The organism is Gorillibacterium timonense (assembly GCF_001457415.1).
Lineage (GTDB): Bacteria > Bacillota > Bacilli > Paenibacillales > NBRC-103111 > Gorillibacterium > Gorillibacterium timonense.
In genome coordinates this window covers 862289-977631 of record NZ_LN881723.1, presented here as the reverse complement: position 1 = coordinate 977631, position 115343 = coordinate 862289, and the positions used below count along the sequence as shown (strand labels likewise).

91 protein-coding genes, 1 tRNA gene and 1 riboswitch (2 of these 93 running past the window's edge) are annotated in these 115343 nt (G+C 53.6%); of the genes, 60 read left to right on the top strand and 32 right to left on the bottom strand.

Annotated features, from left to right (window positions below; genetic code table 11):
- The 4 genes from BN2684_RS12005 to BN2684_RS11990 form a co-directional block, all read left to right on the top strand.
- Window positions 1-252 carry the 3' portion of a hypothetical protein gene (locus tag BN2684_RS12005; protein ID WP_058302373.1) on the top strand. Its footprint begins 99 nt before the window's first position, so only the last 252 of its 351 coding nucleotides appear in the window; its start codon lies off the left edge, out of view; its stop codon occupies window positions 250-252.
- Between the two features lie 103 nt (window positions 253-355).
- On the top strand, window positions 356-604 hold the full coding sequence (locus tag BN2684_RS12000) for a hypothetical protein (RefSeq protein WP_058302372.1): 249 nt from the start codon (window positions 356-358) through the stop codon (window positions 602-604).
- Between the two features lie 101 nt (window positions 605-705).
- Window positions 706-1437: a glucosaminidase domain-containing protein gene (locus BN2684_RS11995; RefSeq protein WP_058302371.1), complete on the top strand. Its 732-nt coding sequence runs from the start codon at window positions 706-708 to the stop codon at window positions 1435-1437.
- A 139-nt stretch (window positions 1438-1576) separates the two neighbouring features.
- Window positions 1577-2401 (top strand): glycosyltransferase family 8 protein, encoded by an 825-nt coding sequence (locus BN2684_RS11990; protein WP_058302370.1) that lies wholly within the window; start codon window positions 1577-1579, stop codon window positions 2399-2401.
- A 176-nt stretch (window positions 2402-2577) separates the two neighbouring features.
- Here BN2684_RS11990 and BN2684_RS11985 read toward each other — a convergent pair whose 3' ends face one another.
- The 3 genes from BN2684_RS11985 to BN2684_RS11975 form a co-directional block, all read right to left on the bottom strand.
- On the bottom strand, window positions 2578-3027 hold the full coding sequence (locus tag BN2684_RS11985; RefSeq protein WP_082651905.1) for a YkvA family protein: 450 nt from the start codon (window positions 3025-3027) through the stop codon (window positions 2578-2580).
- A 96-nt stretch (window positions 3028-3123) separates the two neighbouring features.
- Window positions 3124-3375 (bottom strand): hypothetical protein, encoded by a 252-nt coding sequence (locus BN2684_RS11980; RefSeq protein WP_058302369.1) that lies wholly within the window; start codon window positions 3373-3375, stop codon window positions 3124-3126.
- Window positions 3376-3601: 226 nt separating this feature from the next.
- Window positions 3602-4624, bottom strand: a complete 1023-nt coding sequence (locus BN2684_RS11975; protein ID WP_058302368.1) for an NAD(P)/FAD-dependent oxidoreductase — start codon at window positions 4622-4624, stop codon at window positions 3602-3604.
- Window positions 4625-4933: 309 nt separating this feature from the next.
- On the opposite strand from BN2684_RS11975, the gene BN2684_RS11965 reads away from it, so the two are divergent.
- Both BN2684_RS11965 and BN2684_RS11960 read left to right on the top strand, forming a co-directional pair.
- Complete coding sequence (locus BN2684_RS11965) at window positions 4934-6121, top strand: NAD(P)/FAD-dependent oxidoreductase (RefSeq protein WP_058302366.1); 1188 nt, start codon at window positions 4934-4936, stop codon at window positions 6119-6121.
- Between the two features lie 31 nt (window positions 6122-6152).
- Window positions 6153-6416: a hypothetical protein gene (locus BN2684_RS11960; RefSeq protein ID WP_058302365.1), complete on the top strand. Its 264-nt coding sequence runs from the start codon at window positions 6153-6155 to the stop codon at window positions 6414-6416.
- Between the two features lie 147 nt (window positions 6417-6563).
- On the opposite strand, the gene BN2684_RS11955 is transcribed toward BN2684_RS11960, so the two are convergent.
- A complete protein-coding gene (locus BN2684_RS11955) occupies window positions 6564-7922 on the bottom strand; it encodes a PFL family protein (RefSeq protein WP_058302364.1) in 1359 nt (452 codons plus the stop codon).
- 104 nt (window positions 7923-8026) lie between these two features.
- Between BN2684_RS11955 and BN2684_RS11950 the strand changes: the two genes are divergently transcribed.
- Entirely contained in the window at window positions 8027-8302 is a 276-nt protein-coding gene (locus BN2684_RS11950) for a hypothetical protein (protein WP_058302363.1), read from the top strand.
- Window positions 8303-8351: 49 nt separating this feature from the next.
- On the opposite strand, the gene BN2684_RS11945 is transcribed toward BN2684_RS11950, so the two are convergent.
- Together BN2684_RS11945 and hemQ are read right to left on the bottom strand one after the other, a co-directional pair.
- Window positions 8352-8621, bottom strand: a complete 270-nt coding sequence (locus BN2684_RS11945) for an ACT domain-containing protein (protein ID WP_058302362.1) — start codon at window positions 8619-8621, stop codon at window positions 8352-8354.
- Between the two features lie 376 nt (window positions 8622-8997).
- Window positions 8998-9747 (bottom strand): hydrogen peroxide-dependent heme synthase, encoded by a 750-nt coding sequence (gene hemQ / locus BN2684_RS11940; protein WP_058302361.1) that lies wholly within the window; start codon window positions 9745-9747, stop codon window positions 8998-9000.
- A gap of 236 nt (window positions 9748-9983) precedes the next feature.
- On the opposite strand from hemQ, the gene BN2684_RS11935 reads away from it, so the two are divergent.
- Together BN2684_RS11935 and zapE are read left to right on the top strand one after the other, a co-directional pair.
- A complete protein-coding gene (locus tag BN2684_RS11935) occupies window positions 9984-11471 on the top strand; it encodes a replication initiation and membrane attachment family protein (RefSeq protein WP_058302360.1) in 1488 nt (495 codons plus the stop codon).
- A 114-nt stretch (window positions 11472-11585) separates the two neighbouring features.
- Window positions 11586-12554 (top strand): AFG1/ZapE family ATPase, encoded by a 969-nt coding sequence (zapE, locus tag BN2684_RS11930; RefSeq protein WP_058302359.1) that lies wholly within the window; start codon window positions 11586-11588, stop codon window positions 12552-12554.
- Between the two features lie 167 nt (window positions 12555-12721).
- On the opposite strand, the gene BN2684_RS11925 is transcribed toward zapE, so the two are convergent.
- Together BN2684_RS11925 and BN2684_RS11920 are read right to left on the bottom strand one after the other, a co-directional pair.
- Window positions 12722-13717, bottom strand: a complete 996-nt coding sequence (locus BN2684_RS11925) for a methyl-accepting chemotaxis protein (RefSeq protein ID WP_058302358.1) — start codon at window positions 13715-13717, stop codon at window positions 12722-12724.
- Window positions 13705-14766 carry an FIST signal transduction protein gene (locus BN2684_RS11920; protein ID WP_058302357.1) on the bottom strand — a complete coding sequence of 354 codons (1062 nt, stop codon included), beginning with the start codon at window positions 14764-14766 and terminating at the stop codon, window positions 13705-13707. Before BN2684_RS11920 ends, BN2684_RS11925 begins: the two co-directional genes overlap by 13 nt.
- Window positions 14767-15363: 597 nt before the next feature.
- On the opposite strand from BN2684_RS11920, the gene BN2684_RS11915 reads away from it, so the two are divergent.
- A complete protein-coding gene (locus BN2684_RS11915; protein ID WP_058302356.1) occupies window positions 15364-16560 on the top strand; it encodes an MFS transporter in 1197 nt (398 codons plus the stop codon).
- Between the two features lie 41 nt (window positions 16561-16601).
- Here the strand turns inward: BN2684_RS11915 and BN2684_RS11910 are convergent, their stop codons facing one another.
- The gene (locus BN2684_RS11910) at window positions 16602-17177 is read right to left on the bottom strand and encodes a hypothetical protein (RefSeq protein WP_058302355.1); all 576 of its coding nucleotides are present in this window, start codon (window positions 17175-17177) and stop codon (window positions 16602-16604) included.
- Between the two features lie 230 nt (window positions 17178-17407).
- On the opposite strand from BN2684_RS11910, the gene trxA reads away from it, so the two are divergent.
- Together trxA and uvrC are read left to right on the top strand one after the other, a co-directional pair.
- Window positions 17408-17725 carry a thioredoxin gene (trxA, locus tag BN2684_RS11905; protein ID WP_058302354.1) on the top strand — a complete coding sequence of 106 codons (318 nt, stop codon included), beginning with the start codon at window positions 17408-17410 and terminating at the stop codon, window positions 17723-17725.
- Between the two features lie 187 nt (window positions 17726-17912).
- Window positions 17913-20147 carry an excinuclease ABC subunit UvrC gene (gene uvrC / locus BN2684_RS11900; RefSeq protein WP_082651904.1) on the top strand — a complete coding sequence of 745 codons (2235 nt, stop codon included), beginning with the start codon at window positions 17913-17915 and terminating at the stop codon, window positions 20145-20147.
- On the opposite strand, the gene BN2684_RS11895 is transcribed toward uvrC, so the two are convergent.
- Window positions 20032-21741, bottom strand: a complete 1710-nt coding sequence (locus tag BN2684_RS11895) for a CPBP family intramembrane glutamic endopeptidase (protein ID WP_058302353.1) — start codon at window positions 21739-21741, stop codon at window positions 20032-20034. The two genes, uvrC and BN2684_RS11895, sit on opposite strands and share 116 nt — an antisense overlap.
- Window positions 21742-22237: 496 nt before the next feature.
- Here BN2684_RS11895 and BN2684_RS11890 point away from each other — a divergent pair, with 496 nt between their 5' ends.
- Both BN2684_RS11890 and BN2684_RS11885 read left to right on the top strand, forming a co-directional pair.
- Window positions 22238-23614, top strand: a complete 1377-nt coding sequence (locus BN2684_RS11890) for a TrkH family potassium uptake protein (protein WP_234340222.1) — start codon at window positions 22238-22240, stop codon at window positions 23612-23614.
- A gap of 31 nt (window positions 23615-23645) precedes the next feature.
- On the top strand, window positions 23646-24311 hold the full coding sequence (locus BN2684_RS11885; RefSeq protein WP_058302352.1) for a potassium channel family protein: 666 nt from the start codon (window positions 23646-23648) through the stop codon (window positions 24309-24311).
- Window positions 24312-24434: 123 nt separating this feature from the next.
- On the opposite strand, the gene BN2684_RS11880 is transcribed toward BN2684_RS11885, so the two are convergent.
- A complete protein-coding gene (locus tag BN2684_RS11880; RefSeq protein WP_058302351.1) occupies window positions 24435-24923 on the bottom strand; it encodes an SAM-dependent methyltransferase in 489 nt (162 codons plus the stop codon).
- A gap of 420 nt (window positions 24924-25343) precedes the next feature.
- On the opposite strand from BN2684_RS11880, the gene BN2684_RS11875 reads away from it, so the two are divergent.
- The 3 genes from BN2684_RS11875 to BN2684_RS11865 all read left to right on the top strand — a co-directional run bounded on the left by BN2684_RS11875 (window position 25344) and on the right by BN2684_RS11865 (window position 28828).
- Window positions 25344-26105 carry an ABC transporter ATP-binding protein gene (locus tag BN2684_RS11875; protein WP_199825314.1) on the top strand — a complete coding sequence of 254 codons (762 nt, stop codon included), beginning with the start codon at window positions 25344-25346 and terminating at the stop codon, window positions 26103-26105.
- Complete coding sequence (locus BN2684_RS11870) at window positions 26098-27726, top strand: hypothetical protein (RefSeq protein ID WP_058302350.1); 1629 nt, start codon at window positions 26098-26100, stop codon at window positions 27724-27726. The genes BN2684_RS11875 and BN2684_RS11870 overlap by 8 nt, the downstream gene beginning before the upstream one ends.
- Before the next feature lie 160 nt (window positions 27727-27886).
- Window positions 27887-28828, top strand: coding sequence for an SH3 domain-containing protein (locus BN2684_RS11865; RefSeq protein ID WP_148449951.1), 942 nt, complete (start codon window positions 27887-27889; stop codon window positions 28826-28828).
- A 231-nt stretch (window positions 28829-29059) separates the two neighbouring features.
- Here BN2684_RS11865 and BN2684_RS11860 read toward each other — a convergent pair whose 3' ends face one another.
- A complete protein-coding gene (locus BN2684_RS11860; protein ID WP_058302348.1) occupies window positions 29060-29977 on the bottom strand; it encodes a LysR family transcriptional regulator in 918 nt (305 codons plus the stop codon).
- Window positions 29978-30285: 308 nt separating this feature from the next.
- Here BN2684_RS11860 and BN2684_RS11855 point away from each other — a divergent pair, with 308 nt between their 5' ends.
- From BN2684_RS11855 to sdhB, 3 genes are all read left to right on the top strand, one after another.
- Window positions 30286-30945 (top strand): succinate dehydrogenase cytochrome b558 subunit, encoded by a 660-nt coding sequence (locus BN2684_RS11855; protein WP_058302347.1) that lies wholly within the window; start codon window positions 30286-30288, stop codon window positions 30943-30945.
- A 10-nt stretch (window positions 30946-30955) separates the two neighbouring features.
- Window positions 30956-32716, top strand: coding sequence for a succinate dehydrogenase flavoprotein subunit (sdhA, locus tag BN2684_RS11850; protein WP_058302346.1), 1761 nt, complete (start codon window positions 30956-30958; stop codon window positions 32714-32716).
- 196 nt (window positions 32717-32912) lie between these two features.
- Window positions 32913-33650, top strand: a complete 738-nt coding sequence (gene sdhB / locus BN2684_RS11845) for a succinate dehydrogenase iron-sulfur subunit (RefSeq protein ID WP_058302564.1) — start codon at window positions 32913-32915, stop codon at window positions 33648-33650.
- A 299-nt stretch (window positions 33651-33949) separates the two neighbouring features.
- Here the strand turns inward: sdhB and BN2684_RS11840 are convergent, their stop codons facing one another.
- A complete protein-coding gene (locus BN2684_RS11840; RefSeq protein WP_187385768.1) occupies window positions 33950-36142 on the bottom strand; it encodes a HelD family protein in 2193 nt (730 codons plus the stop codon).
- A gap of 243 nt (window positions 36143-36385) precedes the next feature.
- The gene (locus BN2684_RS11835; RefSeq protein ID WP_082651901.1) at window positions 36386-37276 is read right to left on the bottom strand and encodes a LysR family transcriptional regulator; all 891 of its coding nucleotides are present in this window, start codon (window positions 37274-37276) and stop codon (window positions 36386-36388) included.
- A gap of 116 nt (window positions 37277-37392) precedes the next feature.
- Here BN2684_RS11835 and BN2684_RS11830 point away from each other — a divergent pair, with 116 nt between their 5' ends.
- Window positions 37393-38133 (top strand): SDR family NAD(P)-dependent oxidoreductase, encoded by a 741-nt coding sequence (locus tag BN2684_RS11830; protein ID WP_058302345.1) that lies wholly within the window; start codon window positions 37393-37395, stop codon window positions 38131-38133.
- Between the two features lie 93 nt (window positions 38134-38226).
- Here the strand turns inward: BN2684_RS11830 and BN2684_RS11825 are convergent, their stop codons facing one another.
- The 4 genes from BN2684_RS11825 to BN2684_RS11810 form a co-directional block, all read right to left on the bottom strand.
- Window positions 38227-39816, bottom strand: coding sequence for an oleate hydratase (locus BN2684_RS11825; protein WP_058302344.1), 1590 nt, complete (start codon window positions 39814-39816; stop codon window positions 38227-38229).
- 160 nt (window positions 39817-39976) lie between these two features.
- Window positions 39977-40540, bottom strand: coding sequence for a TetR/AcrR family transcriptional regulator (locus tag BN2684_RS11820; RefSeq protein WP_058302343.1), 564 nt, complete (start codon window positions 40538-40540; stop codon window positions 39977-39979).
- Window positions 40541-40595: 55 nt separating this feature from the next.
- A complete protein-coding gene (locus tag BN2684_RS11815) occupies window positions 40596-41549 on the bottom strand; it encodes a glycoside hydrolase family 26 protein (protein WP_262360924.1) in 954 nt (317 codons plus the stop codon).
- A 53-nt stretch (window positions 41550-41602) separates the two neighbouring features.
- Window positions 41603-42505: a helix-turn-helix domain-containing protein gene (locus BN2684_RS11810; protein WP_058302341.1), complete on the bottom strand. Its 903-nt coding sequence runs from the start codon at window positions 42503-42505 to the stop codon at window positions 41603-41605.
- Window positions 42506-42664: 159 nt separating this feature from the next.
- Here BN2684_RS11810 and BN2684_RS11805 point away from each other — a divergent pair, with 159 nt between their 5' ends.
- The 3 genes from BN2684_RS11805 (at window position 42665) to BN2684_RS11795 (ending at window position 46847) form a co-directional block, all read left to right on the top strand.
- On the top strand, window positions 42665-43987 hold the full coding sequence (locus tag BN2684_RS11805; RefSeq protein ID WP_058302340.1) for a family 43 glycosylhydrolase: 1323 nt from the start codon (window positions 42665-42667) through the stop codon (window positions 43985-43987).
- 26 nt (window positions 43988-44013) lie between these two features.
- Entirely contained in the window at window positions 44014-45546 is a 1533-nt protein-coding gene (locus tag BN2684_RS11800) for a glycoside hydrolase family 43 protein (RefSeq protein WP_082651900.1), read from the top strand.
- Between the two features lie 299 nt (window positions 45547-45845).
- Window positions 45846-46847 carry a Gfo/Idh/MocA family protein gene (locus tag BN2684_RS11795; protein WP_058302339.1) on the top strand — a complete coding sequence of 334 codons (1002 nt, stop codon included), beginning with the start codon at window positions 45846-45848 and terminating at the stop codon, window positions 46845-46847.
- Window positions 46848-46967: 120 nt separating this feature from the next.
- On the opposite strand, the gene BN2684_RS11790 is transcribed toward BN2684_RS11795, so the two are convergent.
- Complete coding sequence (locus BN2684_RS11790) at window positions 46968-47831, bottom strand: helix-turn-helix domain-containing protein (RefSeq protein ID WP_058302338.1); 864 nt, start codon at window positions 47829-47831, stop codon at window positions 46968-46970.
- 478 nt (window positions 47832-48309) lie between these two features.
- Here BN2684_RS11790 and BN2684_RS11785 point away from each other — a divergent pair, with 478 nt between their 5' ends.
- The 14 genes from BN2684_RS11785 (at window position 48310) to BN2684_RS11720 (ending at window position 70527) form a co-directional block, all read left to right on the top strand.
- Window positions 48310-49263: an ABC transporter permease gene (locus BN2684_RS11785; RefSeq protein ID WP_058302337.1), complete on the top strand. Its 954-nt coding sequence runs from the start codon at window positions 48310-48312 to the stop codon at window positions 49261-49263.
- A gap of 23 nt (window positions 49264-49286) precedes the next feature.
- The gene (locus tag BN2684_RS11780) at window positions 49287-50180 is read left to right on the top strand and encodes a carbohydrate ABC transporter permease (RefSeq protein ID WP_058302336.1); all 894 of its coding nucleotides are present in this window, start codon (window positions 49287-49289) and stop codon (window positions 50178-50180) included.
- Between the two features lie 118 nt (window positions 50181-50298).
- The gene (locus BN2684_RS11775; RefSeq protein WP_058302561.1) at window positions 50299-52050 is read left to right on the top strand and encodes an extracellular solute-binding protein; all 1752 of its coding nucleotides are present in this window, start codon (window positions 50299-50301) and stop codon (window positions 52048-52050) included.
- A 271-nt stretch (window positions 52051-52321) separates the two neighbouring features.
- The gene (locus BN2684_RS11770) at window positions 52322-54235 is read left to right on the top strand and encodes a sensor histidine kinase (RefSeq protein ID WP_058302335.1); all 1914 of its coding nucleotides are present in this window, start codon (window positions 52322-52324) and stop codon (window positions 54233-54235) included.
- A gap of 14 nt (window positions 54236-54249) precedes the next feature.
- Complete coding sequence (locus BN2684_RS11765) at window positions 54250-55764, top strand: response regulator transcription factor (protein WP_058302334.1); 1515 nt, start codon at window positions 54250-54252, stop codon at window positions 55762-55764.
- A gap of 181 nt (window positions 55765-55945) precedes the next feature.
- Entirely contained in the window at window positions 55946-56824 is an 879-nt protein-coding gene (locus tag BN2684_RS11760; RefSeq protein WP_058302333.1) for a carbohydrate ABC transporter permease, read from the top strand.
- 1 nt (window position 56825) lies between these two features.
- Window positions 56826-57659 (top strand): carbohydrate ABC transporter permease, encoded by an 834-nt coding sequence (locus BN2684_RS11755; protein ID WP_058302332.1) that lies wholly within the window; start codon window positions 56826-56828, stop codon window positions 57657-57659.
- A gap of 243 nt (window positions 57660-57902) precedes the next feature.
- A complete protein-coding gene (locus BN2684_RS11750) occupies window positions 57903-59201 on the top strand; it encodes an ABC transporter substrate-binding protein (protein ID WP_058302331.1) in 1299 nt (432 codons plus the stop codon).
- Between the two features lie 168 nt (window positions 59202-59369).
- A complete protein-coding gene (locus tag BN2684_RS11745) occupies window positions 59370-60629 on the top strand; it encodes an MFS transporter (protein WP_108722195.1) in 1260 nt (419 codons plus the stop codon).
- A 294-nt stretch (window positions 60630-60923) separates the two neighbouring features.
- Complete coding sequence (locus BN2684_RS11740; protein ID WP_058302329.1) at window positions 60924-61343, top strand: hypothetical protein; 420 nt, start codon at window positions 60924-60926, stop codon at window positions 61341-61343.
- A 158-nt stretch (window positions 61344-61501) separates the two neighbouring features.
- Window positions 61502-64618: a hybrid sensor histidine kinase/response regulator gene (locus tag BN2684_RS11735; RefSeq protein WP_159065789.1), complete on the top strand. Its 3117-nt coding sequence runs from the start codon at window positions 61502-61504 to the stop codon at window positions 64616-64618.
- Window positions 64615-65766 (top strand): response regulator, encoded by a 1152-nt coding sequence (locus BN2684_RS11730; RefSeq protein WP_058302327.1) that lies wholly within the window; start codon window positions 64615-64617, stop codon window positions 65764-65766. The genes BN2684_RS11735 and BN2684_RS11730 overlap by 4 nt, the downstream gene beginning before the upstream one ends.
- 35 nt (window positions 65767-65801) lie before the next feature.
- Window positions 65802-66470, top strand: a complete 669-nt coding sequence (locus BN2684_RS11725) for a class D sortase (RefSeq protein ID WP_058302326.1) — start codon at window positions 65802-65804, stop codon at window positions 66468-66470.
- A 172-nt stretch (window positions 66471-66642) separates the two neighbouring features.
- Complete coding sequence (locus BN2684_RS11720; protein WP_058302325.1) at window positions 66643-70527, top strand: collagen binding domain-containing protein; 3885 nt, start codon at window positions 66643-66645, stop codon at window positions 70525-70527.
- Window positions 70528-70686: 159 nt separating this feature from the next.
- Here the strand turns inward: BN2684_RS11720 and BN2684_RS11715 are convergent, their stop codons facing one another.
- Together BN2684_RS11715 and BN2684_RS11710 are read right to left on the bottom strand one after the other, a co-directional pair.
- Window positions 70687-71115 (bottom strand): NUDIX hydrolase, encoded by a 429-nt coding sequence (locus BN2684_RS11715; RefSeq protein ID WP_058302324.1) that lies wholly within the window; start codon window positions 71113-71115, stop codon window positions 70687-70689.
- A 2-nt stretch (window positions 71116-71117) separates the two neighbouring features.
- Window positions 71118-71600, bottom strand: a complete 483-nt coding sequence (locus tag BN2684_RS11710; protein WP_058302323.1) for a VOC family protein — start codon at window positions 71598-71600, stop codon at window positions 71118-71120.
- A 394-nt stretch (window positions 71601-71994) separates the two neighbouring features.
- On the opposite strand from BN2684_RS11710, the gene BN2684_RS11705 reads away from it, so the two are divergent.
- The 4 genes from BN2684_RS11705 (at window position 71995) to BN2684_RS11685 (ending at window position 76143) form a co-directional block, all read left to right on the top strand.
- Window positions 71995-72068: transfer RNA gene (locus BN2684_RS11705), tRNA-Met, on the top strand.
- Window positions 72069-72159: 91 nt separating this feature from the next.
- Window positions 72160-72298: riboswitch (cyclic di-AMP (ydaO/yuaA leader) on the top strand.
- Window positions 72299-72498: 200 nt separating this feature from the next.
- Window positions 72499-73665 (top strand): KamA family radical SAM protein, encoded by a 1167-nt coding sequence (locus BN2684_RS11695; protein WP_058302321.1) that lies wholly within the window; start codon window positions 72499-72501, stop codon window positions 73663-73665.
- 67 nt (window positions 73666-73732) lie between these two features.
- The gene (locus BN2684_RS11690) at window positions 73733-74581 is read left to right on the top strand and encodes an SDR family NAD(P)-dependent oxidoreductase (RefSeq protein WP_058302320.1); all 849 of its coding nucleotides are present in this window, start codon (window positions 73733-73735) and stop codon (window positions 74579-74581) included.
- A complete protein-coding gene (locus BN2684_RS11685; protein ID WP_058302319.1) occupies window positions 74578-76143 on the top strand; it encodes an AMP-binding protein in 1566 nt (521 codons plus the stop codon). Before BN2684_RS11690 ends, BN2684_RS11685 begins: the two co-directional genes overlap by 4 nt.
- Before the next feature lie 222 nt (window positions 76144-76365).
- Here the strand turns inward: BN2684_RS11685 and BN2684_RS11680 are convergent, their stop codons facing one another.
- The 4 genes from BN2684_RS11680 to BN2684_RS11665 form a co-directional block, all read right to left on the bottom strand.
- Entirely contained in the window at window positions 76366-77175 is an 810-nt protein-coding gene (locus tag BN2684_RS11680) for a histidinol-phosphatase (protein WP_058302318.1), read from the bottom strand.
- A 14-nt stretch (window positions 77176-77189) separates the two neighbouring features.
- Window positions 77190-78092: a LysR family transcriptional regulator gene (locus tag BN2684_RS11675; protein ID WP_058302317.1), complete on the bottom strand. Its 903-nt coding sequence runs from the start codon at window positions 78090-78092 to the stop codon at window positions 77190-77192.
- 190 nt (window positions 78093-78282) lie between these two features.
- The gene (locus BN2684_RS11670) at window positions 78283-78879 is read right to left on the bottom strand and encodes a YIP1 family protein (protein ID WP_058302316.1); all 597 of its coding nucleotides are present in this window, start codon (window positions 78877-78879) and stop codon (window positions 78283-78285) included.
- 34 nt (window positions 78880-78913) lie between these two features.
- A complete protein-coding gene (locus BN2684_RS11665; RefSeq protein WP_058302315.1) occupies window positions 78914-79693 on the bottom strand; it encodes a TIGR01457 family HAD-type hydrolase in 780 nt (259 codons plus the stop codon).
- Between the two features lie 205 nt (window positions 79694-79898).
- Here BN2684_RS11665 and BN2684_RS11660 point away from each other — a divergent pair, with 205 nt between their 5' ends.
- The 3 genes from BN2684_RS11660 (at window position 79899) to BN2684_RS11650 (ending at window position 83915) form a co-directional block, all read left to right on the top strand.
- Entirely contained in the window at window positions 79899-80810 is a 912-nt protein-coding gene (locus tag BN2684_RS11660) for an aldo/keto reductase (protein ID WP_058302314.1), read from the top strand.
- A 164-nt stretch (window positions 80811-80974) separates the two neighbouring features.
- Window positions 80975-82405, top strand: coding sequence for a DEAD/DEAH box helicase (locus BN2684_RS11655; RefSeq protein WP_058302313.1), 1431 nt, complete (start codon window positions 80975-80977; stop codon window positions 82403-82405).
- A gap of 64 nt (window positions 82406-82469) precedes the next feature.
- Window positions 82470-83915, top strand: a complete 1446-nt coding sequence (locus BN2684_RS11650; protein ID WP_058302312.1) for a hypothetical protein — start codon at window positions 82470-82472, stop codon at window positions 83913-83915.
- A 96-nt stretch (window positions 83916-84011) separates the two neighbouring features.
- Here the strand turns inward: BN2684_RS11650 and BN2684_RS11645 are convergent, their stop codons facing one another.
- From BN2684_RS11645 to BN2684_RS11635, 3 genes are all read right to left on the bottom strand, one after another.
- Window positions 84012-85313, bottom strand: a complete 1302-nt coding sequence (locus tag BN2684_RS11645) for an aminotransferase class I/II-fold pyridoxal phosphate-dependent enzyme (RefSeq protein ID WP_058302560.1) — start codon at window positions 85311-85313, stop codon at window positions 84012-84014.
- 112 nt (window positions 85314-85425) lie between these two features.
- A complete protein-coding gene (locus tag BN2684_RS11640; protein WP_058302311.1) occupies window positions 85426-86052 on the bottom strand; it encodes a pyridoxamine 5'-phosphate oxidase family protein in 627 nt (208 codons plus the stop codon).
- A gap of 177 nt (window positions 86053-86229) precedes the next feature.
- Complete coding sequence (locus BN2684_RS11635) at window positions 86230-86478, bottom strand: spore coat protein CotJB (protein ID WP_058302310.1); 249 nt, start codon at window positions 86476-86478, stop codon at window positions 86230-86232.
- 320 nt (window positions 86479-86798) lie between these two features.
- Between BN2684_RS11635 and BN2684_RS11630 the strand changes: the two genes are divergently transcribed.
- The 6 genes from BN2684_RS11630 (at window position 86799) to BN2684_RS11610 (ending at window position 97375) form a co-directional block, all read left to right on the top strand.
- Window positions 86799-87470 carry an endonuclease/exonuclease/phosphatase family protein gene (locus BN2684_RS11630; RefSeq protein WP_058302309.1) on the top strand — a complete coding sequence of 224 codons (672 nt, stop codon included), beginning with the start codon at window positions 86799-86801 and terminating at the stop codon, window positions 87468-87470.
- A 345-nt stretch (window positions 87471-87815) separates the two neighbouring features.
- On the top strand, window positions 87816-87980 hold the full coding sequence (locus BN2684_RS24520) for a hypothetical protein (protein ID WP_159065788.1): 165 nt from the start codon (window positions 87816-87818) through the stop codon (window positions 87978-87980).
- Between the two features lie 105 nt (window positions 87981-88085).
- Window positions 88086-89372 (top strand): S-layer homology domain-containing protein, encoded by a 1287-nt coding sequence (locus BN2684_RS11625; RefSeq protein ID WP_058302308.1) that lies wholly within the window; start codon window positions 88086-88088, stop codon window positions 89370-89372.
- Window positions 89373-89386: 14 nt separating this feature from the next.
- Window positions 89387-96094: a hypothetical protein gene (locus BN2684_RS11620; RefSeq protein ID WP_058302307.1), complete on the top strand. Its 6708-nt coding sequence runs from the start codon at window positions 89387-89389 to the stop codon at window positions 96092-96094.
- 251 nt (window positions 96095-96345) lie between these two features.
- On the top strand, window positions 96346-97158 hold the full coding sequence (locus BN2684_RS11615) for an alpha/beta hydrolase (RefSeq protein ID WP_058302559.1): 813 nt from the start codon (window positions 96346-96348) through the stop codon (window positions 97156-97158).
- Window positions 97159-97171: 13 nt separating this feature from the next.
- The gene (locus BN2684_RS11610; protein WP_058302306.1) at window positions 97172-97375 is read left to right on the top strand and encodes a YezD family protein; all 204 of its coding nucleotides are present in this window, start codon (window positions 97172-97174) and stop codon (window positions 97373-97375) included.
- A 145-nt stretch (window positions 97376-97520) separates the two neighbouring features.
- Here BN2684_RS11610 and asd read toward each other — a convergent pair whose 3' ends face one another.
- The gene (gene asd, locus BN2684_RS11605; protein WP_108722208.1) at window positions 97521-98309 is read right to left on the bottom strand and encodes an archaetidylserine decarboxylase; all 789 of its coding nucleotides are present in this window, start codon (window positions 98307-98309) and stop codon (window positions 97521-97523) included.
- 295 nt (window positions 98310-98604) lie between these two features.
- On the opposite strand from asd, the gene BN2684_RS11600 reads away from it, so the two are divergent.
- The 3 genes from BN2684_RS11600 (at window position 98605) to BN2684_RS11590 (ending at window position 103990) form a co-directional block, all read left to right on the top strand.
- Entirely contained in the window at window positions 98605-103113 is a 4509-nt protein-coding gene (locus BN2684_RS11600) for a WIAG-tail domain (RefSeq protein WP_058302304.1), read from the top strand.
- A 109-nt stretch (window positions 103114-103222) separates the two neighbouring features.
- Complete coding sequence (locus BN2684_RS11595; protein WP_058302303.1) at window positions 103223-103507, top strand: hypothetical protein; 285 nt, start codon at window positions 103223-103225, stop codon at window positions 103505-103507.
- 258 nt (window positions 103508-103765) lie between these two features.
- Entirely contained in the window at window positions 103766-103990 is a 225-nt protein-coding gene (locus BN2684_RS11590; RefSeq protein WP_058302302.1) for a helix-turn-helix domain-containing protein, read from the top strand.
- A gap of 140 nt (window positions 103991-104130) precedes the next feature.
- Here BN2684_RS11590 and BN2684_RS11585 read toward each other — a convergent pair whose 3' ends face one another.
- The 3 genes from BN2684_RS11585 to BN2684_RS11575 form a co-directional block, all read right to left on the bottom strand.
- Complete coding sequence (locus tag BN2684_RS11585; protein WP_058302301.1) at window positions 104131-105006, bottom strand: SDR family oxidoreductase; 876 nt, start codon at window positions 105004-105006, stop codon at window positions 104131-104133.
- The gene (gene uxuA, locus BN2684_RS11580; protein WP_058302300.1) at window positions 105003-106094 is read right to left on the bottom strand and encodes a mannonate dehydratase; all 1092 of its coding nucleotides are present in this window, start codon (window positions 106092-106094) and stop codon (window positions 105003-105005) included. Before uxuA ends, BN2684_RS11585 begins: the two co-directional genes overlap by 4 nt.
- A 70-nt stretch (window positions 106095-106164) precedes the next feature.
- Window positions 106165-106842, bottom strand: a complete 678-nt coding sequence (locus BN2684_RS11575; RefSeq protein WP_058302299.1) for a GntR family transcriptional regulator — start codon at window positions 106840-106842, stop codon at window positions 106165-106167.
- A 207-nt stretch (window positions 106843-107049) separates the two neighbouring features.
- On the opposite strand from BN2684_RS11575, the gene BN2684_RS11570 reads away from it, so the two are divergent.
- From BN2684_RS11570 to BN2684_RS11545, 6 genes are all read left to right on the top strand, one after another.
- Window positions 107050-108654 (top strand): response regulator transcription factor, encoded by a 1605-nt coding sequence (locus tag BN2684_RS11570; protein ID WP_082651899.1) that lies wholly within the window; start codon window positions 107050-107052, stop codon window positions 108652-108654.
- Window positions 108655-108671: 17 nt separating this feature from the next.
- Entirely contained in the window at window positions 108672-110417 is a 1746-nt protein-coding gene (locus tag BN2684_RS11565) for a sensor histidine kinase (RefSeq protein ID WP_058302298.1), read from the top strand.
- 106 nt (window positions 110418-110523) lie between these two features.
- Window positions 110524-112248 carry an ABC transporter substrate-binding protein gene (locus BN2684_RS11560; protein ID WP_058302297.1) on the top strand — a complete coding sequence of 575 codons (1725 nt, stop codon included), beginning with the start codon at window positions 110524-110526 and terminating at the stop codon, window positions 112246-112248.
- Window positions 112249-112460: 212 nt separating this feature from the next.
- On the top strand, window positions 112461-113324 hold the full coding sequence (locus BN2684_RS11555; RefSeq protein ID WP_082651938.1) for an ABC transporter permease: 864 nt from the start codon (window positions 112461-112463) through the stop codon (window positions 113322-113324).
- A 15-nt stretch (window positions 113325-113339) separates the two neighbouring features.
- Window positions 113340-114278, top strand: coding sequence for a carbohydrate ABC transporter permease (locus BN2684_RS11550; RefSeq protein WP_058302296.1), 939 nt, complete (start codon window positions 113340-113342; stop codon window positions 114276-114278).
- Window positions 114275-115343, top strand: partial view of a glycoside hydrolase family 52 protein gene (locus BN2684_RS11545; protein ID WP_058302295.1) — the 5' portion only. Its footprint extends 1061 nt past the window's final position; the window shows 1069 of its 2130 coding nt (coding positions 1-1069); it begins with the start codon at window positions 114275-114277; the stop codon falls past the right edge of the window. The genes BN2684_RS11550 and BN2684_RS11545 overlap by 4 nt, the downstream gene beginning before the upstream one ends.

Genomic DNA, 115343 nt, shown 5'->3' with positions numbered 1-115343 from the left:
GCCATACGCGAGGGATGGTTTCAACCGGAGCGGGAGCATGCCGATGAACGGATAGCCATTGCGTATGCAGAGGAAACGTATCCTCCGGAAGAGTTAGTACTCATCTCGATGAAAGCGGATGGTGACGAGCCGGCGGTTGCTCGAAGGATATGGCGAACGTCCATCGAGGATAGCGAGCGCCTCGCATACCAGAAACGATTTCGCACGATGAAAGTAACAAGGGAGCGATTATCTTCGGGAAGGAAGCGGTAGGACCCGCTCTCTAGTCAAGCATGGCCACATGAAGACTGGCTTTTGTTTGTCCGCCCCGGTATACTTTTCTTTATTGACTATTGTGTGTAAAGGAGAGTTACCTGTGCGTGAGTTGTCCGACAAGCTATTCCTGATCTCCTTGTTTCTTCTGATCCTGTCTTTTCTCATCGCCGGATTTGGACCCACTCAAGCGATCAAGGGGGATTCCGAAGACGAGGACGAAGAACCGAAAACCCGCCTTCAGAAAAAGATCGAAAAGCAGGACAAGCGGCTTGCTTCCATATGGAAATCCAAACTGATGTGGGTTTCGCTTGCCGGCATCCTGATCTCTGTTGTCATCAGCTATTTGTAGCTGCGCGATTTTGGCCTTTATCCCGGGAGCGTTGTCCCTTGCCAGCCTGCGGTTTGCGGAATAAACCGTAGTAGCGGGTATGAGAAAAGGGAGGTGGCGTCATGACCCGTCAGGAGTTCATCGCGACGATCGGGCCGATTGCGGTCCGGCTCAGGCTGGAAGGGTCGCCGGTCTTTGCGTCTCTGCGCGTCGCCCAATCGCTTATCGAAACCGGGGGGGGCATACCCTCCTGGAATAACGTCGTCGGCTTCAAGGTTGGGAGCGGGCAGCCGACTGCCTACTGGAAGGGCCGTTCGGTCAACACCCGTACCTGGGAGGTCGTGAATGGAACCCGGTATAACGTCACGGCCAATTGGCGCGCGTACGATTCGGTCGAGGCTTGCTTCCGGGACCAGGATCTGCTGTTCCGCTTAAGCCGCTACGAGCGTGTCCGCCAGGCGCACACCCCCGAGGAGCAAGCGGGCGCGCTTCTGCTCGGTGGCTATGCCACCGATCCCGATTACGCGAAGAAGCTGATTCAATTGATCGCGAGCTACAACCTGAAGCGCTTCGATAAGGAGGTGGAGGAGATGCTGGAGAGCTTAACCGCTCAAATTGCCGGGCTGCAGGAGGAGCTGAAAGCGACCCGTACGGAGCTTGCTACCGTTCGAGCCCAGCTTCAGGCTCTGCAAAACCTGGAGCAGCTGGCCCCTCCCGTGTGGGCGAAAGAAGCCATGGATGCGGCGGTCGCCGCCCGGTTGATCGATACCCCGAAGGGAAGTGTCGATTTCTACCGCGTGCTCACCGTGCTGCATCGGCTCAAGTTGTTCGGTTCGGGCAAGAGCGCAGGGTAGGAGAGGGCGGCATTCGCCATCTGCAGAAAAGAGAGTTTCTCCGGCCCGTTCGGTGGAAACGCTCTGTTCATGCTGTCGTCCGTTCGCTATGATAGAAGAAAAGCCGACTTCGACGCAGAAGGAGTGCCGTGAACCGCCTATGTCCGTATCCATTCTGGTTACCCTCAATTCGAACTATATCCGTCCTTTAAAGGTGATGCTCAAATCGCTTTTTGTCCAACATCCGGCCGCCACCTTTGACATTTACCTGCTGCATTCGAGCATTCTGCCTGAGGAGATAGCTGACCTGGAGCAATACACCTCGATGGAGGGGCACAGGCTCATTGCCGTGACCGTCGACGAGACTTATTTTTCCGACGCCCCCGTGGTGAAGCATTATTCCAAAGAAATGTATTACCGGATTCTCGCCTTCCGGTTTCTGCCGCCCGAGCTGGACAAAATCCTCTATCTCGATCCCGATCTCATGATCATCAACGATATTCTTCCGCTATATGAGACAGATCTGGAGGACTTTCTGTTTGCCGCCGCCTTCCATGACCGGATTCCCCTCACGGAGATCAACCGGCTTCGCCTGAAAACCCAGGAGCTGCCCGCCTACTACAATTCCGGCGTGCTCTTGATGAATCTGCGGCTGCAGCGGGAGACGGTGCGGGAGAAGGATATCTTCGACTATGTGCAGGATAACAAAAAATGGCTGATCCTGCCCGATCAGGATGTGCTCAACGCTCTCTATTCCACTTCGATCAAGAATATCGAGGAATTGCGCTACAATTACGACGCGCGGTTTTACCGCTACTACAAGCTGGCGAGCGGAGGCAAGGTGGACATGGATTATGTCGTGCGCAATACCTCGATCATCCATTTCTGCGGCAAGCGTAAGCCGTGGAACAAGCATTATTCCGGCAGCTTCCACTCCCTGTACAAGCATTACGAGAAGCTCGCGTTTCCCAGCTTGATGAGGTAATCGGACTCCCTCTCTCTTGAGGGGTTCTCACGCAAGGTCTGTATGGATGGAAAAGCCCTCACTTGGCTCATCAGCTCTGTTGGATGGGGAAAGGCGAGACAAATAAGGCTGCCGCGAAGGTCCAAGACCTTTGGAGGCAGCCTTCTTCTATGGAAGAGGTATGGTCAATAATGGCCTTACCGGACGGTCCGTCCGCTCACGAGCTTGCGCCCCGTGATCCAAGCCTTGGCTTTGTCACGATGTTCGTCTTTTACCTTCGTGGACAACGTCTTGATGGCTCCGGCGAGAATGGCGGCATCATCTGTCCAGCCCGCGACGATGAAGATGTCAGGAATGGCGTCGATCGGGAGGATGAAATACGCCAGTCCGCTGAAAGCGACTGCCTTAGCCCAAGTTGGCGTCTTCGGATCGATGGCGCAGTAATACAGAGCAAGCGCCTCCTGCAAAAAGGGAAGCTTCGCCGCATGCGTCTTCAGCTTGCTCCAGAAATGATCCCGGACATACTCCTCGTCGCTCTGCCCATCCTGGCGGATAAGCTGCACGTCTTGGCTTGCGGTTTCTTCGGCCTGTTCCGCCTCCTGCTTATCCCGGGAGAACCAGAATCGACCGTTCTTCTTCTGCACCATCTCACTCACTCCTCACGGGTTAAGATTTACCTGCTCAAGAGGGGGCTTCCGATTATCCCGCCGAGGCGGGGATCGGAACCAACAGGCCCTTGCCTTTCAATGGGCTTCCTCTTGTATATATACGGGAAAAGCATGGGCACAGTTTCGGCAAAAAGCGGTATGAGCACAGGCGTGCAAGGCCAGATCGGGCAATCCGTTCGAAGCGGACAACTCGTCGATGGGCCGATAAGGAGAATAGGGCCCGATCAGATCGTTATAGCGCCCATGATCCTCCGCGGCGAGACCGCAGACGGGACAACGGGCTGACAGCTTGCTCAGGCCGTTGCAGACCGGACAGATGCGATGCATGCGACAACCTCCCTCTTTTTCAGGCGATGTCCTCTACCTAAATTGTACCCATTTTTTTCGGCTTCCTCCCTTTTTGGATAAAAGAAAACCCCTGCCGCCGCTGCCGGGTTGGATGGCAAGGGAGGAGGGGCAAGGGAAATGGAAGCCTGCTTCCGTTTCGATTTATGATATAGCCTGCCGCTGGCTTCCGGCTTGGATGAGCGGACCGATGCAGCCATCTGAGCCTTTAGAGCTTCAAGTTGCTGCTGTGTCCGGGAGACAGCTTGGCGTTCGGGTCGATGTATACCTTGGCGTTGTTGACGGCCGTCGGGGCTTCGCCGAATCCGACGGCAATCAGCTTCAGCTTGCCGGGATACGTCGTGATGTCTCCCGCCGAGAAAATACCGGGAATGTTCGTTTCCATGCGCGAATCCACCACGACGCAGTGGTCTTCGATTTGGAATCCCCATTCGGAGATGGGACCGAGCGCCGACACAAACCCGAAATTGACGATCACGTCATCAACAGGCAGGACGGTCTCCTCGCCGGTTTTGATATGCTTCAAGGTTACGGTTTCGATGAACTCGCTGCCGCCAAGCTCGGTGATTTCGGTTGGGGTCACGACGTTCACCTTGGATTTCATCAGGTTATCCACGCTGTGTTCATGGGCGCGGAATTTATCGCGGCGGTGAATGAGCGTGACCTGCTCAGCAATGGGCTCGAGCATGAGCGCCCAGTCGACGGCCGAATCGCCGCCCCCGCTGATAAGCACTTTTCGGCCTGCGAAAGAGGCGAGGTCTTTGACGAAGTAGTGCAGATTCTTCTTCTCGAAGCGATCCGCTCCGGCAAGCTCCAGCTTTCGCGGTTCAAACGCGCCGATTCCAGCGGTCACGATAACGGCTTTGGCTCGATGCACCGTCTTATCTGTCGTGATTTCAAAGAGGCGCTCCTCGATCTTTTCAACCAGCAGCACCTTTTCCTCCAGACGGACGTCCACCGGGAAATGGTTCATCTGCTCGTGCAAGTTGTCGACCAGCTCTTGTCCGCGGACCTTCGGATAGCCGGCGACGTCGTAGATGTATTTTTCCGGATAGAGCGCAGCCAGCTGACCGCCGAGCTGAGGCATGCTTTCGATCAGCTTGACCGAGGCTTGGCGCATTCCGGCATAGAAGGCGGCAAACATGCCGATGGGGCCTCCGCCGATGACGGCAATATCAACGATTTCTTCTTGCGTAGTCACTTCTTCAGACACCTCCAGAAGACATAGCATGGGAACTCGAATCCATTATATCCAATCCTCGACGGGAAAAGAAATCAAACCGAAGAGAAGGGTGTAAAATTCCTCACAGATCGCCTAGAAAGAGTCGGATGGAGGTTTGCGTTGGGGTAGACAATCAGGGTATGATGGAGTGGGGAAAAGTCTTGCTATTTTGCCCTCAAAGGGATATCATTTTTAGGATTGAAAAGGGGAACGCAGCACAGGCCGATAGAATCTCAGATGGAGTCGAGCAACCACAAGGCCAGTGTCTTATAAAGAGAGAAGCATTCTTATAACATGTGACGGAAAGGATTAGGAGAGATGAGCCGTATACCCCGCATTGTGATTCTCGGAGCCGGATACGGAGGTGTGGTTACCGCCATTCGGCTTCAGAAGCATCTGAACTATAACGAAGCCGATGTGACTCTTGTTAACAAGCACGAATATCATTACATTACCACTCACCTTCATATGCCGGCGGCCGGTACGGACAAACCGGAGAACGCCCGCATTGACATTTCCAAGCTCATTGACGAATTCAAGATCGATTTCGTAAAATCTACCGTGGCTCAGATCCGTCCGCAGGACAAGAAAGTCATTCTGGAAGACAGCACGCTGTCTTACGATTACCTGGTCATCGCCCTCGGCGGCGAGCCGGAGACGTTCGGAATTCCCGGGCTTAAGGAGCACGCCCTCAGCATTCGCAGCTTGAACAGTGTCCGCTACATCCGAGAGCATATCGAATTTCAATTCGCGAAGTTCAAGCAGGAGCCGCAGCGCAAAGATTATTTGACCTTCGTCGTCGGAGGCGCGGGTTTTACCGGCATTGAGTTCCTCGGCGAGCTTGCTGACCGTCTGCCGAAGCTGTGCCGTGAATTCGACGTCGATCCAGCGCTTGTGCAGATCATCAATGTGGAAGCGGCGCCGAGTGCTCTGCCTGGCTTCGACCAGGAGCTCGTCGACTATGCGACGACGGCATTGAAGGCGAAGGGCGTTGTGTTCCGCCTCGCTACCGCCATCAAGGAATGTACCGAGGACGGCGTCATTCTGGCGAACGGAGAAATCATCAAGGCGGGAACCGTCGTTTGGACGGGCGGGGTACGCGGTAACCGGCTGCTCGAGGATGCCGGATTTGAGACCATGCGCGGACGTGCGGTCGTCGATTCGTATCTGCGGACGAAGGAATACGATCATGTGTATGTGCTCGGCGATTGTTCGATCGTCTTGAACGAGCAGGGCAAGCCTTATCCTCCGACCGCTCAGATCTCGATCCAGCAAGCGGAGGTTTGCGCCCATAACCTGATTGCCACCATTCGCAATTCCTCGCTGAAGGAGTTCTCTTTCCACAACCGCGGGACGGTTGCTTCGCTCGGCAAGGGCGATGCGGTCGGAATCGTCGGAACCCATAAGATCAAGGGCTATAAAGCGGCGATGATGAAAAAGGCCATCGATGTGAGATACCTCTACATCATCGGGGGCATCCCGCTCGTCATCCGCAAAGGCCTCTAGCGAGATTCGACGACGGAGTAGGGAGGACCGTATGCGACACTGCAGCGTTCAAGTCCGGGGGCTGCTGACCCGGGACGAATTGGATCGGTATAACGCCTTGCTTGAGGTGGGAGCCTATTTGGAAGCCCAAAGCCGGTATGACCTGTCCTACATCTTGCAAAAGGAAGTCGATCTCCTGATCCAGCCAGCCATTGAGCGGCTGAAGGAGAAGGGTCGCCAGCGCGACCGGGCTGACGAGGAGTACTTGGCCAGCTTGAAAGCGAACACCGCTCTGCCGGACGATGATCTTGAATAGCTCGAATAGATGAACGAAAGACGCGCCGACTTTAGGCTAATTCCCATGGTGGGAAAGCCTAAAGTCGGCGCGTCTTATTTAATTCGTGGTTTAATTTATGCTCCGCTTAGGGGCGAGTCAGTACGGTGCTTCCCCGTTGAGCTCGGCTCAGTTCTTAAAGCTGTGAATCGGGGCGGGAATGCGTCCGCCGCGGTTGATGAAGCTCTCGCAGCCGAAGGAATTGACGCTCATCACCGGCGCGTAGCCGAGCAGCCCGCCGAATTCGACCATCTCGCCGACTTCCTTGCCGATCACCGGAATGATGCGGACCGCCGTTGTCTTCTGGTTGATCATGCCGATCGCCGCTTCGTCCGCAATGATACCGGAGATCGTTTCCTTCGACGTGCTGCCGGGTATGGCGATCATGTCGAGGCCGACGGAACAGACGCAGGTCATGGCCTCCAGCTTCTCCAGCGTGAGCGCGCCCTTTTGCACCGCTTCGATCATCCCGTGGTCTTCGCTGACTGGGATGAAGGCGCCGCTCAAGCCGCCGACGTAGGAGGACGCCATGACGCCGCCCTTCTTCACGTTGTCGTTCAGAATGGCGAGCGCCGCTGTCGTGCCCGGAGCGCCGGCCTGCTCCAGCCCCATCACCTGGAAGATTTCGGCGATGGAATCGCCGATCTCCGGCGTGGGGGCGAGGGACAAATCGATGATGCCGAAGGGCACGCCGAGCCGCTTCGAGGCTTCCTGCGCGACCAATTGGCCGACGCGGGTAATCTTGAAGGCGGTGCGCTTGATCGTCTCGCAGAGGGTCTCGAAGTCTTGGCCCTTCGCTTCTTCGAGCGCCCGCTTCACGACGCCGGGGCCGCTGACGCCGACATTGATGACGCATTCGCGTTCGCCGACGCCGTGGAAGGCTCCGGCCATGAAGGGGTTGTCCTCCACGGCGTTGCAGAAGACGACCAGCTTGGCGCAGCCGATGGAATCCCGATCGGCGGTGAGCTCAGCCGTCTGCTTGATGATGTCGCCCATCAGCTTGACGGCATCCATGTTGATGCCGCTGCGCGAGGAGCCGACGTTGACGGAGGCGCATACCCGGTCCGTCACGCGGAGCGCTTCCGGGATGCTGTCGATGAGAATGCGGTCGCCCTTCGTGCAGCCCTTCTGTACGAGCGCGGAGAAGCCGCCAATAAAGTTGACGCCGACCTGCTTGGCCGCGCGGTCCAGCGCTTCCGCGACGGGGACATAGCTGTCCGTGTTCAGGCTGCCGGCGGCGATGGAGATCGGAGTGACTGAGATGCGCTTGTTGACGATCGGGACGCCGAATTGCTTCTCCAGATCTTCGCCCGTCTTGACGAGATGCTCGGCGGAACGGGTGATTTTGTCGTAGATGTTGGTACAGAACACCTTGAGGTCCGAATGTGCGCAGTCCATCAGGCTGATGCCCATGGTGATGGTGCGGACGTCCAGGTTCATCTCGCGGATCATTTTATTTGTTTCCTGCACTTCCACTAATGAAATCAATGCGGACAAGCCCCCTTCTTGGCAAAATAGTATCGATGCGGTGACTGGCAGTATTCGCACGGCGGCAGGCGCCGAGTTCTGCCCGGCAGAAGCCGAGAGATCGCATGGCGCCTGATCCGGATTCCGCCCGGCAGAAGCCGAAAGATTGCACGGCGGCAGAGCCGGATTCCGCGGTCTGCGAGCGGAATTCCGATCGCTGTTGTTTTCCGGAACCGGATGAGAGAGAACCTGTCAATGTGGGTTCCGGAAAACAAAGGCGAACGCTGACGCTTCTCCACCCCGCTCCGACCGCTCCATCCTTAGCCGCCCAGCAGAATCTGCACCATCGCACGGCGGCTGATCCGGATTCCGCGGTCTGCGAGCGGGATTCCGATCGCTAATGCATGGCGGCTGATCCGGATTCCGTGGTCTACGAGCCAGATTCCACAATTAGATGCGATGCATGATGTTGAAGATGTCTTCATGCTGCAGCTTGATCTCCACGCCGATTCCTTGACCCACTTCCTGCAGCTCCTCGACAAGCGTTTCCAAGCTTTTCGGTGCCTTCGAGATGTCGACGATCATCATCATATTGAAATAATCCTGGACGATCGTCTGCGAGATATCGAGAATGTTCACCTGCTCCGCTGCCAGATACGTACACACCTTGGCAATGATGCCCACTTTATCTTTTCCGAGTACCGTTATGATCCCTTTCAACCGAGAACAGCCTCCCTTGTCGAATGCGGTCGCACTTGTCCACCGAGGCGCGGGCATCCATATTTCAACCATTATGGCAAAACCGGAGAAAAGCTTCAACCAATGTTTTTTTGTCACCTTGATGGGCGATCCGGAAATCCAGTCAAACAGCGGAAATTCTGCAAAAAAGACGCAGGCAGCCCCCTCGCAAGAGAGAACCGTCTGCGTCCGTGATGACTGTCCGGTGTGGACAGGACCTTATCCAACTCAGGAAAGCTTGGGCTTCTTCCAACGCATCTTGGTGGCGCTAATCGCATCATGATGCGCATCCTGCCTAATCTTGTTATCGGTGTGTGCGATGCTGACGTGTCACAGTAGCCTGAACACGCTTTGCTTCCTATTTAACCCCTAGCCAGTCGCCAAGGCGCGCGGCAGTCAGCTTGTTGCCGACATAGAAGCCGCCGAAATCGCCGTAGCGGGCGCTCACTTCGTCGAAGCGCATCTCATAGATCAGCTTCTTGAACTGGAGCGGATCTTCCGAAAATAGCGTGACGCCCCATTCCCAATCGTCCAGACCGACGGAGCCGGTGATGATCTGCTTCACCTTGCCTGCGTAATTCCGGCCGATCATGCCGTGGCTGCGCATCATCGTGCGGCGTTCCTCCATGCTGAGCATGTACCAGTTGTCTGCGCCTTGCCGCCGCTTGTTCATCGGATAGAAGCAGATGTGCTCGGCCTTCGGTAGAACCGGCTTGAGCCGCGCCTGAATCTCCGGATCTTCCAGCGGATCGACGCCGGGCTTCGCCATATAGCTGGACAACTCGACGATGGATACGTACGAGTAGGTTGGAATTGTAAACTCCGCTATCAACGAGCGGTTGAAGGCAAGCTCCACCTTTTCCAGATCCTGCAGAGTCTCGCGCAGATGCATGATGACAAAATCGGCCTTCTGGCCGACGATGCTGTAGAGAACGGTGCTGCCGCGACGCGACGATTCCGTGAGCGCCCATTCGTCGAGCAGGTTTTTCCATTCGGTGAGCGCTTGCTTTCGTTTATCGGCGGGAGCCGCTTTGAAGGCCGACCAGTCGATGCGGCGGAAATCATGAAGGGCGTACCAGCCCTCTAGCGTTTGAACGGCTTCATTCAGCGGATAACACTCCTAACCAGTAACGGATAACGTACTCCCTCGATTGTAGCGCACTTGCAGGAAGGAGGGCAAACCGGGGGGAGGCTGTATACCCGCATTATCACTCCTCACCCCAATTCCTGCTGCATGTACGAGGATAATAGGAAATCTTTTTTTGTCAGCAGGTGACCCAAGCTTGTCGATTTGTGTGGTAGAATGAGAGATACGATATTCGGGAAGGATGGGGTTTTGCTGTTATGCGCATGACCAATATGCTGCATTTTACCGAGAATCACCGGTTCTGCGTGTTTCGGGATTTTTCCCTGAGCAGCCTGGATTATAAAATGTTGACCAAAATGTATCAGCCGATGGTCGGGGCGTTCGCGATTGGGGTTTATTCGACGTTGTATCAGCAACTGGAGGGCGACCGCGTCGGCTTCTCCTCTCTGGAGCAGCAGCGGACCTTGTTCCTGTCGCTCGACCTGGAGCCGGGTGAACGCGGCCGCAAAATCTTCATCGAGCAGACCTCCAAGCTGGAGGCAGTCGGCCTCCTGCAGACCGTTCGCCGTTTTCTGCCGGAGAGTGACGATTACGTGTTCGAGTATCAGCTCTATGAACCGTTGTCTCCCGCTGAATTTTTCCGCAATCAGCATCTGACGTACCTGCTCCGCGACAAGGTGGGCAAATACACGCTTCTCTTCCTGAAGGACGAGCTGGTGGCGAGCGAACCCGAGGGCTTTACGGACGCAAACGGGGAAAACCTGTCGGTCCCCTTCTACGAGCTGTTCCGCCTGAATACTCAGGTATTCGATTACGAGCTCGAGCAGGGCTTTGCCGAGGCGGCCACGACCCGGGATTCGAAGATCAAGCTCGATGTCGTCTCCAAAGGCTTCGCATACACCGATATCATTCAGCGCTTCCCCCGCGAATCGCGCAATCGCGAATTCGTTGAAGCGCTCAAATACCGCCAGGATCAACTGGTCGAGATCAATATGATCGCCAAGAAATACGATCTTACGCTTCAAGAGACATGCCGGCTCCTGGACGAGGATTCGGTATTCGACGAGGACGGGTCGCTTCGGCGGGATGTCCTGCAATATAAAGCGAATCTTTATTTCCGCCAAGGCAAAAAGCGCGAGGAGGACCTGGAGCGCAATCTGAACAAGGTTGTTCCGCTCAGGCCCTCCGAGGAAGAGAGCGCAGAAGAGAAAGTGGTAGAGATGGCGTTCTACCTGGAGGTTCCGGCGATCTTCCAAGGGCAGTGCGACCAGCACCAGTACAACATGATCATGCGCAACGATCCGTATACGAAGGTGCTGAAGCGCTTCTTCTCGCAGGGGAGCGTTCCGGATGGCGTACTCGACGTGTTCGAGAAGATCGACCTGAACTACAAGCTGCCGGAGGAAGTCATCAATGTACTGATCCATTATGTCCATGTCAGTCGCCGCTCCTGGGCGAAGTCGTCGATTGAAGCGGTGGCGTCCGATATGCTGGGCAAGCAGGTGCTCACCTATGAGCAAGCCGTGGAATACACCCGGGATCGGGCGAAGCTGAAGGAGCGCACGGAGGCCGGAAACAGCAAGCCGGGCGGGAGCGCAGGAGGCCGCCAGACGGGCGGGCGCGGAAGAGGGAAGCAGAAGCCTGCTCTGCCGACGGTAAAAGGCTCCAACCCCGCCACCAAGCTGTCTCCCGAGGAATTCGCCGAGATGGTGAAATGGGCGGAGAAGCTGGACGGCAATCCGTAAACCGGAGCTGCCGGCGGGGGTGAATGCACAAATGGAACGGACTCCGCAGAGTGCGGATAGAGATAAGCGGGGATAATCAAGCCCTCAAGCGGGCAAAGAAAGGAGGAATCGCTCATGGAATCGTTGTCGCAAGCGCTGAAGGGCATGATCAAGCCGGAATACCGTCGGATGGCGGAGGAGAAGAGCAGAGAGCTCTTAGCCGATCCGCTTCTGATCAAGTGGCGCTCGCGGTTTCCGTTTGTCACGGATGAAGACCTGAAGCCGCATCTCAATGCGGTATATCAGTTCCTGAAGGAATACAAGACCTGCACGACGGCTTGTCCGGGACTCGCTAACTGCCCCAATGATCTGCAGGGTCACTACACGACACTCGTAGCCGAGCGCGATGGGGGGGAAGCGAAAATCTACGATCAGCGCACCCCGTGCAAGCGATTCAAGGCTTTTGAGGCGCAGAATGCGATCCGGCGCCGCATCCGCAGCTTTTACGTGGATGACCGGGCCTTGAATGAAGGCTACTCCCATTCGGAGATTCTCAAAATCGATCCCGCACGGGCGGCGGATGCCGTTCAGGTCATCGAATATGTGCAGCGGACGAAAGAGAAGGGGCTTCAGCCGTTCGGCCTCTATCTGGAGGGCGATCACGGCGTCGGCAAAACCTTCCTCATGTGCTACCTGCTCTACGAGCTTGCCAAGTCGGAGCTGGATGGGGTAATCGTGTACATGCCCGATTTTGCCGAGGACTTGAAATCGATGTTCGAGGAGCCGCAGAAGCTGAAGGAGACCATCGATCTGCTGAAGGAGACGGATCTGCTCGTCTTCGACGACATCGGTGCGGAGAACCTCAACCCGTGGTTGCGCGACCATGTGCTTGGCTCCATCCTCAATTACCGGATGAATCGCAAGCCGACCTTCTTCACCTCCAACCACGACCTGGACACGCTGGAGCGCCACTTCAGCTTTACGAACCGCGACGGAGAGGACGAATCGCGCGGACGGAGATTGATGGAGCGCATCCGTCCTTTCGTACAGGTGGTCACCTTAAGCGGCAGCAACAAGCGCGGCATTGCGCGTTCGCAGGAATGAAGAGATGAATAAAAGAGGCTCATCGTAGAAGGTAGTATCCGAAGCTGCTCCTCGCAAGAGTTAAGCACGGATTTTCACTAGGAGTCATAACAAAGCTTCCTCAAATCCGGACAATACCCGGCTGAGGAAGCTTTGTTTGGTTGCATCATAACCAAGAATCGGTTCCGTTACGCTTGTTCTCCCTGATCGCGCAGCTCGCGGATCTGCTGCAGATGATGAAGAAGATTCAGGTAGCTGTCCGCCTTGTTCTGAACACTCCGCATCAGCACCTCGAACTGATCGCTGTTCTGATTCGAGCGAACGGTCAATTCCTCCATTTTGGCATGAATGCCGGCGATTTCGTCCAGGTTTCGGTTCTGGGAATCCCGAACGTGTCCGAGCAGCAGGTTGGCTTCCTTCTGCGAATGGAGGATCGCATCCATCCATTTGGCCGACCCGCCGACCAAATGGTTCGCTCCTTCCACCATCGTCAGTCCGGAGGTCGAGGATTGCTCCAGTCGCGCGATCGCTCCCGTCATCTTGCCAAGCGAGCCGATGATGTCTGCTGCGTTGTGCTTCGTCATATCGGCCAGCTTCTTGATTTCCTCGGCGACGACGGCGAAGCCCTTGCCATGCTCTCCAGCGCGAGCCGCTTCGATGGAAGCGTTCAGGGAAAGCATTTGGGTCTGTTTGGCAACCCCCGAGATGATGGAGGCGAATCCGTCGATCTGCTGGTAATGGTCGACCAATTCTTTAAACACGTCCATGAACGCATGAAACATGCCCGATACTTCGTTGATCTGAGCTGCAATGATTTCGTTCTCGCGCTTGGCCTGGCTGGCCTTGACCGTCGTTTCTTCAAAGCTGTCGATCACCTGACTGATGTAGGCGGTCGTCTGGTTGCTGCTCTGGGAAAGAATTTCGAGATGGCCTTGAACCTCATGGATTTGCTGCCCGGTTTCCTCTCGGCCCTTCAAAAGGCTGTCGACTCTCCCAGTCATGACCCCTTCTTCGTCCAGCAGCCGGCTCGTTTCCAATTCAATCTGCTCGCTTAACGCATAGAGAAGCTTGGTCGTTGCTGCCGAGCTTCCCTCGGCTGTGTTCGAAGCCTCCGATTCTCTCGGTAAGAGATTCGAGAACCGCTTTCCGTTTTGTTCCGAATTCTTGTTCTTTACGCCGAACATGCCGCTTCCTCTCCTTCCACCACCAGCATCACCATGGTCTGATTCGCGTGCCGTCTGTAATATTGCTCTCCGTAGCTGACGAAACCGGTCGTATTCGGGCAATAAGCGAGCAGCTTGGAATCCGTTAGCGGCCAGAGACCTTCTTGTTGGAACTTGAGGCTCCGCAGAATGCAATGGACCGCAAAAACAAAGGACGGCTTGGCCGGCGCCTGCGTCAGCGTTTCGGTTAGCGTTTCAATGGAATCCAGAGGCTTCAGAAGATGGACGAAGGTGTTGGCCATGAGCTCGCAATAGAAGGTAATGGAGCGGTCTTGATTCACTTTCATCGGGGATGCGATGAAGATATCGTCATGGTATTCCTTCCCGAGCGGATGATGGATAAAAGAGTCGGCCAAACGGGCTTCCTCCACTCCGAGCACTCGCGCGTATTCGGCGGCAGCTGGCTTATTGTTGAAGGTGTACACGCGGCGTCCCAGCGCATCCGCCTTCGTTACCAGCAGGGTCGTTCCCGTCGGGGTGTAGATGTTTTCCTTGATCAGATGGGTCTTAGCGGTGGGGGAGAACAGCAGGGCCACATTTTTGACTCGTCTTCCGCTTAGGTAGATGCAGGTTTCTTGAAATTCCAGGTTGTCTCCGGCGCTTCCGCCGATGATCTTGAAGTCGGGATGCAGGGGGAAAAAGGTGCTGAGAACACTTTCCTCGGTTCCGCCTAGCCCATCGCAGAGCAGCAGCATGAACGCATTCGGGTTGGCTTCAACCTTCGAATAAGCCTTTTCCAGAGCTTCCAAGCTGCGAATGGGTGGAATGCCGATCTCCACGATCTCCGCTAACCGGGTAGGATAGGAAAAACCGGACACGACGCCATTCTCATAGCCTCGCGTCGAATATTCACCGGCGGTCGAACAGAGAACGGTCCGGGGAAGCTTCGCCTCCGCCAGCTCCTTCACATGACGGACGGAAGCGAATAGCACATACGAGGTCTCCGGGTCCGCCTGATGGGTGACATGCGCCGCCGCCTCTTCGGCGTTATTGAATCGGATGGCCTTCATTCTTAAACTCCTCTCGCATCTCCTTTATTCACATCTGAATAATAGTAGCTATACATTACCATAATTCGACAAACTTCGTATACCGAATTTTGTGAAGAAATTCACCGATTTCGAGTCGGAAAAGCCGTTCTGAAGCGAAGGGGCTGTTGCCTCTCTCAGACCCAGCGCATGAGCAAAAATCCTTTTTGCTTTGTGATAAGCGAAAGGGGGTTGCATCGATGTGGTAAAATGAAAAGATGAACGTCTTGGAGAATGGATGAAGCACATCCGCCATACGAGCAAGGGATCACATGAAGCAGCAGCACAAGCGTCACTATTGCGCTTGCGAGACTACCTCGCCCGAGCGGCAGAAACCAAACGAACGGTTAAACGGATGTTAAAGAAGCTTCCAATTCGTCTCCGGCGGGACATTGGAAGCTTCTTCGTATTCGGAAATTCGGTTGGATCCCAAGAATCGAATTGTCGATCGGATCGGCCCTTCCCGGAACGTAACGGTCATCATGCAAGCAATACCCACGGTTTTGGAATGCAACTGACGGATTTCATCGGAAACTCGGTATTCCATACACGGAGGTCAGACAGGAGAGAAAACAAAAAATGGAAATTTGGAAACGAAATCTGTTGGTGCTATGGATCGGCTGTTTCATCACGTCTGCAAGCTTTTCCATGGTCATTCCCTTCTTACCGCTGTTTCTGCTGCAGATCGGGCAGACGGAACATGTGGAGATGTGGTCTGGGCTTTTGTACAGCGCGGCCTTTCTTGCGGGGGCCATTTCGGCTCCCTTCTGGGGTTCGGTTGCGGATAAATACGGGCGCAAGCCGATGGTCGTGCGCGCGGGTTTTGTGCTATTCGTGATCTATGGGCTGATGGCCTTTGTGGTTCATCCTTGGCAGATCCTTGTTCTGCGCATTTTGCAGGGGCTGCTGTCCGGATTCATTCCTGGCTCCATCGCCTTGGTCGGTACGAACACGCCGGAGGACAAGGTCGGCTACGCCTTGTCGATGATTTCGACGTCAACGGCTACCGGAAGCATCATGGGCCCTTTGTTGGGTGGCGTTATTGCCCGGGTAATGAGCAACCGGGTCGCCTTCGGGAGCGCAGGCGTCATGATCTTCTTCGCGACGCTGCTGGTCATGTTCCTGGTTAACGAGGAAAAGTTCGTTCCAGCGAAAACGCGCAGCTCCATCGTAGCTTCCATGAAGGATGCGATGCTTAATCGGCCGCTGCGAAATGTCCTCGTGCTCACCCTGCTTACCTCACTGTCCGTCATGACCATCGAACCGGTGCTGACGCTGTACATTGTCCAGCTTGGCGGTTCGGTGAAGGATGCTTCTCTTCTGGCGGGCATCGTCTTTTCCTTGTCCGGGGTGGCGGCGATTCTGTTTGCCTCGCGCTGGGGCAAGTGGGCCGATCGGGTCGGTTTTCGCAAGGTGCTCCTGATCGGGTTGTTCTTTGGCGGGCTCTGGACACTGGCGCAGATTCCCATGAACACGATAATGGGCTTCTCCGTCATACGGTTTATCTACGGGATATTCTTCTGTGCGGTGTTCCCCGCCTTGAACGGACTCGTGGTTCATTCGACGACTGAAGATTTCCGCGGGCGAGCCTTCGGCTTGAACCAGACCGCGAATCAGGCGGGCAGCATGCTGGGGCCTATGGTCGGTGGCGCGGTGAGCGGTGTGGCAGGTATTCACAGCGTGTTCTGGGCGACGGGACTGCTTCTGCTGGTGACGGCAGCCGTCGCCTATTGGCTGCGCCTGGAGCCGCATAAGGCCCAGCAGCCCAGTGAATAGCAACACGGTGAGGGCGCTATCTTCCAAATGCTATTCACTGCTTAACGCGCCGCTTCCTCAATCTGGGCTTTGATCGAGCGAAGAACATCCTCCGAACTGCTCAGCACCTTCGAATGCTTGCCGGGGACGTGAAGGGCATGAGCATAGAGCAGCGTTTTTTCGTTCCAGTCGTAATAGGCATACGTCAGGTCGAATTGGTCGGTTCCCTTCAGAGGCGGACGGGGAGAATCCTTCGCCAGAGATATAGCGAAGAAAAGATTAAACTGATGATAGGGCAAACCATTCATAATAAATGGCACAAATGTGGAGGTGAGTGCATAGCTTCCATCACCTACATCAGCCTGGATATAAGGCGGGACTCGATCACTCCTTTTCCAAATGCTGAACACACGCTCGTCAAGCCCGATCAAGCCGAAGTGCTGCTCGTCTGCCGTAAGGAGAATTCGGATATCCGGCTTTCTTTCCATTTCAAGGGGAAGGCGCTCCTCCCCTAGAATATCTGTCATTGAGAAGCCCAAGCGGGAAAGCTGCTGCGGAATGGAGTAGTACCGTTTATAGAGAAAGACCGAAAGAACAAGAGCAGCGAGAATAAGGGCGAGAATATACCTTTTTTTCATGGAATCCTCCGTGGGTAAAATGCTTCAAGGATACTGGGGGAATCTGGGTTAATTTGTATAATATCATAAAGACAGCCAACGAGAATATGAGTTTCATCCGAAAAGGGAGGTCGATGGGGGGGGCAAAGAGAAGTCGAGCATAGCCGGGTTCTCACTCTGCTTTACTTGTCGCACGGAAATGGGTAAGATAGAAAAGAAGTGTCACTTACAAAAGAAAAGGAGGATCAACCATGGCAATCGTCAATGTCTCGGACCAAACCTTCGGCGGTGAAGTGGAAGGCAAAGGAACCGTACTGGTGGATTTCTGGGCACCTTGGTGCGGCCCTTGCAAAATGATCGCGCCTGTCCTTGAAGAGCTGGACCAAGAGTTTGGAGATAGCGTCAAAATCGCGAAGGTGAACGTGGATGATAACCCCGAATCCGCTTCCCGTTTCGGAGTAATGAGCATTCCTACCTTGATCGTGTTCAAGGATGGCCAACCGGTCGACAAGATCGTCGGCTTCCAATCCAAAGACGCGCTGAAAAACGTCGTTTCCCGCCATCAATAAGGACTTGCGAGGAGATACGGCTCCGCTGTTGAAGATAAGGGATAACCTTGCCTTCAACAGCGGAACTTTTCTCGTCACGATGTTCGATGGACGAACGGCATAGCAAGGCGCACAAAAGCAGGCGGAGGATACCGGCGGCGCTGCCGGACGATTCCCCTGCTCTTTTTTAACCCAACGAGGTGAACATATGATCGCATCCGTACCGGAAAACATTCGCCACAAGCTCGCCCTGCTGCCGGACCAGCCCGGCTGCTACCTGATGAAGAATCAGGATGGCAAGATTATCTACGTGGGCAAGGCCAAGGTGCTGAAGAACCGGGTTCGCTCTTATTTTACCGGGAGCCATGACGGCAAGACGCAGCGGCTCGTGAGTGAAATCCGGGACTTTGAATATATCGTCACCGCAAGCAACATGGAGGCGCTCATTCTCGAATGCAACCTGATCAAGAAGCATTCGCCGCGCTACAACGTGCTGCTGAAGGATGACAAAACCTATCCGTATATCAAGATAACGAGTGAAGAGCACCCCCGCCTCGAGGTCACCCGCAAGGTGGCCAAGGACAAGGCGAAATATTACGGTCCTTATCCCAATGCTTATGCCGCGCACGAAACCAAGAAGCTGCTCGATCGGCTCTATCCCCTGCGCAAATGCCGCACCATGCCGCCGAAGGTGTGCCTGTATTATCACATCGGGCAATGCCTCGCTCCTTGTGAGTATGAGGTGTCTCCCGACACGTACACCGACATGCTGACAGATATTCAGCGATTCCTTGGCGGCGGACATCGAGAGATCCGTAAGGAGATCGAGAAGAAAATGTTGGAGGCGGCGGAAAATCTGGAGTTCGAGCGGGCTCGCGAGTTCCGCGATCAGATCGCCAGCATCGATGCCGTCATCGAGCAGCAGAAGATCACGACATCGGACCGGGTGGACCGGGACGTCTTCGGCTACGCCGTGGATAAAGGCTGGATGTGCGTGCAGGTGCTGTACATGCGCCAAGGCAAGATGATCGAGCGCCACGCCTCGGTCTTTCCGTACTACGGTGAGGAATACGACGATTTCTTGTCGTTCGTCACCCAGTATTACAGCAGCAACCCGGCGATTCCGCGCGAGGTTCTGCTTCCGGCCGCACCCGGCTCGCAAATGCCGGAGGAGGAAACAGAGACTGCAGCAGCGAATGGGGCCGTTGACGGAACGACGGCGACGAAAGCGGAGGCAGAGACGCATGATGCCGGAGCTGCCGTGGAAGGAGCGGTTGAAGGCGGGGAGACTTCAGCGGCAGAAGCCGATGCGTCTGAAGTAGCCAGCCGGACGGATCGTTCCGATCGGGACGGTATCGAGCTGGATCTGGATGCCGACGACGATTCCGAAGAAGCCGATGAGGATGACGACGAGACGTCCGAGGATGAAGACGCCTCTCAAGCTGGCGAAGATGTGGAAGGCGCGGTGCGCAGCACCGGAGACCTGAAGGAAACACTCGAAGCCTGGCTTGGCGTGAAGCTCCACATTCCCCGGCGCGGCCGCAAAAAGAACATGGTCAGCATGGCCGTCAAGAACGCGCGGGTTTCACTCGACGAGAAGTTCCGCCTGATCGAGCGGGACGAATCCCGTACCGTCAAGGCGGTGGAGAACCTTGGCGAGTATCTCGGAACGGGGACGATCCACCGCATTGAAGCGTTCGACAACTCGAACATTGGGGGCAGCGACCCGGTGTCCGCGATGGTCGTCTTCACCGACGGCAAGCCGGATAAGAAGGAATACCGCAAGTACAAGGTCAAGACCGTACAGGGGCCGGACGATTACGAAACCATGCGGGAGGTCGTCCGGCGGCGCTACGAGCGCGTGCTGAAGGAGGGGCTGCCATTTCCCGATCTCATCGTGATCGACGGTGGCCGCGGGCATATCTCCGCAGCGGTGGATGTGCTGGAGAATGAGCTCGGGCTGTTCCTGCCCGTCTGCGGGCTCGTGAAGGACGCGAAGCACAAGACGGCTGAGCTGATGGCGGGCGACCCGCCGCAGGTCGTGCCCCTGCCGCGCGACAGCCAGGAGTTCTATCTGCTGCAGCGGATTCAAGATGAGGTGCACCGCTTCGCGATCACCTTCCATCGCGAAATTCGCGGCAAGTCGATGGTCGCCTCGCAGCTCGATTCCATTCCCGGAATCGGCGAGAAGCGGCGCAAGCAGTTGCTTAAGCATTTCGGCTCTCTCAAAAAAATCCGAGAGGCCGCAGTCGATGACTTTCGGCCTCTCGGAATCGGTGACAAGCTGGCGGGTACCATCCTTCGGTCGCTCCGTCAGGAGCAAGAGCTTACGGATTCTGTACCGGACCCGGATTCGGATATGGATATAGATTTGGATTTGGAAGCGGCTGAGCTGGCGGATCAACTGGAGTCTTCCGGAAGGTCCGGTGAAGGAACAGAATAATCGCGGCGACGAGAAATGGAGTCGCCATGTAGAAGATGCCGAGCAGAGTGGCGCCGATCGTTTTCTCGTCCACCATGTACGACAGGCTCATGAGAATGATGTCCATCGAGACATGGGTGAAGATCGCGGTGTAGAGACCGTAGCGCAGGAACACGAAGCCGAAGATGAGTCCGAGCGCCGCGACTTCAAACAGGCGGGTATAGTTGGGATAGAACGCGTACGCCGCATGGCCCGCCGCCCAGATCAGAGCGGGAAGCAGTACAGAGAGAAAGCGGATGATGTTCTGGCTGACGCGGCTGCGGCCTTCGGGCAGCATCTTGCGGAACAGCGAGATGCCGAAGAGGCGGAACACGATTTCCTCGCCGATTCCGGCATACCAGGCCAAGGTGGGAAACAGCCAAGGCCAGTAGAGATTCTCCATCGATTGAGACGGATCGTTCACGGAGAAGGTATCAAAGACATTGTACGCGAACAGGAACAGCACCTGTTGGACGCCCATGACGAAGATGCAGAGGAGATAACCTCTACCCATGCTCGCATAGACATGGTTGCCGAAGTTCGCATCCTTCCAGCGTGGCCAAGGATTCCAGCCTCTTTCCCGCCAGAGCACATCTCCGGAGACAGCATTGAAATACAAGGATACCGCCAGCAGGACATAGATGATCATGCTGGTGATGAATAGGAAATTGGAGCTGCTCATGATTCCGAGCTGGCTGGGTTCGACGCTCGCCAACTGAGCCGGCAGGCTGTTATAGGTATAAATACCGATCGCCGACAAGAAGACGAGGCTGAACAGAATGCCGCGGCTGAACCGGGATTGCTTGCGCTTGAGGATGATGAGAATAAGACCGACGATCCCGAAGATGAGAGCGCCTGCTATGTAGAGGATACTGTAGAGTCCAGCTCCGGTATCCTGCTTATTCATCCAGCTGATGAAGTCGGCCGGGGGCTCAAGAGAAGGCAGGATTTCCGTGAGTCCTTTGTCATTGCTGCTGATGTCGATAACGAGCTTGGCTTCGCCAATATGCTGGCTCTTGCTGGTAAACCGGAACATAGGGGCTGTGTCTATCGAATACCCTTTACCCGAGGGCGGGGGTCCGATTTCAAAGTCAGCGCGTGAATACCCGAACATGCTGACCGCTTCGTCCGCGTCATTAATTTTGATCGAGACGGCATTGTCGGAACGCGGCTTTGGGGTTTGGAACCCGTACACCTTGGCTTCGTCCAAGCCCACCCGCACGTAGATCCGGCTTTCATTATCAGCCTTTAAAGCGACCCGCCAGTAATCGAGCGGAACCACGGCTTCGAGCGTTTTCTCATACTCTTTGGTGAGATCGTTTTTTTCCAAATAGCCCTGAACCTGTTTGTCCGTGATGTAGACGGTTCCCTCGATTTCGGCGGTAGTACCGGTTTCGTTCCGGAACCAGTCCAAGGCCGTGCTCTCGGCCATTTCCTTGGTAACGGGAGGCACGGAAGAGAGCGTGTCGGGGTTGGTCTCCCCGCGGATTCCGTACCAGGCAACGACCGATAAATAAAGGGCGACGCCGATCAGCGCCATAATCAGGAGATTGCGGTTAAAGCGAATTGAGAACAATACGGTTCCTCCTTCAATCATCGTACAGCCTGAATTCCTTCCCATTTATTATAACCGCAGGTAATCCGTGGAGTCCATGTTCCCTTCAGAGACAGCAACCGAGAAGCCGACGTCTTCCCAAACCGTTGAGGCAAAGTTGGAGCATGGCTTCGCGTTTCACCCCGTTTGAAGACACCTTTTTGGGGGAAAAAGGATGAAAACAAGGGCCTTCGTCAAAAATAACGCCCGAGGATCGGCGTGATCTCCCTAGACATTCCAAAATGCCTTAAACCAAGATCAATCGCCTGAAAATGGAGGAAATCCAGCTTTGTCATGCAGCCTTAGAGGAAGCTATAATCGAAAGCATTGATTGAATTTCATCGTTCAAGCTCATCTATCGAGTTCATAGATTGATCAGGTATGCACCGCAGGCATTGGGAGCTCCCGTGCCTTTTTTTTGCGGATATGGAAGGGTCGCCGTGAACGCGGAATAATGGAAGGAGCAGGTGGTAGAGCTTTGAGCATTGGAAGCAGAAGAGAGCGGGTATCGGCCCGCTTGTTCATTCGTCTGACACCCCCGCAAATTCTCGTCATCGGCTTTGCTTTGATCATTCTGCTCGGAGCGGGTCTGTTGATGCTGCCTTCCTCCTCCGCTTCAGGCGAGCCGACCCGGTTCGTCGACGCTCTTTTTACATCAACATCGGCAACTTGCGTGACCGGGCTCGTCGTCGTGGATACGGGCATTCACTGGAGCCTGCAGGGGAAGGTCATCATCCTGCTGCTCATGCAAATCGGCGGACTCGGGTTCATGACGATGGCCACGCTGATCATGCTGGTTTTCCGTCGGCGGATTTCGCTAAGAGAGCGGCTTATTTTGCAGGAGGCCCTCAATCAAAGCAGCATGGAAGGAATCGTGCGGCTGATCCGCAAGGTGCTGCTGTATGCCTTGATCGTGGAAGGAACCGGGGCGCTGCTGCTCGCGTTGCGCTTCGCCTATGACATGCCTCTAGGGGATGCCCTGTTTTTCGGCCTGTTTCATGGGGTATCTATGTTTAACAACGCGGGCTTCGATCTGTTCGGACCTCTCACGGGTCCCTTCACCAGCTTAACCTCTTATGCGCAGGACCCGCTCGTGAATATCGTCGTTATGCTGCTGATCGTCATCGGCGGCATCGGCTTTATCGTCATATCGGATGTGCACGACTACCGTTTTAAGAAGAAGCTGTCCTTGCACAGCAAGGTTGTGCTGGCTTCTACGGGTCTTCTGATCGGCATCGGCGCATTGGTCTTCTACGTGTTCGAATATACCAATCCTCATACGCTCGGTCCGCTCAGTCCCGGTGGGAAGGTGCTCGCATCCTTCTTCGCTTCGGTTACCCCGCGAACGGCGGGAGCGAACACCATCGACATCACCGGGATGAGGCAGGCCTCGCAATTTTTCACGATCATCCTGATGTTCATCGGAGCCTCTCCCGGCTCAACCGGCGGCGGGATCAAGACGACGACCTTCTCCATTCTGATCGGAGCGATGATCGCCATGCTGCGAGGCAAGGGGGACATCGTTTACTTCCGGAACCGGCTGGCCAAGGATCGGATCAACAAAGCGATCACGTTGACGCTGTTCGCTCTCATCCTGGTCATTCTGGTGTCCATGGTGCTCTCGACGACGGAGGATGTCGATTTCCTGCGAATCCTGTTTGAGGTGACGTCCGGTTTCGGAACCGTAGGCTTAACCATGGGTCTGACCCCGCAACTGACCCTCGTGGGGAGAATCCTGATCATTTTCATGATGTTCCTCGGGCGCCTCGGCCCGCTGACGCTCGCCTATGCGCTTCAGCCCAAACCCGAAAAGGAATTATACCGGTACCCGGAAGGCAAAATCACGATCGGGTAACTTCAATAGAGGAATTGAGAGGAAGAGTCGTATGCGCAAAAATCAGTTCGCGGTCATCGGGCTTGGGAGGTTCGGAGCGAGTCTGGCTCGGGAGCTCTATCAGCTCGGGTATGAGGTGCTCGGCATCGACCGGGATGAGGAGCGGGTGAGCGAGATGAGCCCCTATCTGACCCATGCGGTCGTCGCTGAATCCATCGATGAAGAAGCGATGAGATCGCTTGGCCTGCGCAATTTCGATTGCGGTGTCGTTGCCATCGGCAGCGATGTTCAGGCGAGCATCATGACCGCCATTCTGCTGAAGGACCTTGGCGTGAAAACCGTCGTCGCCAAAGCGGTATCCAAGATTCACGGAAAGGTGCTGCATAAGATCGGAGTCGACCGGGTCGTCTTCCCGGAGCGCGACATGGGCATCCGCGTTGCCCATCAGCTCGGAACGCCGAACCTGCTCGATTACATCGAGCTGTCTTCGGAGTACACGATTGCGGAGCTGAGAGCGACCGTGCGAATTGCGGGCCAAACATTGCGGCAGATCAATCCCCGCGCTCGCTTTGGCTGCAGCGTCGTGGCGCTCTTCAACAAATCGGGGAAGGTGAGCATCGCCCCGAGCGCAGACGACATCGTCGATGCGGACGATGTCATGGTCGTGATCGGCACGAACGATCAGATCGAGCGCTTTGAGGAAGCGATAGGCAGCTGAGTCATCATGCGCATGCTGAAAGCAACTGGTTAACTTCAATCCACAACGAAAACGAAAAGCCGGATAACACAATCGTTTTTCGATACAGCTAAAGGGAGAGCCTAAGCCCTCCCTTTAAAAATATTACTTTTTGACTGCTGTCATTAGCATGAGTGTTAGATAATTTTCCGCGTCCGCATCATGGAGTTCATCGTCGGCTGTTGCGCGCCAAATTGATTTTCCGTCAAGTATTTCTTCTGCATAGGTTACATCAACCAAACCCGACTTTTGCCACAGATCCTTCCACCACCCGGCGCTATGCCATGCATACATATTCGTTTCCCACAGAGGTTTCATGGATTCTGGCAATCCCTTTTCAAACTCGCGGGTTAAGCCGGGATTCACAAGGCCAAACTGACCGCCCTGCTTAACCAATCTTGCATAATGATCGCACAGATAGCATTTGTCGGTACCAAAATAGTGATAGGAATCAATGCTGATTGCGGAATCAAAAAAGCCGTCCGCATAGGGCAATTTGTGGGCTTCTGCTTGAATAGGGAAAACCCTATCATCAACGCCTGCTTTCACAAAACGTTGATAATTATCACTTGCGCTAACATGATGGAAAAGCAATTAGAGGATCATTCAGTTACAATTAAAATAGACTTCCAATAAGCACTTTCAACATGGGTGAGACAGTTAATCCATCCTATGAGTATTGATATTAGCAATAGCAACAAGGGTTTGACCCACCTTAAGACAGGATAATTTTAGTCCTGTCTTATTTTGGCTCTACACCAAAGGTAGTGCTTGAGGTTTGGAGCCGCCCGTGCTAAAGGCAATAGCGTGCATGGTTGCATTCAACCAAAAGACCTTGAACATACCGTGCTAGGTTGCGAGTGAATGAATGTCTATGCTGAAAAGCTTTCATTCTGTTGTTTCTGCCTTCATATGGGTATATTTGCATGCCTTCGAAACCGGTTGTTGCTTTTTTCGTAGAGGTGCATTAAGAGAGGTACTTGAAGAGAGACACTTGAGAGGAGCGAAGCTGGGGTGACCTTAAAACTGGTGATCGAGCAATTGGAGAAATCGTTTGGAGATAAGCGGGTTCTGGATCGAGTCGATTACACGTTTGAGCAAGGACGGATCTACGGGCTTCTCGGGCGAAACGGGGCGGGCAAGACTACGCTTTTTAATTGTCTGAGCGGAGAACAGCAAGCCGAAGCGGGCGGAGCCCGGATCATCGGCCTCCCTGATGAACAGGTGAGGCCCGAAGGAGCAAGCGGAGAGGAACCATACAGCAGGTCAAGCCCGCTATCGCCGGAGGACGTCGGGTATGTCTTTTCCCAGCCCATCCTGCCCGAATTTCTGACGGGGTATGAGTTTGTCAAATTTTATCGGGAGATTCACCCTCAGGCTCAAGGATCGGGGCAAAGCCCGGACGATTACCTCGACCTGGTCAGGCTGACGCGCGAAGACCGGCATCGGCTGATCAAGGATTATTCCCACGGCATGAAGAACAAGATTCAGATACTCTGCTTCCTCATCGCGAAGCCTCCGGTAATTCTGCTGGATGAGCCGCTGACCTCCTTCGATGTCGTAGTCGCGCATGAGATCAAGCAGCTGCTGCTGGAGATGAAGCGGGATCACATCATCCTCTTCTCCACCCACATCCTCCAGCTCGCGGCTGAATTATGCGATGAGGTCGTGCTGCTTCACAAGGGGAAGCTGGAGCCGATCTCTGCCGATCGGCTGACGAGCAGCAGCTTCGAAGCGGAGCTGGTGGAGCTGCTGAAGGAGGAGAACCATGCTTGATGCGGTCCGCGCCATCTGGGGAATCCGTTCATCGGCTGGAGCCAACCGGCTGATCTATTATACGAAGAAGCTGCCAATAGTGGGAAAGGGGATCAAGGATGGAATCTACGCCCATGTCGACCATAAGCGGAGGCTCGGAATCCTTGTCCGGCTGTTGACGGCAGCAGGAGGAACTCTAACGAAGGCCGCTTATGTGTGGCTTCTGCTCTACCTGCCTGCGGCGGAACTCGCTTCGGAGCTTACGGCCGAAGCGGCTTTGGAACGATTTCTCTATCTGTTCGTCGTTCTCAGCTTCGGAGTGGGCTTCTTCTCCAATGTCGTCGTCATGGAGCCGAAGAGGGACAAGTATTTGATGGTAAAGCTGATGAGAATTCCTCCCACCCTCTATATGCGCTCGAGTCTATCCCTGCGGTATGCGGGATTCCTCCTGCAATTTCTCCCGGTTCTCCTTGTGGCTTGTACGACCCTGGGAGCCTCTGTCTGGATGGGGGTTCTTCTGTCGCTTCTGATAACGTCCTGGCGGCTTGCTGCCGAAGCCTTTCATTTGAAGCTGTTCGACCGGACCGGTATCAATCTGATCAAACGAAACGGTGTGGTATGGACGGCAATTCTTGCAGGTTATGGGCTTGCTTATGTCCCTCTATTTGCGGTAAAAGATTTTACTCCGGCGGTCCGTACGATTCTATTCAGCTGGCCGGTGGCAGCGGCAATCATCGCCATCGGAATCGGAAGCGCATTCTACCTGTGGAGATTCAACCGTTATCCAGCAGCCGTCGATGCGGTAACGCGGGTGGATGAACCTCTTCTGGATCTCGGAAAGATGATGCGCGAAGCCCAGAAGGAGTCCCTACGGGTGAAAGAAGGAGACATGGCGCTAGATCCCGCAGACTCCGGGAAGCATGCCCGATTGACAGGCTACCGCTATTTGAATGCCTTGTTTTTTGCCAGGTACCGGCATCTGTTGATCGTACCTCTGAAGAAAAGGCTGATGGGAATCGGCATCGCCGTCTTGTTGGGGACGCTCGTGCTTCTTCTCACCCCGGACTTGTCGGCTGTCCAGAAGGCCATAAACACGGTGAAATGGGGAAACCTGAAGCTGATTTTTCTGATCGCCATGGCGTTCCTCGTTTTGGGCGAGCCTTACATCAAGAACCTGTTCTACCATTGCGATCGAAGCTTGCTGCGCTATTCCTTCTACCGCTCGCGTTCGGCCATTCTGGAGAACTACCGGATTCGACTTGGCAAGCTGCTGGCAGCGAATCTCCTCATTGCCGTGGTTCTCGCTCTGGGCATTCTCCTGCTGCTCCTGATGGCGGACATTTCGCTCACTCAGGATTGGCTGTTCCAATTGCTGACCCTTCCGGCGCTCGCCGCTTTTTACTCGGTGCATTATCTCTCCCTGTACTATCTGTTTCAGCCCTATTCGACGGAAATGAATGTAAAAAGCCCGTTTTACCATGTGATCAGCTCGCTCGTTGTTCCTGTTGCGGCTTGCCTTTTTCTCTGGATTCCGGAATCCTCTGCTTTCGCGGCGGGATGCTTTGCGGCAACCTTGCTTTATGGAGGAGTCGTGTATGGAGTGCTCGGGAAGTACGGAGCACGGACCTTTCGCTTGAAATAAGGGGAATCCCGACTCTTCCTCTTCCTTCGCTCAACTTTTTTCTTGAGATTGGAAACCTGATCCAGCTTCCGACAGTCTATTAAGGAAGAAGCTTCGCATGGGATAAAAGGTTGACATTAGGGAAAAGGTTGAGAAAACGGGGAGCGGAGAAGAGATGGGCATGATGAGGACCAAGGTGTTGGCCGGATTGGCGCTTGCCGCCATTCTTACGGCTGGTTGTGATCAGGATGGCGATAAGACCTCGAAGGATGCGGTCCCGACATCGGGGCAAGCGAGCGTATCTGGACAGGAGGGTTCATTGCCATCGAACAGTCCAACGGAGCCGCTAGGATCTGCTTCAAATCCTCCGGGAGCGCTCCATACTCCTGCCGAAGGTCTGGATACCACACCCTTGCCCGAATCGAAGCAAGCGGAGGCATTCGGCATCCGCATCGGGGAAGCCTATCCGGTAAAAGGATCCTTCGGGGTGAAGGAGGAGCCGGAGAACATCGTAACGGCATCGGGATTCCGTACGAAGCCTGACGAGACCTACACAGTAATAGAATTGAAGGGACCGTACGCTCGGATCGAAGCAGACGGAAAGTCAGGATGGCTGCCCACCTGGTATTTGACGAAGGAAGCGGAGAAGATCCGGAATGGGAAGCCGAAGCTGATGCTCGTACCGGCTGCCGGACCGCCCCTGTATCTGTATCCGGAATCGTCCGCATCAACAGATCCGTTGCCGCTTGAGGGAGGAAGAGTTGTGCAGGTTACCGCGGAATTCGGGGATTGGATGCAGGTGGAGTTCTGCCTGTTTGAAGCAGCGGATTATGGAGACCGGTGGATGAAAAAAGCGGATTTGAGTCCATACCGGGCGGAAGACGTCAAAGAAGGCCTTCTTCGAGCAGGAGGAAGCATGTACGATGACAAAGGCAACGCCACTCAAGAACAGCCCGCTTACCCCTTGATGATCTCCGAGGCTTTGTCAATCGAAGGAAAAGGGGACTTTTATCGCGTCTACGGTCCAGCTGGCTTTACGGGGTTGATCCGGCAAGCGGATTTCTTTCCCAACCCGTTTCAACAGAGCGATATAGCGGGTAACGTCGATTCTATTAACCGCTGAGGAAGAAGTGACCGCTTGTTTTAGGACAATGGAATGGCCGCAGAATGACCTCGCGATGACCACAATATAAGCCGTAGAGTGGTCCCATTGTGGCCGCAATATGACCGCAGAATGAACTCAGAACTTCCACAGAATGGCAGTTTGCAAGCAATGGAGCAGCCGGTATAAGGAACGAGCGGTAAGGCGTCCCCTGAGCGGGGGAACGCCTTTTTTTTCGCTCGCGATGATCCGTTAAGTGGACGAGGCTGCGCCTTCTTTCCTGCGGGACAGATGTTCCTCGGCCTTCTCCACAAAAAGCTGCAAATGAGCTGATCCAGCGGCTTCCGCGGTGAAGATCAGCGAGGTAGTCCGCTTCGCTTTCACCAGCTCCGGCAGCTGGCGGAGCACGAGCTCGCCCGATTCGAACAGTTGGCGTCGCAAATAGGACATCGGCAGCAGAGTCGCGGCCTTAAGCGAGGAGACGAGTCGGAGGATCGCCTCAAACGAGTCGATCTCCATCCGCACGTCCGGCAGAAGACCGCTCGCATCGAACAATTCGTCCACGAGCGTCCGGTACCAGGTTCCCCGCGCGAAGAGGATCATCGGCAGGCCGTTCAGCTCCTTCATGGCGACAGCCTCTTGCTCCGCAAGCGGATGTCCGGAAGAGAGGACGAGCGCGAGATGATCGTCAAAGAGCGGGATGCAGAGAACGCCCGAATGATCCGCTCGGGATGCGATCAGGCCGATATCGACCTTCTTCTCCTTGACGAGGCCGATGATTTCGTGGGTTTTGCCGGTGATCGCTTTGATGTCTGTCTCAGGAAAAGCTTCCGCGTATGCCGTGATCAGGTCGGGCAGCGTCGTCTGCAGCGTGGTGAGACTGGCGCCGATCGTCAAGGTGAGTGGTGCGGTTCCTTCTCGGAGCCGTCCGAAGGCTTCATGCAGCTCCAGATCAAGGGCGCGCATCTTCACCGCATACTCGTAGTACATTCGACCGGCCCGGGTCAGTCGGAGCCGTTTGCCTTCCCGGTCGAACAGCCGCAAGCCCAGCTCATCCTCCAGGACCATGATTTTCCGCGACACCGCAGGCTGAGACAGGCTCAGCAGAGCGGCTGCTCGGTTGACGCTCTCCTGCTCGACTACAGCGGTGAACACTTCCCAATCCTTCACCCGCATCCCCTCTGCTTATGCGTATTTGTTATAACTGATTATACTGGATTGATATTTCCATTATAAGTGTAAAAAGAGTACGATGAGAATAGTCACAGCGAATGATAGAAAATTTACATTTTTGTGAACTTTGCATCATTTGATTTTCCTCTGGTTATTTGTTGTAAGAGAGCATGCTGCGCATAGCGGGCAGGGCGAACCGAAGACCTGGCGCGCAGCGGATGCCACCGGATCGTGGGAGAGGTCATTTTTACAAGCGGTCACTGGAAGAGGCGTGAGAATCCAAATGGACGGGGGGCAACGGATTCATGAAGGGTAATTCGTACTACTACCGCAAGATTCACTCGCTTCTGGGGGTTTTTCCGGTCGGGTTCTTTCTCCTGGAGCATCTGATCACGAACTATTCTGCCTACAACGAAGGACATGAGGGTTTTATCCAAAAAATCGAATGGATCAATAAGCTGCCGCTTTTGCTCGGAATGGAAATTCTGTTTATTTGGCTGCCGATCCTCTATCACGGAATCTATGGAATGTATGTCGCCTTCACCGCCAAAAACAACGTTAAATCCTACGGGTATTACCGGAACATCCTTTTCATGCTGCAACGTGTAACCGGTGTCATTACGCTGATCTTCATCGGCTGGCATGTCTATGAAACGCGAATTCAACTGGCGCTTGGCAACGTGACGCACGATCAGCTTGGCGTGCAGATGCACGAGATTGTCACCCAGCCCGTTTCTTACGCCCTCTACATCATCGGAACATTGGCAGCTTCCTTTCATTTTACGAACGGAATGTGGTCCTTCCTGGTCAGCTGGGGCATCACGGTCGGGCCGCGGGCGCAGAAGGTGTCCGGTTACATCTGGTTCGGGCTGTTCATCGTGATGGCGGTCATGTTCGTTCTGACGCTGAACGCCTTCACCGGTTCCGACTTCGAGCAAGCGGCGGCAGTCGCTCTGAAAGGGTAGGTGATCCTCCATGGCAAGCAGCAAAATCATTGTGGTCGGCGGAGGACTGGCCGGGCTGATGGCAACGGTCAAAGCAGCGGAATCGGGCGTGTCGGTGGATTTGTTCTCGTTTGTGCCCGTGAAGCGATCCCACTCGGTATGCGCGCAGGGCGGAATCAACGGAGCGGTCAACACCAAAGGAGAAGGGGACTCTACGTGGGAGCATTTTGACGATACGGTATACGGCGGAGATTTCCTTGCCAATCAGCCTCCGGTCAAAGCCATGTGCGACGCTGCTCCCGGCATCATCCATCTCATGGACCGCATGGGCGTCATGTTTAACCGGACGCCGGAGGGCTTTCTCGATTTTCGCCGGTTCGGCGGCACCAAATATCACCGGACCGCCTTCGCCGGAGCAACGACTGGGCAGCAGCTTTTGTACGCGCTCGACGAGCAGGTCCGCCGCCACGAAGCAGCTGGACTTGTCACGAAATATGAATTCTGGGAATTTACTTCGGCTGTTCTCGATGAGGAGGGCGTATGTCGGGGGATTACGGCGCAGGATCTGCGTTCAATGGAGCTGAAGGTGTTCCGGGCGGACGCTGTGATTATGGCGACCGGAGGTCCGGGAATTATTTTCGGCAAAACAACGAATTCGGTCATCAACACGGGAACGGCGGCTAGCGCAGTCTATCAGCAGGGGGTCTACTATGCCAACGGCGAATTTATTCAAATTCACCCGACGGCGATTCCCGGCGATGATAAGCTGCGGCTTATGTCCGAATCCGCCCGGGGCGAAGGAGGGCGAATCTGGACCTACAAGGACGGCAAGCCCTGGTACTTTCTGGAGGAAAAATATCCGGCTTACGGCAATCTCGTCCCTCGAGATATCGCCACCCGCGAAATCTTCGATGTCTGTGTGAACCAAAAGCTAGGCATCAATGGCGAGAACATGGTGTATCTCGACTTGTCCCACAAGGATCCGAAGGAGCTGGATATCAAGCTAGGGGGCATTCTCGACATTTACGAAAAATTCATGGGCGAGGACCCGCGTCGGATTCCGATGAAAATATTTCCCGCCGTCCATTATTCCATGGGCGGACTATGGGTGGATTACAACCAGATGACCAACATTCCCGGCCTCTTCGCGGCGGGGGAATGCGATTACACCGTCCATGGAGCGAATCGGCTAGGGGCCAACTCGCTCGTCTCTTCGATCTTCGGAGGAATGGTGGCCGGTCCGAAGGCGATCGAGTATGTGCAGGGGCTGAGCAAGCAAGCGGAGGATATGAGCTCAAGGATGTTCGATGGCGAGCGGGAGCGGCAGGCGGACAAGTACGAGCAGCTGTTGCGGCTGGACGGAACCGAAAATGCTTACCAGATCCATCGCGAGCTGGGAGAGATGATGACCGAGAACATGACGGTCGTGCGGCACAACCAACGGCTGGAGGAGACGATCGGCCGGATCTTGCAGCTGAAGGAACGATACAAGCGGATCAGCATGACGGACACGGCGCGTTGGAGCAACCAAGGGGTAGCCTTCACCCGCCAGCTGTGGAACATGCTGGAGCTGGCCCAGGCGATGACCCAAGGAGCGCTGCTTCGCAACGAGAGCCGTGGGGCGCACTACAAGCCGGAATTCCCGAACCGGGACGACGAGAACTTCTTGAAGACGACCAAGGCGAGGTTCACCCCAGACGGCCCCGCCATCGAATACGAGCCGGTGGATGTCTCGCTTATCCCGCCGCGCAAGCGGGACTACACCACGGACAAGAAGAAAGGGGCGCATTGAGATGGCGGACAGAGTGGTGAAACCAGGAATGGGTTCGGGCGCGGCTGCACCGCCTAATCTGGCCCAAGCGGATGGGAATCCGGGGACCGTATGGCGGGCGAACCAGGCGAGCACGATAGAAGCGGCACTCCCTCTCGATTCGGAGAAAGCGGTGCATCGAGATGATCCGGTAACGCTCACTGCCTCTGTCACCCGGATGGTGAAGCTGGTCGTGACCCGGCAGGACGATCCGAAAGCCTCTGTTTATACGGAGGAATTCGAGGTTCCTTATCGGCCGAATATGAACGTCATCAGCGCGCTCATGGAGATTCAGCGCAATCCGGTGAATGCCTCGGGGAGCAAGACGACGCCTGTCTGCTGGGAGTCCAATTGCCTGGAGGAGGTGTGCGGCGCTTGTTCAATGGTGATCAACGGCAAGCCGCGTCAAGCGTGCAGTGCGCTCATTGATAAGCTGGAGCAGCCGATCCGGATCGCCCCCATGAAGACCTTTCCGGTCGTGCGCGACCTTGTCATCGACCGCGGGCAAATGTTCACCGCACTAAAGAAGGTCAAAGCCTGGATTCCCATCGACGGTACCTATGACCTCGGCCCCGGTCCGCGCATGGCGGAGGCCAAGCGACAGTGGGCTTACGAATTGTCCAAATGCATGACCTGCGGGGTGTGCCTCGAGGCTTGCCCCAATGTCAACGACCGCACCAGCTTCATCGGTCCTGCGGCGATCTCTCAGGTTCGGTTGTTCAATGCCCATCCTACAGGCGAGATGAACAAGCACGAGCGGCTGGATGCGCTCATGGAAGACGGAGGCATCGAGGGCTGCGGCAATTCGCAGAACTGCGTCCGCTCCTGTCCGAAGGGAATCCCGCTCACAACGTCCATTGCCGAGATGAACAAGGATACGACCAAGCGGCTGTTCCGCAAATGGTTCGGCATGTAGCAGACGCAGAACTTCTCATCCCCATTGACGCCGATTCATACCCACACGATCAGGGCTGACGGCGTACTAGCCAATCTAAAAAGAGCATTCCCGTCATCGCGTTCACTTGCGATGAAGAGGGAATGCTCTGTTGTTTAGCTAGCGGTCCATGCCGGTCAAACCGTACGTCCTCACCCTTGAACGTGTTGATAACAAGCGACGTCAATGGATCGGAGATAGGGTGCGGACATCCCGGTTTAGGAGCTGTTAGGAGTTATTATGAGCTGACAGCGTACCGGCCGAGTGGTTGACTTTGTGAATTATTCGGCTGCCAGAATCGGCAACAACTTAGAAGGTTCGCCCGAGTAGAGAACGTCCAGTCGGTGTAAAGCCCGAGTGGAAGCCACATACAACAGCTTCGCGTCCCGTGTGTCGGAGAGATAATGGCGCTCGTCCACATCGGTCAGGATGACCGCGTCGAACTCCAGCCCTTTGGCAAGGTAGACGGGGACGACCGACAGGCCGCCTTCATACCTCAGGTTGCCCGCGTGGATCAGGTTTGTGGTCATCCCTTGCCGGAGCAGGCTGTCATGCGCTTCCGTTGCTTCCTCCGCCGTGCGGGTGATGACAGCGACCGTATTCATGCCGCCTTCAGCGAGGATGGCGGACACGGTCTCCGCAAGCACCGCTTGCCGCTCCTTCGTGGAGGGAATCCGGCGAATTTGTACCGGCTCGCCTGTGCGGAAGACCGGAACGGCGAGGGAATCTCCCAGGCCGCCATTCGTCAGCACGCTATTGGCGAATTCGATGATTTCCGTCGTCGACCGGTAGCTCCGGTCCAGGCGGAAGAAGCCTTGACTGTCCTCCGGGAACTGATCCAGGAACTCCTCCCAATGGTGGATACCGCGGTAATCGTGTATCCCCTGGGATAAGTCGCCCAGGATGGTGAACGAGCCGGTCGGTACATGCTGCCGAAGGACGGCCAACTGGTACGGAGAGAAATCTTGGGCTTCGTCGATGACGGCATGATCGAAGCGATCGTTGCCGTCAACCCCGTACCAGCGGTTATGAATATGAAGCAGCGGCGCGAGGTCTTCCTCGGACACCGTCTTCTTACGGAGCAGCTTGAGCGTCGCCTGGGCGATTCCGGGTGGAACGGCGGCATGCGCTCCCGGCTCGAACAGCTTCGCGTAAAACGTCAGCGGAGTATAAGCGGGCCACTGCTTCAGGTAGGTTTTCAGCTTTGCGTTTGCTTTTTGCTTGCGGTCCTTGCGCACCTTCGGGTCGCCGATCTGATCCAGCTGCATCTCCAGCCAGCGGCGGATGCGCGCTTCTCCCCGTTCCCGACGCTTCATGAGCGGATAATGGCGGATGTCTTCATAGAACCACTTCCGAATCTGTTCCGCCTTCAGCACTCTTCCGTCCCAGGGGCTATAAGCCAGCTCCGGAATGAAGTCCGCTTCGAAGCGGTCCAGCTCGGCGTTGATCAACTCGGAGAAGGCGAGAGAACCTTTGAAGCGGCCGGCTGGCGGCTCCGTCTGATCGGTTTCGGCGAGAGCGGCGGTATCGGCAGAAGCGTCTGCGCCGGCTTTCGCTTTGCGGGCTCCGGCTGGCGGCTTGGCATCCTTCAGCCGGAAGTGCTCCTCGTACGAAGCGGTGGCGTCAGCCAGCTTCAGGCTATCGTGCAGGCGGTCGAGAGCCCATTCGGGCAGCGTTGTCTGCTTGATGTGTCCGACGCCCAACTCCGGAAGCACGCCGGAGATGTAGTCGAGAAACATCCGGTTGGGGGCGAAGATGATCATCCGCTCGGCTCGCATGCTATCGCGGTAACGATAGAGCAGATAAGCCAGCCGGTGCAGGGCGACGGTTGTTTTCCCACTTCCCGCGACCCCTTGGATGACAAGCGCTTTGTTGCGGTCGGCGCGGATGATGCGGTCCTGCTCCGCCTGGATGGTGGAGACGATGTCGCGCAGCTTGTTGTCCTTGTTCTCGCCGAGGCGATAGAGCAGAAATTCATCGGCGACCGCGCCGCCGAGGTTCTCCTGCCCGCGCACATACGAGTCGACGACCCGCTGTAGCTCTCCCTGCCGTACGAGTAGGTTCCGCTTGAGATGAACGTCGCCCTCGACGGTCCCGTCCGGCGACTCGTACGAGGCGGAATCTTCCCCGCCGGTAAACGAATAGTACAGTTCGGCGACCGGAGCGCGCCAATCGATGACGAGCAGCCGTCCTCCGCCGGAGTGCTCCAGCCCTCTTTTGCCGATGTAGAGCGGAGCTGAGGTTGGAGCTCCTCGTTCCTGATAGTCGAGCCGTCCGAAATACGGCTCATCTGCAATCCGGGCCAGCTGCTGCCGGTTTTCTTCCCGGACGCTTTCCAGCACCTGCTCGGTGTAATCGTCCCCGCGGTAGCGAGGCACCTGGTCCAACTGCTCCCGCTGCAAGCGGATTTCATCCGCTGTCATGCGCAGACGGGGCTCTTCTTCCAGATAGGCACTTTGATTCGAATCCGTCAAAATCAGTTACCTCCATGGATCATATTCAGCCCTTCCAGATCCCTTCTGGATGGAAAGACAGAATTTCACTATAGCACAGTGGACATTCAGCGGCAATGAGCTTAGCACAAAGGAAGGGGGGACGTCGGTGAGAGGGGGGAGAGTGAGATCGAGTTTGTGGGGGACGTCGGAGAGAGGGGGATAGCGGAATCGGGTAAGGGGAAAACGGCGGATAACTCGCCCCTGGCATCCATGGCGATGTCCCTACTCGTCCGCAGAAGAGTCGGCGGTAGATGGAAGCTCCTTAACCTGGCTTCCGGCGACCTGCTCGTCCACGCTTTCGATAAAGCGGTTCAGAAACGGATGGTCCTGGGCTTTGGCGATCACCAGTTGAACATAGGTCTCGCCGATCTCGTCGGCTGGAAAGGACGTCAGTGGATAGGCGTCCGTCACCACTCCGGCCGGAAGCAGGCTCACGCCCATGCCGAGCGAGACCGCCTTCAGAATCGCTTCGACCGTGTCAAATTCAACGGCTTCCGGCTGACGGAGGGTCCTGAGGAGAACCCACTGCTCCAACAAGCTTCGATAAGGGCAGCCTGGCGTTGAGGTCACGATGATCGGCTGACGAGCGAGCTCCTCGACTTGGCGTCGCTCCTGTGGGGCAACAAGAACGAGCGGCTCGCGGAAGAGCAGCACACTCTTCAGCTTGGGATGGTGATAGTCTGTATTTACAAAAGCACAGTCCAGCTCTCGTGATGCTACCGCTTCGATCAGCGCCGCCTGAGTGTCCGTTCTGACGGCGATGCGCACCTGGGGGCAGGCTTCCCGGAACGAAGCCAACCACACCGGCAATTTGCCGGCCGCGATGGTCGAGGTTGCGCCGATGCGGAGCACGGGTGTAGCTTTTTGCAGCTGCTGCTTCGCATTCGTCAGCAGCTCGATGATCGGGTCTGCATAAGCGAGCAGACGCATCCCATCGTCGGTGAGGGTCACCCCTTTGCTGTGGCGAATAAACAAGGCGGTTCCAAGCTCCTCCTCCAGGCTGCGAATATGGGCGGTCACGTTCGATTGGACATACCCCATTTTGTCGGCTGCACGAGAGATGGATCGTTCATATGCGACTTCTCGGAAAATGCGAAGCTCCAGGCTTTCCATGAGACAGCCTCCTATCAGTTTGGCTGATGGATGGGATCATTGCTACCTATTATACCTCTCTTTCGCGACGAGGTACGATGGGACAGTGGACCACGAAACCGAAAGGGGAAGTCAGCATGGAAGGTCATAAGAAAACAGCGGTTATCACCGGCGGAGCGACGGGAATCGGTAGAGCGATCGGGATGAAGCTGGCGGAAAGGGGAGCCAACATCGTCCTAAACTATGCCCATTCCGAGCAGGAAGCAAGGGCGGCGGCCATGCTAATGGAAGAGAGGGGAGCGGAGGTTCTCTTGATCCAAGCCGACGTCTCGAAAGAGGAAGACGTGAAGAGAATGATCGAGTGGACGGTGGAGCAGTTTGGGGGTATCCACTATTTGGTGAACAATGCCAGTATCACGAAGCAGCTGGAGCTGTCCGATCTGGAGGCGGTAACGGATGAATGCTGGGACCAGATCATGGCGGTGAACGTCAAAGGTATGTTTTCCTGCGCGCGTGCGGCTGCTCCGTTCCTCAAGCGCGAGGAAGGCAGCGCGATCCTCAACATGGGCAGCATCGCCGGGTTGACCGGCTCCGGGTCATCGCTGCCTTATGCGGTGTCCAAAGCCGCCGTTCACGGATTGACGAAATCGCTGGCTCATGCCCTCGCGCCGGCAATCCGCGTGAACGCTCTCGCCCCGGCCGCCGTCGCCACACGCTGGTGGCAGGGCGAGGAGGAGAAGATGCTGCGCCTGAGCGGTCATTTGCCTCTCCAGCGCCTATCGACGCCGGAGGACATTGCCGAATTGGCCTGCGCCATTCTCGTCCAGGAATCCCTAACGGGTCAGATCATCAGCCCGAACAATGGCATGCTCATTTGATACGATTGAAAAGGAGCGCCCGCCCGGATAAGCTGCAAGCCGGGGAGGACGCTCCTCTATTTGTCACACTTCATGCTCGAACATCGGAACCTTTTACCGGAAGCTCGTGTTGACGGCTTTCAGCAGAACACGGACGTCATGCTGGTACGGGGTGACCGGCGCGATCGGCCGCTTGATGCCCATCAGCGTGTAGACGGCGATCCTAGCGGCGCGAACGGAATATTCCTCCGTAAACACCATGTCCTCCGGAATTTCGACGAACTGGCTGATGAGGGCCAAGTTGGTGGATCCCTCCGGTACGACCTTCGGACGATCGGTCATCTTCCGCGGCTGGAACTGGGCGTCAATGTAAGGCATGTTGCACGGGATGACATTGATGACGTCTTTCAAGATGGCATCCAGCTCGTCTTCCCAATGCAGATGATGGAGCAGCTCAATCAGCATCTCTTCACCAGTGCAGTCGCGCATCGGTTTTTGGACGTAATCTCCAAGTTTGTCGGTGTAGAGCCCATAGCCCCAGAAGATCGTCTGATCCGCCGGCTGGTTGATGAAATGCGGCTGAGCGGCCACGACGATGGACATCCGCCAGCTGGAATCCTTGAACGTCATCAGGGCGCCGCTGCCGGGAACGTTGCGGGAGAACTGCTCGATCTTCTTCAGCAGCTTGTTTCCCTGCATCGTAACCGTGAAGGAGGTCCAGTTCGTCTCTTCCGGATTGCCGAAGAACGGCTTTGGATCACCCAGATGAGGAGCTTTCTTAGCGGCGATGTTGGCCCAAAGATCTCCCGAGAGCGGACGCTCCGGAAGGAAAGGGGCGGACGTATGCAAGTCCCCTAGCGTCGCCGAGTCGGTCATGCTCGCATTCGTGGCGATGCACAGATCGCCTTCTTTTAACGGGATGATGCCCTTGCCATTCAGGTCTTCGTAATGGATGGCCGTCACGGTGATGCCTTCGCCTTCCGCGAAGTCAAAATCTGTTACCCGACAGTGGAGCGAGAAATCCACGCCATGCTTGTCGAGATAAGCTTTCAAGGGAAGGATAACGGAATCATATTGGTTGTAAGGAGTGCGGGTTACACCCTCCAGCGTATGAATCCGGGAAAATTCGAAGATCATCCGGTTCATGTACCGGCGCAGTTCGAACAGGCTGGACCATTCCTGGAAGGCGAACGTCGTCTGCCACATGTACCAGAAGTTGGTCTCAAAGAAATGCGGGCTGAACCAGTCGGAGATTTTCAGGTTGTCGAGCTTTTCCTCCGGGGTGCGGACGAGCTTCAGCAGGGCCATCCGGTCCTGCATGCTGAAGCCCATGCTCGTCACGTCGAGGACTTGGCCGTCCTTGTCGATGAGGCGGGCGTTGGCGTGGGTTGGATGCGCATGGTCGAATTCCAGAATCTCTTCGCTGACGCTCTTGCCCGGTTGATGGATGGAAGGGATGGAATACATCAACTCCCAGAAGTTCTCATACGTCTCTTCGTTAAGCATGCGTCCGCCGCGGGCGACGAAGCCCTTTTGCGGAGTTCCTATACCGTCATTGGAACCGCCTACGATAGGCAGACCCTCGAGAATGTGAATGCTCTTGCCGTCCATGCCGCCGTCTCGGATCAGATAAACAGCCCCGGCGAGAGATGCGAGACCGCCGCCTACGAAATACACCTGTTTGGTTCCGCGATCATGGGTCATGATTCAAACCTCCTATGAGTTATGGATGCCACTGACGTTTACATCTCCCATCTTAGGACGATCCATACCGCCGTTCTATAGACAAAAACCGCCCGGTGTCTAAACTTTCAACACCGGACGGTTTTTGTAAAAAGGTCTTGAGGGTTCGATTTCTAGCTGATTAGTTGGCGGGCTCGACGAACTTCTCCAGATTGCTGCGGAATTCTCCTTCAAGCAGGCGGCTCAGCTTGGCGATGATGACGGCGGGCTCCTCGCGCATATCGGTGCGAATCCAATCGAGGACGAGCCCCACAAAGGCATACTTGTAAAAGTCCGCGATGAAGGTCTTGTGCTCGTCTGTCACGTTCAGTCCCGCCGAGCTTTCCTCGACGACGCTGTAGAGCAATTCGTGGGTCATCTTGTAGAGGTAGCTCTCCAAATGCTCCCGGCCGAGGGAGCGATAGGCGTTGGTAGCGAAGGATTTGTTATCCCGGACATATCCAAGGACCTGCAGGAAGCCCTGCTGCCAGGTATCATAGGTTTTCTTATCTCCAAGCACACGCTCGGCGTCGGTATCCAGAATCCAGCGCAAGAGGTCGTACACATCTTGAAAATGATAATAAAAGGTCTGCCGATTTACCTCGCAGTCATCCGCGATGTCTTTTACGGTGATCTTGTCCAGCGTGGTCTTCTCAAGCAAGCTTTTCAAGGAGGCGGCCAGAGCCTTTTTGGTGATTTGGGACATGAGGCGAACTCCTTCCGGATCGAATGAAAGCGCCGACGCTGGCATTCAATCGAGATTAATACAGCCGGGGCAGCTTGTCGAGGGTGATGGCGTACTCATGATGATACGTCGCATAGAGCACTTTCTCGGAGGTCCAAACGTCGGTAGAACCGTATTCCTTGGACCAGATCATATACCATGCCCACGGAATCCCGTTTGCCGCTACCTCTGAGATATTCGGAGTCACGCCGATTTCACCGAGAGCGGTCACTTTTGAAACGGGGGTAATCTGAATGAGCTCCTCGTACTCGGGCTTCAAAGCCGTATGCTTGCGTTTAGGAGGATACAAGTCCCGGGATATCACATCTACGACTTCATCGCCTGGATACCCTTCCTTCAGCGGTGAGTTCCAAACCCAAATCAGGTTGTCCAGGTGGTGGACGTTCGTATAACGCTCATACATGATCCGGTAGAGCTTCCTCGCCACATCGGGACCTTTGGCTCCCCACCAGAACCAGGTACCCTCCGCCTCATGAAACGGCCGCCACAACAGGGGAATTCGTTTGTCACGGAACTCCTTCAAAATTTCGGCGATGTGATCCATATCGGATATCAAAGCTTGATGTTCAACCGTTCCTTCGATCACCGCTTGCGAAGCGTCGTAATCGGTAAATTCTGTATAAAAGCTTTTATCCCGTCCGCCGATTGGCGAAAACCAATGCCAAGCGAAGGTGATCAAGCCCTTCTGGTTCAAAACCCAATCCCAAGCTTTTTCCAGGGTGTTCTTGTTCTCCTCAACTTCGACCAAGCATTCCTCCCCGCTATCCTCGTAGTTGATATTCGGGGAATAGCTCAGCAGCTCAAAACCGCACAAAGCCGGCAGCTTTCCCGTAACCTCTTGAATATAACCCAGCTCCTTCTGGTCGCGGGTTTGCGTATGCTGCCCGGTGATTAAGCCTTTCCCGGCTACTTCGGACAAAAAAGTCATTACTGCCTTCACCTCTTCGGAGGCGTTGGGATTACATGGAATCGGATTTGGTTTCTTCAGGTCAATCGCTCCTTTTTGCTTTTCATGTGATTGCTTTACCCTTGTTCATTTTTCCATTGGACATCACACTTCATCCCTGATGGATTCAGTCTGTAAGCCTTAGGCGACCGCCCGTACACCTTGGAAAATTGCCGCGTGAAGTAGTTGCTGTCATTGAATCCGCATTGGTAGGAAATGACGGTTATCGGGAGCTCGGTATGCTTCAACAAGGCACAGGCACGATCCAACCGAAGCCGGATCAGATAGGACATCGGTGTCGTTTGATAATAGGATTGAAAAATCCGGTTCAAGTGCCGGACGGAGACGTTTGAACGGTCGGCCACATCCTCTAAGGTGATCGGTTCAAGATAATGATCCTCGATGAAGGAGATCGCATTCGCCAAATGCATCAACTTGCTGGGCATGCTTTTCTCTTGGCTGTCGTATTGCCTGGACAAATAGACGACGAGCTCCATAAATCGAGAAAGCACCATCGTTTGATACCCCTGATGCTTTTGGGTGTATTCGTCGATCATGACCGAGATGAGAGCAGAGACGTATTCCAGATTGGGGAGGGAAAGATTGAGCATGCTGGAGTACGAATGAAGATTGCGATAGAACGGTTCGATGACGAACAGCGCCTGAAATCCATTTGAAAGGCGAAGGTCCGGACCGATAAAGCGCAGGATTTCGGGCTTGTACATAATATTGCAAATCTTAAACTCATGGGGGTCTTTGTAAGCATGAGTAGCTTCGCCGCTGATGACAAATACATTCGCCTTCTTGATAAAATACGTTTCGGTATTGACGATATGGGTCGCGTTCCCGCTCAGCACAATCACCAGTTCGGAGAATTCATAGTGTTGATGCAAGAACAGATCATCATCGTGTCCGCCATACTGAATGAAGAAAGGGAATTGCTCATCCTTCGTAAACCAATCCAGGTAGACTTTGTCCACGAGTTCTCCTCCCCGAGACGCAACGACAAACATGTCTATATCATGCTATAGAGGCGACCATAAAATCAAGGATCAAAAGGAGCGATCACAATAGACTGAAATTGAGCCACGGAGTGGCTAGGCTTCCATACATGAACAAACTCAGGAGGAACAGCGTCGATGCCAAATCCTTATCTACCGAATTGGGAGTATATCCCTGATGGAGAGCCGAGAGTCTTCGGCAACCGTGTTTACGTATACGGCTCTCATGACTTGGCCGGCTCGGACCGGTTCTGTGATTATACGTTGAAGGTATGGTCAGCTGACATTCACGATCTGAACAACTGGATATGTCACGGAGACAGCTTTCACACACGCATGGACCGGGATCACGAGAGCGACACCTCATGGACAGACCGGGAGCTTTATGCTCCAGATGTGGTTGAACGGGATGGACAGTATTACCTCTATGCCTACATCGTTGGATCCAAGGGCTGTGTTGCGGTAAGCGACAGGCCCGAAGGACCCTTCAAGCTGCTTTCAACCTATCGGGTTCCGGACAACAGCGCGCAAATTCTGGAAGAGGGACACTTTATCGATCCCGGTGTGCTGGTAGATGATGACGGCAGGGTTTATCTCTACTGCGGGTACCTCAGCTCCTACATGGCTGAAATCAATCCCGACAATATGCTTGAAATTTTGCCAGACTCCTTTCAGCCGGATATCCTTCCAGTTGATGAGCCCTTCGGCTTCTTTGAAGCCTGCTCGCCTCGCAAGGTCGGAGATACGTACTACTTGATTTATTCTCCTAAGATGGGGAGCAGGCTCGATTATGCGACGAGCCAATCTCCCGTTGGACCTTTCCAATACGGTGGTACGATTGTTGATAATGGAGTCGATTATCCCGGCGGCAACAACCACGGATCGATCTGTCAGATTAAGGGACAGTGGTATATCTTTTATCACCGGATGACGAATAACACGGTCATGTCGAGACGCGCCTGCGTGGAACGAATCTCCATACTTCCCGATGGAAGCATTCCTCAGGTGGAGATGACTTCATTAGGCTTTGATCAATCCCTTTCCCCTTATCGGTTTATCCCGGCAGATCTCGCTTGTGTGCTCAAAGGCGGATGCTATATTACGGAGAGAAATGTTATCGATCGAGCCGTTGTCCACATTACCAGCGGATGTGTGATCGGGTTCAAGTATTTGGACTTCGGAGAAGATTACTCCAGCAAAACCATGGAATTCACGGTGAAGGTACGAGGCTGCGGCAACAAAGGAAAGATGAACATCGTGCTTGATCATAGCGAAAACGGCGAAGTCATCGGCACATGCGACATCGGAGCCGATCATGAAGTGATCCATACGGCAGTTAAGGCCGTAACCGGCAGACATGCGGTATTCCTTGTCTTTGAGGACGAATACAGCGGTTACTTCGGGCAGTTTTTCGAAGGCAGGCCTCTCTGTGAACTGGATGGCTTTGTCTTCCACAAATAACATTCCTGATGATGGAGGAGAGACAAATGAAATTTTCGAATCCCATTTTGCCTGGTTTTTACCCGGATCCGAGCGTCTGCAGGGTTGGCGAGGATTACTATTTGGTGAACAGCTCGTTCGGTTATTATCCGGGAGTCCCGATTTTTCACAGCAAGGATTTGGTCCAGTGGACACAGATCGGGCATTGCTTGTCCAGAGAGAGCCAACTTCCCTTATCCAGTAAATCGGAAAGGGAGTCTTTCAGCTTTGTCGGAATTTATGCGCCTACGCTTCGCCACCATAACGGCCGGTTTTATATGATTACGACTAATGTATCGCATAACGGTAACTTTTACGTATGGGCGGAGCGGCCCGAAGGCCCCTGGTCAGATCCCCTTCTTTTGAATTGGCCGGGTATCGATCCCTCCCTGATGTTCGATCAGGATGGGAAGGTGTATATTTCGGGGACAGGGAGCTATGAGGAACACTCAGGGATCTACCAGGCGCAGATCGACCTTGAGACGGGAGTCTTGCTCTCGGAGCGCAAGCTGATTTGGGAAGGGACAGGTGGGCAATGCCCGGAAGGCCCTCACCTGTACCGAATCGGATCCTTTTACTATTTGCTTATCGCGGAAGGCGGAACGGAATACGGCCATATGGTGACGATTGCGAGAAGCAAGCAGCCGGATGGACCCTTCGAGTCCTGTCCGCATAACCCCATCCTGACCCATCGAAGCATCCAGAGTCCGATTCAGGCGACTGGACATGCCGATCTGGTTCAGGCGCATGACGGCAGTTGGTGGGCGGTATTTCTGGGCATTCGCGTCTACCACTACCCCTACTATCACCACTTGGGCAGAGAAACGTACCTCGCGCCGGTGACATGGACGGAGTCGGGCTGGCCCGTGATTGGCGACCAGGGCCGGGTGCAGCTGGAAATGGAAGGACCGGCCTTCTATTCGGGAGACTTGGACACAGAGTCGCGATTTGCCAGAGATGACTTCAATACCGAGCGGTTGGGATTTCAATGGAATCACTTGCGGAATCCACAAGAGGGAACGATTTCGCTCAAGAAAAAACCGGGCTGGCTCGCTCTTTCCGGGACAGCGAACGGCTTGGATCAGCAGTCGCCGCAAGCCTTTGTCGGGCGCAGGCAGCAGGATTTGGAATGCCGCGTTAGCACACTCGTCTCCTTTGAACCCGAAATGGACGGGGAGGAAGCCGGCTTAACCGCTTATATGAATGAAAAAGCTCATTACGATATTGCGATCGCTCGGAAGGATGGAATCAAAGTGATTCGGTTTCGCCGCCGGATCGGAAGCATGTGGAAGATGGAACGGGAAGAGCCGCTTGAACGGGGAGAGATTATTCTCGCTATCCGAGCGAATGCGACAACCTATACCTTCCTTTATTCCCGGCCGGGTGAAGAGGAACGAGTAATCGGGGAGGGAGAATGCTCCTACCTTTCCTCGGAGGTTTCCGGAGGCTTTACCGGCGTTTATTTTGGTTTGTACGCCACGGGGAATGGCATGCCGTCTCAAACACCGGCGTTTTTTGATTATTTCGATTATCAAAGATAAGGCCTGTTTCATCTATTTGACTCTTGGGAATGATCAGTCGATAACGGTAAGCCCAAAAAAAGATGCCCGCCAACGGGGCGGGCATTCACAATGTATTGAAAAAAGGGGGTCTTGTTAGTTATTCTAACCTGACTCTGTTAACAACGCGTAACAGTAATATTTCATTTGTGTTACAAAATGTCGTATCTTACCATCTTCTGTTGCCGGGAGCACAAATCCCTTCATTTCCTCTCGGTTGGCAGCGCTCTCCTCTATCCGTTACAATGAACATGTCGAAACAACCGAAGGAGGAAGAACAGATGGGGAACACGACAGTGAAATGGGGAATCCTCGGAGCGGGCTGGATTTCCGGCAAATTTGTCCGCGATTTGGCGTATGCCGAAGGAGCGGAGGTTGCGGCAGTAGCCGCTCGTTCGCTATCCAAAGCGGAGGAGTTCGCGGCTGAGCATTCCATTCCACGGGCCTACGGAAGCTATGAGGAGCTGGCGCAAGATCCTGAAGTAGACATTGTGTATATCGGTACCATTCATCCCGCGCACAAGGAGAATCTGCTCTTGTGCTTGAAGGCGGGGAAATCCGTCCTGTGCGAGAAGCCGTTCACGATGACGGCAGCCGAAGCGGAAGTAGCGGCGCGTGCGGCTGAAGAGAATGGGGCCTTCCTGATGGAAGCGATGTGGACCCGATTTCTGCCGCCTATCCGCAAAGTGCGGGAATGGCTGCGCGATGAGAAGATTGGAGAAGTGCGCCTCTTGAAGGCGGATTTCGGCTTCGATGCCGGCTGGAACCCGGAAGGGCGATTGTTGAACCCTGACCAAGGTGGCGGAGCGTTGATGGATGCAGGGATCTATCCCATTTCCTTCGCATCGTATGTCTTCGGTCAGCAGCCGAAGCGAATCGAAAGCACGGTCCGAATCGGCGAAACGGGAGTGGACGAGCATTTCAGCCTTCTCTTTGACTACGAGGGTGGCAAATCAGCAGCTTTAAATGGAGCGGTCAGGCTGGCGATCGGAGAGGATGCCTGGATCGTCGGAACCAAGGGGCGCATCTACATACCCAAGTTCCTGTATGCCACGAGCGCGACCCTGTTCGTGGACGGCGAGGACCCGGTCGAATTTCACGATGAGCGGAGTGCGGAAGGGTACTGCTTCGAAGCGGAGGAAGCGATGGCCTGCCTGCGGGCAGGGAAACGACAAAGCTCCGTTATGCCGTTGGCTGAGACCGTCGCCATCATGGAAACCCTCGACGCGATTCGCGGTCAATGGAAGCTGACTTACCCGTTTGAGAAGGAAGGGAATGTATAAACGCGGCTGAACGGTCTAATTACGGACAAAACCGTCTGCACAAGTATGAGTTGACTATTATTACAGGTTTAGGTCAATCAGCGCGCGCTGGTTGACCTTTTTTAACGAGAAAATGAAATGTCATACGGAGCCGAGCCGGTACCTGGTAGGAGACACTCCGAGTGTTTTAGTAAATTGTCGGGTGAAATAGTTACTGTCGTTGAAACCGCATTCATAGGAGACATCGGTAATCGGCAGCTTCGTTTTTTTCAACAGGACGCATGCGCGTTCGAACCGAAGCTTCTGGATATAAGCCAATGGGGTGATGTTATAGTGTAATCGGAACATCCGGTTTAAATGCCTCACCGAAAGCTGCGATCGGGCCGCAAGCTCCTCCATAGTCAGCGGCTCCAGGTAGTGATCCTCCAAGTAGGAGATGGCCTTCGCCAAATGCAGCAGATGATCTTGCCGTCGATCGTCCTGGTTTTCGTACAGTCTGGACAAATAGACAATAAGCTGCATAAAGTAAGCGCCAACCATGGTTTGATAGGCTTGGCGTTTGTTTATGTACTCTTCGATCAGGTGGGAAATCAGCCCCAAGACGTATTCCAGCTTGGCAATATCCAAACTCAGTCGGCTCATGAACGGCTGCTCTTGGCGATAAAACGGCTCGATAACGAAAAGAGCTTGAAATCCGCTTGAATGATTTAAATCGGTTTTCATCGAAGACAGCATGTGGGTCCGGTACATGATATTGCAGATTTTAAAATCGCGCGCATCTTTGTAGCCGTGCGGGGTAGAGCCGTTTATGACAAATACATCGCCCTTCTTGATGAAAGTCTCCTCGGCGTTGATCAGATGCGTAGCGGTCCCGTTCAAGACAATGACCAATTCGGAAAAATCCAAATGAACATGGAGATCGGCGTCTTCCTTGTGACCACCGTATTGAATAAAGAACGGAAACTGATCATCGGTCGTAAACCATTCCAACATAACCTTATTCATCGATCGGCACTCCTTTTGTCATAACCTGAAAGGAATATGGCTGATTTGTGCTAGTCCGTGACTGAAATGTGAAGGTCGTCTGCTACCTTGTGCCCTAGAATAAATGTGAGTGATCGGTTCAAAACAGAAATAGAGGGTAGCTCGCGATGTAAACGGTTGCAATTTAGGGTTTCAAAAAAAGGACTCTTTGGGAAAGTTTACTATGAATCCCATCCATTAATCAATCGTCTTTCCTGATTTCATCGCGATCCCAGAGTGGGCGGGGTGGATTAATAGAATGACAATTAAGATGTTATCGGTTATCGGTAACTTCTTCAGGAAGGGTGGCATGAACGGCTCCAATCAATTAGTATTCTGACGATTATTTTGTTATCGGTAACTCAGTAGCAGATGCTGACTCCGAAAAGTTCGACTAGGCTTGGGATCACATCCATGCCATCAGCCGCTGCCAGCGGTTTACCATACTAGGGGGGATATCATGAAACCGGCTGTTGAGAACCCAATTCAGCCTCCGCGCTCCAAAGGCTTCCACATTCCAGAACGTTACCGATTGTTCTTGTTTGCTCTGCCGCTGCTTGCGCTCGTCTTTCTGTTCAGCTACTTGCCTTTGTACGGGTGGGTCTACGCATTTTTTAACGTCCGGCCCGGGTTTTCCGTCTGGTCTTCGGAATTCGTGAGGTTCAAGTGGTTCCACGCCATCGTGGCTAACCCGACCCAATCAAAGGAAGTCATCCGGGTCCTCAAGAATACGCTCGGCATGAGCTTTCTTGGAATTGCCACATCCGTTTTCCCCGTCATATTCGCCATTCTGCTGACTGAAATTAAAGCAACGAAATTCAAGAAGGCTGTGCAAATCTTGACGACCCTACCGAATTTCATCAGCTGGGTGCTCGTCTTCAGTATCGCCTTCATGCTGTTTTCCGTAGACAGCGGCTTGATTAATCACCTGATGATCAACCTGGGCTTTCAAGACAAAGGCGTCAACTATTTGGCTTCTGACAGCCATATCTGGGTCAAGATGACCTTGTGGGGACTGTGGAAAGGCCTTGGTTGGAGCGCCATCATGTACATTGCGGCGATTACCTCGATCGACCAGGAGCTCTATGATGCAGCCCGGGTTGACGGCGCCGGCCGTTTTCGGTTGATGTGGCATATTACCGTACCGGGTGTCATGCCGACCTACTTCGTTCTTCTCCTTCTGTCGATCGGGAACCTGATCAACAACGGTCTCGATCAATACTTCGTCTTCCAAAATCCGGTCAACAAAACCACGATTGAGGTTCTGGACCTGTACGTTTACAATGTCGGTCTGCTCGGGGCCAACTTCTCCTTCGCTACAGCGATCGGCATGTTGAAATCCCTGATCAGCATTACCCTTCTATTCTTCGCTAACCGATTGTCCAAAATCGTACGCGGCGAATCGATCATCTAAATGGAAAGGGCTGGGTACTCAACATGGTACAGAAGCGCAGCGTTGGCGACATCTTATTCGAGATCCTGAACTATACATTCTTTGCCCTATTCACTCTGCTTTGCGTCTTTCCCTTCTACTACTTGTTCATCCAGACGATCAGCAGCAACGACCTGAGCGCCCGGGGGCTCGTCACCTGGTATCCGAAGGAGATTCATTTCTCCAACTATGTGAAGGTTCTGCAAATCAAGGGACTCGCGCATGCAACCTTGGTTTCGGTCGGCAGAACGGTTATCGGTACCATCCTCACGGTACTCGGTTCGGCCTTCCTGGCTTACCTGTTCACAAAGCAAAGGATGTGGGGCCGGAGGTTCTGGTACCGCTTTGTCGTCATCACGATGTATTTTAACGCCGGGATTATTCCCTGGTACATCATCATGATGAACCTGCACATGACGAACAATTACTTGGCTTACATTCTTCCAGCCATCATATCTCCTTTCTATGTGATCCTGATCAAAACCTTCATCGAGTCGCTTCCGTCAGCCCTGGAGGAGAGCGCTGAATTGGACGGAGCGGGCATTTTGACTCTGTTCACCCGCATCGTTTTCCCGCTTGTGACCCCAATTGCAGCGACGACCGCCATCTTTGCAGCTGTCGGCCAATGGAATTCGTTTATGGACACCGTCTTCCTAATGACGGAATCGAAGTACCATACTCTGCAATACGTGCTATTGAAATACTTGAACGAGTCCAACTCGCTAGCCGCCATCATTCGTTCGCAAGGGACGGCTAACATCGACTTGACGAACATGCAGACGCCGAATTCGATTCGTACTACGATCTCCATGATCGTCGTGTTCCCCATTCTATGTGTTTACCCGTTCTTCCAGCGGTTCTTTGTAAAAGGGATTTTGATAGGCTCGGTAAAGGGCTGATCCCGAGTTTCTCAAGGAGGTGATGCCGGACCCGTTTCATACGGTAGACGGACATCAGGAACTGGCTAAGACGAACACTATTTAAGTAAAAAAAGGGAGGCAATCACGCGTGGCAAAGATGAAAAAAACCGCAATGACTCTTCTTTCTTTGGTTATGATGACTTCTCTCGCAGCCTGTTCGACCAACAAGTCAAATGATGCTTCGCCCTCAGCTTCCGGCACGAATGGTTCGGAAGCGCCTTCACCGCGCCCAGAAATTACGTTAGATGTATTCTCCTTGACGTCCAACTTCAGCGGCGATCAACCTGGCTGGTTCGCAAAAGTGGTAAAAGACAAATTCAACATCAAGCTGAACATTATTTCTCCGCAGCTCGAAGGCGCGGATGCGAAATTCAGCGCACAGATGGCTTCCGGCAACCTCGGCGATATCGTCATCTTCGGCGGAGCCGACCAAAAGTGGCAGGATGCCATCAAGGCCGGGATGCTGCTTGACTGGACCAAAGACAGTCTTCTCGACAACTACGGTAAAAACATGTTGAAATACGCTCCGAAGGCCATCGAAAAGAACAAGGTCAACTATGGAAGCGGTACCAGTGTTTATGGGATCGGAATTGATGTAGGTCCTGATCAAGCTGGACCTTCTGAAGCGAAGGAGCTGAACGCTCACCCGAACCTGCGCTGGGACCTGTACCAAAAGATCGGCAGCCCGGAAATCAAGACGATGGAAGATTACCTGCCGGTTCTGAAGAAAATGCAAGAAGCTCAACCGAAGAGTGATTCCGGTCGCCCGACGTACGCCTTCTCTCTCTGGGGCGACTGGGACGGAAACATGATGATGCACACGAAGGCATGGGCGATCCTTCACGGCTATGAAGAAACCGATGGCTTTAACCCAGGAGGCTTCACGCTGATATCCGCCGATAAGGATGAAGTACAAGGGATTCTGGATGATAACGGCCTCTATCTGCGCGCTTTGAAATTCTATTTCAACGCCAACCAAATGGGATTGATGGACCCGGACTCCTTGACGCAAAAGTTTGAAGACGCTAGCAACAAGATGAAGGACGGTCAAGTTCTGTTCTCCATGTTCTCTTGGCAGGATGACGTTTACAGCACGCCGGAGCGACTTGCCGAAGGCAAGGGCTTCCAATTGGTTCCTTTCAAGGAAGAACGCAACTTCTCCAACGGCTTCAATCCGTATGGCGCAGACCGCTTCTGGTCGATCGGCTCCAAAACCAAGTCGCCAGAGCGCGTTATGGAATTCATCGACTGGTTGTACAGCCCGGAAGGTTACATGACCTCCAACTATGGCCTGCCCGGCATGGTATATGAGCTGAAGGATGGCAAGCCGGTTCTGACTGAGCTCGGTGAAAAGGCCCTCCCGGCCAACGACACGCCGATCCCGGATGAGTTCGGCGGCGGCAACTGGAAGGACGGCCGCTCGCAATTGACCAACACCTTCAAATTTACTTCCGTTAATCCGGAAACCGGTGAACCGTACGACTATCAATTGTGGTCTTCGCAGCTTGCCAAGCCGTCCAACAAGGTCGACGAAAGCTGGACCAAGGCGATGAACGCAACCTCTCCGAAGGATTATCTGGAGAAGAACAACATGCTGGCGGTCCAAAAGGCCATCTTCACTGGAACGGCTCCGGCGACCTATCCGGACGATCTGGAGCAAAAGAGAGGCCAAGTGGCCACGGTCATCAAAGAATATTCCTGGAAGATGATCTTCGCCAAGAACGAAGCGGAATTTGACAAGCTCAAGAAGGAATTGGTCGATAAAGCCAAAGGTCTTGGCTATGAGGATGTCGTCAAGTTCAACACCGAACAAAGCCAAAAGGTGTTCGAGTACCGGAAAAACAAATAATACGCTGACTTGATCGCGTGGATACGAAGCGGTGCCAATTCGGGATGTGAAGGGGCGCGAAAGCTTCGCAAGGATGGCTCTCTCACCAATAGCTGGATAGGCTAAGAAAAGCGGGCTTGGTTCGAAACTCCTTCGAACCAAGCCTGCTTTCTTTCGCTTGGATGCTGAAAAATGGCATCCATCTTGCGGCCCAAGTTCCAATGGGATACGATAGGGGATACGGGGATTGTCGAATCCCCGCGAAGAGGACGGCGTAAGGGAGAGAGCTCGAATGGGATGGCGAAACAATCGGGTTTTAAGATGGCTTTATTTGCCGGACTGGCGGATGGAAGCCAAGATGTTTGCCGTTTTCTTGCTACTTCTGATCATCCCCATCGGAGTTGTTACCCAACTGTCGGCTGAACGCTATTCCAAGTCGATTGAAGAGAATACGGTTTCCTATTCATCCCAAATTGCCGACAAGATGCTCGGCAAGCTGGACGATTACATGGAGGACTTGAAAAAGATCTCGATCATACCGTCTTATTTGGAAGCGATTCAAACCGGGCTTCGCAATTCCAACGAGTTCTACCGAGATCAGCACGGAATGGTTCCTTCGGTCAACGGGCTAACCAGCGACGGGGTTATGGGCGGTGTCAGCGGAATTAACCGAGACAGCTCGGTCCTATCGGAGATGGAGCGAAGGCGGCTGGACATCCAAAGTCAGATCGCGAACAGCATGTATTTCATTACGAGCCTGAAGACGGGAACGAACACGGTATACTTATTCGATCTTTACGGCAATTCCTATTATGTCATGAAGAGCAGCGTCGTCCGCAGTGACCTGCAGAAGGTATTCAGTGAATGGAGGAGCTTGGCGGAGAATGCGAACGGGGCGCCGGTCTTGACGAGCACCCAGGAAGTATCCGACGCCAACAACCGCAAACGCTTCGTGTTCACGGTCGTTCGGCAAATCATCGATGCGTCCTTTGCTCCAATCGGCATGATCGCCATCGACGCCAATATCAGCGTCATCGAAGATATTGTGAAGGATTTGGACCAGACGACGCAAGGCACGACGCTTATCTTGGATGAGGAAAATCGGGTCGTCTATGATAGCCAGAAGCAATACCTGTCGCAAAATCTCGGAGAGCGGGAGGCATGGGCCAAGGAAACGGGCTCCGAAGGCAGCTTTCATACGACGGTCAACGGGCAGAAGGAACTGATCATCTATCGTCAATCCGCCCAAACCGGCTGGCGGATCTTCATCAGCATTCCGCAAAAGCAGCTGATGGCGGATGCGGATCGGACACGGAAAACGACCTTATTTGCGGGTATCGCTTTCGTCTCCTTCGCAATGGTCATCTCGATCATCCTCATCTATGCCCTGAACCGTCCGTTGCGGTCCTTGGTCCGTACGATGAAGGATGTGCAGAATGGGAACTTGAATGTGGTCTTTCCGGTTAAGCGAAGGGATGAAGCCGGTCTTGTCGGCACGGCCTTCAACCGGATGATCTTGAGGATCAATCGCCTGATCGAAGAAATCCACTTCATTGAGCAGCGCAAAAAGCAGGTCGAGCTGGAATCGCTCCAGCATCAGATAAATCCCCATTTTATCTACAATACCTTGGAGTCGATCCGCATGACGGCTGTGCTCCATGATGATCTGGAAGTGGCGGACATGTCGCGTCTTCTGGGCAAGCTGCTCCGCTACAGCATTCATCAGGGGATGGATACGGTTCCGGTCCCCCAGGAATGGGAGCATCTCGAAATGTATGTTCAGCTGCTCAATTACCGGTATGGGAGCCGGTTTCATCTCACGCTGCCGGAAGAGGATTTATCCCGCAAACGGGTCATTAAGCTCCTGTTTCAGCCGATTGTGGAGAATTCCATTCACCATGGGCAGGACAGCATGAACACGCGAATGGATATCGAAATCCGATACCGGGAAGAAGGCGACGACCAGGTCTTTACCGTTGCCGATAACGGGGTGGGAATGGAGGAGGAGACGCTCGAGCTCCTTCGCGATTCCTTGAACGCACCCGGCTGGCAGGAAAGCAGCAGCGGCAGGGGCATCGGCATGAGAAACGTGCATGAACGGATTAAGTTGAAATACGGCTCGTCCTATGGACTGCAGGTGGATAGTGTGCTAGGAGAGGGGACGGTTGTCACGATTCGTCTTCCGCTCAAAGAATCGAACGGCTAAGGAGGAAAAGCGCCATGTTAAGCATCATAGTTGTTGACGATGAGGAGCGGATTCGGCTCGGTTTGGCCAAGTTGATCGAGCAAGCAGGCGAAGACTATCAGGTCATCGGTATCTTTGAAAGCGGGAACGAGCTTCTAGAGAACCTGGAGAGAATGGAGCCGGACCTTATCATAACGGATATCAAAATGCCGCAGATGAGTGGGTTGACGTTGATCGAACGGATCAAGGAACTTCGTCCAAACGTGCCTATCGCAATCGTCAGCGGGTTCAGCGACTTTGAATACGCCCGTCAAGCGATTCGGCTTGGGGTGGAAGAATACCTGTTGAAGCCGGTGGAGACAGAGGAGCTTACGGGACTTCTGGAGCGTGTCCGAACGAAACTGATCCACGAACGGTCTCGTCAGATTACGGCCAAGGATGATTATCTCCGACTCCTTGCGATCAATGAACCGGGCAAGCTTCCGGCCGCACTCAAGGAAGAGGCGGACGCCGCCCTTCACGAGCATCCCCTATTCTCGGATTATTATGCGACCTTAGTCCTTCGTGCGTCCGTTGATCGAGTTCAGAGCAGAATTCGCAGTTGGGCCCAGGATTTGCAGCGAGAGACCCGGGTTTTGTCTTGGAGATTGGGTGAGCTGGTTATTCTGGTCGCCATCCATCCCGGTGATGATGCGGAGACCGTTCGTTCGCTTGGAGCGAGTCTGCTTTCGCTGCTTCCGGCAAACGTTCATGTACGCGCGGGGGCGAGCGGGATCTTTTATGATCCGTTGTCATTGAACGAGAGCTATAAACAAGCGATGAGTGCTTTGGAATATACTTGGTATGAAGAGGGAATCCGCGCTTTTGAAGCTTCAGAGCGCATAGCGAAGCGCATCGAAGATACAGGCACCTTACACCGGTTAATTGACCGGGATTTCCGCTCGGCGCTTCATACGGTTGATTACGAAAGAGCGGAGACCGCCCTGCGCGCCTGGATGCAGGAGGCGGGACGAATCCATCTTCAGTGGCACACCTTGATGGAGCACGGCAGTCTCCTCCAGACGTTGATCCGGGAAGAAAAGGCGGATCGGAATCTGCTTGCTGAAGGGGATGAAATCCTGGATCCTCTCCTTCCCATGAATTATCCGGAATGGAGTGAGTTCACGCGGGCATTGCTCCATTTGGTTCAAGAACAATTCCGGCTGCTTAAGGACATGCAGCAGGACAACCGGGTGATCGAAACCGTCAAAAGCTACATTTTTGATCATTATATCGAGGAACTGGAGCTTAATCGGCTTGCCGAGATTGTTTACCTGACTCCCAGCTACCTGAGCAAGCTGTTCAAGATGAAGACCGGAGAGACGATCACCGATCTGATCATTTCGCTGCGGATTGATGAGGCGAAACGGCTCCTCGTATCTGAGCTTGCTCTGAAGACCTACGAGGTCGGGGAAAGAGTCGGCTATTCTGACCCGGCTTATTTCAACAAAGTATTCAAGAAGGTCGTCGGCATTACGCCGAAGGAGTACAGGGATCGGGTGCGCATTTGAAGAGCCTGTTAGTACCGTTAGCTTAATTGAAGACAAAGAAAACAAACAAAGACCATTATAATTACGGATGTAACCGTTTATACTGATGATGAAAGCGATTACCGGGCTTTCCCCAATTTCGGGAAGGCTCTTTTTTTCGGTTTTAAAGACTTTGTATGCCATTAGAAAGTGGGGTTCGATCATGTTTAATTTCAGCTACAAAAAACAGCGCACCTTGATCCTTATCGGCTTTCTCACGGTGCCCGTAGCCTTGCTGCTCGTGCTATCCTACTACCCGGCTCTATCCCTGGTGTACTACAGCTTCACCGATTGGACGGGGATTGGGTGGGATATGAATTGGGTTGGTTTTGCCAACTACAAGGAGATCTTCACGAGACCTGAAATTTTTTCCTCCTTTAAAGTAAACGCTTATTATTTTATCGGCGGACTTGCCCAGACCGCTCTGGCCCTCTTCTTCGCCGTCATCCTGAGTGGCAAGCTAAAGGGACGAAATGTTTTCCGGGCGATCCTCTTTCTGCCGTATGTCCTGCACAGCGTAGCGACGGTCATCATGTTCAAGAACGTCTACCACATGGAATATGGCTCGCTCAATATCTTCCTTGGGGCGATCGGACTTGATGCCTGGCAGCAGTCATGGCTCGGTAATGAGCATCTGGTCAATTTCTCTCTCGCCTTCATTTCGATGTGGAAGTTCATGGGGCTTAGCATGATTATCTTCATCGGCGCCCTTCAGTCCATCCCGGGCGATATGTACGAATCCGCTCGAATCGACGGAGCCAACAGCTGGCAGCAATTCCGTTATCTGACTCTGCCAAGTATCCGTAGCGTTCTGAATCTGCAGCTTATTCTGACGCTGACCGGCGCACTCGCCGCCTTCGAAATCCCATACGTCATGATGCTGGGAGCCAACGGCACCTCGACCTTCGTCATCCAGACGGTGGATACGGCCTTCAAGTTCCAGAAGGCGGGCCTCGCTTCCGCCATGGGGGTTGTGCTCATGCTGATCGTCATTGTGATCATCTTGATTCAACGGAAATTGCTGCCGGGGGGAGAGGATTAAGATGGAAGTACGTGAAAATAAGCTGATTACCATTTTGAAATACCTGCTGCTCATCGCAGCTTCCTTCATCGTGTTCTTCCCGATCTATTCGGTCGTGATCGGAGCCTTCAAAACCCAGGTGGAGTATTATCAGTCGGGAATGTCGCTGCCAAAGGATTTCTTCAACTTCGACAACTTCCAGCGCGTCTTCAAGATCGGCAAGCTGGGACCGAGCTTCCTGAACACCTTCATTATCATGGTCATCTCGCTCGGCGGGAACATCCTGTTCGGTACCATGGTTGCTTACGCTCTGGGTCGCTTCAAATTTAAGCTTCGGACGCCGATTATGGGCCTGTACCTGGGAGCCCAGCTGATCCCGACCATCACCACGCAAGTATCGACGTTCAGCGTTATCAAGGCACTTGGGTTGTATAATACGATGGGCGCGCCGATTCTGCTTTACCTCGGGGCAGACGTTCTGCAGATCGTCATCTACTTGCAGTTCATCAACAGCATTCCGAAGGATTTGGATGAGAGTGCGATGATGGAGGGAGCATCCCTCTTCAAGATTTACCGCTCCATCATCTTCCCGCTGCTCGCTCCGGCCACGGCAACCTTGGTCATCCTGAAGACCATCTCCATCTACAACGACTTTTACACGCCTTACCTGTACATGCCGAGTCAAAAGCTGCGCGTTGTCTCCACGGCCATCTATTCCTTCGTAGGACCGAACGCCGCGCAAATCAACGTCATTTCGGCGGGGATTCTCATCATCTTCATCCCGACGGTTGTCATCTTCCTCTTCCTGCAGAAATTCATTTTCTCGGGAGTCACGAGCGGAGCCGTCAAAGGGTAATAAGACAAAAGCACAAGACTCTCTGCCTGCTGTAGCTAAGCAGGCAGAGAGTCTTTTTTATACGGAGGAGAACGGGTCCGCAAGCGCTAACAAGAAGGGTGGTTAGCATAATTCATAACAAGAAAAACAAACGAAAACCATTTTTCTTGAATATGTAACCGCTTATACTGGGTATTGTAAGCGATATCAAGACAAGTGATCCGAAAAGGTTCACTAATCCATTCTTTGGGGGTTGAGCTAGGAATGAAGAAGAAAAGTATTGGGGTAGGGTTAGCATCCGTCATGATGGTGTCTCTGCTGGCAGCATGCGGCTCCAACAGCTCTGCACCGTCAGAATCACCTTCCACATCGCCCGCGGCTTCTGGGGCGGCAACTAGCGAGCTCAGCGGCAAAATCAAGGTATTGACCCACCGGACCGATATGGTAAACGATGGAACCTTGGACGGATATGCCAAGAAATTTAAAGAAAAGTATCCGAAAGCACAAGTCGAATTCGAAGGCTTGACGAACTACGCAACGGATATCAAGGTTCGCTTGACGACGGGCGAAGCCGGTGACGTTAACATGCTGGACGGCGGCATGCCGACGAGCGACTTGCCGAAATATTACGAGCCGTTGCCAGATTCTTTGTTTGAAAACGCTTATTTTGCCGATGTGCGCGAGATCGACGGCAAGCGCTACGGGATTGCGACCGGTGTAAATACGCAAGGGATTGTTTACAACAAGAAAGCATTTGCCGCAGCCGGCATCGACAAAGTTCCGACCACGCTGGATGAACTGTATGCAGATGCGCAGAAGCTGAAGGATAAAGGTATTGTTCCGCTGTACCTGAACTATGGCGCGCAATGGCCGATGACCAACTGGGGTGTTAACTCCTACTGGTATGTAGACGGCAACGCGAAATACACGGATACCCTCGTTACCACGGATACGCCGTTCACGGTTGACGGACCTTACGGCAAGCTGATCAGCATCGCTCGTGAATTCGTACAAAAGGGCTGGGCTGAAAAAGACTTGTCCACGAACAACTGGGAAATGTCGAAGGGTGAACTTGCATCCGGCAAAGCTGCGATGTACTTCCTCGGCAACTGGGTTATCCCGCAGGTTATCGGCGCTGGTGCCGCATCCGAGGACATCGGATTCTTCCCGCTCCCTTATGACAACAGCGGCAAGTACAATGCTCCGCTCGGCGGCGACTACTTCATCGGCGTAAACAAAGACAGCAAGAACAAAGAGCTCGCAACGGCTTGGGTAGAATTCTTCGTCAAGGAATCCGGCTATGACACGTACTCCGGTTTCATGCCGATCTACAAGGACAAAGAACCGGCAGTTGAGCAGATGGCCGAATTCAAATCCTACAACCCGAACTTCATCGAAAGTGTAGCAACGGATCCGAAATTCAACGAAATCGCCAATAAGGCTGAGATCGCGGTCAGCACCGGTTCGGTTGAACAAGATCTGATCAAGGCACCCGATCTGAAGAAAGCATTTGACGACCTGAACAAAAAGTGGGCAGACGCTCGCAAGGCACTTGGGTATTAATTTCGGATGATATCCGAATAAGGAGAGGCAGGCCGTTCGGTTCAAACCGAACGGCCTGTTTTTCGTTACATCGGCTATTCGAAAATTCTGCTTCCTCAAAATAGGAAAACATTGTATCCTAAGCTTAGCAAAAATTGAATAGCTCCCATGAAAGAGGACACGACCCTTATGAGATCCGGCATGAAAGCCCGACTCGGCCTTCCGATCAGTCAAATCGCTTGGAATAATTTCCGGCTCGATTTCTCCGCGACCCTTCTGTTCAGCTTGTTTAATGTCGTCTTCAATCAATTTTACTTGCCGATGGCCATTCGACAAGGAGCGTCCGATCTGGAGATCGGGCTTCTGTCGGCTTCTCCTGCCATCGGCCTCTTGTTTTCGCCGCTATGGACGGGAGGGATCGAACGGTTCGGACCCCGCCGCTTCTTTTTCATTCCGAACCTGATCGGGAGGCTATTGATCATTTTTCCGGCTCTGTTCGGAGCGCCGGTCGTGTATGTGGCGACGGCGCTCGTGTTCCAGCTTCTGATGGGCATGCAGTCGCCTGCGTATGCGTCGCTGCTGACGAGGTTGTATCCGGCGCGTCAACGAGGAAAGCTGCTCGGGTATGTTCGCGTGGGCATGTGCTTGCTCATGATGCCGATGGCATTCCTCATCGGCAACTGGATCGACTACGCCGGGCCGAGGCCCGCCTTGATTTCAGCGGCACTGACCGGTGCTCTGTCGTTATGGATATTCCGCGGAGTACGCAATGAGGATGGAAGCGATGATTCGCCCACTCCCGCCGCTGCTGCACCCCAATCGAGCTGGAGTGATCGGTTCGCTCTGCTGGTAGGCAACCGCGAGCTGCTCGTGTTCTTCCTGGCGACGACGTTCTCCGGTTTTGGCAACATCCTTTCGAGCCCGCTGTATCAGATGATCCAGGTCAAGGAATTGAATTTGTCCAACACCCAGATTGGGACAGCGAGGGTGGTGTACTATGCCTTCCTGCTGCTCTCTTACTTCGTCTCCGGATGGGCGCTCGATCGTTATCCCCCGAAGCGGACTCTCGTCTACGGGCTGGGAGCGGTCATCGTGGTTCCGCTCCTGTACGGATTGTCTCCGAGCTTCGGCTCCGTTCTGGTGGCGAGCGGAATACAAGGCATTGCGGATGCCATATGGGACATTGGCGTTCTCGCCTTTGTGTTCATGATCGCTCCCGGACGGGAAGCCAGCATCTTCAGCATCCACCTCATGCTGTTCGGAATTCGCGGTACGATTGGTCCGCTGCTCAGCACCGGGCTTGTCAGAACCGTACCTTATTCCGACATCCTCATGGGTGCGTCATTCTGCGGACTCGTCGGTACTGCGCTCTTTCTCTTCCTGTTGAAGGACCGCAAAAAGCGAAAGCCGGACCGAGCCCCCGACAAAGCGGTGACCCCTTCCGGCTGAAATTGCGTCGGATTAACGCTGCCAGACGTCCTCATATTCCTTGCGACGTCGAAATATGGACCTGAATCATCTCGCGTTCGTTCATGGCGATCTCCTTTTGCGCACAGCCTTTGGCTTGCGCTTTTTTATTTTGGCGATGGTTCTGTTTACACGAATGATGGCTATTTGACTCGTTTGGGTATAATTTAATATTCGTTTAGGCGGATTTCAGCTTCCTTTCAGGTTTCACCGTTATTCTGGAAGCAGAAGAAATTGAGCCAAGCTTATCAATAATAAACGAAAAGAGGAGATCTTATGAACCCGAAACGCATGCTGATCATCGGCTCGATGGCTGCCGCCATCACCGCAGGAAGCGGTGTTGCCGCTCCTGCGGCCGAAGCGGGTGCTCTGGATTCCGGACTTCGTATGAAAGCCCCCGCAGCTATTGTTCGTACGGCAGGCATCGCCCGAAAGGATTCCCTCCAACAAGCGCTTGGGGTATCCTCGGATGAGCAATTGTACGAAGAGATCTATGAGGGGCGTTCTTTGGCCGAAATTGCGGATCGGCATCTCGGAGATGCTGAACAAGTCATCGATCTGCAGGTTTCGGAGCTTCAGGATCAGCTGCGTACCCGCCTGGAATCCGGAAGCCTGCTTCTTGAACACTATTATGCGCAATTGGCTGAGCTGGAGGCGATCGTGACCCGATCGGTCTATGGCGAGGCTTTGAAGTAACGGCAGCTTTCCGGGCTCATTCGGGCTCACTCAACGTTAACGGAGGAGTAGCTGAACATGTTAACCGATCATTCATGGGACAAGGCGTCCGGCTGAGCCGGGCGTTTTTTTGTCGTTTGAGAGAGGAAATGACGGCATTCATGTCGAAGGCTTCCCGCATGACAACAATGAAAAAATATCTTCTCCTTCCTTTGTTGGCTTTACTTGTGCTAACCGGCTTTCGGCTATTGTGGCTGGACCATTTCAAAGAGCCGCCGCAGCCTGCTGCGAGACAAGGCGTATTTGACCTGCGCGGGTTTCCGCTTAAGGATGCCACAGCCTCCCTGATCGGGGAGTGGGAGTATTATCCGGGAGTTCTACTTGAGCCTGATGAACTCGAGACCGAGAAGGCCCTTGCTCCGACCTACAGAGAGCTGTCTGCCAGGAATATATTCGCGTTCGACTTCTCGGATGAGGCTTATCAAGCGGGTACCTACCGGCTGCGCATTCAATTTGACTCGTCATCTCCGCAAGCGATGTATGGGTTGTCCCTCCCCCCTTTGTCGATGGCCTCCCGAATATACGTAAATGGGGAATACGCGGGAGGAGCGGGGATTCCTTCGACGGACCCAAGAAGTTTCAAACCGCAAGCCTATTCCCAAATGCTGGCCTTCCACGCGGATCGAGGCGAGGCGGACATCCTCGTGCAGGTCTCTGGCAATTTGAAGATCAAGTCCAACGTGATGGAGTCTCCGATCCATTTTGGTACGTTTAAGAAGATCGAGCATCAGTGGAACCTTGCTGTCGGCATGCAACTCCTGCTGATCGTGGTCTTGTTCCTGCATGCGATCTATGCGGCGATTCTTTATTTGATTACGGACAGGAATCGGACGATGCTTTATTTTCTGCTGCTGCTCGTCTGTGCGATCTATGCGTTTTTGGTCGACGATGCGAAGCTGCTCAACAGTTGGGCAGATGGGAGACTTAGCTTTATTTGGGGACAGAAGCTGCTCCTTCTCTCGTATCTTTGGCTTTTTATGTTTATCAACATCCTGGCGGTTCATCTCACGAATCGAAAGGCGAATGGCTTCGGCATGAAACTGCAAATGGGAGCAGCTTTGCTCTACAGCGTTATGGTGATGACGTTTCCGTTGGAAGTGGTCAGCAGCTTGATCTGCATCTTTTTCCTGCTAATCATCGTCTCATTTCTGATGAACCCCGTTATTCTGATCCGCTATTATAATGTAAGATCAGATCCAGACGGCATGTGCCTGCTGATCACGGCAGTAGCCATCGTCTCCAGTGCGAGCTGGGGAACCTTGCGTTGGTTTTGGGGAATGGACTTTCCCTTTTACCCGTTCGATCTTGTGGTTGCCTTCCTCAGCTTCGCCACGTATTGGTTCCGCCGTTTTCAGCGAAGCGTCATGCGGACGGAGATGCTCGCTCGTGAGCTCCGCAATGCCAATAAGGCCAAGGATGGATTTCTTGCCAACACTTCCCATGAGCTTCGGAACCCGCTTCATGGGATGATGAATATCGCTGGGCATGTTCTGGAGCAGGAACGAGGGAAGCTTGATCCAGATAACGAGAAGAATTTGGAGCTGCTCTTGTCGATCGGCAACCGGATGACCCATCTCTTGAATGATCTGCTGGATTTATCCTTGCTGAAAGAAAGTCGGATTCGGCTGAACCTGACGGCTGTAGCGCTCCAGCCGATTATCGAACGCATGATCGATCAGTTGAGCTTCCCGAAGAATGGAAAGCCGCTTGAGCTCCGGGTACGTTTGGATGACTCTTTTCCTTGCGTGCTCGCTGACGAGGAGCGGCTCATGCAGATTTTGTTCAATTTGATCCATAACGCCATCAAATTCACCGAGGAAGGGACCGTTCTCATCGAGGCGGAGAAGGACGAGCGATTCGCTTACGTGCATGTATCGGATACCGGAATCGGAATGGATGAGGTGACCGTGTCGCGCATTTTCCGTCCCTCTGAGCAGGAAGATTCCGAATTCACGGAACCGATGGGCGGCATCGGTCTCGGACTTAGCATCTGTTCGATGCTGGTTAAGCTTCATGGAGGTGAGCTTTACGTGAAATCCAAGCCGGGCCACGGTTCCGTCTTTTCGTTCTCTCTCCCGTTGGCTCCTGCCACAGAGAAGTTCGATTCGGCTGCCGGACCCGATGCACAGACCGAGACGGTCGCTCGGAACATGTCGGAATGGGAGCTGTCCAACCCGGAAGATGTGGTAAAATTCCCGGTTAGTATCGAGAAGGAATCGGTTAAAACGTTTGACCGAAGGCCCCGTATCCTTGCAGCCGATGACGATCCTGTCAATTTGAAGGTCTTGGCCACTCTTCTGCCTCCTGAAACGTATGAGCTGGCGTATGCGGTCAATGGGGTTGAAGCGCTCCGGCTGCTCGAGAGAGGTTCCTGGGACCTCGTCATCACCGATGTGATGATGCCGAAAATGTCCGGTTATGAGCTGACGCGGGAAATCCGCAAGAGGTATTCGATGACCGAGCTGCCGGTGCTTCTCCTCACGGCTCGCACCCGTTCCGAGGATATCGAAGAGGGCTTTCGCGCCGGTGCTAACGACTATATGTTGAAGCCTATCGACGGCTTGGAGCTGCTTACGCGGGTGGATGCTCAGATCAAGCTGAAACGATCGATCGCTGAACGGCTGCAGCTTGAAGCGGCTTATCTTCAAGCTCAGATGCATCCGCATTTTCTATTCAATGCATTGAACTCGATCTCCGCCCTTGCAGAGATCGATGTCCGCCGAATGGGCGAGTTGCTGCATGCCTTGAGCGACTATTTGCGGATCAGCTTTCATTCCCTGAGCAGCGAAGAGCTTGTTCCCATCGAGCATGAGCTTGATCTGGTCCGAGCCTATCTATACATAGAACAGGAGCGTTTTGGTGAGCGGCTGAATGTAGTCTGGGACCTGGAAGAGGGCTTGAGGTTCCAATTGCCTCCGCTGACTCTCCAACCCCTAGTTGAGAATGCCGTCCGTCATGGGATTCTGGAAAAGGTGGATGGAGGAACGATCATCATCCGTACCCGAAGAAAAGGTGATGAAGTCGAGCTGAGCGTGATTGATGATGGGATCGGCATGGATGCCGAGTTGAAGTGCCGCCTCCTTACACCATCGCACGGCAACGATCGCGGAGTTGGTATCATCAACACGGATCGGCGCTTGAAGCGGCTGTGCGGCCAGGGGCTGCAGATCGAAAGCGAACCAGGTGTAGGCACCCGCGTGTCTTTTACCATCTGGCTGAGAGGAGAATCGGTATGATCCGGGTTTTGCTGATCGACGACGAGAAGCTGGCTCTGCTGCAATTGGAAAAGCTCTTAAAGGAGTGGCCGGATATTGAGGTTCTGGCGACGTATACGGATCCGAGGCTGGCCGTTCAGGAGATCTCCCGATGGAAGCCGGATGCGGTCTTCCTCGATATTCAAATGCCGGGGATGAACGGGATGAAGGCGGCGGATTTCATTCAGCAGGCTTATTCGCCTGCGGAGCTTATTTTCGTGACCGCCTATGATCGGTTTGCCGTCGAAGCCTTTGAGCTGAACGCACTTGATTACCTGCTGAAGCCTGTCGACCGCAGAAGGCTCGGCAAGACCGTTTCTAGGCTTCTAGGATCTGTACCTTCGACTATTGTCCAGGGAGCTCCTAAACCTAGTAAACCTAGCCCATCCGCAGTGATCCGTTGCCTGGGTCCCCTTCGAGTGGAAGGCGAGGGAGAAGGAACGGAGCCGGTTCGCTGGAGAACCGCCAAAGGGCAAGAGCTGTTTGCTTACCTTCTGCATAACCGGGAGCGCTTTGTCTCCAAAGACAGCCTGATCGAGCTTCTGTGGCCCGATTCCGATCTGAAGAAAGCAGCGGCGCAGCTTTATACGACCGTTTATCAGGTTCGCAGGAGCTTGAAGCAAGCGAACCTTGCCGTTGAAATACGCAATATCAGCCGAGATGACGGCTATATGCTCGTTCTGAACGGCGTACCAGTCGATGCAGAGGGCTGGGAGAAAGAACTGCAGGAGCTGGGTCCTGTCGATTCGTCCAATAGCTCCCGCTGTCTTGACTTGCTAAACGGGTACGAAGGAGATTATTTCGGCTCCTCTGGATACCTGTGGGCGGAGAATGAGCGTCAGCGGTTGAGCTCAATCTGGCTGTACAAAGCACTCCAATTGGGTGATTACTTGCGGGAACAAGGAAATGCGGTACAAACGGTAACCGTATTTCGCCGGGTGCTTGAGCTACAACCCTATTCCGAGGAAGGGCATCTGGGGCTGTTACGTACATACGACCGAATGGGAGAGCGAACGATGGTGATTGGGCATTATCGGGATTGCGTCAATCTCGTGAGGGAAGACCTCGGTATTGAAATGAACGGGAAGATCGTGGAGTGGTACGAAACTTGGTTTCATAGTAAAGTATAAGCATCATCGGATCGCGGAAAGGAGGGATTCCCGGGATGTGGAAGAAGACGGCTTATTTGCTGATCATCATGGGGCTCATCCTCCTGATGTGGCCAAAGGCCAGGGAATGGGTCGATGATTACAAGCAAGACAAGCTGCTTCGAGATGCGAAAGCCGCGATGTCGGCTCAGACAAGCCCGCATTCGCGAGAAGCTGGCTATGAAGAGCTGTCTCAGTTATTCGCTCTGGAGACGGATGGAGCGGAAGGAACACTGCTGCCGGATGCCTCCGCCAGCCCGGCTCCCACAGAGCTTGCTGTTCCCGAAGGAGCGGTGGCGATCCTGCGCATTTCGAAGATCGATCTCGAGCTTCCGGTTCTAGAGGGAGCAACCAAGGCCAACATGAAGGTAGGCGCCGCTCATATGACCGAGACGACGCCGCTTGGCGAGGTGGGCAACGCAGCGATTGCGGCCCATCGGGCTCGCACGGAAGGACGGCTGTTCAACCGGTTGAACGAGATCGCCGTAGGCGATGAGATGGAACTGGAGATGAAGGGGAAGAGTGAAGTGTATCAGGTGTTCCGGGTAGTGCGCGTGCTTCCTACCGACCTGTCCGTTCTGGACGGCAACGGCAAGGACCGGATTCTCACCCTCATTACCTGCGATCCTATCGAATCGGCCACACATCGGATCATCGTCCAGGCTAAGCCTGTAAACGATGAATAGTTCTTTGTATCAAATCGATAAGTTTCTCGACAAGCTTTTCCTTATGGAAAGCTATTTTCGTATTGATAAAAATCTAACATCATATGTTCATTTTCTGTTTAGTTAGAAATATTATAATGTGCGTTATAATGTTCAAAATCTATATTCTTAAAAAAACGGAGGAAGCAATCACATGGGGAAATGGAAGAGAAAAGCCAGCTATCTGCTGGCAGCCGTTGTTTTGTTCATGCAGTGTATTGCCGGGGCAGGCTGGTTGAGTATCGCTTCTGCCAAAGAGATATCGGAAGATAAACTGAATCTCATCACCAGTGTTAACCTCGCCGTTTACGACGGGGCGGGAAATCCGGTCACGGATGTGGTTTACGAGCAAGGTGCCAGAGTTAACGTTGATTACAATTGGTCATTGCCGGATGAACACGATTACGATAAGGGAGATACTTTCACGTTTGATTTTCCGAAGGCGTTTGTGTTGGCTAATGATATAGATGGACCGTTAGTTGCTCCTAATGGCAAGCCTATGGGGAGTTTTCACGCTGATTACGAAACTCGTAAAGTCGTGATGACCTTTACCGATTACATCAAATCAGGCGACAAGGGAATCCATGGAACATTGCATTTTGAGACGAAATTTAACAAGGAAGCCATACAGGAAGAATCAACCCAGATCATTACCATCCCCGTGAATGGTGGAACTCAATCCATAGAGCTTACATTCAAGCCATATGTTTCACAAGCGATGAGCAAAACTGGACAAGCCTACCCCGCCTACAACACGAGAGAGATCACATGGACTGTAGATCTGAACAAGGATCTGCGTTCTTTGACCAAAGCGGTGTTGACGGATGAGATCCCAGTTGGGCTGGACATGCCAGTAACCGCAGTTGTGTATGAACTGAAGGTGAAGCTGGACGGAAATGTCGAACAAGGTAGCTTGATAAGTTCATCCGAGTATACAGTAACGAAGAACGATCAGCAACTTCAGGTTTCTTTCAATAATAGCTTGTCGGCAAAGGCATATCGCGTAGTGTATACCACGCCGTTGACAGAAAAATCGATTGAGAAAAGTGACAGTTTTACCAACAGAGCCAGGTTTACCGGGGAAGAAAAGGGAACTCTTGTGGAACTGGCGGACAGTAAAAAAGTCGATACCAAACAGGGAGAAGCACTGGCTAAGAAAGCTGACGGTTATGACAACAAAACCCAAACGATCAGTTGGGCCGTTCTGTACAACTATAACGGCAAAACGATTCCACAGGATAAAGCCGAGCTTGACGATTTCTTTAACTCCACGCAAGATTTGGTTGACTCGGTCCATGTCTATCCGGTCAGCCTGGATGCGAACGGAAATGAGACAAAGGGGAAAGAGTCTGACGCTCCGAAATTTTCGGTAACTCCCGCTACATCAACCGATAATGAGGGGAATACATTAAACGGTTTCCGTCTGAAATTTGAGTCTGATGTAACAGAGCCGCTTCGAATCGAATACAAGACGAAGGCGAACAAGCAAGTGATTTCCGATTCTTCTGTCACCAATACGGTGAAGTGGGGATCAGAATCCAAAACTATTAATCAAGAAATTAAACAGATGGTTGTCCACAAGGAATGGTCTGATGCCGACTATCAAAACAAGACCGTCCAATGGAAAATCTCCCTGAACAGAGACAGCCAAACGATGACCAATGTTACGGTGACCGATACTTTTCCGAGTAAAGGGCTTACTCTTGATCAGCGTACTTTGGCAGTAACGTTCGCTGATGGCAGTCCCGTTCCTACTGGGGAATACGCGTTTACCCCTGTTGCGTCGGGGAAAAATGGCTTTGTCTTGAACTTCCCGGGTACGATCAAAAAACCGATTGATATCACCTACACGACTGCCTTTAATAATGATGAGCTGAAGGAAAATTGGGTAACGAATCCTGTTGATTTCATGAATAATGCTCACGTAACCTGGAATGACGCGGATAACAAGGATCGGACCAAAGACGAGGCCTCAACCTTTTCTCCGAAGAAAGAGGCACAGGACAATGGCTTCAAAGATGGTAAGTATGACGCGGTAGACAAGCAAATTACCTGGAATATCGGATTGAACTACAATAGCAAGACGATCAGTAAAGGAAAGCTGGAGGATCAATTAGAGCAGGATCAGGTTCTAGACTTGGATTCTGTTAAGGTATCCTCCATGACAGTGAAGGTTGATGGAGGTTATGACGTAGGGGCTGAGCTGGATAAGACAGCGTATACCACAAATTATTCGAACAACAAACTCACTATTCATTTCAATAAACCCATCTCCACACCGTATTATGTCACTTTTAAGACTTCCTTGGCTGGTAAGCTGATTGGCTCAGAATCGGTCTCTAACACGGCAAAACTTTTCGATGGAGCAACGAGGGTTTCTAAGGATTTGACATTCTCAGTAGAGGTAAAGAAGGGTGGCGAATATGTTGCAAAGCAGGGTTCGCAAAGAGGGAAGATTATAGACTGGACGATCTACATCAATAGGGGGCAATCAACAGTAGATCAAGCCAAGATTAAGGATACACCTACAGTAAATCAAGTGCTCTTGCCAGCTTCCTTCCGCTTGTATGCAACCGATGTGCAGTCGAATGGGACGGTGACGAAGAAGGGAGTACCGCTAGAGAAAGACAAGGATTACCGGCTTGAGATCACCACAGGATTAGGCGGACAGCAAGGATTTGAACTGAGCTTTTTTACGGAAATAACAAGACCGTATATCTTGGAGTATCAATCGGTAATTGACGCAGTCGATGGTGATAAGGTAGGGAACTCTGTTGACTTCTCCGGTAAAAATACAAAGCTAGTTACCAAGAGTGACACCAAGGAATTCAACGTGGCCCTCTCTAGTGGTTCCGGTACGATCACGGGAGTACGGGGTAGCTTAATCGTCACTAAAGTAGATCGAGACGAGAAAACTCGACTCTTGCCGGGTGCGGTTTATGGGCTCTATAGCTTGCTTAATACTGACCCCGTTCTGGTAGATGAGCTAACTACGGATATGAACGGACAGGTAACGTTCGAAAATCTTCTAGCCGGCAAGTACTACTTAAAGGAAATTGAGGCCCCTGAAGGATATACGCTCGAATTAAATCAAAAGAATTTGGAGATTATATCCAACACACCGATCGAATGGGAACTGACAAATGCGAAGGTGATTGTTCCGTCGCCGTCATCGTCACCGAGCACGTCGCCAAGCACATCGCCGAGCACGTCGCCAAGCACATCGCCGAGCACGTCGCCAAGCACATCACCGAGCACGTCGCCAAGCACATCACCGAGCACGTCGCCAAGCACATCACCGAGCACGTCGCCAAGCACATCGCCGAGCACGTCGCCAAGCACATCGCCGAGCACGTCGCCAAGCACATCACCGAGCACGTCGCCAAGCACATCACCGAGCACGTCGCCAAGCACATCGCCGAGCACGTCTCCGAGTGCAACGGCGACTGCGACACCGACGGCAACGGCGACTGCGACACCGACGGCAACGCCGCCAATAGTGACTTCGGCACCGACGCCTACGTCGGCTGAAACACCGACGGCGACACCGCTCGAAACCCCGACAGCAACGTCGACGCCTACGCCGACTGCGACACCGACGGTAGCGCCTAGCGCAACGCCGACGGTAACGCCTACTCCGACGAAACAGCAGGAGGAGACCGTACAAGATAAACCCGTAACCGGTGAAGTGAAGGTTCCGCCCGGCGGATCAGTAACGGTTGATCAACCGGAACACGGAACGGTAACCGTCGATGATAATGGCAAATGGACCTATACACCAGACCCGGGATATACGGGAAAAGACGATTTTAAAATCATTGTCCGCGACAAAGATGGCAACGAAACGGAAGTGCTGGTCGACATCAATGTCGATGAAATTCCGCTCGGCGGCGGAGATTCCGGCAATGGAAGCAACGGAACACCTCCGGCTACGCTTCCTCAAACCGGTGAATCCAGCTACCGGTATTTGCAGATCATGGGCATCGGGTTGATCTTCCTCGGGTTCGGTCTGCGCTTCCGAGTCAAAAAGAGCAAGTAACCTATTTCCGTATCATAAGCAAACTGCATTCCCTACTGCCGTTCAATAGAAAACGCCTGCCGGACTTGACTCCGAGCGGGCGTTTTTTACAAGAGGATGCTTGTTGATTGAATAGGGGGGACAGGGCAAGGAAAGTCCTGCAAGTTCATAGGCCAGCTGTTATCGGAGTGGAAAAAATATACGCCCCAACACCCCATATCGGCTCATATCCTCCCAGATATCCTCCGCTAGGATTCCGTGCAGCTCGTCCGGCTTCACCCATCGCCAGTCCGTATGCTCCTCCGATAAGCGTACGGAACCGCCACAGTATTGGCACTTGTATGTGAGCAATACCACTTGCCGAGTGGGGCTTGTCAAGAACGTAGTGGCATAAAGCAGCTCGTCAATGGTCACATCCAGAGCAGTCTCCTCCAGAATCTCTCGATGCAGACCTTCCGATAACGCTTCTCCAAATTCCAGCTTGCCTCCGGGCCATTCCCAAACGCCTGCACCCGTTTCGTCCTTCGGAGCCCTTTTGACAAGGAGCAAGCCCTGATCGGAACGAATGACGCCTTTCATCGCAACGACAATTACCGGGTTACCGGCCATCCTCACCATTTTTGTGTTTTTTTAATTGCTTGTTCAACAAATTCCTTTGGCATGGCAGTTTTGCTGACTACTTCATCAACGGATAGCCCTTGTTTATAAAGACGATTTACTACACCTTCCATTGCTTCTCCTATAGATACAACATGTTTATCAGGGTCATAGAACGTGATACCCCTTTGCCCCCACGGTGCTTCTTGTATTTCATGGATAAATTCGACCTTTACTTGTTTGAGTTCATTATAGATGTCATCTAGTTCTTCGGTTTCAAAGTTCAATTCAGCGCTATTAGACCCGTATAAAATGGGATGAGAACCTTTCATCTTGTGTATTTCTTCAAAGTGAGTTCTTGAATGTATCGCTAAGCCATTTTCAAAAGAAACATTAACTCCAAAATCATGTGTTACCTTTTGTTTTAAAATCCTTTCATAAAAATCCCTTGAAAGATCAAGGTTCTCAACCAGTATTATAGGACCCATAAATTTCATTTTTGCAACTCCCCCGTAATTAAAATAGGTATAGAAAATAGAAGGTTAGCGCAATAACCCATTCGTCAAGTTGTACAACACCACTAAGTTGATGTTGAGTTATCTGTGCCAGGGCATGCAGAAGGTTATGTTGCCACAAAAACAAAGGCATATGGCCAAGGCCATGAGTGAATCGATAAGACGTTGGGGATGGTTACGAATGCCAATGCGTGTTCTGGTGATATATAACGATTATAATACATAACTGAAAAATTTTAACCAGAAAAAGAACGAATGTTTGGTTATACTATGGGAAAAAAATTGAATGGATGCCATCATTCGATTTCACAACAATACAAAGAAAATAAATAGACCTTGTGTTCTCAGTGCGGTTGTGATATATTATAAAAGTTGACGCGGGGTGGAGCAGCCCGGTAGCTCGTCGGGCTCATAACCCGAAGGCCGCAGGTTCAAATCCTGCCCCCGCAATTACTGAGAAGTCCTTCCGCAATTCTGCGGGGGACTTTTTTATTGCTTTGCAGAAGTGCACAGGGTTGCCAGATCGAATGAAAACGAATACAATGGAAGAGCGCTTAATTTCCGGTCTTGCACCGGAGAGCGGGGGAACCAAGTCTTTGGGGCGAATCGTCGCATCTGCGACATAGGGAACCATCCATCCCGAGCCCGTCAGCTAACCTCGTCAGCAGAAGATGGGTCCGCTTTCTTCTTCACGATACGAGCATACAAAAGACCCTTCGGGGTCTTTTTCTGCTTTTTTGGACCTTCTGCTTGAACAACAGCTGTCTGTTTCTTGTCCCTAACAGCCAATTCATGCGAGAAGGGAGGTTCGAAGGATCGGTGATCCAGCAGCCGGCGCAGCAAGCGCAACACTGCCCACACGGATGAGGAGGAACGATCCATGTCAAAACCGACTTATTTCACCAATCTGGATAAACTGGAAGCTTTTCTGCCGGAAGAGAAACGGATAGAATTAAGGAAGGTTACAGACCGTTACGCTTTTCGCATTAACGATTATTATGCAAATCTGATCGATTGGAGCGATCCGCACGACCCGATCCGCAAGCTGGTTATCCCCGGTGAAGGGGAGCTCAAGGAATACGGCCGTTGGGACGCCTCCGACGAGGAAGCCAATTATGTCGTGCCCGGCTGTCAGCACAAATACGGATCAACTGCGCTCTTGGTCGTCTCCGAAGTCTGCGCCGCTTATTGCCGCTACTGCTTCCGCAAGAGGCTGTTCCAGCAAGAGGTGCACGAAGCTTCAGCGAATCCGGAACCGGGGCTGGCTTACATCGCCGCCCATCCCGAGATCAGCAACGTGCTGCTCACGGGAGGTGACAGCCTCATGCTTTCTACGAAACGGCTGATCGAGATCCTCGCCAAGCTAAGAGAGATCCCCCACGTTCAGATCATCCGGCTCGGCTCCAAAATGCCGGTCTTTCAGCCGATGAGAATCTATGAGGACGAAGAGCTGCTCACAGCCATCCGCAATTATTCAACGCCGGAGAAGCGCATCTATATCATGGCGCATGTAAACCACCCCCGGGAACTGACCGCCGAAGCGCGAACCGCGTTCCGTGCGCTCCTGGATGCCGGCGCGGTCGTGATGAATCAGACGCCGATTCTTCGAGGCATCAATGACGATCCTGCCGTGCTTGCCGACCTGCTTGATCGCCTGTCTTGGAGCGGGATTGCTCCATATTACTTCTTCATCAATCGTCCGGTGGCCGGAAACAGCGAATTCGTTTTGTCCTTGGAGAATGCCTATCGCTTGGTTGAAGAAGCCAAGGCTCGAACCTCAGGGCTCGGCAAGCGGGTGCGGCTTGTCATGAGTCATTCTTCCGGGAAAATCGAAATTCTTGCCATCGAGAATGGAAAAGCCTACTTGAAATACCATCAGTCCCGAGAAGGCCATTACGGAAAGCTGATGATTCTGGATTGCCCTCCGGGCGCCTCTTGGTTCGACGATCTGCCGGGGAATGAACGGTACTGGAACGCTCCCGGTAAAAAGCATCATTTCGTGATGTGTCCGCCTTCCTCCCGGGGGAAGCAATCCGTTAATTCCTAGAGCGTACGGCTCGAATTCGTTGTTTGAATTACGCTCTACCCGACCTCTGCGTGACGAAGGAGCCGCCATGTCCAACCATCGTTTCCTGGAAACCCTGCTGTTTCCTCCACCTTCTCTAAATTCTCGCAAGCTTGCCCGCCGGATTAGCGGAAAAACCATCCTCATCACAGGTGCAAGCTCGGGAATCGGAGAGCGGACAGCGCTTCTATTGTCCGATTATCCGGTGCATTTGGTTTTGGCTGGGCGAAATGAGGAGAAGTTAGCGGCCCTCAAGCAGGAGATTGAGACGAGGACGGCAAAAGTCAGCGTAGTGGCGGGGGACTTGCGGCAGGAGGAGGAGATGGGACGTCTATTGGATCACCTGCATGCGCTTCCTCATGGCGTGGACATCATCGTCAGCAATGCCGGTTTGTCCATCCATCGGACGATTCAGGACTCCCTTGACCGCTTTCATGATTATTCACGGACGATGGCGATTAACTATTCGGCGCCGGTGCGATTGCTGCTGTCTACGATTCCCCTTCTAAAGGAGAGAGGGGGGCATGTCGTCAATGTCTCGACGGTGAATGCCCTTCTGCTCCCCCTCCCTCATTGGGCCGCGTATCAGGCATCCAAGGCTGCATTTGATACTTGGTTTCGTTCAGCGGCTCCCGAGCTGGCTGCATTGGGTATTGCCACAACCACGGTCTATCTTCCACTCGTGAGAACCCCGATGATTGAACCGACTGCTAAATACCGAACGATGCCCGCTATGTCCGCCGATCGAGCGGCTCGAATCATCTGTAAATCCTTGTATACCAAGAAGAGACGATATCGACCCTGGTGGCTCTTCTTCGGGCAAACAGCTTCCCTCTTGTTCAGAGGGCTGTTTGAGAGGATTGCAGAACACAGGGAGAAGAGGAGAGTGCGAGGATGACCGTGCTCCGGCTGCTGACACCCGCTTCCCTGTTTCGCTTGCTCCAAGCCATCCGCGTGCATGGCACCAATCTGCTGGCGCTGTTGGAATATGCGGCCACTTTGTACCCGGATCGGATTGCTGTAACCGATGAGAGGGAGACACTCACCTACAAGCAGCTGGCTGAAGCGGCGGAGAGGCTTGCCAGGGAACTGCGAGCGTGTTACGGGTTGAAGAGCGGCAGTAAGGCAGGGGTTCTGTGCCGGAATCACGCGGAGCTGGTCATCACGGTGATTGCGGTGTCGCGCTGCGGTGCCGATCTCGTTCTCATGAACGCCGAAATGAGCCAAAGCCAGCTTGACGATGCCATTGAACGGCAGGATTTTGATCTGCTGATCTATGACCCCGAGGCCGCCGCCCGGGTCGAGTGCTCGGCTTATTCGAAGGCCACACGGGTGAGCAGGTCTGGCGATCTCCACCGATCAGGCAGGTCGATAGGTGACGCTCCGGTAAAATCCAGCCTACTCCAACCTCCAGCTCACCCCGTGCAGAATCTGCCCAGGACTTCTCGGGGGAAGCTGGTGCTGCTGACGAGCGGAACGACCGGAAAGGCAAAGGAGGCGGCGCATCAGCCTTCGCTGTTCGCCTATTCGCCGGCTTTTGCAACGATGCTGACCCGCTTGAAGCTAATGAACACCCAAACGGCCTACATAGCGACTCCCCTGTACCACGGGTATGGAATAGCGGTCTTGTTCCTGTTCCTCGCGTTAGGGAAGAAGATCGTGCTTCGTGGAGGCTTCAACGAGGCGATAGGATGCATGGCGATCCGCGAGCATCAGGTTCAAGTCGTGATAGCCGTTCCGTTGATGATCGACAAGATGCTGCGGCATAACGCGAATGACCTGAGGTCCCTCACTTGCATCGCTTCCGGAGGAGCAGAGCTGAACCCCAGGCTGGTCAAGGAAACCTCCCGACTCCTCGGAGCCGTGCTGTATAACCTATACGGAACATCGGAGGCCGGGTTGACCCTGATCGCTACTCCGAAAGACTTGGAGCAAGCGCCGACGACGCTTGGCAAGCCCATCTTCGGCGTTCGGCTTCAGGTCAGAGATGCGCTCGGGCGCAAAGCGCAGCCCGGCCAAATCGGGCGACTCACTGTCAAGAATAGCGGTGCCATGCACAATCGCCGACGAGTTTGGGTCGATACGGGAGATATCGGTTACATGGATCGATCCGGGCATTTCTACCTGTGCGGAAGAAGCGATGATCTCGTGGTTTCGGCGGGAGAAAATGTATATCCGCTTGAAGTGGAGCAGGTGCTGCTTACCCATCCCCGAGTTGCGGACGGAGCGGTGATCGGAGTGCGGGACGAACGGTTCGGCCAGCGGCTGAAAGCAATCGTCCGCTTGATCGAAGGAGAGGAGCTTGCTGAGGAGGATCTGCTCGATTGGCTGCGGCCCCGTCTGGCACGCTATCAGATGCCTCGGGAGCTCACGATTGTGAACGAACTTCCGTACACGCCGCTCGGGAAGCTGGACAAGAAGCGGTTGAAGGTGGAAGAGAGCCGAAGGATCGAGAGGTAGCGGATGGAGAACGAGCTGAGGAAGAGCGTGGGTGGCGGAAAGTGGGGAATCGAGGAGACGATACTCAGCCTGGGCTGAGACCCGCTTTCGAATAAGTGACTGCGATGCGAAGGAGCTTCGGCCAATGCCGAAGCTCTTTTTCGATAAATCAGTTTCGATCCACGATTCACATCTTCCGGTTACCAAATGGAACGAATGGCGTCAGTGATGGGCTAACTCTGATTAAAGCGGGACGCGCTGCATGACCTTTTGCTTGAAGTAAACCCATTCCTTGAAGCCGATTTCCCGCAGCTTCTGCTGAACCTGCTCAAACTCGTCGCCGACTCGCGATGGGGTGTGGGCATCCGAGCCGAATGTAATCGGGATGCGGTAATAGAGGGCGCGTTCCAGGATTTCGTCGGAGGGATACCAGCCGCCGGATAGCTTCGTCTTACCGGAGGTGTTGATTTCGATGGCAACGCCGGTATCGCCGATGGCAGCGAGCGTCTCCTCCAGCGCCTTGAACGGAATCGCCGAGAATTCCGGGTAGTTGCCTTTCATTGCGTCGATATGGCCGAGGATTTGAAACATGCCGCTTTCGGCGGACTGGCGGATCAGCCGATAGTAATCGTCCTTGGCCTGCACCTTCTCAAACTCGGACAAGCCCCGCCAGCGGGTCCGGTTGAAGATGCTGACTTTGTTTGAGGTTTGGTGCACCGAACCGATGATGTAATCGAACGGATACGGAGCGAAGGCTTCTCGGTAGATATCCGCGAAGCGGGGGTAGTAATCGGATTCCACACCGAGAAGAACGTCGATCTTGCCGCGATATTCTTCCTTCAGCTTCAAGACTTCCGATATATAGGAAGTGAATTGGCTCTTGGCCATGGCGATCAGCGGTTCCGGTTGATCCTCTTCGCGGCTGAAGTACGGGGAGTGATCCGAGATCCCGATGACGTCAAAGCCCTTCTCGATCGCCGATTCGATATAGGCACGAATCTGGTTGTCCGCATGTCCGCAGCGTTCATGGTGAGTGTGCATATCAAATTTCAAAAGCCGATTCCTCCTTATTCGCTGCCGAGAAACTGCGTTTGCGGCATGCCCTTCAGGTCATTCAGGAACTGCAGCATGGCGGAGCTGAGGTAGCGCCCGGTTTTGTACATCACCACAACCGGCTGACTCGTTTCAATCTCGTCCAAGTTGACGAGGCGAAGTGTGCCCATTCTCAGCTCATTGCTGACGGTATTTTTGGCAATGATGGCGGCTCCCAGGTTCAGCTCGACGACGCGCTTGACTTCCTCGCTGCTGGACAGCTCCATGACGACTTGCGGATTGATCTCCAGCTCCCGGAACAGCTTGTCGGTGAAGCGGCGGACCGCCGTACCCGGAGTCATCAGGATGAGCGGAAGGTGATGCAGATCGTTGGCGGTCGCATGGCCGACCGAAGCGAGCGGGTGATTCGGTGATACGACGAGCTCGAAGGTATCATAATAGAGCACAGACGATTCTACCGTGGAGCTCTTGTCAAAAAGATAGGAAATGCCGATATCCACGCTGCCGTTCTCCACTGCACTCAAAATCTGCGAGGACGTCATCGAGTGAATGGAGGGCTTGATGAGCGGATATTGGTTTTGAAAATACGAGAGCACGCGCGGCAGAATCTGCACGGCAATGGAGGCGGTCGTGCCTACGCTGATGTTTCCTTGAGGCGTATTCTCCATATCGGCGAGGCGCTGCTTGAGATCTTCGACGGTGTGAAGAATGCGGTAAGCATGCTCCAGGAATACCCGGCCGCTGTCCGTTAAGGTGACAGGTTGGTTGCGGTCGACCAGAACCGTCCCGAACTCGTCCTCGAGGCTCTTGATCTGGGCGGACACGGCTGGCTGGGTCAGGTTGAGCAGCTCGCCCGCCTTGCGGAAGCTCATGGTTTTGGAGATGGTGATGAGGGTTTCAAGCTGATTGATGTTCAAAGGGTAGCCTCCCTTAGCCTATAATTATTGATTATTATGTTTTTGTTCGCCATAAATAATTCTTTTCGTTATATGTATTATAGGCGATAGAGGCGGAAATGGGCAATGAGTTCAATTTCCATCTTTATATGAAAAAAAGGCAATCTGGTTACGGATTGGCGCGATTGGCAAGGGTAGAGTGAGGGGACGGTCAGAGTGAAGCGACGACGGTGAGCAGAATGACCACCAGGATGAGTATAAAGCCGGGAATGATACAGCATAGCAGGGCCCTCCCACCGGAAAATCGATGAGCTGCCGCAATGGCGTTCAGAAATACGACGATTCCCCAGACGACCATGATCACCTTCAGGATCGTCAGAAGCAAAAAGACCATGAGCGCAAAAGGCTCAGTGGGCATCGTCAGCGAACTCTGAAACATCTTCTCGCCGAGAAGGGCATAGTCAGCAAGCAGCACCGGCAAAGTCCAAATCATCGGGATGGACCCATACGCGAACGCGATTCGAATGTCGTCGGTGTCTCCCTGTCCGCCTAACCACGATCCTGTCCAACGCAACAGCGGAGCGACGATATAGAGCGTAAGCGGTACACTGATCAGAGCGGCGATCAGGATGGCAAAGAGGACATACCCCGTCGAATGGTCATCACCTAGGTTTCGGTTGGCTTCTCTTGTTGCGGTCTGAGCGAAATTGCCGAGAATGATCAGCCAGAGGATGTGCCGACCGTAGCCTTTTTGAAGCGCCCGTTCGGTTACCTGGCGGGGATGAATCCAGATGGAAAGCCAATCCATATAAAATCCTCATTTCTAGGAAAAGGTATGCTCATCAAGCCGGCCAATCCAGCAGATGGCGGAGAACGAGCTCCGGCTTGATGCTGGTTATCCGGATCTGCTCTTCCGGATCAACGTCTTGCGCGATCCCTGTCAGTACCCAGGCAGTGCGGCATCCGGCCGCGATTCCTCCTGCGATGTCGGTGCGCAGGTTGTCGCCTACGACCCAGATCTCATCGGCGGGAAGACCAAGCCGCTCGATCGCATAGTTCATGATGATCGGCGACGGTTTGCCGATCCAAACCGGCTCCACACCGGAAGCGGCTCGGATGGCTAATGAGAGCGAACCGGAGCCGGGAGTCAGCCCTTGCTCTGTCGGAAGCTGTAGATCGGAGTTGGTGGCGATAAAGGCGGCACCACCGAGAATCGCCCGGCTGGCGGAAAACAGCTTGGCATACGTGAAGGAGCGGTCGATTCCCTGGATGACCGCGTCCGGTTTATCGTCGGGACCTTCAACGAGGTGAAGCCCGGCTTTCGCAAGCGCCTGCCGCAGCCCCTGCTCTCCGATGGCGTAGACGCGGCTTCCGGGGGCGGCATCGGCCTGATAACGCGCAGCCGCTTGAGCGGAGGTCAGCACGTCTTCCGCAGCGGCAGGGATGCCCGCGATCTCGCGGAGATGACGAGCTACTTCATCCGGTGTCCGGGAGGAATTGTTGGTGACGAAGAGATAAGGTGAGCCGGCTCTGCGCAGCGAATCGATGAACGGAGCCGCCTGGGGGATCGGATTCGTTCCGGCGTACAGCGTGCCGTCCAAATCGATGATGTATCCGGGCATAGGAAGACCTCTTTTTCACATGGAGTAAGAATATCTGACTATCTTTTCCATAATACCAGAACGGATGCAGGCAGGCTATCTCCCTTTTTGCAACATGCGAAGGCAAACGGTAAACTGGAGTCAACGGCCGGATTCCGGGTAAATAGGTAGGGGGTTAATTGCACCATGCAAACATGGACATCCCTACACAGAGGAGGTATCAGCAATGGAAAAGAGAAAATTCGGCAAAACGGATATGAACGTCAGCGTTTTGGGGTTTGGCGGCGCGGAGATTCGATCGTTGCAGCCTCATGACCCGGAAGCGCTTAAGACGATGGACCGTCTGCTCGGCAGCGCGCTTGACGCCGGTCTGAATGTCATGGATACAGCCGAATGCTACGGGAATAGCGAGGAGCTGATCGGCCTTGCGGTGGCGGGACGGCGCAAGGACTATTATTTGTTCACCAAATGCGGACATGCCGCAGGCATGGAGTATGACGATTGGGATCCCTTGCTGCTTGCCGAGTCCATCGACCGCAGCTTGAAACGGCTGAAGACGGATTATGTCGACTTGATCCATCTTCACAGCTGCTCGGAGGAGATTTTGAAACGGGGAGAGGTCATCGAGGTCTTGAAGCGGGCCAAGGAAGCAGGGAAAACCCGCTATATCGGGTACAGCGGGGAGAACGAGGCCGCCCTCTACGCGATCCGGACCGGTGAATTCGATTCTCTGCAAACCTCCATTAACCTGGCGGATCAGCGGGGAATCGATCTGGTTCTGCCGGAGGCGCGGGACCGGGAGATGGGGATCATCGCCAAGCGGCCGATTGCGAATGTGGCCTGGGCATCCGGCTCGGAGCCGCCGCAAAACGAGTACGCCACCGAGTATTGGAGGCGGCTCCGCAAACTCGATTACGGCTTCCTTCAGGAGCATCCGCAGGATGCCGTGGCAACCGCTCTCCGGTTTACGCTCTCCATGAGCGGTGTCTGTACGGCGATTGTCGGAACCACCAACCCGGACCGCTGGGTGCAGAACGCCAAACTTTTGGAGAAGGGACCACTCGCTCCTGGCATCATTCGGGATATCCGCGAGAAATGGGCGAGTACAGCCGAAGAGGACTGGATCGGCCAAATCTAAGGAGCGAACGGAACGGAGAAGGGACGACTGATGTGGATCGCCTGGGAATGCTTGCTGATGGAGTAGACAGCGGCTACCTAGGCGTTTTCTTCTCTCTCGCGGCCGTTCATGCTATGATAGACCGAGAATGTAGAACCACGACAATTAAAGGAGTAATGCGTGTAATGACGACAACCTTCGAACAATGGCCGCTGCCGGAGCGGTTTGTCCACAATCTGAGAGAGGCGGGAATCACCGAACCGACCCCCGTTCAGCAGGAAGCGATTCCTGTCATTTTGGGCGGCTCGGATGTCATCGCCCAGTCGCAGACGGGCACCGGCAAGACCCTCGCTTATCTGCTGCCGGTGATGGCTCGGCTCGAGGAAGCCAAGCGGGCGGTGCAGGTGGTCATTCTGGTGCCGACTCGCGAGCTTGGCATGCAGATTGTCCAGGAAGCCGAGAAGCTGGCGGCTGGGACGGATATCCGCGTGCAGCAGTTGATCGGCGGGGCCTCGCTGTCTCGGCAGTTGGAGAAGCTGAAGCTTCATCCGCAGTTGGTTGTCGGAACGCCGGGACGGGTACTCGAGCTGATTACGAAGCGCAAATTGAGCTTGCATCAAGCGAAAGCGGTTGTTGTCGATGAGGTCGACCAGGTGTTTGATCTCGGCTCCAAAGCTGAGGTGGACAAGATCCTAAGCAGCATGCTCCGCGACCGCCAAATCCTCTTTTTCTCCGCGACGATCACGGCGGGAATTCGCAATCTGGCAGGCAAATGGATGCGGGAGCCGGTGGAGCTAGCGATTAAACCTGAGGAGAGAGCGGCCGCGACTCTCGAGCATCTCTATCTCGTCGGAGATGACCGAGACAAGATCAATCTGCTGCGCCGGGTCGTGCGTCACTTCAATCCAAAGCTGGCGATTGTCTTTATCGGCGATACGGAAGACATCGCAGAGGTGGCCGCCAAGATCCGATATACCGGCCTATCGATAGAAGCTTTGTACGGAGACTCAGGGAAGCAAGAGCGCGCGAAGGTGATGAGCGGCTTCCGCGACGGGAGATTCCAGCTGCTGCTCGCGACGGATGTGGCGGCGCGAGGGCTGGATTTCCCCGGAGTGACGCATGTCATCAACTTCGATCTGCCGATCGATGCCGAGCATTACGTGCATCGCGCTGGACGCACGGGGCGGATGGGCCGTACCGGGACCGTTATCTCCCTCTTAACGGAGCGGGAGCGCTTCATCATCCGCAAGTTCGAGAAGGCGCTCGGAGTCACATTCACGGAGCGCAAGCTGTACGGCGGAGAAGCACTCGCCCCAGCTGAGATGCGCGGCGGGAGCAGAGGAGGCAAGGGGACCGTGCGATCTGACAAGCCGGAGCAAACCACGGCGGAGTCCGTCAAGGCCGGTCCGAGCGCTTCGCGATCCCCGCAAGCAAGTCCGCGAAAGGCGGCAGCGTCTGCAGACAAGCCGAAGGCGGCTGTTACCGCGAAGCCGAAGGGGCAGTCCGGCAAAGCGGCGGAATCGGCGCGTGCGAAGAGCAGCCGCGAACGTGACCGGAAGTCCAAGGGAGCGCCGAAGTGGCTGAAGGAAAAGCGGGAGCAGGATAAACGCTCCTGATGGCGGAGCATCAAGGAATCGGAAGAGATCTCATCCTTGATGTGACAGGGGGAGGAGCTTGGCTATGGATATGCCCGTACTGCGGGAAAAGCAACTGGAAAACGCGCTCCTGCAATTCATCTTCCCTTTTTCCCTCGTCCCTCGCTCACAACCCGCTTTTAAGCGCAAGCTGAGGGAAGACGGATATGAACCGTTTTTTCTGGACAATCTCGATTTGGAAGGCGAATTCTACGGCGATTTCCGCGTCTCCCACCGGAATATGGAGCGCTATTACCTTCCCTTCACCAATAATGTGCTCTTCCCCCATGCGGAGGATGAGGATGCTTTTCAGCGGTATTCCCGCAAATTGAACATCGATGGCGTGCTCAGAAGCCTGCATAATCGGACTCCGTTTCGCATTCTTTCGGCGGATGTGTTTCTGTGCCCGTTTTCCCTCGGCTTCATCACGGTCCGCGTTCAACTCACCAACGACAAGCTGACCTATACCGAAGCGCTGGAATTCGCCAACCGGTTTCGTGTTCTGCAGGACATCAGCCTGCCGGATGACTTGACCTATGTGGAGTGTGACGGCCGCGAATACAAAGAAGTCGAGGACTTCATCTTCAAAGTTGTAGCGGCGAGCACTCTGCCCTTTCTGGATAATTCCGATCAGGCCGGGGCGTACTTTGAGACGATGCCGTTCTTTGTGGACGAACGGATGTATGTTCAAGCCTTCTATAACTTTCCGGAAGGGACGGAGATCGATCGGGAGGATCTGTACCGGGCGGGGAGAATCGACGGCTTAAATCTGTCGGGTAAGCCCAATGTCAGCTCCAGCAATATGGCCTACATCAACGCTTACCTCGACAAGCACGCGTATGAGCGATGGGCGCCGAATACGTTCTATGTCATGGACGAAAACTCCTTCTGCTGCCTGACGAGCCGAAGCGGGCAGATGCGGAAGCTGCTGGCTGACCAGATGTACGGCGAATATTATTACGGGCTGCTGCTTAACCTCTTTCACAAGATCGTTCTGCTCAAGCTGAGCAACTGCTACTCCACGGTGCGGTATGACCGCAATCCCGACGACATCGAAGATCTGATCGGACAGATCACCAAGTTTTCGTCGAAATATTTTTTCCTGGAGCTGGTCACTCAGTCGCAGGGCCGAGAGATCTTCATCCAGCTGCGGAAACTGTTCGGCAACAACAGCCTATATGAGGAAGTCAAGCAGACTCTGAACGACCTGTACAAGTACCAGGCGGATACCACGGATCGACGCACGAGCAATTTGATCATGATCTTCACGGTATATACGGTGATCAGCGGCATCTACGGCATGAATCAGGTGATCGAGGACCTGAAGGGGCCGAAGATTGATTGGGGTGTGCTGAGGAGCTATTCTCTCTTTCAATACATCGCGCTGGTTGTGACGATAACGGGGATTGCGACGGGGCTTGTCCTCGGCTGCCGCATGACCTATCGGAGAATCCGCATCTGGAGGAGAAAGAATCGGCCGGGATCGTTTTAGTAAGCTTTCAACTCAAAATGGGCTGATTCTCGATAAGCGGCTCTGAAAATAAAAAGCTCGTGACCCCATCAATACATGGTCACGAGCTTTTTGGGATTAGTTGGCGGCTTCGAGCTCCAAAGCGGCTTGATGGATCAGGTCGAACAATTCGCTGATCCCGCTCTCTTCGATGCAGGAGAAGGCTACGCGGAGGTCGGTATCACCAAGGGCGATGGTGCCGATTCCGTACTTCTCAAGAAGAAGCTGGCGAAGCGGCTCGGCGGAAACCTTCTTCAGCTTGAGGCACATGAAATAGCCGGAATTGAACGGATAGTAGTCCCATTCCTCGGCATATTTGCCGCAGTCCAGCACCTCTTTCACACGGTTGGCGCGCCCTTTCATCACCTCGAACTTTTGTTTCCGCTGCTCCTCAAAGCCGGGGGCTTTTAACGCATGCAGAACGAAGGTTTGAGAAGGGTGAGGACCGCTCGAGATGGTGGCGCGAATGATGCCCATCGTCTTTTGCTCAAGCGCCGCCAGTACATCCCGATTGTCGCTGCCGTAGGTAATGAATCCGACCCGGAAGCCCCATACATACTCTTCCTTGGTCGCTCCGTCGATCTTAATAGGGAGAATGCGTGGATGCAGGCCGCATAGCTGACCGAAGATGGATTCGTGGAGAGAATCCTCGAAGAAAAGGCCGAAGTAAGCGTCATCGGTGACTACCACGACGTTGATTCCTGCCTCGGCTCCTGCCTTCACCGCCTCTACGATGGTCCGGCCCTCCTCGGCTCCCGGCGTATATCCGGTCGGATTGTTCGGGAAGTTCAACACCACAATGGCCTTGCCGGATGGCTTGGCCGCAAGGATGGCTTCCTTCAAGCCTTCCGCGTTGAAGCGATTATCCGCGTTATAGAGTGGATATTCCATCATATCGGCGCCGCGTCGGATTCCGAAGGTCAGCTCGTAATTTTCCCAATTTTTGTCGGGGATGATCACCGCATCTCCGGGGCCGGCGAACAGGTCGGCGACGATGCTGAGCCCATGGGTCAGCGCATTGGTAACAATCGGATGACTGAAGGATTTTCCCTCCATCGAGGGGTTATCGGCGACCATTTTCTTCTTCCAGGCTTCTCTCAGCTCCGGCTTCCCAGAGGCGGGGGCGTAATCGTACAAGTCTTTCGGGTCATAAGCGGAGAGGGTATCCTGAATGACTCCGAGATGCATCGCCTTGCCGCCTTCAAGAGCGGTTCCGATCGTGGCGTTGTATTTGCCTGCTTTTGCCTTCGCTTCAGCCGACTGGCTCAGAATTCCCAGCTTGGGAAAATAAATCGCTCGACCCAAATCCGACAGCATCTCGTAAACATGGGGATTGCCATCGCGGATCGTATCGTTCAACTGTGCGGCCTGCGGATTCATGAGTGGGCGTCCTTCCTTCCGGTTAAATTCGGTAGCTTGCATATTGGCATTCATTATAGCATCTTCACAGGTAAGCGTCACTCCATGGGGCGCGACAAATCTCGACATGCCTTCATTTCTCGCCTGCCTGATGGTAAGGGCAATAGCGGCTCATCAGCTCCGCCGTTTCCGCATCCTTCGACAGCCCGCGTTCCTGCAGACGGGTCTGGATGTTCTCCCTTTTCTTCTCCTTGAGGTTTTGACCGAATTTGAACTTGGCCGTGATTTCGGAGACGGCGATTTCCACTACAGCGACCCCTTTGACTGGGGCAGCATAACCCGGATCTTCGGCATTGAGCTCCACGTACCCTCCTTCGGGCTGGAGCTTCTTCATGAAGGCGCCGAGCACCTCCGCTTTGCGTGAAAGATCGTCAATGCTGCGGGCTGTTCCTTTCAGGAGAACGGACTTGTAAAAGGCGGTGGCGGGACATGCATACTGGGGGTCGCTGAAATAGGAGGGAATTAGAGCATATTCCTCGGCAACCGCGAAGGTGACACGGGGATCTGCTTGAAGGTTGGCCATTTTCTGTCCGATTTTGCTTCCGTGGAAATAGAGATTGCCCTGATAGAAGACGAAATTTAACGGAGTGATGGACGGCCAGCCGTCCGGCCCGATCGTTCCGAGATAGCCAAAGCTTTGCCGCTCCAAAAACAGTCGGATTTCCTGTTCTTCCTCCATGGAAAACTCCTTGCGTCTCATGGATTCTTTCCCTCCCCGATATCTGTTATTTTGATCCACTATAGCAAAAAAAGGACCGTCCTGGAACCATTTCTTGTTCCGGGGCGATCCCTAAGATGGGGAGAGGTACATGTTTGCTACAGAGTTCCGACTTTGATAAGCTTAGATACCGGACCGGTTAAATACCGCTTCATCCGTTCAATTGGCCTGATGCCAATCCCAATGCTTATCGATTAACGAAGTATGATAAGAACGCATCGGTCCAAAAGCGGCTTCCGCTTTGGTTCGAGTATTCTGTCTCGCTTGGCTTAATTCATTGTATTGATCCAGGGCAACCTTGTCCTCCGGATATTGGCCCAGGTGAAGGGTCAGCTGGAGCATGGAACGATCCGCGGTCTGCAGGTCCTTTAGCAGCGTCAACGGCATTTGAGAAGCAGGTGGTTTCATTCTCAAGATCTCCTTTACCTGAATAGTTTGGGTGATTCCTTGAAAGGAAAGGTTGAACGACCGGCTGCCAATTTCGAACGACGCACCATGCCTCCTCTCGCGGGATCTCGCCTGGATAAGCATCAGGGCGGTGGGAACAAAGGGCCTATTCTTTCAAATACCCTTGTAGGCCGACTCTGAAACGGTGTCAAAGGACTTTTTCCTCGTTAGAATTATAAATTTATGGTTTTATGTCGAGACTCGGTCACGAAACCCGCAGGAACGGGTATGTATAAAGGGATGGAGTCTGCTCAGGCGGGCAGGTGAGGAGGGAAACCGTTTTGCGTTTGAAGGTGGCGACCTTTAATATCCACCATGCCGTGGGCATGGATGGCAAGCTTGAAATCGACCGGATCTCGGCAGAGATTCTCAAGATGAATGCGGATGTGATCGCCTTGCAGGAGGTTGACCGCTTTCACCCGCGCAGTTACCTGCATGACCAGCTCCGGCGGATCGGCCGAAAGCTCGATATGAAGTCCGCTTTTGCTCCGAGCATCAATTTCGGGCTCGTTCAATACGGCAACGGCATTCTATCCCGGTATCCAATCTTGTCCAAGCAAGTGGTTTATCTCCAGGGTGTGAATGAGCGAAGGAGCATTCTGTCGGTACGGGTGGATACCCCCGATGAGCCGTGCACGATCGTGAACATTCATTTGGGGGTTATGGAAAGGGAACGGGAGCAGCAGTTTCCTTATCTTCTTAACGTCTTGCGGTCGATTGACGGACACGGCATTCTGCTCGGGGATTTCAATATGGGCGCTCAGCATCCCTTTCTGGACCAATTGCACCCGACTTGGAGCAAAGTCGCCCCCGAACCTTTCGCACCGACGGTTCGTTCGGGCCGCGAAATTGACCATATCTATACCAAGCTTCCGCTGAAAAAGCAGCAAGCCTACGTGCAAGCCACCGATGCGTCGGATCATCATGCAGTCGTCGCGCAATTGGAGTGGTAAGCAGGTAAGAGCGGATACTCGCGGTGGGTCGAACGATTTGGAAAGGGTGATAGCAAAACTTGTCGTCGGTCGAACGGATTTGGCGAGGTAGGGGAGCCCGTGTTTATCGTCGGTTGAATGGGTTTTGTAAGGTATGGGGCCCCTGTTTGTTGTCGGTCGAACGGACTCTTCGAGGAAAATTTTACAAATTCTCTTGCGTATCTTCGTTCTGCGGATATAATGAGTAGTAACAAGTTGCGCGATAAACCTAAGGGTTGCGAATAGCAAGGCGAGACGGAAGCACCGTCCTTTTCCCTGATTATACAGGGGAATGGAGGTGCTTCTTATTTTCGGGTGGGTGGAGATATGAGCGCAGTATTACTATCTATTGCACGGCATCACCGTCATGAAGCGCACTACCGTGCGCGTTTCCTCAAATTCCTGTTCTTGCGAGATCGCAAAAAGAGGAGAAAAGTGCTGGAACCGGAAGAACTGTGTAATTTGTTACCGGGAACCGGTGAAGGTTTATGATATGATCAGTTCAATCCTACAATGATATTCCATTGTTGGTTGTATATGGAGTTGGCGAACGATGTTGAAGAGTTCCTATATCCTATTGAATAGAGGAGAGAATTTATGAGAATCGGGAACGTGCTGGATACCAAAAAATCAGTCAAAATCGGAGCTCTCTTGCTTGCGGCTGGACTCGTGCTGAGCAGCGGAGTATCCGTAAAAGCAGATGAAACCGGAGGCGAACAGCTTCCTAAGCAAGTAACGTTCTCAGATATCTCCAAACATTGGGCCAAATCCTCGATCGAACAGGCTATGAAAAAGGGATACGTCAACGGCTACGCAGATGGGACCTTCCAGCCGAATCGGCAGATCAGCCGGGCCGAGTTTACGAAGATGCTGGTGAGTGCGCTCGGACTGACAGTTGAACCGTCGGTAGACGGCGGCAAGTGGTACGACCCGTATTTCGCCGCGGCATCCAAGGCCGACATAACCTCAGCGTCCGAGTTCAACAACAACGTAGACAAGCCGTTGACGCGGTTAGAAATGTCTCGGTTGGCGATGAAGGCGCTCGGCAAGAAGTTGACCGGCTATGAGCCGGAACGCCATGAAGTTGGCCATACATTCGATGAATTCAAGGCTGAAGGTGATGACCACTACAATCCGAAAAAGTTTGTGCTTTATGCCGCACAAACCGGGGTTATCGGAGGCGTGGCTCCTGGTGTGATCGCTCCGGACAACACGACGACTCGTGCAGAGTCGATTACCGTGATCGAACGCATATTGACCGTCAAGAATGGCGGCAAGCTGAAAGTGGACAAATATGCAGTACAAGCGGCGGAGCTGTACTGGCACAAAACTAACGTTTTCAGCGTTATGCCGGAATTTTTTGCGGATGGAGTTGCTCACTACGATCCGAACAAGCTAACCGTAGAATCGGAAGATAAGAATTATAAATCCGTCATTGACTCGGTCATTGCGATCGATCTGGCCGACCCGAATGATCCCAATCTGGAGCTACTTCCTCCGGTGAAAAATTTACGGTGGTATGCAAGGGCAAATAAACCGGGTATTCCTCTGGACAAGTTCATGAACAGCTACCTTCTCTACATTCAGGGGCGTGTCGTGAAGGCGGATGGGGGTTATGCGAGATTCGCGGGTTCAAGTAAGATTGAAACCTACATCGATCGGCCTTTTACTGCAAACATTGAGGATTTTTGGAATGGAAAGCTGGTTAATATTGCTTCGGTTTTTGTGGAAGGTGGGCAGATAGACGATCGAGAATTGTACCTGTTCCCCAAAAAGGGATTGAAGGTGGATCCTACAAAGGGTTCTCTCACTCTGTATCTTGAGGTTCCTGGCATCGGAATCATTCAACATGATCCAGTTCTTAGCGGGTGGCCAAACTTCTGAGTGGGGGAATTCAGGTGAGCAGAAAAAAGCGATTTGGAATCGGGATCGCTGCACTTGTGATTATCTCTCTTGTTTTCCAACTGCTTTCTCAGTGGACTGGTGGGAGTGTGGCACATGCCGAATCCGTTAGCGTTCCCATTCAATATGACAATGTAAAGCGGCTGAGCGATGGAAGCTTCAGTGCTAGCAGCGCGGGCAAAGGGCAAATATCCTATACACCAAAAAGCGGCTACAAAGTAAAACAAGCTTATTACAAGGATCCTAAAACAGGTAGTAATGTACAGCTTAGTCTGAGTGATTCTGGCACAACTTCCATTAAGATTCAAGGAGTGCCAATCAAGGTGACTTCAAAGAGCAACGATAATCTCACCTATTATGCATGGGACCGATATAGCGGCTCAGCCTCAAAGGTATGGAAGGCAACGCTAGGCGGCCAGACTGTAACGGCTCCTATTTCATCGGAAACGAGCATTCTTAAGCCGGTCGGAACGGTATCCTACAGTACGGTGGATGGGTACCGGGTTCCAGATTATCCTGGCGTGATTGGCAAAGGATTAGAGTTTCCAAACAGAATATCGGAGAAATACGAGGTGGATGATGGACAGAATGTTGGCAAGGGCACTGTTATCGATCCATCTGTCGTTGCGACGCCGATTGAGAGCGATATCGACGCTAACCCGGACTATTATCGCGAGTTGAAATTAATTATTAATGGTGTATATGAAATCAAACAATACATGAATGTTCCGCAATCCAAAATCCTGAATCAGCGCATCATTCCACAAAGTAGCACTCTATTCAAAATCGCGTTCGATCTGCAAATGGATTTTCAGGATTTCTACCGTCCTTTGGGAGCCCCGGGCGCTGCTTCTCTGTATTATATACTCGGGTACAATACAACCGTGAAGTCGGTCACCTACCGCTACCCTTACGATGTGACCGTGGAGATCGTCAAAAAGGACACAGAGACAACTCCTCCAATCACATCGCCTCCAGTCACAGGCTCAACGCCAACGCCGCAACCAGCCGGAATCATCGGAGACTTCGACATTCTTCCAGGCAATTCGATAACCTATCGGGACAGCGTTTCGCTGCAGCCGAAGGACATCAAAACAACCGGCAACTGCACCTACCGTTACCATGAATTCAAAATGGCGAACGGCGCTACTTGGGCTTCACCCAGGCAAACAGACAAGACCAAACGAATCGACTTCACCTACCCAGACTACTATCCAGCGGCAATTAGCGCCGGAACGGTACAAGTCCAGATGAAAGTCTATGGGACACAATGTTCATCGGAATGGGTTACAAAGTCATTTACCGTCAAGGCACCGGCAGAAAACCATCCTCCTTACTTCCGGCTCGGTTGGTTCCGGGATGGCGACTTTACTAGTGTGAAGCCTCTCACTCAGGTTGTCGAAGGCACGAAGGTTATGGTTCGCCCAATCGACGATCAAACTTCCAATCCCGTTTCTCCGAGCGACCCGGATGGTGATCCGTTCAGCTTGACCGGATGGGACTTCAGCCGAAGCTCAAAATGGGTGGCAAGTCTTCCAGATCTCTATGGGTATCATCCGTTAGCCGACTACCTGGATCGCATCGATACGACCAGTGTGGGGTATCAGACGGTTTTTGCAACCATGACGGATTCCTTCGGAGCTGCTTATACAGCTGGAGCGACCTTGGAGGTTATCCCGAAAAATCCGATCCCGATTATTGAAGGCCCTACCGTTGTGAAAGAGAACCGGCCTATTGCGGATGTCGCCTTCAGTTCCGCAAAGAGCTATAGCCCAGTTGGACGGAAAATCGACCACAGCAAGGACGAGTGGACCAACAAGCAAACCGTCTACATCAACGGAACAGATCACGATATCCAGGTTACGGTAAAGCTCGACGTATGGGATGAGGGAATGCCAGCGTTAAAATCATTGGCCCCGGCTACACATACGTTGACCGTGCAGCCGGACTTGCCCCCGATAGGAAAGCTGGATGTCGCACCGCTTACCTTGCGCGGACTTCCCGTAACGATATACAACAAGTCCTATAGCCCGGACGGAGATCCGCTTGTAGTGGCCTATTATTGGTACAAGTACGATGCCAACAACAACGGTTTCGATGATGATGGATGGCAACCTCTTTCCGGAACGATGGAGAAGGCGACCTTTTCACCAACCAAAGTCGGCAAGTACCTTTTCCGGGTTCGCTCCGACGAGGAATTGAAGCAGGGCAGCTATGGGGAAGGGCAGCTCGATACCATCAACCAAGCGCCAACGGTATCCTTTGTTGTGGAGGGTAAGAACGAACAGCCGGTTCCTCCTGATAAGAAGGAATACGCTGCGAACACGATTTTGTCCAAATGGTCATTAATCCAGACGAATACAAACGCGCCTACTTTAACCAACGGATGGTACTCCTCCGGGTCACAATTGGAGGGAGGGAGTGGCAAAGGTATAGAAAGGCAATATGCATATTCCTATGAAAAAACATTCGGATCTTTTACATCTATATATGCATGGTTCTCGGATTTCCAAAATGCTGGGTTCGGGAATAATAGTATTAATCCCTACAGAACGATGACTTCTATGGACACAAACAAGAGTCAGCCGTTACTAGTGCCTAGCGATGATGGAACTCAATTATACCCTGTCATTTTTAATGAAGGATCTTCTGTCGCATTTAAAACGACTCGAGAACGCATGTATTTTGCGTATAACAACAATGTCTACGCAATGAATAAATTACGAATACCTGATTTTAAAATGGATGTGGAGGTATATGCTGGCGGTAATGCGACGAAATCAAAACCTACATGGCTTGGTCCCAGTCCGTATGATTTCATAATAACACCTCCAGATTATGTTAAAGACTCCAGTGGCGAGTTTGTCTTTCCCGAGAAGATCGAAGACGTTAAGTTCGAACTCTCAGGCCCTACTATCTACCAGGGTATAGTCTGGAAGATCAGAAAGAATGGGAGTATGTCATATGTCTTGGATATTCGAACATATGACGCAGAAACAGGTAATTTCATCGCCAGTACCTTTGAAAAAGGTATTACACTTGATCCAACTTACTGGCATCGACTGATTGGTTATAACGGCAATCTGAAGGTCATATATCCAACATGGCCAGGCATCAATGTCTCATCAACTATATATAAGAGTGTGACGTTAGATAGAAATTGCAACACGACTCAACCCGTGTCACTTCCGAGCATAGAGGGATATAGCGCCACGAACGATAATGGAGACATGGTTTACTACTCATATGATAATGGTGGGGATTCATTCTACCTGGGACCCGATGGGGAGATTTACTTCTACACCGTTGGTTTTAAGTCGTATAGATATAACGGACAGATAGGTACACCTGACCCGTACACAACTTACGTGTCACGCGTGAACTGGGACAACACTCTCGAGTGGAGGGTACAGTTGCCTGGGGAATATCCAACGTTTGGTTACAGTTATGCTGCATCTGGTTCATCACCGGTTGAAGGTACATGGACAATATCTATGAACACAGTGAAACGTGAACTTACCGTAAGATCGTTCACAAGAAGTTGGATGGATCATATTGAATTTGACGAAGTTATTAACATGGATACAGGACATAAATCAATTTCTCCGAGAAGTGTCACAGCATATCCTGCAAATTATCGGATTGAGCCTGACGGTTCATACCGGGATGGTGTGGGAGGGCAGCCCAATAGCGATGGGCGCAACACATTAGGCGGAGTAGTAAGAGACGCAGATGGCAATGCCTTGACAGGCAATTTAGCAGGCGGAGGTATTCTTAGTTATCAATATGTGGGTATGGGGTACTCTTCTTCTACAAAGAACCATATCTACTCTCAATTCGTAGGTGATGGATTGATGTTATCGTTCTTCACTCTTATAGATACACTCAATCCTGAACGACCCTCCTTTGTCCCTTGGTTGACCGCTGGACCACCGACAACCAATCCTCTAACCTTCAGAGGATTTTCACTCGGCCAGTTTATGTCGAATGTATCTGAAAGAGACACGGAGTTCACGTTCAAGCTCACGATGAATGAGGCCCAGAAGTACCAGGATGATCTAGCAGGATTCTCGTTCCGGATGCAGGACGGTAAAAATCGGTATGCCGTTGAGACGAACGGAACGACGCTGTATTTGGCCAAATACGTGAACGGAACTCGGAGTGTTCTGGCAAGTCGGGCTTATCCCTTCCAGGACAAAGAACAGTATAGCTTCAAGGTCAAAGCACTTGGATCAGCTCTAACGGTATCGGTAAATGGAGTACAAAACCTTTCCGTAACCGACAGCACCTTCTCGGCAGGGAAGTTTGGTCCATTTACCGACAAGGAGCATGTAACATTCGGATCGGTTAGCACATTGGAAGTCAACGAGCCGGATATCGACTGGTTCTCCGGTTACGCCATATGGGAACCGACAACCGGTAAAGCGGAAGCTCGGTACAGCAGCATCTTGTACAGTGATCCGGAGAACGACCCGAAGAGTGGAGACAGCAAGTGGAGCTATCAGCACACACCGCGCTTTCTGAATAATCAGGGGCTATCGGACATGAACGGCAAGACCTTCACGGGTCCGCAGCTATCCTTTGACAAGGTAGGCGATTACCTCGTCACTTTGCGGGATCGTGATGATCCGAATCCGGAATACCTGTATCCAAATATGCGATTCGATGAGTACCGGATGGACTCGAACGCTTATCAAGTGAAGGTGACGGTACATCGCAGGCCAGTGGCCGAGTTCAACCTGACGGCCAATCCGGACGGAACAATCTCCTGGACAGATACGAGCTATGATCCGGACCGATGGATCAGCGACTCCAATTACTCCACGGAGGCCACTGGCATCGATTACCGAGCCACGAGAGGGATCATGGAGCGCAAGTACAGCTACACTTCTCCAAGTGGTGTTCAAGGGACAGAGCAGCTTGTACGGCCCACGGAAAAAGGAGTCTATAGCGTGACCCTTCAGGTGAGGGATGAATACGGAGCATGGAGCGAGCCGGTCACGAAGGAAATCGGAACAGCGGTCATTCCTCCGGCAAATATCCGACCTACGGTGCATCTCACGTATCCAAGCGGCTCGAAGGCATCCCCAAGCTTCACGACTTCGACCCGGCCAACCGTAAGCTGGAACCAATGGGATGACAGCGGATGGATCCGGGGATATCAGGTCAAGGTATCGAGCGAATCTGGCAGCGTCATTTCGGAAAGTGGTGAAGTGGGAATTGCCACGACAGCCGGCAGCTGGAGCTGGCAGACCGGGACGCTGCCTCGGGGTCAAAAGCTGCAGGTGCAAGTGCGCGTAACCGATGGGGAAGCTTGGTCCGACTGGTCGAACATCGGGTGGATCCAAGTGAACCAAGCCCCAACCGTCACGTTGACGAATCCGGTAGGAACAAAAGAAAACCCTCAGAAGATCCTGGACGAGCTGCGCCCGACGATTGACTGGACCGCAGGAGATCCGGATTCGAGCTTCGGCGCACGGATCAAAGCATACCGTGTCTTGATTCAACGGGCGAATGGGGATGTTGCTTACGACTCCGGAACGAAGAGCGGCGATTGGGCGCTTGGGGGCCAGTCCATGAAGGTTCCGCTCGATCTGCCGACCAACATTCCGCTGAAGGTCATGGTGCGTGTCTACGACGGCGATCTGTGGTCCGAATGGTCGAACGAGGAATGGCTGTTCATCAACCGGCGGCCGACAGCGATCATCACCTATCCGAGTGGCACGCAGAGTACTCCAACGATAGTGGCTCGATATCCGTCCATCGTCTTTACGCAGAGCGATCCCGATCCGGGAGCTGTATTCCCTTTGTTCCGGGTTGAAGTCTTCAACCTGGGGAATACCAAGGTCTACGATTCCGGCAATCTGGCAGGTGAAGAAGGCAGTGAGACCTGGACCGAGAGGGCTCATGAGCTGACGAAGGCGCTGACACCGGGAGAAGTGTACAAGGTTCATGTACGGGTCTTTGATGGTTATGATTGGGGCGATGATTCGCCTTTCACTTATATGAGAGTGAATCGGGCACCTTCGGCAACGCTGACCATACCGGCTCCCATTTACGAACAAGATACGCCGACCTTCTCCCTCACCGTTTCCGATCCTGACGGAGATGACTTGCAGGTGAGGGTTGATGCGGTGGTAAACGGAGAGAGAGTAGAAGTAGCCAGTTGGCTGCTCGTTTCGTCGGGAACGACGAAGACCTTCACCTATGGACCGTTGGAGAAGGGAATGCACTCCCTCTCGATCACGGTGATCGACCCCTTTGAGGAAACCTTTGCACAGACATGGTCATTCCCAGTATTGCCGCTCACAATTGCCGGTGAAATCCGGCATACCCCGGAGTGGAATGAGATTCGGCTTCGCTGGAATGAGAAGCATCCGCTGGAGACTCGCGCGGAAAACGTCTTTTGGGCGGGAGAAGCGCTTGTTCTGAATGCGACGGTAACGGATACGCATACCGATACCCGCCCGGTGCGGGTAACTGCGAAGCTGCTGACAAACCGTCTCTCGCTTCCGTTAACGGGGAGCGACTCCATTCACTTTACAGGCATCTTGAATCGGCCTGAGCTTGCAAAGCTGGAAGATGGAGAGCATACGGTTCGTTTTACCGCGGTTTGGTCGAATGGAGCAGTATCTACGGCAGATGTTCCGTTCGTTGTAGCGGGGAGTATGTACAAGGTTGTCGTCAATCAAACTCGGCATTGAGCGGACCAGAAATGGCGAACGGTAAGGATGAGCATGTTCCCAGAATGGGGACATGCTCATCTGACTTTTTAATGGGAGGTGAATGTTCCTTCGGTTGAATTCCTGATTGACGTTCCCTACAGGAAGTGGTAAAGTGATAATACCAAGTAAACCAATATGATTTATCAAATAGATGACAATCACATCTAGCAGCCTGACCCGTTTCGTCGAATGATCGGGTTCCGGGCAGGGACAAGAGAGAGGGGATGCGCATGGAAACCACATTTATGATCCGACAGGGAGAATGGGAGCTGGCCGCTACCTTACATCGTCCTCTAGCAGAGGATCGAGGGGGGAGCTTTCAGGCTGCGCCGCTGGTTGTGATCTGTCATGGGTTTGTCGGCAGCCGGATCGGTGTTGACCGGTTGTTCGTGAAGACTGCGCGCGAGCTGGCCGGTACCGGACTGAACGTTCTCCGCTTCGATTATGCCGGATGCGGGGAAAGTGAAGGCGATTATGGCGCGGGAGGTCTCGATGCCATGGTGAGTCAAACCCGTGCGGTGCTCGATCATGTGCTTGCCATACCGGGCATAGCGACGGAGGATGTGACCCTTCTCGGCCACAGTCTAGGCGGAGCGGTTGCCATCCTGACAGCCACCATCGACAAACGAGTCAACAAGCTGGTGCTGTGGTCACCGGTGGCCAATCCGTTCGGCGATATCGTGCGCATCGTCGGCAAGGATGTTTATGAGAAGGCGATGCAAGAAGGCCGTGCAGATTATCTCGGATATGGACTTACTTCAGGCTATTTCAACTCGCTCAGCGCGCATCATCCCTTTCAAGAGGCTCGTAAATTTCTAGGACCGATCCTGCTCGTTCATGGAACCGGAGATGATGTGATTCCCGTCGACTACAGCTTCTTGTACCAAAAAATCTTCCGCATTCGTCGCGACGGTTGCTGCGACAAAGAGCTTGTGCAGGGGGCGAACCATACCTTCTCTTCGGAAGAGAGTGTAACTGCGGTCATTGATCGGACCAAAGGATGGCTGATCGGCCACAGCGGACCGAAAAGCCGGATCATTTGAAGGAGGCCATCCCATGGCTAAACCGCTTGAAGTCGATGATGAGTGGAATGAACGGATTGTATCCAGCTTAAATGGAATGGAATACGGAGCGGTTCAGATCATCGTGCATGACGGAAGAATCGTGCAGATCGAACGGACGGAACGCAAGCGGTTCGACGGTCAGCCGGAGAAAAGAACGGATTTCGAAGCGAAGGGGAATCCCAAAGGCCGTCGGTAAACACGGATCTTACTATCCCAATAGGCAAGCCCAATCTGCAGAACGGAAGTTGATCCGTTTTGCCGGTTGGGCTTTTTCACTGGATACGCTTGTCCGTTCGGGACGAATGCGAAAACAGCGGCTAAAGGAAGGCAATTGCAAGCTCCTATGCCTTGTGCAAGGACCCGAGTCGTTCTCCCATTTTGACGACCGTTCCGTTCATCAGATCGGGACGGGGCTCAAAGATGCCATTTTCCAAAAGCAGGACGACTGTCGAGCCGAATTTGAAATAAGCCAGGTCATCGCCTGCTTGAACATTCTCCGGGAGGGGATCGGCGTACACGATTCCGCTGACGTTCATCGCCCCGACCTTCACCACAGCCACTTCCCCGTAAACCGTATGCAGATAAGTGACCAAACGCTCGTTGCGGCTAAGCACCCGCGTCATATGCCGCAGGCCGAACTCGTTCACCGGGTAGACTCTTCCCGAGATCCGTTCCTTTTCCAGAATTCGTCCGGCTACAGGCGTGTGAATGCGATGATAATCGGTCGGGCTCAGGTACAGCACGAGAAAATAGCCGTCCCGGTAGTTGACCGTGCGCGGCGAGCCGTTCAGCAGCTCCTCCACTGTGTAATCCTGACCTTTGATATTAAGAAGCTGTCCTTCGGCAATCGGTCCCATCCCGGTGATCTTGGAGTCAACCGGACTGATCAGGCTGTCCGGGGTCGTGTCGACCGGACGTAAGCCGGGCTTCAATCTGCGGGTGAAGAAGTCGTTTAAGGACGAATACTCCGTCCATTCCTTCTCTGCATCTTCAAACGGGATGTGGTAGGTACGGCCAAACCATGGGATCAGCCTGCGGCTGAATCGGGATTCGGCAAAAGCTCCGGTTATTCTCGACACGCTTTTGCGTGAGGATAGCTCGGTTAACAATCGAAAAAATCGTTTGGACACCCGTCTCACCTGTTTTCTTTTTTGCATAGGAAATCTTATTCCTGCTTATCTTGCCACAGTTCGCCGATCTCCGCAACGCCCCTAAAAAAGAAAGGAACCCGTCGGCAACGGGCCGCGGGTTAACGAGAAACTATATCATTAAAAGGGGGGTCAATGATTATTATATGCGCTCTACATTAAAGGGTGATTAACGGGAGATTACAGATGCATTACAAAATTCAACCAATTTCGGAGGGGCAATCCGCACAGGCCATGCATATGGTACAGGAGATATTGACTCGGAAGGGGACCCAGCATGGACAAAGGGAAATCGGTACGCGGGAAAGGGAAGGAGAAGGTAAAGAAGACGCGCGGGTATCGCTATGATGCCCGAACAGAGGAATTGAAATGGTTGGATGGGATATCGCCTCGCGAACCGGAGACAGTCGTGCCGGAAACCGCTCCCTCCCCGGAGGAAAATCCAACGACAATCGGTTCGATTGCTGTTCCGGAAGCCATTTCCTCTACGGAAGAGCAAAAGACGTCGGCTGATAAAGGACTTGTGCCGGAAGTCGCTTCCTCCGCTCCGGAACAGCCGGCAGCTCCCGTGCAGTCAGAAATTACGGAGCTCGCAGAAAATCCCGCACCAGCTAACGATTTGAGCGAGGTGCAACAGCCCGTTCTTGAGAAGCCGGAAGGAAAGCTGTCATCCACGTCGAACGGCGCACCTGCAGTCGAGCCTCATCCGGTTCCAGACCATAGCCGGGATGAACTGAAGGCCATGCTTGAGGACCGGAAAGCGGAAATCGGCCTTCCTTCCGTCGTCTATACGGATGATCTCACGGATGCCAGCGTTACGGAGGAAAAGCTGGCCAGCGGATCGGTAACGGGCAGCAAGATTACAGGCGGGAGTTTGAATGAAAGCCACTATGCGGATGGTTCGATCAGGAGCCGCCATTTGGCGGAAGGATCGGTGACAACAGCCAAACTGGCTGCGGAATCAGTCCAGGACTATCACATCGGAGACGGAACCATCGGGGGAGGAAAGCTGCGCAACCGAACCGTGACGGGGGAAAAGCTAGCGGATGGTGCCGTCACTGCCGAAAAGCTGGCGGATCGGATCATCGGCCCGGATAAGCTCGCTTACGGCTCGATCACTTCCCGGCATCTTCATGACAGCATCATCACCGGCGAGCTGTTGCAGGATCAGGCTGTAACCTCGGATAAGATCCGCAGCGGGGCGGTAAAATCGGCCCATCTTGCCAATAGCTCCGTTAACTCAGCCAAACTATCGCCAGGTTCGGTTACGACAGAGAAGCTTCGTACCGGCGCTGTAACCGAAGAGAAGCTGGCGGATGGCAGCGTCGGCTTCGACAAGCTGAAAGCCGCTTCCGTCTATGCGGAGCATATAGCCGCGGGGTCCGTAGGAACGGAGCAGCTCGCGAGCGGTTCTGTCACCGTTGACAAGCTTGCGGAGAATTCCGTCGGCAACCAGCATTTGACGGAAAGATCGGTTCATGAAGCTCAAATCGCAGAAGGTGCCATTCAGGAGCGCCATTTAAGCGAGGGCAGCGTGACGTCGTCCCGACTTGCAGCCGATTCGGTTCTGAGCAGCCATATCGGGGCGGAGGCCGTGAACAGCTATCATTTGGCCAGCGGGGCTGTTACAGCTGAGCATTTGGCCAAGGGCAGTCTCAACGGGGACAAAATCGTTCCGGGTTCAATCGATGCCCGCCATCTCGCGGATGGAACGATAACGGCGGCTCATATCCGGGCTGGAGAGATTCACTGGGGGCTGCTGGCCGACAATGCGGTGGATTCCTCCAAGCTGGCAGATGGTTCAGTCGGCGCGGATCACCTCATGGAAGGAAGTATCGAGAGCCGCCATCTGGGAATGGAAGTCATCAAGGGGCATCACCTTCCGGCGGGAGTCATCAAATCGTTTCATCTGGATGACGGCTCGATTACGGGAGGCAAGCTGGCGGAACGGTCCGTCGACCGAAGCAAATTAGCGCCTGCGTCAGTGACCAGCACTCATTTGGCTGAAGGAGCGGTGACGGCGAAGGCTCTCGCTCCCGGAAGCATTGGGACGCAGCATCTCGGAGTGGACATCGTCGGATCGGCTCAGATTTCCGGAGGAGCGATCAACTCCGGTCACCTTCAGGCGCTTAGCGTGAGTGTAGATAAATTGAAGGACTCTTCCGTTACGACAAGCAAGCTCGCGACGGGAGCGGTGACTGCGGAGAAGCTGGAGGTGGAAGCGGTTGGGCCCAATCACTTGAAGCCGAGCAGCGTTCAATCCCGGCACCTAACCTTCAACTCCGTGCTCGCCGAGCACATCGGAGAACATGCGATAGATACGCGCCATCTGAGCGCGGAGAGCGTGGGAAACGAGCAGCTGCAAGCGGGCGCGGTAGGGACTCGACACCTGAGTGTGGGCAGCGTAGGAAGCGACCAACTGCAAGCGGGTTCCGTGGCTGCGCGCCACCTGAGTATGGGCAGCGTAGGAAGCGACCAGTTGGAAGTGGGTTCTGTGGCTGCGCATCATCTGAGCGTGGGCAGCGTAGGAAGCGAGCAGTTGCAAGCAGGCGCGGTAGAGACTCGCCACCTGAGCGAGGGTAGCGTGGGAAGCGAGCAACTGCAAGCGGACGCGGTGGATACGCGCCACCTGAGCGCGGAGAGCGTAGGGAGCGAGCAATTGCAAGCAGGCGCGGTAGAGACTCGCCACCTGAACGAGGGCAGCGTAGGAAGCGAACAGTTACAAGCGGACGCGGTGGATACGCGCCACTTGAGTGCGGGTAGCGTAGGAAGCGAGCAACTGCAAGCAGACGCGATAGAGACTCGCCACCTGAGCGCGGGTAGCGTAGGAAGCGAGCAGTTACAAACGGACGCGGTGGATACGCGCCACTTGAGTGCGGAGAGCGTGGGAAGCGAGCAGCTTCAAACGGACGCGGTAGAGACCCGCCATTTGAGCGCGGAGAGCGTGGGAAGCGAGCAACTGCAAGCGGACGCGGTGGATCTGCGCCACTTGAGCACGGGTAGCGTAGGGAGCGAGCAACTGCAGGCGAGTGCGGTAGAGACCCGCCATTTGAGCGCGGAGAGCGTGGGCAGCGAGCAACTGCAATCGGGCATCATCGAAGCGCGCCATTTGAGTGCGAATAGCGTAGGAAGCGAGCAGCTTCAATCGGGCATCGTTGGGGCGCATCATCTGAGTGCAGGCAGTGTGGGAAGCGAACAGCTGCAAGCGGGCGCTGTGAATGCGCATCATCTGAACGCGAATAGCGTGGGGAGCGAGCAGCTACAGGCGGGCGCGGTGGAGACACGTCATCTGAGCGCGGAAAGTGTGGGAAGCGAGCAACTGCAGGCAGACGCCGTGGAGACTCGCCATCTGGGCAAGGAAAGCGTAGGAAGCGAGCACTTGCAACCGGGCATCGTTGAAGCGCGTCACCTTGGTGTGGATAGCGTAGGGAGCGAACACCTGCAACCGGACGCTGTAAATGCGCGTCACCTGAGCGCGGATAGTGTGGGAAGTGAGCACCTGCAACCGGGCATCGTTGAAGCGCATCACCTGGGCATTGGCAGTGTGGGAAGCGAGCAACTGCGAACAGGCGCCGTAAATGTCCACCATCTGAGCGCGGATAGCGTAGCGAGCGAGCAGCTGCAAACGGGAGCAATTGAAGCGCGTCACTTGAGAGCGGGCATCATAGGAAACGACCAGCTGCAATCAGGTGTGGTGGAGACTCGCCATCTGAGTGCGGACAGTGTAGGCAGCGACAAGCTGCAAGCCGGCTCAGTCAAGACGCGCCACCTGAGCGCGGAGAGTGTCGGAAGCGAGAAATTGCAGGTAGGCTCCGTGAAGACGCGTCACCTGAGTGCGGATAGCGTGGGAGGCGATAAGCTGCAATCAGGTGCGATCGAGAATCGTCATCTGAGCGCAGAAAGCGTAGGAAGCGTACAGCTGCAAGCCGGTGCGGTGGAAGCCCGCCACCTGGGTGAGGATAGTGTAGGAAGCGACCACCTGCAAAAGGGTGCAGTCGATCTGCAGCACCTTTCTTCCCGAGTCTCAGAAATGATTGAACAGGCGGTCCAGGCTGCGCTCAGCTTGACGAATACCTATCCGATCCCTGTCGCTTACGCCCCTCCCACGAATTTACCGGCAAGCGGGTTAGTGGAATTCGGACTCGAAGCCGAAACCTGGAAATTGCTCATTCCCATCGAATTTGAAGAGGAAATTGCGTCCGAAGCGGTGACGGTGGTCGTATCTGGGAACAGTTCCGCATTTTTGCTCTCGATAAAGGAAACCCGTTCATCCGGAGCTGTTTTGGAAGTAACCCGGCTTGAGAATAACGGGTTTATTGACGGGGTCATCCATTGGATCGCGATGGGGACCCGCCAGGTCATTTCGCTGAAAACGAATATACAGGAGCTATCACAAAATGAGACGGCGCCTGAACAAGCGGCAATCGAGGAAATACCGGATGAAATGGCCCCAGTAGCACCCGAGCAAGCGGCAATCGAGGCGACCCTCGAGCGAGCCGCGATAGAGGAATCTACGCATCAAGCAGCTATCGAAGCGCTGCCCGTAGAAACGGCTCCAGAAGCGGTGTCGGAGCAGGCAGCAATCGAGGCGACCCTCGAAGAAAAGGCTCCTGAAGCTGACTCAGATCCAGCAGTTATCGAGGCGCCCCCCGGAGAAACAGCTCCCGCAGCAGCGCCAGAGCAATCGTTCAGCGAGATAGCAATGGATGCGGCGGATCCGTCTATCTCAGAGGAGACGTCGGTTGAGCCGATCGAACATCGGAATTCCGAGGGAATCGATGTCTAGTCTTTCAAGGATTCGTTTATCTCATCAGAAAGGGGCGAACGGGAGACCGTCCGCTTCTTTCTGCACCAATTGGACGTGCGATTTCAGCCTAACGGAGGTGGATGGTTGAATGGAAAAGCAAGTGAGCGAGATGATCCGGAATGTTGCCAAAACCCAGGCAAAGCTTGCCCATCTTTTGGCGGTGGAGCAGCCGCTATCGGATCAGACGGCTAGACTGATCGGAACACTTACCGGACAGCCAGGAGAAGATACCGCAGAGCAAAAAGAACGCGGGATGGAGATCGCCAAAAATCTAACCGTCTATTTAGACAGCTTGGCTCGATTGGAGCTTACCCTGGCTGATCAGGTAGAAGACATATTTAGAGAATGGAACAGGTGGAACGAACAACGCTAAAGCTAGAACGTTCTAAGCATGGTCCATTCGAGCTGAGCGAGCTCGTCTTCGCCCTGCTTGCGTGTCCGATGCAGAAGACGGGAGCGTGTGAACGAGGGGCATCCTTCCCTTTTCGACAGCTTGGCAAAAGCGTTGAAATCCGCATCCAGCCTATTTTTCTTGGATACAGCACCAAGACTTTGGCGCTCTCATAAGATGGTTTGACTGTATCCTTTTCCTTGAAACCATCCAAAACCCGAGCAAGGAGGGGTGACATAATTGAAAGGCAGCGACCACAACAGCAAGTTCTTATTGACGCACCGCGAGCGCGAAGTTTTCGAACTTCTCGTCCAAGACAAAACGACCAAAGATATCGCTCAGCAGTTGTTCATCAGTGAGAAAACCGTCCGTAATCATATTTCGAACGTGATGCAAAAGCTGAATGTCAAAGGCCGTTCGCAAGCGGTTGTCGAGTTGATCAAGCTTGGGGAATTGAAAATCTAGCCTCCCTTGTCATCCGATCCTCATCAACCCCGATACCCCCGCCAAGCGCCTCTTATCCGGAACGGAGGCGACAGCGGGGGATTTTCGTTTGCAAGGGGAGCATCCACGGTGTAGCAGACTTGAACCCTTGACGGCCCTCCTCAGACCCCGGAATAGGCCATAAAACCGCCGTCTACGGGGATGACGGCTCCGGTTACGAACGCTGAGGTTTGCTCATCGACCAGCCACAGCATGGTTCCGAGCAGGTCATCGGGGATGCCGAATCTCCGCATCGGGGTATGTGTGAGGATCTTCCGGGAGCGCTCGGTGAGCGACCCGTCCTCGTTGGTGAGCAGCTCGCGGTTCTGCTCGGTCATGAAAAAGCCGGGAGCGATCGCGTTCACCCGGATACCGGATTCCGCCAGATGAACCGACAGCCACTGGGTGAAGTTGTTGATGGCGGCTTTGGCGGCGCTGTATGCGGGAACCTTGGTCATCGGTGCAAACGAGCTCATCGACGAGACGTTCAGAATCACCGCCCCAGGGCGGCCCAGCATGGACTCGGTAAAAACCTGTGTCGGGATCAGCGTCCCGATGAAATTCAAATCGAACACGCTGCGGAAACCAGGGATACTGAGGCCGAAGAAGGTGGTCAATTCCGGCGATCCTGTATCCTCTGGCCGATAGATTTCATTCGTCGTGTTGGCATCCTTGCGGTTGCCACCTGCGCCGTTGATCAGGATGTCGCAGGGGCCGAATACCTTGCGAACCTCAGCCTCGGCGGCACGGACGCTCTCGATGTCGGTGACATCGCATACGATCGCGATGGCCTGGCCGCCTGCGACCGCAATCTCGTCGGCGACAGACTGCCCTTTCTCCGCCGTCCGATTCAGGATCGCCACGCGGACTCCCTGGCGTCCGAGCTCAATTGCCATGACCCGGCACAGGACGCCGGAGCCACCGGTAATGACGGCCGTTTTGCCCTTAAGCTTCGGATGCAGCGGCAGCGGTTGAACCTGCAATCCTTGCTCACTCATGATGCCACACTCTCCTTTTCGGCTTCGATGGAGGCTTTGCAGTAGGCATCCCACAGCCCCCACAGATACATGATGCCGAGCGCGCGGTCATACAGCCCGTATCCCGGCCGGCATACTTCCTCCCAGATATGACGCCCGTGATCAGGGCGGCAGTATCCGGTGAAGCCGTTATCGTGATAGGCTTTCACCACTCCGGAGACGTCAACTGTTCCGTCCTGTGTCCGGTGTGAGGTTTCGATAAAATCTCCGTTCTCGTAGACGCGGACGTTGCGGATGTGCGTGAATGGGATGCGGTTGTGGAACTCTTGAATGATGGCAATCAGGTCATTGCTCGGATTGGCGCCGAGCGAGCCGGTGCAGAGGGTGATGGCGTTCGCCGGGCTGTCATAGAGTCCGAGGAGCCGGCGGAGATTGTCTTGGCTGGTTACGATACGCGGCAGGCCGAAGATAGACCAGGGCGGATCATCCGGATGGATCGCCATCTGAATGCCATTCTTCTCCGCAGCCGGAATGACCGCCTGGAGGAAATAGGCCAGGTTATCCCAAAGATCTTCCTCGGTGATCGTTTTGTACGCTTCGAACAAAAGGGCGAGGTGGGCGAGCCGCTCCGGCTCCCAGCCGGGCATCGTCAGGGTACTGTTCTCATTGATCGTACGGACAAGCTCAAACGGATCGATGCCGTGAATTTTCGATTTCTCAAAAAAGAGCGCGGTTGAGCCATCCTCAGCCTGATGGAAAAGATCGGTGCGTGCCCAGTCGAAGACCGGCATAAAATTGTAGCAGATCACCTTGACGCCGACCTGAGCCAGCTTTTCAATGGTGCGGATGTAATTCGCGATATAGACATCCCGGGTGGGCAAGCCCAGCTTGATGTCCTCGTGTACGTTTACGCTTTCCACTACGTCCAGGTGCAGGCCGTATTCCTTCGCCTGGCGTTCCACCTCGACAATCCGGTCCATCGGCCACTCTTCTCCGGCTGGGATATCATGCAGCGCCCACACAATACCCTCCACGCCGGGAATTTGCCGGATATGCTTCAGCGGAACCGTATCATTGCCTTCACCGAACCATCTGAATACCATTCGCATGAAGCTGCCACCACCTTATGAGAGAATTGACTTCCGAAACGATGAGTCTGATTATCCGATGGGCTCGACCTTACCGAAAGAAATCGGGATGCTGTTCCTTCAGCTTCGGCAGATCCGAGATCGAGAGGCGAAGATGCTCCTGCATCAAGCGCTCCGCCCCATCCGCATCGTGAAGGCGAATCGCCTTCAGCATCGTATGGTGATGCTCATAAAGCTTGAGCCAATCAGGGTCACTTGCGAGCCAAAGGATCCGGGATCGGTTAAGATGAGCGTTCATCTGCTGAATGACATTCCAGGTGCCCTGCTTGCGGCAGCCCTGGAAGAGAAGTCGGTGAAATTCCTCGTCCAGCTCGAACATTTGCTTGCTGTCATGCTTCTGGATGCTGAGCCGCTGTTCCTCCAGATTCGCATCCAATTGCAGCAGAAGCTCTTCTGGAAACCGGTCGCAAGCGAGGCGAATCACCGCGCGCTCCAATTGCTCGCGCATGAACCGCGCCTCCTCCACCAGCTCGGAATCGATCAAGGACACCCGGGTTCCCCGCTGGGGGAGCACGACGACAAGCCCTTCCTGCGCCAGCCGAACAAAGCTTTCCCGCACCGGCGTTCGGCTAACCTGATACTGGAGGGCCGTCTCCTTCTCCGACAAAGCAGTTCCGGGTGGAAGCGTCAAATTGACAATCTGTTCTTTGAGAGATGCATAGACCAGCGCTCCTGCCGCAAGCGGCTGCTTGAGCTGAGGATCTTTCATGGAAGCGCCTCCTTTCCTGTGTTCCATACTACCATACTTGTATGGTAGTATGGAACTGTAGATTTTCGCGGTGAAGGTTGATGCGACTAGTAGGACGAATCCGAGGGAAGACGGATATCGGTAACAGAGACTCTTTTCTATTTTCAACAGGGCATTTAAACTGAACATGCCATATGAAAACGCTTGCCATGAAAGGAGCTGTTACTTTTGCATCGAGCCATTCTCGTCGATGATGAAGTGTTCACTCGCAAGGGGCTTATGAAGCTGATCGATTGGGAAGCCTGCGGCTTTCGCGTGGTGGAAGAAGCGGATGACGGGGAGGACGCACTCGCGCTAATCGAAAGCGTTCGTCCTGATGTGGTGATTACCGATATCCGCATGCCTGTGCTGGATGGGCTGGAACTGATTCGACAGGTCCAGGAAAACGGGGTGGCCCATCCTTTTTTTGTGATCATCAGCGGCTATGATGACTTTCAGTATGCACGTCAAGCACTGCGGTACGGTGTGCAGGACTTCCTGCTTAAGCCGATCAACGAACAGGAATTTTCTGAAGCGCTTCGGCGCTTGAATGACCGTCTGCTGAAGCAAAAGCAGGATAAAGAGCGGGAAACGAGATTGCTGCCCAGCGCACTTGTGGAAGCGCTTATTATGGAAGAATTGGATGAAGAAACGCTGCGGATATGGGCAGAGCGGCTTCATCTGAACACGGATGAATCGCTTTACTATTTGTTTGCGGAGAACAACGATGCAGCGGAGCTTTTCGGTAGGGAGGAAGGCTCACAGAAGGAGAATGCCCATGAAATCCCGCCTTTTAAGCAGAGAGTGGAAAAAGCGCTGGCGGAAATGACAGATGGCTGCCTCACCTTCTACCTCCATGAACACCGAAACCGCATCGGAATCCTGCTTCCGGCCCGGTCCTTGGGATCATTCGGGGGAAGTATGCGAACCTTTGCCGAAAAGGTAAGGATAAAGCTTCAGACCGAGCAGGAAAACGAACGCATCTTCCTGTACGCCGGAAGGCCGGCTGAAGGCTTGCTTCGATTAGCGGACTCTTATAGCAGTGCGAAGGAAGCACTCCTTTATAAATATCACGAGGAGGAGAGCGGTCTCGTTATTTTGGAGGAGGAGAAGCCGCTCCCCCCTCTCAGTTACATCGCCATAAATGAAGTTCTGTATCATGAATTTCTCGAAAAGCTTGAGGAGCAGCAGCTTGCTCCGCTTGACGATACCATCGAAAGGATGTTCGCCACATTTCACATAGAGCTGTTCGCGCCGGAAGCGGTCAAGATGGCGATCCATCAATGCGTAATCGGAGTGCTTCGGATCGTGGAAGGCATGGAAGGGGACAAGTCAGCACTGAGCACGCTCCATCCCATGCTCAACTGGCACGATCAGAACCTGACCATCGGAGGGCTCAAGCGGTTATTCCGCCAGTTTGCCGAAGAGAGCAGCCTCTATTTGGCAGAGCTTCGCAAGGAACAGGGCAATGGAGGGATTCAAAAAATCCGTGCCTACATCGATGCCCATTATCAAGAGAATATCAGCTTAAAGAGCATTGCCAGAGCCTTTTATCTCAATCCCGTTTATTTGGGGCAGCTGTTTAAGAAGACCTATGGGGTTTACTTCAACGATTATTTGCTGCAGCTGAGAATCGCCGCGGCCAAGAAGCTGCTCCGTCAAACGGATCGGAGGATTTATGAGGTTGCAGAACAGGTCGGCTTCGGCAATGCCGATTATTTCGTCACTCAGTTTGAGAAGCTGGAGCACTTGACCCCTAGCGAATACCGCAATCGGTTGAAAAAGGATGCTTGAGTAGGAGAGAACGATCGATGAAACCTAGCATCAATAATGTCCGTCTGCGCGGCAAAATGCTGCTGATGTATTTTCTCTCGGTCTTTCTGCCGATTGTTCTGACCAATCTGTACATCTATAAGGCTACGACTGACAGCGTGAGGGAGCAGCGCATGCAGGACGTCCAGCTTGCCCTCAGCCAGATGAAGAACGAATTCGAGCGAGAAGTGGGAGATGCGCTCGACATTTCCTCGGGCTTTTACACCGACCATCTACTGAATGAAATCATCGACACGGATTACGAGCATCCTGCGGATTACATTGGAGCCTATGATTCTTACCTGCGACGGATCTTGAATTCGGGAAGCCCTGTCTACAATTCGGTCGAGGGAATCTCTCTGTACGTCGATAATCCCACGCTCTTATACTCCGGGGGAATCTACTTTATCGATGAGGCGGTGAAGCAGCAAGAGTGGTACCGAACCATTCTTAAGGTTGATCGCTCTCAGCCGGTCATTATGCGCACAGGCTCGGATGGACGGATGGATAAGCTCAGCATCATTCGCCGCATGAACTACTACTATCCGCAAAACGAATATGAGAAATTTCTCAAGATCGACTTACGGATGTCGACCATTCACAAAATCCTCGGCAACCTGAACGTGCAAGGGAGCATCTATCTGTTGAACGAAGCAGGTGAGATCGAGTTTACCACCGATCCGAACATCGATACCACCAAGGGGATGATTCCTTACCAGACCGCCGCGAAGGAGGACCGCCGGCTGGAATTTGATACGGGCGCCTTTTACACCAATGATCAGAATGAATGGAAGCTCGTCGCGAAGATTCCGAAGGATGTTGTGCTGCGGGATTCTGCTCAATCGCAGAAGCTGATTGTGCTGTTGAGCTGTTTGAATTTCCTACTCCCTTCCCTGGTCATCATCTGGATCAGCCGTTCGATGAACGCGCGCCTCGTCCGCATTCTAAAGCATATGAAGAAGGTCAAGAACCAGCATTACGAGACAATCAAGGAGCCGGACTACCGGGATGAGATCGGCCAGCTCACAGCAGAGTTCAACCGAATGACCCTGGAGCTGAGGAGCCTGATCAACGATGTGTATGTCGCAGATATCCAGCGGGCCAATCTGGAGCTGGAGCGCCGCAACGCCCAATTGAACGCCTTGCAAAGCCAGATCAACCCCCATTTTCTGTTCAATGCCCTTGAGACGATCCGGATGCGCAGCCTGATGAAGGATGAGGATGAGACTTCCCATATCATTCACAACATGGCGAAGCTGTTCCGCAATTCCCTCGTTTGGAAACGGGACATGGTGACGGTTCAGGAGGAAATGGAGTTTGTTCACTGCTTCCTGGAAATCCAGAAATACCGCTTCGGAGACAAAATCAACTATCGGGTTCAAGCCGATGCGGACACTCTGGAAGAGGTCATTCCGAAAATGGCCATCGTGACGTTCGTGGAGAATGCCAGCATCCACGGCATTGAGAAGCGGAAGGCCGGCGGCTGCATCGAGGTGACCATCGGAGTCCGGAATGAGGGGCTCGTCTGCACGGTGAAAGATAATGGAGTCGGCATGGCGGCTGAGCAGGTCGAACGGATTCACCGTTATTTGCAGACGGAGGACGAGATGGGGGAACGGATCGGGATTCAGAATGTCGTCTACCGACTCAAGCTTTTTTACGGCGACCGGTTCAAGCTTGCGGTAGAGAGCCGCCCGAATGAGGGGACGAGAGTGGACTTATTTATCCCGCGGCAAGACCTGTAATTTACTAAGTAAGGGCTTTAGATTGGCGGGTAATCAATCCGCAGGCCATCTTCTATACTGAAAGTGCTTACAAAACCACGAGGAACGAAAGGGGAAGGTCGTTCACATGAAGAGGAAGGTTTGGCTCGGCTGCCTATGCGCAGTTATGATGGTATCCCTCCTTGGAGCATGCTCGAAAAACTCGGACAACTCGGACAACTCGGACAAGAAATCTTCGCCAACCTCAAGCACGGCTGCAGCAACCGATAGCGGCAAGGAGGAGAAGAAGGAAGAGAAGGTCACGTTCACGTACTTTAACGCTTCTGCGGGGAAAGACAAGAACACGAACGAAACGACGATCGGCAAAATCTTTGAAGATCAAACCGGCGTCAATTTCAAAATGGAGCATCTGGTCGGCGATGAAAATACGAAGGTCGGTACGTTCATTGCGAGCAACAGCTATCCTGACGTCATCGTTCCGGGCAACTCCATTGATAAGCTGGTCGGCGCAGGCGCCTTCATTCCGTTGAACGATCTGATCGATAAATACGGGCCGAATATCAAACGAGTCTATGAACCTTATTACAACCTGATGAAAGCTGCAGATGGCAACATTTACTTTCTTCCGCTTAGCGCCGTTGTAGGGGAATACATCCCGGCTCCGAACGTTGATCAAGGAGCCTTCTGGATTCAACGCCGGGTGCTGAAGGAAGCAGGTTATCCGAAAATCAAAACCTTTGACGAATACTTGAACCTGATCCGCGATTATGTGAAGAAACACCCGGAAGAAAATTTGACCGGTTATCTGGCGCTCACCACCCAGGACAAATTCTTCTCCTTCACGAACGCTCCGATGCATCTGGCTGGTTATCCGAACGATGGCGGCGTGATCGTCGATATGCAGACCCACAAGGCCAACGATTACGGCGACGACGACATCACCAAGCGTTACCTGCAAGAGCTCAACAAGCTGAACGCTGAAGGCCTGTTCGACAAATCCTCTTTCGTAGATAACTATGACCAATACCTCGCCAAGATCGCTTCCGGTAAGGTGCTCGGCTTCTTCGACTATCGCTGGCAGGCCGGGCAGGCTCTCTCGAACTTGCATGAAGACGCCGTGAAGTCGAACAACGATGATCTCGAATACATGGGACTTCCCATCGTCTATGACAAGGACACGAAGGATCAATACCTCGACCCGCCCTCCTTCGTTAACAACCGTGGCGTAGGGATAACCGTCAGTGCCAAGGATCCGGAACGGATCGTCAAGTTCTTCAACAGCCTGCTCACCGACGAGAACCAAGTTCTCTCGAACTGGGGCATCAAGGACCAAACCTACTCCGTAGACGATAAGGGCCGTTTGTACCGCACGAAGGAGCAAGTCGCTCAAACCATTACGGAATCGTTCCGCGAAACCTTCGGCCTCAAATATTTTGAATACAACTGGCCGCGTTACGGCAACGGCTCCAGCCTCCCGGACGGGAACTCGGTCGGCGCCGGCCGTCAGGCGGAGGTTGCGCAAATGTCCTACACCGATAACGATAAGAAGCTGCTTGAAGCGTATGGGATCAAGTCCTTCTCGCAACTGTTCTCGGCACCGGACGATCGCCCGTGGTACCCGGCTTGGAGCATTCCGGTCGATCAAGGCTCGCCTTCTCAAATTTTCACTCAGAAGAAAGGCGATCTGCAGCGCAAGTACTTCCCGAAGCTCGTGCTCGCGACTCCTTCTGAATTTGATGGAATCTGGAACGAGTACTACACCGCCTTCAACAAGCTTGACGTCAAGGTCTACGAGGACCTGATCACGGCGGAAGTCGCCAAGAAAATCGAAAACGCCCAAGGCAAAAAATAAAGCGGAAAGGGAGGAGCCGGTTGCTCGGAGATCAAGGGCTTCCGGCTCCCTCTCTTCAGCTCACTCCCCATACGGGCTAGAGATAGGAAGGAGATGGGACTGTGCGCAGGATCGTTCCGGCTCACCCCGCCCAAGCGGCAGAGCTGCCCCGCAGCTCAAGCCAATCAAAGGGCTTCTTTAAGAAGCTGCTTCAGCAAAAATCTCTCGTATTCATGTCGGTGCCTTTTCTCATCTGGCTGTTTATCTTCAAGTACTTGCCTCTTTGGGGCTGGACCATCGCTTTTCAAGACTTCAAGCCGAACCGCAAGATCTTCGATCAGCATTGGGTAGGCTGGAAGCACTTCAAGTTTCTGTTCCAGGATGAACACTTCCTGCTCGTTCTCCGCAATACGCTCGCCATGAGCTTCATCAATCTGGTGCTCGGGTTCTTCACGGCTATTCTGCTCGCCATCCTGCTCAACGAGCTGAGAAATATCGCCTTCAAGCGGGTCGTTCAGACGATCAGCTACCTGCCTCACTTTATTTCGTGGGTAGTGGCGGCCAGCATCATCTCCACCGTCCTTTCAGCAGACGGAGGCATTATCAATGAGCTGTTGATCGGACTCGGCCTCATCAAGGAGCCGATCCTGTGGCTCGGAGTGGGCAAGTACTTCTGGGGCATACTCGGCGCATCTGAAGTGTGGAAGAATGTCGGCTGGAACACGATCATCTATTTGGCCGCGATCACTACGATTGACCAGGCGCAGTATGAAGCGGCGGAGATCGACGGAGCCGGACGGTTTCAGCGCATTTGGCATGTGACGCTTCCGGGCCTCAAGCCGGTATTCATCATTTTGCTCATCATGAACATCGGCAATCTGTTGGAATCCGGATTCGAGCCTCAATACCTGCTCGGCAACGGTATGAACGTGGACTATTCCGAAAATCTCGATATTTTCGTGCTCAAATATGGGATTCAAATGGGGAACTTCTCGCTCTCCATTGCGGCGGGCATGTTCAAGACGGTAGTCAGCTTCATTCTCTTGTTCTCCGCCAACAACATCGCGAAGAGACTCGGCGAAGATCGGCTGTTCTAGAGAGGAGAGTGCCTTATGGCGAAGACAAAAACGATGGCGGTCAAACAGCATGCCCGGTTCAAGGCTCCTTCGGACCGGATCTTCGATACAGTGAACATCATTTTCATGATCCTGCTCATGGCGTTTACCCTGTATCCGTTCCTTAACACCTTCGCGGTATCCTTGAATGAGGCGAGCGATTCCGTCAGGGGCGGAATCTACCTGTGGCCCCGAGCGTTCACTTGGGAGAATTACCATTACGTGTTTAACGAGGCGACCATCTTTCATGCGACCTTGATCTCCGTGCTGCGAACCTTGATCGGAACCGTGACTTCCGTTTTCTGCTGCGCCATGGTGGCTTACACGATCAGTCGCCCCGAATACGTACTGCGGAAGTTCGTCTCGATCGCGTTCATCCTGACGATGTATTTTAGCGGCGGACTTATTCCGAACTTCCTCCTGATCCGCGAGCTCGGGATGCTCGGCTCCTTCAGCGTCTATATCATTCCAGGCTTGATCGGCGTGTTCAATATCATCGTTATCCGGTCCTTCATCGAAGGCTTGCCGGAGGGCATTCTGGAATCGGCCCGGATCGACGGAGCGGGCGAATTCGCCACCTTCTTGAAGGTCGTGCTGCCTCTGTGCGTTCCTGTTCTTGCCACGGTATCACTGTTTAGTGCAGTCGGCCAATGGAATTCCTGGTTTGACGTCTTCTTGTACAACTCCTCCTACAAGGAGCTCAGCACCCTGCAGTACGAGCTGATGAAAATCTTGCAGAACTCCAATACGTCCTTGAATTCCGGACAGGACTTTGCCAGTCAGTTTGCGGCCTCGGAAAGCGGAGCGAATCGGGTGACGCCGACCTCGATTAGAGCTACCATGACCATTGTCGCCAGCGTTCCGATCATTCTCGTCTATCCATTTCTGCAAAAATACTTCGTGAAAGGCATGACGCTGGGAGGGGTGAAGGGATGATAATCGAAGCGCCTGTGAACAAATTCTTCAATGCCCACCATTCTCCGATCGGAGCCTTTGCCAGCCTCACCTTAGGCTTCCCGGGAGCAGGCGGCGGTCTTGATCTGGAGCTGGGCCGCTCCCCCCGGAGGAATGTGTACATCGGGGTGGAGACACCGGAAGGCGGTCTCTATGAAGCGCTGCCGTTCTTTGCGTCCCAAGGCGATGAAGCTTCACGCTACGATGTGGAGAACCCGGACCCGAATCAGGAAAAGCCGGTGATCATCGTGCCGTTTCCGAAGGAAGCGATTAAGCGGGATTTCCGGCTCTCCACGGATTCGTGGACGGCGGGTGACCTGACGTTTACGATCTATTCCCCGGTCCGGGGAGTGCCTGATCCGGCCGCGGCGAACGAGGAGGAGCTTCGAGAGGCTCTCGTTCCCGCCGTCATCGCCGAGCTGACTGTGGACAACCGTCTCGGAAGCCGATCGCGGCGCGCTTTCTTCGGTTATGAAGGCAGCGATCCCTACAGCTCCATGCGCCGGTTAGATGATACGAGCCGCTTGGCTGGGGTCGGTCAAGGCCGGTTGACCTCGCTCGTCACGGATGACCCCGAGGTACGCTCCGCACTTCATTTCAGCATGGAGGACATCCTGCTGAGCGAGCGGGAGGAGAACTGGACCTTCGGGCTCGGCACACTCGGCTCTCTCATCATGGATGTGCCGGCAGGCGAGAAGAGGACGTACCGGTTCGCCGTCTGCTTTTACCGCGGAGGAATCGTGACGGCGGGAGCGGATGCGTCGTATTATTACACCCGACTCTTCCGCAATCTGGAAGAGGTAGGCGAATATGCGAACCGGGAGAGCGGCAGGCTGATCCGGCTGGCGCAGGACAGCAACCGGCTGGTGGACGATGCAGCGCTATCGGACGATCAGAAATTCCAGCTGGCCCATGCCATCCGCAGCTACTACGGCTCCACTCAGCTGCTGGAGCTGGAGGGCGAGCCGTTCTGGGTGGTCAATGAAGGCGAATACCGCATGATGAACACCTTCGACCTGACGGTGGATCAGCTGTTCTTCGAGCTGA

Coding starts and splice junctions, on each gene's coding strand:
- BN2684_RS11820 (WP_058302343.1), bottom strand. CDS start 40,540: ATGTCCCAAATCACCAAAAAGGCTCTGGCCGCCTCCTTGAAAAGCTTG.
- BN2684_RS11925 (WP_058302358.1), bottom strand. CDS start 13,717: ATGTTCGGCGTAAAGAACAAGAATTCGGAACAAAACGGAAAGCGGTTC.
- uvrC (WP_082651904.1), top strand. CDS start 17,913: ATGATCGCATCCGTACCGGAAAACATTCGCCACAAGCTCGCCCTGCTG.
- BN2684_RS11660 (WP_058302314.1), top strand. CDS start 79,899: ATGGAAAAGAGAAAATTCGGCAAAACGGATATGAACGTCAGCGTTTTG.
- BN2684_RS11790 (WP_058302338.1), bottom strand. CDS start 47,831: ATGAATAAGGTTATGTTGGAATGGTTTACGACCGATGATCAGTTTCCG.
- zapE (WP_058302359.1), top strand. CDS start 11,586: ATGGAATCGTTGTCGCAAGCGCTGAAGGGCATGATCAAGCCGGAATAC.
- BN2684_RS11730 (WP_058302327.1), top strand. CDS start 64,615: ATGATCCGGGTTTTGCTGATCGACGACGAGAAGCTGGCTCTGCTGCAA.
- BN2684_RS11740 (WP_058302329.1), top strand. CDS start 60,924: ATGAACCCGAAACGCATGCTGATCATCGGCTCGATGGCTGCCGCCATC.
- BN2684_RS11755 (WP_058302332.1), top strand. CDS start 56,826: ATGGAAGTACGTGAAAATAAGCTGATTACCATTTTGAAATACCTGCTG.
- BN2684_RS11765 (WP_058302334.1), top strand. CDS start 54,250: ATGTTAAGCATCATAGTTGTTGACGATGAGGAGCGGATTCGGCTCGGT.
- BN2684_RS11795 (WP_058302339.1), top strand. CDS start 45,846: ATGGGGAACACGACAGTGAAATGGGGAATCCTCGGAGCGGGCTGGATT.
- BN2684_RS11625 (WP_058302308.1), top strand. CDS start 88,086: ATGAGAATCGGGAACGTGCTGGATACCAAAAAATCAGTCAAAATCGGA.
- BN2684_RS11990 (WP_058302370.1), top strand. CDS start 1,577: ATGTCCGTATCCATTCTGGTTACCCTCAATTCGAACTATATCCGTCCT.
- BN2684_RS11885 (WP_058302352.1), top strand. CDS start 23,646: ATGCGCAAAAATCAGTTCGCGGTCATCGGGCTTGGGAGGTTCGGAGCG.
- BN2684_RS11785 (WP_058302337.1), top strand. CDS start 48,310: ATGAAACCGGCTGTTGAGAACCCAATTCAGCCTCCGCGCTCCAAAGGC.
- BN2684_RS11745 (WP_108722195.1), top strand. CDS start 59,370: ATGAGATCCGGCATGAAAGCCCGACTCGGCCTTCCGATCAGTCAAATC.
- BN2684_RS11915 (WP_058302356.1), top strand. CDS start 15,364: ATGGAAATTTGGAAACGAAATCTGTTGGTGCTATGGATCGGCTGTTTC.
- BN2684_RS11655 (WP_058302313.1), top strand. CDS start 80,975: ATGACGACAACCTTCGAACAATGGCCGCTGCCGGAGCGGTTTGTCCAC.
- BN2684_RS11555 (WP_082651938.1), top strand. CDS start 112,461: ATGTCGGTGCCTTTTCTCATCTGGCTGTTTATCTTCAAGTACTTGCCT.
- BN2684_RS11615 (WP_058302559.1), top strand. CDS start 96,346: ATGGAAACCACATTTATGATCCGACAGGGAGAATGGGAGCTGGCCGCT.
- uxuA (WP_058302300.1), bottom strand. CDS start 106,094: ATGCGAATGGTATTCAGATGGTTCGGTGAAGGCAATGATACGGTTCCG.
- BN2684_RS11935 (WP_058302360.1), top strand. CDS start 9,984: ATGCGCATGACCAATATGCTGCATTTTACCGAGAATCACCGGTTCTGC.
- BN2684_RS11650 (WP_058302312.1), top strand. CDS start 82,470: ATGGATATGCCCGTACTGCGGGAAAAGCAACTGGAAAACGCGCTCCTG.
- BN2684_RS11645 (WP_058302560.1), bottom strand. CDS start 85,313: ATGAATCCGCAGGCCGCACAGTTGAACGATACGATCCGCGATGGCAAT.
- BN2684_RS11780 (WP_058302336.1), top strand. CDS start 49,287: ATGGTACAGAAGCGCAGCGTTGGCGACATCTTATTCGAGATCCTGAAC.
- BN2684_RS11800 (WP_082651900.1), top strand. CDS start 44,014: ATGAAATTTTCGAATCCCATTTTGCCTGGTTTTTACCCGGATCCGAGC.
- BN2684_RS11760 (WP_058302333.1), top strand. CDS start 55,946: ATGTTTAATTTCAGCTACAAAAAACAGCGCACCTTGATCCTTATCGGC.
- BN2684_RS11985 (WP_082651905.1), bottom strand. CDS start 3,027: ATGGTGCAGAAGAAGAACGGTCGATTCTGGTTCTCCCGGGATAAGCAG.
- BN2684_RS11910 (WP_058302355.1), bottom strand. CDS start 17,177: ATGAAAAAAAGGTATATTCTCGCCCTTATTCTCGCTGCTCTTGTTCTT.
- BN2684_RS11560 (WP_058302297.1), top strand. CDS start 110,524: ATGAAGAGGAAGGTTTGGCTCGGCTGCCTATGCGCAGTTATGATGGTA.
- BN2684_RS11965 (WP_058302366.1), top strand. CDS start 4,934: ATGAGCCGTATACCCCGCATTGTGATTCTCGGAGCCGGATACGGAGGT.
- BN2684_RS11565 (WP_058302298.1), top strand. CDS start 108,672: ATGAAACCTAGCATCAATAATGTCCGTCTGCGCGGCAAAATGCTGCTG.
- BN2684_RS11770 (WP_058302335.1), top strand. CDS start 52,322: ATGGGATGGCGAAACAATCGGGTTTTAAGATGGCTTTATTTGCCGGAC.
- BN2684_RS11775 (WP_058302561.1), top strand. CDS start 50,299: ATGAAAAAAACCGCAATGACTCTTCTTTCTTTGGTTATGATGACTTCT.
- BN2684_RS11960 (WP_058302365.1), top strand. CDS start 6,153: ATGCGACACTGCAGCGTTCAAGTCCGGGGGCTGCTGACCCGGGACGAA.
- BN2684_RS11710 (WP_058302323.1), bottom strand. CDS start 71,600: ATGAAATTTATGGGTCCTATAATACTGGTTGAGAACCTTGATCTTTCA.
- BN2684_RS11825 (WP_058302344.1), bottom strand. CDS start 39,816: ATGACCCATGATCGCGGAACCAAACAGGTGTATTTCGTAGGCGGCGGT.
- sdhA (WP_058302346.1), top strand. CDS start 30,956: ATGGCAAGCAGCAAAATCATTGTGGTCGGCGGAGGACTGGCCGGGCTG.
- BN2684_RS11865 (WP_148449951.1), top strand. CDS start 27,887: ATGATGAGGACCAAGGTGTTGGCCGGATTGGCGCTTGCCGCCATTCTT.
- BN2684_RS11750 (WP_058302331.1), top strand. CDS start 57,903: ATGAAGAAGAAAAGTATTGGGGTAGGGTTAGCATCCGTCATGATGGTG.
- BN2684_RS11805 (WP_058302340.1), top strand. CDS start 42,665: ATGCCAAATCCTTATCTACCGAATTGGGAGTATATCCCTGATGGAGAG.
- BN2684_RS11855 (WP_058302347.1), top strand. CDS start 30,286: ATGAAGGGTAATTCGTACTACTACCGCAAGATTCACTCGCTTCTGGGG.
- BN2684_RS11725 (WP_058302326.1), top strand. CDS start 65,802: ATGTGGAAGAAGACGGCTTATTTGCTGATCATCATGGGGCTCATCCTC.
- BN2684_RS11870 (WP_058302350.1), top strand. CDS start 26,098: ATGCTTGATGCGGTCCGCGCCATCTGGGGAATCCGTTCATCGGCTGGA.
- BN2684_RS11950 (WP_058302363.1), top strand. CDS start 8,027: ATGGCGCCTGATCCGGATTCCGCCCGGCAGAAGCCGAAAGATTGCACG.
- BN2684_RS11720 (WP_058302325.1), top strand. CDS start 66,643: ATGGGGAAATGGAAGAGAAAAGCCAGCTATCTGCTGGCAGCCGTTGTT.
- BN2684_RS11695 (WP_058302321.1), top strand. CDS start 72,499: ATGTCAAAACCGACTTATTTCACCAATCTGGATAAACTGGAAGCTTTT.
- BN2684_RS11715 (WP_058302324.1), bottom strand. CDS start 71,115: ATGGCCGGTAACCCGGTAATTGTCGTTGCGATGAAAGGCGTCATTCGT.
- BN2684_RS11685 (WP_058302319.1), top strand. CDS start 74,578: ATGACCGTGCTCCGGCTGCTGACACCCGCTTCCCTGTTTCGCTTGCTC.
- BN2684_RS11975 (WP_058302368.1), bottom strand. CDS start 4,624: ATGCTATGTCTTCTGGAGGTGTCTGAAGAAGTGACTACGCAAGAAGAA.
- BN2684_RS11595 (WP_058302303.1), top strand. CDS start 103,223: ATGGAAAAGCAAGTGAGCGAGATGATCCGGAATGTTGCCAAAACCCAG.
- BN2684_RS11665 (WP_058302315.1), bottom strand. CDS start 79,693: ATGCCCGGATACATCATCGATTTGGACGGCACGCTGTACGCCGGAACG.
- BN2684_RS11830 (WP_058302345.1), top strand. CDS start 37,393: ATGGAAGGTCATAAGAAAACAGCGGTTATCACCGGCGGAGCGACGGGA.
- trxA (WP_058302354.1), top strand. CDS start 17,408: ATGGCAATCGTCAATGTCTCGGACCAAACCTTCGGCGGTGAAGTGGAA.
- BN2684_RS11980 (WP_058302369.1), bottom strand. CDS start 3,375: ATGCATCGCATCTGTCCGGTCTGCAACGGCCTGAGCAAGCTGTCAGCC.
- BN2684_RS11690 (WP_058302320.1), top strand. CDS start 73,733: ATGTCCAACCATCGTTTCCTGGAAACCCTGCTGTTTCCTCCACCTTCT.
- BN2684_RS11610 (WP_058302306.1), top strand. CDS start 97,172: ATGGCTAAACCGCTTGAAGTCGATGATGAGTGGAATGAACGGATTGTA.
- sdhB (WP_058302564.1), top strand. CDS start 32,913: ATGGTGAAGCTGGTCGTGACCCGGCAGGACGATCCGAAAGCCTCTGTT.
- BN2684_RS11920 (WP_058302357.1), bottom strand. CDS start 14,766: ATGAAGGCCATCCGATTCAATAACGCCGAAGAGGCGGCGGCGCATGTC.
- BN2684_RS11600 (WP_058302304.1), top strand. CDS start 98,605: ATGGACAAAGGGAAATCGGTACGCGGGAAAGGGAAGGAGAAGGTAAAG.
- BN2684_RS11995 (WP_058302371.1), top strand. CDS start 706: ATGACCCGTCAGGAGTTCATCGCGACGATCGGGCCGATTGCGGTCCGG.
- BN2684_RS11640 (WP_058302311.1), bottom strand. CDS start 86,052: ATGAGACGCAAGGAGTTTTCCATGGAGGAAGAACAGGAAATCCGACTG.
- BN2684_RS11550 (WP_058302296.1), top strand. CDS start 113,340: ATGGCGAAGACAAAAACGATGGCGGTCAAACAGCATGCCCGGTTCAAG.
- BN2684_RS11835 (WP_082651901.1), bottom strand. CDS start 37,276: ATGGAAAGCCTGGAGCTTCGCATTTTCCGAGAAGTCGCATATGAACGA.
- BN2684_RS11735 (WP_159065789.1), top strand. CDS start 61,502: ATGACAACAATGAAAAAATATCTTCTCCTTCCTTTGTTGGCTTTACTT.
- BN2684_RS11635 (WP_058302310.1), bottom strand. CDS start 86,478: ATGAAACCACCTGCTTCTCAAATGCCGTTGACGCTGCTAAAGGACCTG.
- BN2684_RS11575 (WP_058302299.1), bottom strand. CDS start 106,842: ATGAAAGATCCTCAGCTCAAGCAGCCGCTTGCGGCAGGAGCGCTGGTC.
- BN2684_RS11670 (WP_058302316.1), bottom strand. CDS start 78,879: ATGGATTGGCTTTCCATCTGGATTCATCCCCGCCAGGTAACCGAACGG.
- BN2684_RS24520 (WP_159065788.1), top strand. CDS start 87,816: ATGAGCGCAGTATTACTATCTATTGCACGGCATCACCGTCATGAAGCG.
- BN2684_RS11585 (WP_058302301.1), bottom strand. CDS start 105,006: ATGAGTGAGCAAGGATTGCAGGTTCAACCGCTGCCGCTGCATCCGAAG.